This is a genomic window from Chromatiaceae bacterium, from assembly GCA_024235395.1.
Classification (GTDB): Bacteria; Pseudomonadota; Gammaproteobacteria; order Chromatiales; family Chromatiaceae; genus Thiosocius.
Map to the genome: position 1 here is coordinate 346,029 of JACKMK010000004.1, position 115,343 is coordinate 461,371.

Here is a 115,343-nt window from a genome sequence, read left to right on the forward strand (position 1 = left end):
GGGTACAGGCGCCCCGCTTCATGGTCGAGCACATCGCCCCCCAACTGGCCCTCGACGTGATCGATCGCGTCAGCCAGGGGCGCAGCTTGACCGCGGAGGACATCACGGCCTTCAACAAGGCCATCGACCCCGACGGCAGTTACGGACAGCCGCCCCCGTTGTCGGAGGATTTGCACGGACGCCCGGTGAACGAGCAGCTTCGACGCACGATGATCGACGCCGTCCGGGGACGCTACACGGACAGGGAGCCGGCCAGTTTCCTGATGTCCGGTCCGCCCAAGATGGACCTGACCCAGCGACAGAAGGACGCGCTCAACCGTGTCTTCGACGACCCGAGCGCAACGGCGGACGCGCGTATCGCGGCCTTCACGGATATGCTCGCCTACCAGCAGGAGAAATCCGGCAAGGATATCATCGCGTCGCTGCGCGGGGCCCTGATCCAGGATGACGGTCGGTGACGGGTCGCAGTGCGCCGAGGTGCTTCCGATGTCCCCGCGAGGCGCCCGTCGGCCCCCGTCGCGTGATCCGCCGGGTCACGTTCGAATCCGCGGTTCCGGCCGCCCGTGATTGCCCGCCGGGACGACGACACCGTGGACCGACGACACGGCGGCAGTTCGTGCAGTCCGACGACCCCATCGACCGACCGGCGCGCGCGGCCGCCGGCGGGTCAGGCTCTATCGACCAGGAGTGACCGAACGCATGACAAACGCGGAAATTATCCAACAGGGCCTCGCCCTTCTTGGCGAGGACCTCGGTCAGCCGTTGTCCCTCGACGAGGGAGGAGTCTGCGCCCTGGAGTTCAACGAGGGCCTCGCCTGCACCATCGAACTGGGCGACGCCGACGGCTCCCTGTTCATCCACGGGCAATTGCTCACTGCCCCGGCCGAAGGACGCGAGGCCTTGTTTCGCAGGGCGCTGACGCTGAACCTCTACGGTCTGCAGACCGGCGGCGGCGCGGTCGCCTACGACCCGGACGCAGATGCGCTGCTCCTCTGTCACCGCTTTCCCGCCGAACTGCTGGGGCCGGAACAGGTCAGTAACCTGATCGGCGACTTCGTCCTGCGCCTGGATGCGCTGCGCGCACGACTCCGCGACCAGCACCCCGACGCCGAGGCGATGGTCCCGCACGGCTTTGCACCGGGCCAGTTGGCTTGATCCGTCACGACTGGAGGCAGCGACTCAGATGACTATCAGCGGCTCTCTCTGGAACCAAGGTTCCCGCGTCACCGACACCAGCAGCAGGCAGGTCGCCGACACCACCGTCACCCGCTCCAGGGTGCGCTACGGCCGCGACGGACAACCCCTGACCTGGCAGGGCAAGCTGTGGGACAAGGGGCTCAAGTTAGTCGGCCGGCGTCCCTCCGCCCCCAAGGCCGGAGATTTGGCCAAGGACTCCGCGGGCAACATCACGGCGCTGGGGCGCAAGGACCGCTCTCCGCTCGATACGCGGCGCCTCGCCGCGCTACAGGCGCGCCCGGTCCCACGTCACCAACCGGGTCCCGCAAACGCGCATCATGCCCAGGGTGCACATCCGGCCCACCCCAACCCCCCGGCGCAGCCGATCGACGTGCGCCAGGCGGTGAACACTCTGGGTGACCGGGTGCAGAGACTGGTCCAGGGGGAGGATGCCGAGGCGCTCGCCAGTGCCCATGCCCGAGCCAGCAGCGCGCGCGTGGCACTGGATGCGCGAGGCTGGACGGAGCGCATCGGCATCGCCCTGGGCAAGCGGTTGTTCGGCATCAAAGACCCAGTACTGGATCGTCTCACCAGTGCACAGGCCGTGGTCCGCAATGCCCAGGAGCAGGTCAGCCTGGATCTGGATGCCGCACTCGACCGGCTCGAACAGGTGGCGCGGGCCGTGGGCGACGACAGAGGGCTCGCGGATGCCGAGCGCCAGGTGCTCAACGACCGTCTCGACGGGCAGCGCCGCCGGCTGCTGACGCTGGCGATCACCAGCCGGTTGCCGGAGCTGGCGGATCTGGATCCGGCGGCCGGCGCCCAAATGAGCGCTGACGAAATTGATCGGGAGCGCCGGGATGTCGACGACCTCCGCGGGCAACTGCGGGAGCTCGGCAACAACCCGAACCATGTCCTGCGCGGCAGGCTGGAACAGACCCTGGCGCAACATCAGACCCGGCTCAGCAATGCGCGCCTGGCGCACGTCGTCTCCGAACTCGACCGGCTGGAACGGGAACAGTCCGGAGACCCGGGGTACCGTGCCCTGCGCGGCCGCCTGCTCGACCAGCTCAGTTCTCACGGCAATACCCGCGACTGGGCCGCGGCCATCGGCGTAAGCGGCGCCGGCAGCATCGCCGCCACCCGTTTCAAGGCGATCGACAGCCTGGGCAGCCTGGCAGGGGGGCTGGTGGACGGCAGCCTGGTCGATTTCCAGCTCGCCGGCGATCGCGCCTTCGACGACCTCGCCCTACGGCTCAAGTTGGGCGCCTCGGACCGCGCTGCCCCCGGCGACGAGTCGCAGGGCGACGCCGCTCACCGCCGCCTGCTGGTCAACGCGCAACACGATCTCCGCAACGCACAGCGCGACCTGGCCACCAATCTCAGGGTTAAGGTCAGCGACCGCGCGCTGCTGAAGCAGCTACCCGGGGCCGCCGGTGAAGTGCCGTTCGACGAGGTACTGTGGGGACCGGATTCGACTTCGGCAATGCCGCAGAAAGACGAAGTGTTTCGGGTCTTCTCCGGTGCCGGCACCGGCGACGTGCGTATGGATGCCAGGCTGTTCGCGGCGCTGCGCGCGGCCCAGGGCAGTGACGGCACGGCCCTTGACCGCGACTGCGACCTGCTGATGGCACGGGTGCGCCATCTGCAGGACGAGGTGGATCGCCTGTCGCGCGGCCCGGACCAGGACAACCCGCTGCCCCGCGCCCTGAGTCCCCGCACCCAAGCCGAGCGCCGCCTCGCCCTGGAACTGGCGGATGGCGTCGAACGATTGAACCGTGAGGACCGCCAGATCCACGACCGCGTCGAAGGCCTCATCGACACCAGGAATGGCGACTTGCGCGATCGAATCAACGCACAACGCCAGGTGGTTCGGGGCATGGAGCAGAATCTCCCGAGGCGGAATCTCACTGTCGGTAATGCACAAAATGAGAACGAACTGAAGATTGCCTACCGGATGGACTCCGCACGCTCGACCCTTCGGCTGCTGGAGACCCACGACGCGCACCTGCAGGGGCAGATCGATCAGAGCGAGGCCCGACTGCAACAGATCCGGCAGGAGCGCAATGGTCTCCAGTCCAGGCTGCGCGCGGACGACTTCAACCTGCGCACCCGTCCCGCACTGAAGAACGCCCAGGCCAACGATCGACTCGCCAACAACGCCCCGGCCAACGATCGACTCGCCAACCTGGAGCTGCAGATTCTCGACGAACGCGAACGCTTGGACGCCGCCCGTCAGGAATTCGGAGACCTCGCCGACCATGGCGTGGACAAGGAGCAGGCCCAGGCGCTGTTTGCGGAGAAGGGGGCGCTTCCGGGCGGCCGCCTGCGCGACGGCGAGGTCGCGCAGATCCGAAGTGCCCTCTCGCCTGCCGGCGATGGAAGGCTCTCCGATGCCCAGCGTGACCAGGTGCTCGCAAGCCTGGACAACCTGGCCGGCAGGGGTTTCGCGTCCAGCAAGGATGTCCTGGCCGGTGCCGGGACCCTGGCCGCCGTCACCAAGGCGGTGTTCAACCGCAGCAGCACGCTGGCATCCGAGGAGATGGAGGCGCAGCGCGACTTCTCCCCGGAGATTCGGTCACAGAGCTATTGCCAATCCGTACTGCAGACGCTGGTGGAGGATAACGGCAACCTGGCGCTGAAGACCGACGATCCCGCCGTCGCATTGGCGGCGAACCGGCGTTTTGCCCATCTTCGGGTGGACGCCCCGGACCGCCCTGGCATACCGGTCCGCGGCGACGGCGAGTCGCCCCGCGACTTGGCCATGGATCTGGCCGGGAGCATCGCCGAAAACGAGGCGGACATCACCGCGGCGGTCTCACGTTACGCGCGACTCGGCGCCCAGGCCGCCGCTCATGACCGTGCAGCCGCGCGCGACCATTACACCCGACCCACTGCCGCCGCCTCGTCGCGCCAGCGGGCGCTGCAGGCGCGCAGCGCGATGAAGGAGGTCGAACGCACCATCAACGACCTGCAAGGAACACGGCGGCAGCAACTCCGACAGTACACCGAGACCCTGGACCAACTGTTCGCGGACAAGACGTGGGCTGCTGACCCCGCAGGCGACGTCGACCCCAGTCCCGGTTCCGCAAGCCACCGGCTGCTCACCGCCGCCATCCGCGCAGCGGTGTTGGCCGAGCGGCCCCGGGGCATGCCACTGCATCTCTACGACCCCACGTCCCGAATGGACGCGATCGAACAGCGTCTCGTCGCCTGGGGCCTCGACCTGGCACTGGTGCGGCCGCTGGTCACCGACGTGATCTCCAGCAGCCTCGACCGGGCCGAGATGCATCGATGGGAGGGCGAGTTCGCCGACCTGGATACCTCGCTCGGCAGCGGCCGTGGGCCGGACGCGCAGGGCAAGGACGCGCACCGGCTGCGGATCGACCGCCAGGTCCGCCACCTGGCGGCCGTCAGCGAGGAACTCACACCCGGGTCCAAGGCGCGCGTCAATTTCGGCCGGGGCTGGCAGTTCACCGGTAAGGCGGGCTTCGATATCGTCAAGTTTGGCGCCGAGGCCGAGGTCAGCGGCGGCCGCAGCAGCCATGACGAACTGACGATCGGCCGCCAGCCGGGCGGCTACGACCTCTACCTGAAAGCCGGCAACAAATCCAACCTGTCCGCCGCCCTGCAGGTGACGTTCGTCAAGCTACTGAAAGCTAACCTCGAGGGCAAGTACAAGGGCTACCGCATCAGCGGCCTGCAGCTGCAGTTCGACAACACAGACCAGAACGGCAGCCCGGGCCTCGCCCGTATGCAGAAGGTATTGGCCCGAATGGCCGAGGGAGACGGGCTCAGTATCGACGAGTGGAACGGCTTGGCAGACAAGGTCAAGCTGGTGCTCGAACACGGCAACGAGGAGGAACTCGAGGCATCCGTCACGCTCGGAAAGCACTGGGACACCCCGGGTGCCTGGACCAGGGACAAGGCGACCGTGTCGGCGGCGGCGAAACTGGGTTTTGCCCTCGGTGGACGCCGCGAGTACAAGGAATGGATCACCGTGGACGACAAGACGCGCAGCGAGCGCAGCGAACTGGAATACGCGATGTCCGCCGACATCTCCGGTTCCCTGGGCGTCACCGCCGCCCCGGGCAAGGAGGCGATGGAGGCGTACGAAAAGGACACCAGCGGACACTTCGGCGGCGACGGCGCGCTGTCCGGAGACGCCGCGGCCGGTTCGGGCCTCGGAGTGACCGAGAGCGGCACGCTGCGGGGTGCCATCGTCGGTGGCGGCGTCGAAGGAGAACGCGCCCTGGCGTTCGGTTCAACGGTGGTGCGCGACCGCGTGGACGACAGCTACGGTGCGGACTGCGAGTACGAGATCAAGGCGCCCTTCCCCGCCGATCTGGGCAGGGAGCCTGCAAAGAAGATCGCAGCAGCGGAGAACTACCTGAATCATCTCGCCGACGTGACCGGCAACGGCAGCGACTTTCGCGCGGCCTTTCAGCAGGCTCAGATCCGCGCACAGATCGGGCAACAGGCGTTGCAGGCATCCGGGTCGGACATGGTCAAGCTGACCATGTCCATCAGACCCGATGCCCTGGCGAGGGCCAACGCCAGACTCGCCGAGGCCCGGCAACTGGAAGACACCACCAAGGGCAGCGTCACCCAGGACCGACGCAACCACGCGCAGCGCCTGCGCGACGAGGCCGACGCCATCGTGAGGGACAAGAAGAACTACCAGCCCCACTCCCTGGTCATACTGCCGACCCAGACCTCGCAGGTCAGCCACAGCCGGCCGTGGATTCCGGGAGACAACACCGCATCGAAAGTGGCCAGTATCGGCATCGCGATGATCCAGCCATCCGTGGAATTCGACGCCGTCGGCATCGATGTCGGCGCGAAGCTGGCCACCACCAAGACCGCAAGCAGCAAATTGGAGCTCGGCACCACGATCCACCTCCAGCCGGGACACCATTGACCGGTCGGCCTGCGGCATGACCTCAGGGTTCGCGCCGCAGGCACAGCAGGGTCAGATCGTCGGACTGCGGCGCAGTGGCCGCAAAGCGGTGCACCGCATCCGTTATTGACTGCGCCACCTCGGCGGCCGTCGACCCCACGTCGGTTACAAGGGCCTCGCGCAACCGCTCGACGCCGAACGTCCGGTTGCCGGCATCCATCGCCTCGGTAACCCCGTCCGTGTAAACGACCAAGGTGTCCCCCGGGGCAATACTCATCTCCGCCGCCGCGAAATCGAGACCCTCCACCACGCCCAAGGCGACGTTCCCGGACGCCGGCGCCGCAACCAGCGAGCCGTCCGCGCGCAATACGAGCGGGGCGTCGTGTCCTGCATTGACGAATGCCAGGCGCCCGTCGCCGCGGTGGTAGACCGCCAACAGCAAGGTCACGAACATCGACATGCGGTTGCCACGGCACAGTTCATCATTGACCCTGCGCGCAACCACTGCCAGGTCGTGCTCCGCCTCGGCAACCACGCGCAGCAAGGTGATGGTCCGCGCCATGAACAACGCGGCCGGGACACCCTTGTCCGATACGTCGCCGACGGCGAGGAACAGGCGCTCCGGATCCAGCGGGATCACGTCGTATAGATCACCGCTGACCGACCGCGCGGCGACCAGGCTGGCATGCAACTGGACTCCGTATGCAACGCCGACGCCGACAGGTATCTCCGGCAGCATCGCCTCCTGAATCCGCCGTGCGGTGGCCAGAGTCTCCAGCATCCGGTACTTCTGGATGTTGCCGGCCGAGGCCGCGACGTTGCCGGCGAACACGCCGAGCAGGTCGCACTCGATATCGTCCAGTGGACCGTCCGCATGCACCAGTGCGAGATTGGCGGGCATGTCCTCGTTGGGAAAATACAGCGCCGCCCGAGACCGCTCGAAGACACAGCGACGCCCTTCGGCTGCGCGGCGCAACAGCTCGCCGTCCGCAGCCGTGTCTGCGCCATTGCGGGTATCCGGGCCGACGAGATTGGATACGTCGAACTCGGCTGCCGGGGAACTATAGCGAAACAGGAGGATCTCGTTCCGGCCCGGCAATATGTCCTTGATGCGCCGTTCCAGTTCATCGCGAAATCCCGCCGGCGCATCCGGGTCGAGCAGGTTGCCTGCCTGCTCCAGCAGATTTTCCAGGCCGCGCTGCGCCCGCTTGCGCTTGGAAATGTTGTAGCGCAGCGACCCCGCATAGGCGGCGAGCAGCACGAATGCTGCGACCGCCGGCCACAGGTAGTGGCGGTAGCGGTAATAAAAGGTATCCGGCTCGTTGATGATGCGGCTGCCCTCCGGCAGGTCTCCCGGAGAGATGCCGAAGCGCTGCAACTGGCGGAAGTCGAAACCATTCACGTGCGGGCTTTCGCGGACTACCGGGATGGTGCCGGCTTCTTCTCCTTGCAGGATGCGCAGCCCCAGACGCGCGGCCATCCGGCCTTGCTCGGTGGCGCTCTTCAAGTGGCCGCCGACGATTCCGAAGCCCAGCAGATGTTCCGCCATCGCATAGATGGGAGCCGAGGTCGCCCGCGCGAGCGTCGGCAGCAGCTCCCGGTCGGCGTAACGAGTCCCGGTCCCGTCCCGCTCGAAGGACAGGTACAGCACGGGGTCGTCTCTGCGCAGTGCGGCCAGCGCTGCCGTCAGTTCCTGCGCACTGCCCGCGGGCAGGCGCACCAGGTCGAGGCCCGAATCACCGCTGCCCGCCGCCTCGGTGAGCGCCGTCCAGAGGTGCTCGCGCTGGGTACCCAGCACCACGTGCAACCGTTGCGCGTCGGGATGCAGGGCCCGAATCAGGGACAAGGTACCTTCGAAGTCCGTCCGCTCCCCGATGCCGGTTGCATTGTCCATTCGCGAGAGCAAACCGGCGGACAGCCCCTCGATTCCGGAGAACACCACCGGCACACCTGGCAGGAGATCGTCGCGGTAACGCAGGACCGTCTGCAGCGCCAGGTCGTCGGTCGCGATGATCAGTGCAATGGGGCGGCCGGCGAACTTCAGATTGAAGATGCCGTTCACGACTGCATCGCGCAGCACCGGGTCCAGTCGCAGGCTATCCATGTACTCGATACGCAGTTCCAGGTTTTCCTCCCCGGAGAACTCCTCTTCGATACCGTCCACCACGCGGTCGGTCCAGTCGTACCCTTTGTGATAGGAGTTCAGCACCATGACCTCACGGGACTGACCATCGTTCGTCCCCTTCCCCGCATCAGACGAGAACGTCGGCCCGACGGAGCCGCAGGCAAGCACGCAGAACAACAGGGCGGCCGTCGAGCTTGACCGCTCGGTGGCCAGACGATTTCTCGGTCGGCGAACACAGGAGGCATCAACCCTTGCGCTGGACACGGATTGCACAGGTCCAACCGCCTGTGCGCGGGCGTCGACAGCCGCCCGAAGATGTCGCATCCGGGCGAGGAGGGTCGAGGCGGGCTCCGCAGGCCGGCAGTCCCCTCTGCCCATCCTCATCACGGCACCTCGCGGTGCAAGGCACCGGCCCCGTCGAGCGCGTTGCGATACCCCACCGCCACCGGGTTGCGAGCAGTCCCGTACCCATTCAGAAGCGCCCATCCGTGCCCCGTGTCTTTCGGTTCGAGGGCCAATGCCAGCAGTCTCCGCAAAGATACGGATCGCGACGCAAGCCTCCGCGCAGGGGCACCTCGAATCCGTTTGGTTCCAATAGCGAACCGACGATTCCTTCGCGCGCCCTCGCGCTGCCACGTCCCGGCGCCCGTTGTACCGATAGGTATGTCAAAGAGTCTGCGCCTTTCGCCCATCGCGTTTCTCCTGAGCGCCCACTTCGGCCGGATCGCAATCGCCGAATAGACAACAGGCAGGCAATGCGGTGTCCATAAGACCTGGCTGACCCGATGGATCCTGCGTCGCGAAACCAAGCGTCATCCAAACGGCTCAATGGCGTGGCACCGACATCATGCGGGAAACCGCACAACCGGCACGACGGTCGACCTCGCCAAACCAAGGAAATTCACACCACGTTTCGCCCGCAAGACTCGGCTGGGACATGTGCGCCAAGCAAAGCGCGCCTTTCGGAGCAATTATAGTTTTGTCGTGCGAAGCAGAGCGATTATCGCCTCGATCACGTTCTGCACGGCGACCGCCGCCAGGATGATTCCCATGACCCGGCTCACGACGGCGGCACCGGTAACCTTGATCACCTTCAAAATCGGTCCGGCAGCAAGCATGAGCAGCAACGAACACAGGATGACCAACAGCATCAGCCCGGCAGTGACGGCCTGTTCCGGCATACTGAACCGGTTGTTGTCGGTCAACAACACAACCGCAAGCATCGCCCCCGGACCCGCCAGCGACGGCACGGCGATCGGAAACACCGCCGGCGTGCCCTCTTTCAACGCGGTTTTTGCGTCTTTGATCTCCGCCTGCATCTTCGACTCGCCAAAGATCATCGTGAGTGCAAACAGAAAAAGCACCAATCCGCCGGAAACCTGAAATGCGACGAGGGAGATGCCCAAGGCATCGATCAAGAACTGACCCAGGACCAGGAAAAACATCAGCACGCCGGCCGCGGCCAAGGTCGCATGAAAGGCAACCAAGGAACGCTCGCGTGGTTCAAATCCCGCAGTCGCCGCAACGTATACGGGTATGGTCCCGATTGGATCAATGACGACCCATAGGGTGACGAACTGTTCAATGAGAGTTTCCATTACGCAATGGTCTCATCATGGTGGTTCAGTGTGGGTACAGCTTCGGGCCCGAAATCGGGCTGTCATGCGCGTCTACTCTCCTGCTATCCGTTGCATCGGTCGGACACTGTGGGAACGAGCGCTGATCAGCCAATACCACCTGGCCGCTATCCACACTGCGGCGAACGTAGTGCGTGGGTCACTCATGCCACTTAGAGTCCGCCACTGGTATGGGTCTCAATCGCCGCCACCACGCCCGCCCATCGGGCCTGACGAGCGGAAACGAACAGGCAGGCGAAATCAATTGCCCGAACTCAAAAAAAACGTCTGCAACGCATGTTGCCGGATACAGTTGAATTCAAAGCCCGTGCTGGATTGTCGACATCTCTACGCTTGCGGTGAGGGTGCGGTTGGCGGCCGCTGCGTAACCAGGCCGCCAGCAATAGTTTTTACTATGCCCGCCATCCCTCGGGAGATATCCACTAATCGTTCATCGACGACGCGCATCGGCAATTCGGCAGTAGCCCACGCATGCCGCGCCGCGTGACCCTCCGCATCAAAGATGCCTATCAGCCGCAACCGAGATCTTCCGCATTCACTATCGCGAACAATCCCCGATTATTGCTTTGGTCGCCACCGTGCCAGGCAATCACTACGGGCACTACGACTGCGACTCCTCGCGTCGCACCTGCGGCGAACATCGATCCCCAGCACAGATCAACACGCCAACGTGAGTACTCGTTGACGTTTTCTCCGTACGCGCGCAACCATCGGAGCAACCCAAGCTTGCAAGCAAACGATCGCTGCATACGCTTACCGATACCACACAGTGGTGATCCATCCGTTTTTTAGGCACGCCGAGCCACTGAATTTGCAGCGCATCAGCAAATTCTAACGAACCGGATCCTTCGCAATCGATCCTCCAACGGACGGCAAGCTGTTGTCACTCTTGCGCTCACTTCCACGACAAGAGGCGATGCGCGCTACCCTGAAATAATGGGTCGCGAGTGCGTAGGCGCGACACGGGGGTAGATTTCCTCCAGGTGATGCCGGATCATCGACCATGGGCCGCGGTTGCAACTTGGCGAACTGACCAACGATGCCCTGCAGCACGTTACTTGTCGGCAAGCGGCAATCCCGCAGCGATTGGCCACGACCCGAGTCTCTTCGGAGTACACACCACCATGCATGAACCCAGCGTGCATTTCTTGACGGTTTTCGTGGCTTTCTTCGCGGTCATGAACCCGATCGCCAACGCGCCTTTGTTTCTGGGGTTGACCAACGAACTCGACAGTATCGCCCGCCGCAGCATCGCCTCGCGTGCGGTGGTATTCGCCTTCATTATTGTTTCGATTTTCGCGGTCGGCGGTCGCTATGTGTTCGATCTCTTTGGCATCACCCTGCCCGCATTCCGCATCGCCGGTGGAATTCTCGTTGGACTGGTGGGCTACCACATGTTGCAGGGACAGCATTCGAGCGTTCACGCGCCGACAGAGGACGACAACGCCGCGAGCCGCGACGCCGTCCTGGGCCTCGCGATCACGCCACTCGCGCTACCGATCCTCGCAGGACCGGGCACGATCGCCACCGCGATGAGCTTTGCCGCCGAGACGTCGCTGTCAGCGATGACCCGGGTGATCGCCGCTTTCGCCGCCATTTGCGCCTTGACCTGGGCCGCCTTCGTTGGCGGCGAGACGCTGGTCCGTTTCCTTGGTCAAAATGCCATCAAGGTCGTCAGTCGCCTGATGGGCCTGATCCTTGCTGTCGTGGGCGTGCAAATGTTGATCACTGGCGTGCAGGGGATCGGCCCGGCGAGTCAAGCGCCGGGGAGCATCGCGACCGCCAGCCACAATGCGGTTGGGATTGAGACACAGGGCAAATAAACGACCGGCAACGCCTCCTGGTCTGCCAGGTCGAGCAGTTGACCATTGCGGTATCCCGAAGCGTCGCGCTTTCATAGATTTGGGCGGCCTTCGCTGTCCGACACGGAGGATCGCAGAAAACCTGCCGCAGAGCCGGTGGGACCGCCGCTGGCGCGCGAATACGTGATGCGACGAGATCGGGGACGCCTGCGCATCAATCCGATACTCGATACCTTGCCGCATCGATGTAAAGCGTCATGAACAATTCGCGTCCCCACGCATGGCTCATCCGGACGGCAAAATCGCTTCCATACGCCTTCATCTCGTCTAATCCAAAGTTTGTCGGAACGGTCATCGCCACGAGGTCGGCGATCGGAAGGCTGGCCTGCAGAATCGATGCCCCGTCTGGTACGAAATCACCCAGCCTGAACACATCTTTCCTGAAGTACTCCGGCCCGCCCCAAGGCGGGTCGATGTAAATGGAGGTCACCCGTCCGTGGTGGCGCGCATACTCCAGGAAATTCGCCTCGACAAAGGTGATGTTATGTTCGCACCGATAGATCTTCGCGTTCTCCATTGCCATTCTGAGACGTTCCGCGTCGATATCGACCGCGATGACCTTCTTTCCAAGTCTTGCGAGCGCAATGGCGACTCCTCCGACCCCGCAGAACGCGTCAATCACTTCGCATCCCGGCAACCTGGCCGCAATATCGGCGGCATGGATTTCCGGCTTCGTCGAGAACAGCGCTGTCTCGTCGACCTGTATGCCGTCATCAAACCGAGAGAACAGGTCGTACCTCCGTTCCCAATACTTTTGCAGCGCAGGACCGAAGGGGCAATCGTCGTTCGATGTTCTCGGTGTAAGGCGCTTCACGATGCACCTCGCATAGGAACGGGACGACCAAGATATCCTACGGCACGGTCTGCGTCGGGGAGGCGGTACGGTCGATGCAGGCGACCGGCCGGTTCACCGTCCGCCGAAATGCACCGGCATCGTCCACGTGGCCGATTGATGACGCCGAGGCCCGCACGACGGTTGTACACGGCGATGCCATCGGAATCCATGTTACAAAGCCGCCTCGTTAGGGCGCCCAACAGGCCGTTGAAACTGGCCACCGATTTCCGCGAAGCCTGGCACCCTCGTTCGGGTCCTCACAGAAGCGCATGCGTATCGGCAGGACCCAACTGCCTCGCCCGAGGAGGTCGATACCTGCGATCTGCCGCCGCTCTGGCCGGTGAGCGGCAATAGACCGGTGACCCGGGCGTCGATCAACCAGGGGTGGTGGCCCCAGAACGATCCATCGTGTCGTACCCGGTGGCGTGGTGACGGGCCACACAACCGCGGGCGATCCTGTGCGGCAATGGAGGACCAGTCCCAATCTCAAAGGCGCTGATTCAGCAAGGCATTCAGCTGGTCGTCGGTGAGACGTTTGTCCGGGTTGCGCGGATTGGGTACCCGTTGGCCCGCGCCGTCGTAGTAGATGCACAGACCCGCAGCGTCGATGAGGACGGTGCTACCTTTGGTTGCAGCGACCTGCTTGGAGCCATCGTTCGCCGCATGGACACTGCCGGGATAGCCGCCGACGACGATCTCTTTGTAGCCGCGGGCATGTAGCGCGATAGCCAGGCGCTGGGCAAAGGCGTCGTCGGTCTGCCGATTGTGCGCTAGACTGCCGCTGAAGTCTCCATCCCGGCCCCAAAGCGAACTGCCACCGCCGTAACAGGCCAGCAGGCGGAGGGTCTTGTGGGTCTTCGGCAGGCCATCCTTCTCCAGGCGCGCGGCGAGCTGTTCGGCCGAGAGCATGAAGGCGCCCCGCTGCGAAGGCTCCAGATCCCGGAGATGTTGGCGGGCGGCAATCGCATCGAACCGATCGCCACCGTGACCGTCGATCAGTACCACATGGTCGTCCTCGACCGACTTCAACGGCTTGCCCATGTAGCTGGAATCGGCGACCCGATAATGGGGCTTGCCCGCGTATTTCCGTCGCGTGGATTGGATGTTGACGTCGAGGCCGTCGTCCTTGTCCACGCGAAACGGGTTGTAGTAGGTGTGCGGCTCACGCGCTTTGGACTGCCCGAGGGCCTGCACCCGCTGGTCGGCAAGCAGGCGCTGTTGCAGGGCGCTCTTACCGTCGAGTTCGCCCTTGAGCTTCTGCGCGGCAGGCAAAGTACCCTTGGCTACCTCCTGGATCAGGGCGTCGCGGATGCGATCCCTGTCCCCCTGGCCCGGCACGCCCTGGGGATCGATCCGCAGCAGATCGTCCCAATCGGCGGCAGACACGCGCCTGAGGTTGGCCTGCTCGGTCTTGCCGTTGAGTTCGGGGAACAGGCCCACATGCACTTGCGCCGCGTGCTCCCCGGTGTTGACCCGTCGCAGACCGTCTTCCATTCGCCGACGTACCTGGCGGGCGAACCCCGACGATGTCCCCGAGCGTTCGGCCAGGGCGCAATATTGGGTCAGATCCCGTTTCACCAGCTTCGCCGCGGCATAGCCGTGCTGGAGCAGGGTCGCGGCGACCAGCTGGCGGATCAGTTGACGGCTGCGCTGGCTCTTGACCTTGCCGAAACCCGACTGGGGGAAGTGCTTCGAGACCCGCAAGAGCTGGTGCTCCTTGGCCAGCAACAGATCGCCGCGCAGATCTGGATTGACGTTGCTCAGCGCCGCCGCGCTGAGGCCAGCCAGGTCGCCGGCGACCTTGTCCGATTTGCTGCCGCCGAACAGGGTGGTTCCGCGCATCTGGCCGGCCAGGCGGTCGAACTGGCAGAGCACGGCGAGCCGCTGGCGCAGCCGCGGCAATTCGTAGCGGATGCGAAACCGCGCCATAGACCGCTCGTTACGCGGGACGCTACCGGCACGCAGCGCGCGCCTCAGCGCGAAGGCGCCCCCGACCCGCTCGGCCAGGTTGCGGATGGACCGACGCAAACCGCCGACCGAGCGACGGGACGAAAGCTGCAAAACAAGCCGGCCGTGACGTCCGTGGCGGTTGTCGGCGGATCGGATATCTCGGGTCACGCCACCCCTCAGCCGATCCCAGGCGCGCACCGCGTCCTTTTGTACCTGGACGTCGGCGGCCACGTGCTGGGGGACCGGGCGTGAGGCGTCCTGGCTCTGCCCCAGCGTGGTGCCCGCGAGCCCGGTCGGGATCAGGTCGACGGGTGTGGTCATGGGTCCAACCCTCGGTTGCCGCGTCAGCCGCGGATGATGTTCGCGCCGACGCCGATGTCGGTACCTGGATGATCCGCCGCCGGGGCTGGCTCGCCGTCCGGGTCGAACAGGCTCTCGCCGGCCTGCAGGTGCACCTGCATCCGCTCGGCCAGCTCCAGGGTGGCGTCGATCAGGACCTCCAGGGTGCCCTCGTCCAGACCCTCGGCGGCGGTGGCATAGCGCAGCAGCAACATGCCTTGGTCCGGGTCAAAGCAGATGCGCGCGGCACCGGTCAGGGTCAGGTCGTTATTGATCAGCAAGGCCTCCTGAAACAGCCCGAAGGCGCTGAAGTCGCTGACTGCGACCAGCGGCGCCGACAAGACGACCTGTCCGGTTTCGTCGACGGCGCTGATCAGGCACTCTTCGCCACCGTCGGTCTCGATCTGGCACTCGCCATCACCATCGAGGACAAGGCCGGGATCGATCCGCCTGAGGATGTCGGCGAGACTGGTGGTGGAGGTCATGGCGAGGCTCCGGGGGACTGACTGTAAGGGCCAAGTCTAGTCCACCGCACCGATGCTGTCGGCAGGCATCGGAGACTCGCCCCGCGACCTGGGGCCGCGCCGGAAAGGCGGCGGCGACGCCGACCGGCACCGCGGGCGGAGTGCCGAGACGCCCCGGGTTCGCGTGGCCATTGCGACCCGCCGTCGAGACGACGCATCTGTGCCCTTGTGCCTGGATGCGTTTGAGGCAGCACACTGTTGGGCAATTGCCGGTGCCCAGCAGCAGCGCAATCGACATCTGCCCCGTCGGCCGATACCGGCCAGGCAGGGGCGGATGGTCTCGATACCCGGCAGCGTCTTCGGGTCGTACTTGGCATGGAGCTAGTGCTCGAGATCGCGAAGCAAATCGCCTACCCGCCCCGGAGGCGGCGACACGAACACGGGGTTGCTGAGGTGGCTGCCGCCGATTGGGCTTTGCGAACGGCGCAACTCATCGGATTGCCTGGTGGCGCCGCGCTTGCCCTGCACACGATACGGCGGCAATCGTTGAGCAGGCGCACGGAGATCACGGCGCGTTTACGGATGCGTCCCTGGTCATCGCGAAACGATTCGAAAAGCCGGAGCGCTATGCTCGAATGCCATCGCATCAATTGGCGGCGCGATCGGCCCGCGCATCGAGGACGATTCAGTGCCTCCGCGCCGGCGGGCTTGGGCGGGAACTCAGACCCGAATCATGCCGCCGGGATCCACCACAGGACCAGAGGTCGGGAAGTCCCGTGAAGATACGCGTCGATTCACTTCCACGGCGACCCTCACCATCTCGAGTACCAGCGCCTTGAGGCGTTCGGCGTTGACATGGACCGCCGGCAGCATGCTGAAGCCGTGAACCAGCTCCCCCGCCTGGTCGAGCCCGACTGTCATCAGATTCTTACTCCAGAGCACCTCGCCAACCTGCAGCAGGTAGATCAGCGCCTCGCGGTCATCCGGCCTGATCTGGGTGATCAGCACATGCACCCATAGGACGTCTGTGGGCTTGGCGCCGACGGTCAGCGTCACTTCGCAGTCGTCGAAGTACAGTGTGCGACGCCCCTGCTCATCGAGCTTGAGGTCAGCAAATCCGAGCGCACGCCCAAACTCGGCAATCACTCGTGAAAGAAAGGATTCGCGCGCCACGATGCCTCCGCTATGCCTTGATCGAACCGGGCCGGACGGAATCCTCGACGGGATGCCGGCCTTCGCCGGACAGTGAACCGTCGGCGATGGCGTCGCGCCAAGCAACGGCAACGCTTATTGCGTCGGCGAGCGCCGCTTCCTGCTGCGCCGCGGATCGACCGGCGAGTAGCAGAAAGGTTGAGAAAACCACAGCCTCCGCCTCCGGATCGACGCCGAATGTCCCACCTCCGGTCATGAACCAGTCATGATTCGCCTGCAACAGCCGCAACAGGGCGGCGTCGCCAACGGAAGCGATCGGCGCAATGGGGGTTACGACGAGGACCCCGGGCCTGTCATCGACGTGGATCAACGTCAGCGTCAGCCCGGCATCGACATCGAGCGCCGCGATCCCTGCCTCGTCGAGACAGAACCCTTGCACGCCGAGACGTTCGCCGAGCGTGCGCAGCAGTGCCGAGATCGCTCCGGGATCCGACCTCAGATCCCCGAGTGCGGTGATCTCGACATCGAGTCGATCCGCCGTTGTCGTGGACACCCTGCCCTCCGGAATTTGGGATGACGTAACGAAACACCGCCGCAACGACGGGAAAACTGCGCTTCACCTATACTGCCAGAGTTGGAACCGCTTTCCCAAGCTCGGCTACGGAGACGACGATGTCTTCAAACGAGAACGATGTCAGGAGCCGGCTGCCCACGACGCCTGCGACTACCCTCGGTACCGGAGCCGCCGAAGACGAGGAAAACTACTGGGAAGCCGGCCACGTCGATGGATTCGACGTCAGGGTTTCGCCCAAGGCGTCGGTAGTCCCGCTGCCGCTCGATGACGGCGGCATGTCAGCCCGGCGGCCCGATCGTCCGGAGCCCCTGGCCCCGGCACATGACCAAGACCGCCCGAAGATCAAAGCGAAAATCCCGCACCCGGCGAAGTACAGCCACTGGAAGAACGAGCGCGGTAGGGAGATTCGCCGCTCCCTGGCGGTCGGTGCGGCGGCAGGCACGTCGGCGTTCGGGAGCACGGTATCGTTCGCGGCGGCCGGCTTGCTGTTCGGATCGCTGTTCGGTGGGCCGCTGATCGGCGGCGCCATCGGGCTCGGGGTAGGCGCCCTCGTGGGCGCCTACCTGGCGAGTAAGTCCGCCGACAAGGTGGAGTCATACTTCGAGCCCGAGGACCAGCGGCGCTTCAACGAACGCGCCCAGGCCAATCTCGAAGCGCTGGCGGCGCTAAAGACGCTGAAGGCGAAACACTGGCTCACCCAGCCGATCGCCGAGGGTTGGAGCAGGCTCAACGCCGACCAGCAGCGCCAGCTGATGACCCTCGATCCGGGTACCGATCTCACCCCGGCACAGGCCAGGGACGTTCAGGCACGCGTCATGCTGCGGGTCGGCCAGGCCATGACCGAGCAGGGGGCGAGCGCCGAGTACGCGATGCTCATCGCCCTGGATCTGAAATCCTCGCTGGAAGCGCAGCCTCGAAACGAGACGCCCGACGAACTGCCGCTGAAGGTCATTCCGACACAGGAACAACAGCATATCGAGCAACCGAACGCAGGACCTCTGACCCATGCAGATCTTTCGCCGCTCCCCGAGATCGGCGACCTGCGCGCGCTGAGCAGACCCGACGCCGAAGCGATCCCGAAGCTGAAACGGTTGGTCCCGGCGAGAAGTCGGCGCGGTTTCGGCGCCGGCGCCGTCAACAGGTACCGCAACGACCAGCGCAACGCCAGACACGGCCGTCTGGATCACGAATCCAGCAGACTGCCACTGTTCAAAGACCCCGCGGTGGGTTTCGGCATCCTGTCGCAGGGTTTGGCCGCGGAGCGCCCGTCCGACGACGTCCCGCAGGACGAATTCAGAGCGGCGATTTCCGACACCTGCAAATCCGCGACGATCGGGCTGGGCATCATCGCACCGGGCCAAGTTGACGAATGGAAGCCCGCCTCCGGATTGACAGAGGATGATGTCGTTCGGTTCAACGCCCTTGGGGTCACGACCGCTGCGATACGTGGACGCCACGAGTCCCCGAACATCGGGCCGCCCCTGACCAAGCGCGACAAGGCCACACTGCAGCGGCAGCTGAACGATGCCAAACCCTGGCTCGAGTTCATGCGCCGGCGTGGCACGATATTGTCTGCCTATCGCCAGGCCTTTCAGCGCGACTTCCAGAACCTGTCGCGCTCGCCGAATCTGAAGACGCTGAACGAGACCCAAGCAAAGCTGGATGCCCTCGAGAGCGAGCTCGGAATGTTGCGGCGCTACGCAGACGACAAGACGGCGCGGGCGAGGGGGCCGGCCACCACCAGGTCCAACGCCGGCCAGAACGTCGATAACCGGCGCAAGGACATTGCGGACGACGCCAATTACCGGCAGATCAGGCGCAAGTTCCCCCAGGAAAGTGACCGCACGAATCGTGTGGACGCTCTCCTGACACAGCGATCGTCGCTCAACGAGATCAGGACCGGAGCCAAAAGAAGATTCAAAAAAGAGGCGGCGCCGATGGTCGCGCGGTACGGGGCGTTCGGGTTTGACGGCGATCCTCACCATTGGAAACCCAATGCTGGCGGCGCCATCCACGATGGCCGCGGGCGCCAGGAGTTTCGTATCGCGACGATGCAATCGAAGACCGTCGAGACCGTCGACTACGTCGAGCAACAGCTGTTACCCGAATTGCAGCAGCAGCTAGACGAGCTCCCGGCCTCTGACAAATAGTGAACTCTACCGCCCTGGTGTGTTCTCTGAGATGTCACGGAAGTTTCTCGCCTGCCGTGATCCGCTATCGCGCAATCTCGATCACCCACCCGCGACGGCCTCTCGCCGGGCGCCGCCCAGGGTGACACCGCTCCCCGCTCCCTTCCGAGACGTATGGCGGCACCATCCAATGAGCCTCTGTGCCCGGCCTCGACCTATCCAGCGCAGGAGGGACTCGACCCGCGATGTAATGACGGTCGGGCTCACCGACGCCGAAAAGGCCAAGCGTGAGGTCGGGCCGATCTGCGCGCAGTTGTCGGTCCGCCCCGGCGACGTGCCGGGCGGACAGGTATGGCGGTCTTTTCCGCGGGGCGCAACCATGGGCCCGGCGCGGCGATTTTTGCCCGTGGTCGTCCGACAACAATAGAACGGTCTCGGGTGGCCGCCGCAGCATTCCGCCGATCCACAGGCGCGCGACGGCTGGCCGCATTCGCAGGCCCTGTTGACTAAGGCTTTCCGTTCCACGAATTCGACTGATGGAAGGTTTGGCGAGTCAGGAACATTTCGACCAACAGCACCGGCCGCGCATTAGCTTTCCTCGGTAGGCGGAGGAGGTGGATGCCACTGTTACCCATGGACGAGGAGAAGATGCCAATATCTGCCGGCGCAACCAGTCCTTTTCCGATAACAGGGCTGTCAGGAGGAGCGAAAAAATCGGTCCCATTTCAGATAATTGGTCAGCCAAACCGATTTGGGGGTATCTATGGGGGCATAATCGGCATTTCGCATTTTAAGCCATTGATTTAAAAAGTCTTGTGATTGTCGCCGCCTCCACCAATTTATCGCACATAACGCGCTGTTTTTAAAAGAATAATTTGAGTTTAATTTCCAATCTGGTACAGATTTGCCCTGGAGCACGGGGGATTTGGAGCGTTTCTCTTTCCGCTGCCAGCAAAATTACCTTATCCCGGTGTATCGAACCCTAACGCCCGCTATTAGCTCGACGTGGGGGTATTTTCGGGGGTACTTTCGAGCCCGCAATCGAAATACCCCCACGCGACGCGACAAGGCAGATGACGACTGCCGGTAGCGGCGCAGGGTATTACGGCCGCCGCAAACTCAAGGAAGCCTGGCCGGTCGATGGCGATTCGTTGATCGCGGCACATGCCCTGGCCGCCGACATGACGCTTGTCGACGTTCTGAGCTGTGCTGACCGCTTTCATAAAACACGTCGTGCATCCTTGAGCAACAGAAGCAGCTGCCCCTCACGCACCGGCGACGATACGAAACCGAAACGGCGGTAGAACGCATCCGCGTCCGCATCGATCGGGTGCGTTAACAGTGCGCGAATTCCGGCTTGCTCGGCAATCAACAGCGTGCGCCGAATGGCATCCTGCAGCATGCCGACGCCAATGCCTTGACCTTGATAGGCGCGATCAACCGCGAGGCGGGCCAGCAGCACCACTGGGATTGGATATTGGCCCATGCCCTTGCGAATGCGTTCCGGGGCTTCAACACTGTCAACTTGTCCCACCGCGAGACTGAAGTACCCAGCGACCCGACGACCGTCGGCGACGACAAAGGTCTTAGCCGAACCGCTGGCCTGTGCCTGCCGCGCATGGCGGACCAGCCAGTCATCGAGACTCGCTATACCACAGTCGAAGTCATCGAGAAGATGATCTGCCGCCAGGGGAACTGGTGCGGCAAGATTCAGGTCTTGGGCCACGGCGCGCGATGGGCAAACAAATCGGCCAAGCCAGCATTGTCACGCTCCGGCTGCTCAAGCAGGTCAAGCAGGTCAAGCAGCGCCTGATATTGGCTACCCGAGACCATGAACAACCGCTGATCGAGCAGCGTCTGCTCAGCAGCCTGGCAGGCTGCATCTAGAACGAAATCTGTGAGTGATTTGTGCGCCACCTCGGCTGCTCGGCGCAGCACAGCCTCCTGCTCCGGGGTAGCCCGCAGACCTAAACGCGATGAGCGTGAACTTGAAGTATTGGCAGAGCCCATGACGTTCTAACCATCGAGCCAACAATTGGCGTCATGTTAGTACAATTGACTAACGCCGTCTATTCCTCGAAACACGTGGTGGAAGATTTAGTCAGCCAGTAACATTTCGATCTACGGCACCGGCCAATCATTAGCTCCGCCTCGGCAGGCGAAGGAGAGGGGGTGCCACTGTTACCCATGGACAAGGAGACGATGCCGGCATCTGCAGCGTAGTCAGCCCTGTGCCGGCAACAGGATTGTCAGGAAGAACGATAAAATCGGTCTGATTTCAGGCACTTAATCAACCGAGTCGATTTGGGGGTATCCGTGGGGGGCATAATCGACTTTTCGCATTTTAAGCCATTGATTTATAAGGCAATGTGATTGTCGCCGCCTCCGCCAATTTATCTTTATTTTTCAGTCTATTATACGCGATTTCTAAAGCTGAACAGAAGTTTGTTTTTAGCTGAATGTGATTCCCAATCGCGGAGTTTCTGAGCCTCCCTCGACAGCCGCACCTGACGCCCCCTGCAGCTCGGTCCAATCCTACACTGGCTCGATGACGACGTCCGAAGTCAACGCCGGGCCTGATACAAACCCTTGTGGCTCAACGCCTATCAACCGAGGATTCGTATCATTTAGGCGCGAGCGGATATCGGTTTTCAGGAGGGGGACTACTGGCTCCATGTCGAACGAATCCGACGAGCTAAAAAGGCTATGCGCCGAGAACGCGCGCCTGATCGCCCTGCTCGAATCGCACGACATCGATTGGCAGAACGATCCGGCACCGACCGCCCAATCGGCTTCCCCACCACCCGAGCCATCCAATCTATCGACAGCGGAAAAGGTTGCGCTGTTTCGCCGCCTGTTCCGGGGTCGAACCGATGTGTATCCGGTGCGCTGGGAAAGTGCGACCACCGGCAAGTCAGGCTATGCCCCAGCGTGCGCCAACAAGTGGCGTCCCGGCATCTGCGAGAAGCCACGGATCAAATGCGCCGATTGCAGCAATCGTTCGCTAACACCCGTATCGGATGCGGTGATCTACGGCCACCTTACCGGTGAGAAGACCATCGGCGTCTACCCTCTCCTGCAGGACGACACTTGCCATTTTCTTGCCGTCGATTTTGACAAGGCCGAATGGCGCGAAGACGCCAAAGCCTTCGTTCAAGCCTGCCGTGAGTTGGATGTGCCTGTTGCACCGGAGGTATCACGCTCGGGCAATGGCGCGCACGCGTGGATCTTCTTCACGACTGCGGTACCGGCACGCGGTGCCAGACGCCTGGGCACGGCCATCATCAGTTACACCTGCAGCCGCACCCGGCAGCTCAGCCTGACCTCGTACGACCGGCTTTTTCCGAACCAGGACACCATGCCCAAGGGCGGCTTCGGCAACCTGATTGCCCTGCCCCTGCAGAAGAAATCCCGCGAAGCCGGGCACAGCGTTTTCGTCGACGACGACCTCATGGCTCATCCCGATCAATGGGGCTTCCTCGCATCGATTGACTCGATTTCATCGCTGGATATCGAGGCTGCGATCTTGCGCGCCACCGGCCCGATGCATCCGCTCGACGTCACCTTCATCGACGATGAGGACTTCGCAACACCTTGGAAGCGCCCAGCCCCCATCAAAGGGACACCTCCTGGACCATTGCGAGAGGCCCTCACCATCACTTTGGCGAACCTCGTTTGTTTCGAGAAGGCACGACTCACTCAACCACTGACCAACCGCCTGATTCGCCTCGCGGCCTTTCAGAATCCAGAGTTCTACCGGGCGCAGGCCATGCGCATGTCGGTTTGGGACAAGCCTCGAGTCATCGGCTGTGCTGAAAACTTCCCCCAACACATCGGTCTCCCGCGCGGCTGCCTGGACGCCGCAGAGGAACTGCTTCGAAGCAACGGCATCCGCGCCGACATACAAGACGAACGGACAGACGGCACACCTATCGACGTGGAGTTCGCCGGAACCTTGCGGCCAGACCAAGAAGATGCCGTTGCCGCCATGCTGCCTCACGATGTTGGCGTGCTCTGCGCACCGACCGCTTTCGGTAAGACTGTCACAGGGGCCGCGATCATTGCCCGTCGTCGTATCAACACGCTGATTCTGGTGCATCGAACTGAACTGCTCAGGCAATGGCAGGAACGCCTGAACACTTTCCTCGGCATTGGAAAGGGAGTCATCGGCACCATCGGTGGCGGCAGGCGGAAACCCACGGGCAAGATCGACATCGCCGTGATGCAGTCGCTTTCACGCAAGGGCGAGGTTGATCCACTGGTCGAGGACTATGGCCAGGTCATCGTGGACGAATGTCACCATGTCGGCGCGGCCTCGTTCGACGCCATCCTGAAAAGTGTCAAAGCACGCTACGTCCTCGGACTCACCGCAACCCCGATCCGCAGGGACGGCCAACAAGCTATTATCTTCATGCAGTGTGGGCCGATTCGACACGCCGCGTCATCTCCGGCCAGCGCGCCGCATGATCTCGAAGTCGTTCCGCGAACCCTTCCTCAGCGAACTCCGATACCGGACGACATCGGGATCCAGGAAGTATTTCGAACCTTGGCTGATGACCAAGAACGTACGGCCGCAATCGCCAACGAGACGAGACGTGCCGTCGAGGACGGTCGCAAAGTACTGGTGCTGACCGAACGCGCCAATCATCTCGACAGCATCAAGCGCTCGATCGAGGAATACAATCTTGAACCCCTCGTGCTGCACGGGCGCATGTCGAAAAAGCAGCGTGCAAATCTGATCGCCGAACTCGATGCACTGCCGCCTGACGCGCCGCGGATCCTACTCGCAACCGGGCGACTCGTCGGGGAAGGCTTCGACCATCCCCCGCTCGACACCTTGGTCCTGGCCATGCCGGTATCCTGGAAAGGCACATTGCAGCAGTACGCGGGCCGCTTGCATCGGGAACACGCTGACAAGACCGACGTTCGGATCATCGATTTCGTCGACACCAGCCATCCCGCATTGCTCCGAATGTGGGAGAAACGCGAGCGCGGCTATCGCGCGATGGGATACCGCATCGCCGAACCCTCAGCTTGAAAGTATACGCAACTTGCGTATACTTAACCAATGAAACTGGTTTTCTTGGAAACCCCTTTGTTCACGCGCCTCCTCGGCGACTATCTGACCGACGAGAGCTACCGGGAACTGCAGCGCGCGTTGATGGAGAACCCGGAAATGGGTGACGTGATGCCCGGCACCGGCGGGTTTCGCAAGGTCCGTTGGGAAGACGCACGGCGCGGTAAAGGCAAACGAGGTGGACTGAGAGTCATCTATTACTACCTGTCAGCCGATCACCAAATTTGGTTCTTCACGCTCTATGACAAGGATGAAGCCGCCGACCTGACGACCGAAGAGAAGAAGGTATTGAAGCAGGCCATCCAGGCCGAATTAGAGGCCAGGAGACGAAAGCCATGAAACAAAAGCGCAAGTTGTTCGATGAACTGATGGAAGGCGTCGACGCCATGCAGCAGCAGCGCGAGGGAAAAATCACGCTACGCTCGCATGAGGTCGAGAACCTACCCCCGCTCGACGTGGACGCGGATCTCATCCGCGACACGCGCGAACGTATGCACGTCTCCCGCGCCGTGTTTGCCCGCCGCCTACGCGTATCGACACGCACCTTGGAGAACTGGGAGCAAGGGCGGGCGCGGCCCAATGCCCAGGCCGCTGCTTTGATTCTGATGGTGAGGAAATTTCCCGATACCCTGGAGAAACTCAGCGAGTTGGGGCACCGGGCGGCTTGAATTTATTGGAAAAAATCAGCCAAGGCGATATGGGGGGTATCCGTGGGGGCATAATCGGCATTTCGCATTTTAAGCAATTGTTTTATAAAGCAATGTGGTTGTCGCCGCCTCCACCAAACGATGAAGGGTCGCCCTTGTGGCGGCCCTTCGGCGTTTCTGGCCGCGCATCGGAATAATGAACCCGCGGAGCGGGTTCACCAGGCACCAGAGGTGCCGCAGAACGCCGTCGCGATGCGACGGCGGCCCGAAGGCCGAATAACTCCCGCCGCCTCCACCAAACGGAAAAAAGGCCAGCCTCGCGCTGGCCTTTTTGCGTTTTCCGGCGGTGTGGACGAGAACCCACGTTCCGGGTTCATCCGGCAGCGCCTGCAGCGCTGCTGAGCGCCGCGCCGCGGCGGCCCGACGGGCGAGGTGCACGGACGCACCGAGTCACCCTCGCCGACTTCACCATTCTTTATATATTTTTCAGTTGTTTATACGCTTTTCATAAGGCTCGACAGGAGATTTTTTCTGGCGCGATGTGATTGCTCATCTCGCAGTCTTGGTCCGTCTCGACAACCGCGCACAACGGCACCGCAACACGGTCCAACCTGTCAGTAAGCCATGCGGATCGATACCACTACGCCACCGCCTCCCCGGTTGGCCAGGCGGATCTCCCAACCGTAGAGGTCGCACAGCCGCTTGACGATGTTGAGGCCAATGCCTTCACCGGCCTTTTGCACGCCGCGGCCGCGCACATGGCGATCGAAAATGTGGGGAATAAGTGCCTCGTCGATGCCGCAACCGTTGTCCTCCACGCGGATACCATCGCGGTCGACCCATACCCGGATCACGCCCTGCTCCGAGTAATTGATGGCATTGCGGCAGAGGTTGCTCAGAATGATCTCTATCACCTTGCGATGCACCGGCAGGCACAGTGGCACGGCAGCCTCAAGCTTCATCTCCAATGGCTTGCCGTCGAGCAAGGACGCCAGTTTGCCGAGTTCGGCTTCCGCCACCTCGGCCACGTCCACGGCCTCGGAATCACCCAAGCGCTTCGGTTCGCGGCCAAGGATCAGGAAGGCGTCGATCAGCTCGGAAATGTCCTTGCAGGCACGGCGTATCATCCGTGCACGTCCGCGACCCTTTTCGCTCAGTGACGCTTCCGTTTCCAGGAACTGTGCGGCGCCGTCGATGATGGTGATTGGCGTGCGCAGCTCGTGGCTCACGTCCGAGCTGAAGCGCCGCTCGCGCTCGACCAGGTCTTCCAGTCGGCGCTTGTACTCATCCATTGCCAGGACCAATTCGCGCGTCTCACCCTTGAGTCCCCGGGTGGGCAGTTCCGGCATGCGCTGCGTCGGCGAACTGTCGCGCAGCCGACGTGCAAGGCGTAGCACCGGTGATACGGCGCGCAGGCTGAGCTTGTACGCGATCCAGCTCGTAGCGTAGACGATGATCAGCAACAGGGTCACGGGCAATAGGCCAAACAGCCCGATCAGACGGTCGACGTTGTAACCGGAAAACACCAGATAAAGGCGCCCACCGCTGAAATCCTCCACGTAGACTGGCAGCGGGCGCTCGTGCCCGGGCAGCGGGACTGCGGCATGCAGACCGGGCGGCAGGTCGCGGAGAATCTCCGGCCGGCTGCCCTTGCCCGCAGGATCGACGAGGTAGCCCACCAGGTTGCGCGTGCGTGGCAGAGGGTAGCTCGGGTCTGCCTGGTATGCCTCGAAGAAGGTCTGGGCCTCAAGTGCGAGGGCCTGCTTGACCAGCACTTTCTGCAACACCCAGGCGACCGCAGAGACGCTGAGCAACACGGCGAGAAAGATGAAGATCCCCTGCAGCAGTATGCGCTGCCACCGTTCCCCTTCGCTCATGCCGCCTGGCCACCCTTGTCATGCAGTCGGTAGCCGATGCCGTGCATGGTGTGCAGCAGCTTGCTTTCGAACGGCTTGTCAATGGCGTTGCGGATTGCGGAAATGTGCGTGCGCAGCGCATCGCTGTCGGTCGGCGCGTCTCCCCAGACATGAGATTCGATCTCGCGCCTCGAAACCACGCGGTGCTGGTTTTCCATCAACAGCTGCAGGATTTTGAACGGCACTGGGTAGAGCGCGATCGATTGACTCCCGCGTGTCACTTCGCGAGTTTCGGGGTCCAAGGTCAGGTCCCCCACCTGCAACAGAGCACGGCCGCCGAGCCCCGAGCGCCGCCACAGCGCCTGGACACGGGCATACACCTCGAGCATCTCGAATGGCTTGACCAGGTAGTCGTCGGCGCCGGCGGCGAAACCCGTCAGCTTGTCATCCAGCGTGTCCCGTGCTGTGAGCATCAGGATCGGGATATGCGATCGCTTGACCGTGCGCAGCTGCCTGCACAGCTCGACGCCATCCAGGCCTGGCAGAGCGAGATCGAGGATGATCACGTCGTGCTCGCCGGTGGCCGCGAGGTGCAGGCCGGTCAGGCCATCGTGCGCATAGTCGGCCACATGACCGCGGTCGCCGAAGAAGTCGACCAGCAGCGTGGCGATGTCGGTGTTGTCTTCAATGATCAACACCCTGGCGTGAAAATCGCTCACGGCTGATGACCGCGGTTCAGAAACAGACATCGGCTGGTCGTGCGTGCGGTTTGCTCAGGAGCATCTGCACGGTGCCGAGGTGACGCTCGGCAAATCCGCCTTCGCTGTAGCACAGGTAGAACTCCCATAAGCGGATGAACTCCTCCGGGTAGCCGAGCGCCTTCACCTCGTCAAGCCGTGCCATGAAGCGGGCGCGCCAGTCGCGCAGGGTGCGTGCATAGTGCAGACCGATGTCCTCGAGATGCGCGATGCGCATGTCGCTGGCACGGGTCAGGGCATTCGACATCGCAGTCACCGACGGTAGGAAACCGCCCGGGAAAATGAAGCGCTTGATAAAGTCTACCTCGCGCAACGCCTGTTTGTAGTGCTGATCGTTGATGGTGATCGCCTGGATCAGCATCTGTCCGTCGGCCTTCAGCAGCCGACTGCATTGTGCGAAGTAGGTCTGCATGTACTGGTGCCCGATCGCCTCGATCATTTCGATCGACACGATGCGATCGTAGCTGCCATCGAGCTCGCGGTAGTCGTCGAAGCGGACCTCGACGCGATCCGCCAGCCCTGCCGCGGCGACCCGTTCGCGTGCCAGCTCGAACTGCTCGCGCGAGATCGTGGTGGTGGTGACGCGACAGCCATAGTGCGTCGCCGCATGGATCGCGAGCCCGCCCCAGCCGGTACCGATCTCGAGCAGGCGGTGATGGGATTGCAGATCGAGTTTGCGGCAAACCCGGTCGAGTTTGGCAACGGCGGCCGTGTCGAGGTCGGTATCCGGTGTCGGGTAGTAGGCGCTGGAGTACATCAGTTGCGGATCGAGAAATATCCGGAACAGGTCGTTGCCGATGTCGTAGTGCGCCTGGATGTTGCGGCGGCTGCCCTGTCGGGTGTTGCGCCGAAGCCGATGCGCCAACCGGCGTACCAACCGGGCCAGCAGGCTGCGACCGCCGTCGACGGCGTCCAGAACGGCGCTGTTGTGCAGGAACAGCCGCACCAGCTCGGTCAGCTGCTCGCAGCGCCACAGGCCCTTGAAATAGGCCTCGCCGGCGCCGGTGGAGCCGCCAAATGCCAGGTCGGACCACGCCCTCGGACTGTCGATCCGCACGACCACATTGCGTGGCAGCACGTCACAGGGCATGCCGAACTGCCATTTCTGGTCGCCTTCCTCGATCCGCAGCTGCCCGATCGAGAGCCGGCGCAGCTGGCGCAACATCAGTATCCGCGCCCAACGGTCGAGCAATGAGTGTTCGCCGCGTTCAGCGGAGACGGGGGCGGCGGGAACGATTGTGTCAGTCATGCTCGTTTGTTCGCCACGACAGGCGCCTCCTTCGACGGGGAGTGGTAGTGCACGGGGATTCTCTTGAGCCACAGACGCAGAGCCTCGAAATAGATCGCGGCGATCACCTTCAATGTCATGAAGGGAAACGCCAGCAGCATCCGCGCAAGGTTGCGCCCGGTGAACGGTTCACGCTGGAGCACAAGTGCAGCGTCGAACACGCGCTCGCCGTCCTGCAGATTGTCGATGTGCACCGTCAGACGCTTGCCCGGCTTGCTGATCGCCCAGCGGTAGCGCATGTCGAGGCCCATGAAGGGCGAGACGTGGAACGCCTTGGGATTCTCCGGCCGGTCGACGTCCAATGGCACCAGGTAGCAGTGCTGCTCGCCCCAAGGGGTGTTGTTCACCTCGGCAAGCACGCACTGCGGCCGATCGTCGCGGTCGTGACAGAAATAGAAGCTCACCGGGTTGAAGCCGAAGCCAAAGTAGCGCAGATGGGTGAGCAGGCAGATGCGGCCCCGCGGCTCCTCGCCGCCGAGTTCGACGACCTTGCGTCGTACCGCCTCCTGCAACGGCAGGCTGTCTGGCCCGAGGTGGTCGCTGCGGCGGAAGCGCACTGGCGCTGGACGCCGGCTGGAGCAGAACCACAGGCGGTCGAGCGTCTGCGGCAACTCGTCCAGGTCGAGGTAGACTTGGAACAGGCGATAGCGGAACGCATGCCGGCGCGGCTTGTACCGGGTATGCCTAACTTGCCCGCGATAGAGCGAACTGTGCACTATTCACCTCCGCGAATTCTTCCAGCGCCTGCAGCGCGCTGACCACGCCGTCTTCGTGAAAGCCGTTGCGCCAGTACGCACCGCAATAGAAGGTACGGTCGATGCCGCTGATCTCCTTGCGCCGCTCCTGTGCCGCCACCGATTCCTCGGTATAGACCGGGTGCGAGTAGACCATTCGCTTCAGAATGGTCGCGGGATCGACGACCTCTTCGTCGTTCAGGGTGACGAGGAAGCGTGCAGGTGCATCCAGATTCTGCAGGCGGTTCATGTCGTAGGTCAGCGTCACCTTGTCGCGCCGGCCGTCCAGGCGGTAGTTCCAGGAGGCCCAGGCGAGGTGCCGCCGGGGCATGACCGAGGTGTCGGTGTGCAGGATCGCCTCGTTTCGTTGATAACGCAGCCGACCGAGAACCTCGCGTTCAGCCCGGGTGGGGTCGGAAAGCATCGCCAGCGCCTGGTCACTGTGCGTGGCAATGAAGACCGCGTCGAACACCTCGCTGCCGTGCGCTCGACTGACCACGCGCACACCGTGAGCCAAACGGGCGATAGACTGCACCGGCGTGTTCAGCCGGATACCTGAAGCATATGGGGCCGACATCGGTGCGAGGTACTCGCGCGAACCTCCGCGGATCACATACCACTGTGGCCGATCGTTTAGCGACAGCAGGCCATGATTGACGAAGAACCGAATGAAGAAGCGCGCCGGGAACTGTTGCATCTGCAACTGATCGGTCGACCAGATCGCGGCGCCCATGGGCAGGATGTATCGATCGATGAAGTGCTTTGAATAGCGTTGCTGATGCAAGTAGTCGCCCAGCGGCAGGTCGGCGCTGCCGTCTTCGAGCGAGCGCGGCGCCTCGCGGTTGAAGCGCAGGATCTCCTTCAGCATGTGCAGGAAATCCCGCCGGAACAGGTTGCGGCGCTGGGCGAACAGGGTATTCAGCGAGTGGCCGTTGTATTCCAGATCCGCACGGTCGTCGCGGACGCTGAAGCTCATCTCAGTCGGTTCGAAGGCCACCCCGAGTTCACCGAGCAGCTGCAGGAAATGCGGATAGGTGCGATCGTTGAACACGATGAATCCGGTGTCCACGGCATAGTGGTGGCCAGCCCATTCGATATCGTGGGTGTGGGTGTGACCACCCAGGCGATCTGCGGCTTCGAACAACGTCACCTCGTGTTCCTTGCACAGGTGATAGGCAGCGACGTTGCCTGCGATGCCTCCCCCGATCACGGCGATCCTCATGAGCCGACCTCCCAACGTTGCGGTACCCGCTTCAGCTGGCGCACGTCGTAACCGAGATCGGCAACGTGTCGGACCAGCTCCCTGTATTCGTCGTCCGGTATCTGTGGTGTGCGTGACATGATCCAGACGTAGTCGCGTTTGACACGACCTATGATGGTGTTGCGATAGTCCCGGTCGAGATAAACGATGCGGTAGTCGGCCCTGATCGGCCAGATGAACTGCATCCCCCAGATGGCATTGCTGCCATCGTCCCCAACGAAGCCGACGGGTTCCATCTGCGCATGTTCGCCGTCGAACCCGCCCTTCCGAAAGGAGAAAGTGGTCTGTACCTTCTTCGGACCCAGCCGGTCATAACGCTCCACGGCGTTGTAAATGTCCTTCTCGAAATACGTGGGTATGCTGGCAATCACGTACCAGTCGCCCATGAAGCGGTCGAGATCCACGTGTGCCACGCCCGGCATCGGCGGGTGGCTGGCACAGCCTGCGAGCACGGCCAGTAGCGCGATCGACAGCTTAGCTTTGATGATGCGTCCCACCGCGTCAGCCCTCCCGGCGCACATAGCTGAGCACCCGGCCGCTCTTCACCTCGGTCTGCAACGCCCGCCAGGTGCGGTTCGCGTCATACCAGAGGTCAATCTTCACGGTGTCGCCGACCTCCAGGCGGTACTGCATTTCGCCGTATTCCCGACCCTTGAAGTGCAATGGCTGGTCAACCATCTGGACCAGTCGCACGGGCTCGTAGTCGCCGGTCTGGGTATTCAGCAGGAAGTCCTGGTCGAGCAGTTGCGGGTTCCAATAGGCAAAGGTACGGACGCAGCCGTCGAGATGCTTCTGCGCGTCATCCGTCGTCAGTACCAAGGCATCGCCGATGCGGCTGGCCTCGACTCGGCGTCGTTCACCGTCGTCGTCGGTCCGGGTGCTCAGGGCAGCGATGCAGTCGCCACGCCAGACCTCGTCAGCGCGATGCCGGTAGCTGAAGGCGTTGACGAACAAGATGTCCACCGACATTTCGGCCTCGACGCTCACGCGGCGCTCATCGGCGCTTTCCTGGATCTGCACGCGATGAAAGCCGACAGGTCTGTCGTCGAGGTAGATGTCGAAGGCCAGCTCCAACTGCCCGGCGCTGGTCTGAAACGCGACGGCGAACAGCAGTGCAGCAATCGGTGTATTCACGAGTGATGCTCCTTCGCACTGACGGGGTGGCCGACATCGCGCGGTTTCCACGGGAAGAAGGCGGGTGTGGTCTCCTGGTATCGGCGGTACTCGGAACGCCGGCTCTGGATGTCTTTTTCGAGCAATGTGATCCCGGAGACCTTGAGCAGCAGGAAGGTCATCAGCAGCGGCGCGAAGCCCGTCCAGGCTGCCCCGCTGGCGAGTGCAAACAGGTAGAAGCTCCACCAGATCACCGCCTCGCCAAAGTAGTTGGGATGGCGGCTGTAACGCCAGAGACCCCGGTCCAGCACGCGTCCCTTGCTGTCCGGCTCTGTCTTGAACCGTACCAGCTGCCAATCGGCCACGGCCTCGAAAGCGAAGCCGACCAGGAACAGCGCGACTGCAATCAGATGCAGCGGCTGCAGTGCCGCGGGCGAAACGATTGCCGCAGCGAGTGGCAGCGAGATCAGCCAGGCTAGCACCGCCTGCAACCCGAATACCGTGAGCAGGCTCTGGCCGTTGAACCTGGGATTCGCGGCACGCATCGTAGCGTACCGCCGGTCCTCGCACTTGCCCGCATTGCGTAGTGTCAGGTGCAGCGACAACCGCAACGACCAGAGGGCGACCAAGGTGACCAGCAACAGGCTGCTGGGCCGGGTATCGCCACCAACCACCAGGTAGACGGACGAGGCGACAAGAAAGAACAGCGACCAGAGACTGTCCACGATATTCACATTGCGACGCCATGCAGCGTGCACCCAGGCCAGGGTGCCCAGCAGCAGGAGGGGTGGCAAGGCGTACGTCCAGATCGCGATCATCAGCCTGCCTCCAGCGAAGGTTTGACGTTGCCTGCAAAGCCGTCATAACGCTGTGACAACCACATCAGCAGCGGGAACATCGCGGCCCATCCGACGGCGAGTACGACGATCGCCGGCGCGGTCTGCGGAAACACCACGGCGTCGAGCCGCTCACCGGCGAAAAACGCCAGCGGACCGCCGATCGCACCGAACAGCGCCGCGAGCAGGTAACGCCCCTTGAGCCAGCGCAACGACACGTTCAGCGTAATCGCCAGCAGCGGCCACATCGCCAGAATCCATGCCGGTGCCAGCCGCTCCAACGGCTGGCCGCTCGGATAGACCAGCAGCCCCGCTGCGCTGACCACGTTCTCCCAGACCAGCCCGACAGCCAGGGCATATGCCATAAGCTTCCGTTCCGCGGCGCGGTCGTCACTCATGGCCAGGTGTACGAGCAGGACGGGCAACACCACGACCGGCGCGAGCCAGTGCCAGTCACTCGCGCCAAGAAGCACGCTGGCGAACCAGCCTAGCTTGAACATCAGGAAGTTGAGCAATGTGCTCACGCCGGATCCTTAATGAAGCGGTAGTGCGCCACCAGCCACTCCTGGCCGTTGCGATAGCCAAACAGTTCGGCGCACGCCATGAAGAACATGCGCCAGCGATGCCACCACAGGCTGGCGAAGTCGCGGCCGTAGGTCTGTTCGAACAGTGGCCGCAGTACGGCCTTTCTGTCGTCCATCCTGTCCAACCAGGCATTGCAGGTGCGGGCATAATGCTCGCCCGACCAGAACCAGCGGCGCTCCAGCGTGAACGGCGAGCACAGGCGCAACGGCAGATCGGCGCTCGGCATCATGCCGCCCGAGAAAAAGTGGCGGCTCATCCAGTCGCCCGGGCCCTCGTCTTCAAACAGATAGGGTACGCGGCGGTGAACAAAGACGTGCAGGAACATTCGCCCGTCGGCGTCGAGCCAGTCCGCCGCGCGCCCTAGCAAAACTTCCCAGTTACGCATGTGCTCGAACATCTCGACCGACACGATGCGATCGAACCTGCCTTCAGGTTGGAAATCGTTCATGTCTGCGGTCACGACGCTGACATTGGTCAGACCACTCGCTGCGGCGCGCTCGCGGATGTACTGGCCCTGAGAATGCGAATTCGAGACGGCGACAATCTCGCTGCGGCGAAACCGACTGGCCATGTCGAGGGTCAGTGAGCCCCAACCACAGCCCAGTTCGAGGATACGCTGGCCGTCTTCGAGAGCCGCATGCTCGACAGTGACGGCAAGCGCGGCAGCCTCGGCGTCATCGAGGGTGTTCACGCCATCCGGCCAGTAACCGCTGCTGTACTTGCGGTGACTGCCCAGCACCTGATCGAAGAACGCGGCCGGCACCTCATAGTGCTGTTCGTTGGCGACATCCGGCATCTCCGCGATAGATCCGGACCGCATGACCTCGAGAAACCGCTGCTCGGCCTGCGCCGCGTGCTCGATATCATCGGCCGAGATCTCAGCGAGCCGTTCGCGCAACAGGTGCCGGATGCCGACGCGAATGAGGCTGTCGGGTACCAGGCCTTTTTCCGACAGTTCCTGGGCCTTGTTCTGGATCATGCGCCACCTCTCAGCGTTGTCGACGCAGTCAGCGTAAGGCGCACCTTGTCAAACGAAACTCAAGGAAATCTCAAAATTCCCTCAAACCCGGTTCCAACCAACCACATGCTTTGCCCCGGAAATCCCGGGGCGATTCAGCCACGGCGATCGAAACCCGACAGGGATCGTCATGGACGGGGTACAGTTCACGCGACGTGACGCAGTCCACAACTGCGGTTGGCCGGCACGGCAACGTCCATCAATCTTGGATTGTCGAGTACCAATCCGTTCATGAGGTCGACATAGGCCCGTTTGTCACTCACCTGCAGCCTCGGGTTATGGCGACGCTCTTCGGCAATTGTGCTCACCGTCATGCCGTTATAGTCATGCGCCGGGTATACCAAGGTATCATCCGGCAGCTTTAGCAGCTTACCGAACAGGCTGTCATACTGAGCCGATGCATCACCGTTCTGGAAATCCGTACGACCGGTGCCGCGAATCAATAGTGTGTCGCCGGTGAACACGCGGTCTGGCAAAACAAAACTATACGAATCGTCCGTATGGCCCGGTGTGTAGAGCACCTCCAACGCAAGGTCATCGACACGCAACCTATCGCCCTCGTTGAAATGTAGCGACACACACTCCGTCCTGGACATCGCACCCATTGCGCTCACACAACGGGTCTGTTCACGTAGGGCCCCAAGGGCGGTGACATGGTCCGCGTGGATGTGTGTGTCCACCGCGAGGACCAGCTTCACGTCCAGTTCCTCGATAAGCCTCACGTACTGTGAAGTGCGCTCCAGTACCGGATCGATCAGCAGCGCCTCGCCGCCGTGGCGCTGTGCCAAGAGATAGGTGTACGTCGAAGATTCACGGTCGAACAGCTGACGAAAGATCATTTTCATTGCTCCAGAAAAGTTTACTCAATGTAGACAACCGCTCAGATTGTTGACTCTTGCGTCGTACGGGATTCGCGGTTCCAGGGCATGCGTGCCATCAGTTTGGCCATGCCGCACCAACGTGTGATGCCTGCAGTGATGAGTCCCGCTCCGATCAGCGCGCCGAGCACGAAGAAAAGCTCGTGGAAGGCGAATCCGAACACGACCTTCAGGATCAGCAAGGTACCAATGGCAATCTGTACCTGTTGCTCGAGCGAGAGCAACGCCGTCGACGCTCGCATCGGCAGGCCTGCACGCATCCAGGCATCCGTCCCGCCGTCCAGCAGCACGACGTTTCGATGGCCGGACGCCGCCAACCTCTCCGCTGCTTGCCGGGCGCGCAGGCCGGCTTTGCAGGTAAGGTAAAGCGGAGTGTCTTTTCCGATGCCCGGCACCCCGGTCCGTTGTGCCGGGTCACTTTTATCGAATTCGTCGAGTGGCAAAGAAATCGCGCCCTTTACATGACCCGCCCGGAACTCGACTGGTGACCTTACGTCCACCAATGTGACGGCCCGTTCTGCACGCATCAGTTCGTGCAGCACGGGCGGTGAAATACTCTTCATTTGACTGCTCATCGATTTCCCCTTTCGCGGCTTTTTGGGCCCTGCAGTATTTGCTCGATAAGTGTCCCTGTAACCGCATCATCGAACCATTCGAATGGCGGACATCCAAGCTTCGAAATTTTCGAACTATCATGCGCGACGGGCATTTCGGGCGGCCGCGTCGCGTCGCCGTCTACTCAGGGTACGAATCGAAAAATGGGATCCGCCCCGCTCTGCCCGACGCACCCAGCCCGATCTGCGCCCACACCCGGGCAATAAGCCGGAGCGACACGAGAAGCGCGTCACAGCGGACCAATAACGCGCCGTTTCGGATTCGAAAGACAGCTCGAACGCCTTTTCTTCAAGCGGAAAACGCGCCTGCACCAGGTGCGTCGCTCGGGATGTGGGTCCAGGCCACCTGAGCTCATCGAAAAATTCGAGGTTTTTGGAAGACGCTTCCGAAATGTTTCTTGCTGACATCGCACCTAATTTAGGTGCAAGTCGCCACAATGGGGGAAAACAGATGCATATCGATATCCGAGCCCGCGAATTCCCGCTCACCGAAGCATTACAACAGCACGCGGAGCGCCGCATTCGTTACGCGCTTTCGCGCAACGACCATCGCATCCTGCGGATAGTCATGCAGTTGTCCGATGTCAATGGCCCCCGTGGCGGCAACGACAAGCGCTGCCACTTACGGGTGGTGTTGAACGGAATGCCTGAACTGGTCGCTGAAGATATCGAGGCAGACATGTACATGGCGATAAACCGCGCCACGACCAAAGCCGGCCGCTCTTTGGCTCGTAGGATGAAGCGATGCATACCGAAAGGGCGGCATATCTCCGGGTCCGACACCCGAAAAAGCGATCTCCAGGACCCGGTTTGAACCCACTTGAGAGGTAGAAAAAGAGAACCTTGAACCCGTCAATGCAGCCAACACGACGTGCACCCGGACGGACAGCCTTTCGAGCCACCGAGTGCTGTGCCACGCCTATGCTGTGCTCTTCATGACCCCGATGTTCAGCGCTATGTCTGCAGGCATTTCGATGTCGTTGAATCTTCCACATCCAGGCCTGCTGCAGACATTTGCCGGCTATCTCGGCTTGTTGTCCTCAGGCGTCTTTTCCGCCACTCGCTCGCTTGGCAGGCCGAACGAAACCCGTCCTCATCGGCGCTAGGGAGAATTGGGCTTTGATGAGGATCTTCACCGCACGGCTAACCAAACAACTGCGTCCGCGCTGCCTCGGTGATGGCAGTGACAGCGGGGTTCTTGATACGACGTTCAGGCGATATCAGATAGTAGTGTTCCGTGATCTCGTCAGTGCGGCCAATGACCGTCACCCCATACTTGCTGGTCACATCCGATTCAACGGCTGTCGGTGAAGTGAACACGCCGGCACCGCGTTCACCGAAAGCCTTCATCAAAGCGCGATCTGCGAACTCGGCAACGACATTTGGCTCGACCTCATTTTGATCAAACCAGCGTTCGAGACTGCGGCGCAAACTGCTGTCGCCGCTCGGCATGAGCATTGGCGAACCATTGAGGCTCCCGGGAAAACCCGCACGCAGTCGCTTCGCCTCTCTTGGCACAGCAAAAAAGCTGATGCCAGACTCGCCAAGCGAATGATTGAAGGCGCGAATGTTCAGCGAAGGGTTCAGTGGGACATCCGCCAGCACGACATCAAGCTTGTGAACCGAAAGATCAGCCAGCAGATCCACTGTTGGCGCTTCGAGACACACCAGGCTCACCGATTCGGCCATCGTCAGCACGGGTTCCAAAACCCGGTGGGCCAGCAGTTTCGGTACAACCTGTGCGACGCCGACTTTCAGAGTTATCGCAGCACCCGGGGTACGGCCTGCCAGAACGTCCTGCAGTTCCAAGCCAATTCGAAACATTTCGTCGGCGTAGGAAAATACCAGCTGTCCTGTTTCAGTCAGGGCCAACTGGCGGCCTTCGCGCTGAAAAAGCTTGGCACCAACCTGCTTCTCAAGTTCGTTCAATTGGCCACTGATGGTCTGTGGCGTCAAGAAGAGGGCCTCAGCGGCACTCACAATCGACCCCTGGCTTGCCACGGCCCAGAAGTAACGCAGGTGCTTCAGGTTCAGTTTCAGATTCTGCAAACTTTGGATCTCCTTGGGCCAACGTCACTCGACGGGTGAAACGAATCCCAACGGTTTCACCGCCAGAACCGACGCAGATGTCGTTTGTATCACCTCTTCGGCGGTGTTGCCGATAAAAAACCCCGGCAACCCAACCCGCCCGACCGTCCCCATGACGATAAGGTCTGCCGGCAGACGTGTGGCGACTCCACGAATGACTGGAGAGGGATTGCCCTTGACAAGATGAACCCGCTCTTCTTCCGCATGCATGCCATAGGGCGCTAAAAGGGCGGCAAGTTTGTCCCGGTGCCTCGACTTGGTCCCGTCCAGGAGGATGTCGAGATCTTTCGCCGGTAGCCGCAAACGGCCATGTCGCAGCATCGACTCACCGTCCAACTGCCAGGCATGCACGACGGTCAGCACGGCCCCTTCGCGCTCCGCAATCGAGGACGCCAGATCCATCACGAGCCTGTCGCAGCCCTCACCCGGTGGTGCCATCGGATCGACCGCGGCGAGGACGTTTGCGTAGTACGGTTCCGCGGTCGGTTGGTCGATCCATACCGGACAGGGGCACTTGCGCAGCAGGTGGAGATCCGTGCTGCCGAACAACTGTTCTGAAACGTCTTGCGGGCCGCGCGCGGCCTTTATCACGAGGTCATAGCCGCGACGTTTGACGGCGCGGATTATCTGGATGAACGGCGTGCCGGACAAAACCTCCGTATAGATCAGGGTTTCATCGCTCTTGTGCGACGTGGTCAGGGCATCGAGTTCCGCAAGGCGGCGCTCGCGCAGCACCTCGTTGAGGTCAACGCCGAGCTGCGATCTCAGTTCACCTGGGGTGTCGATGGGCTCGACCACGTCGACAAGCGTAAGCCTCGCGTGATTGGTTTCAGCCAGCCTGAATGCACGCCGCAATGCAGGCGATGGCTCAGATTCACCTTCAGCGAAAAACAGGATATTCTGGAAACGCTTCATCATGGTCTCCGGGATTCAACGCGATACAAGGGTCGCAGCCAGTAAAGCGGCGAGAACCGTCAGCCAGCGCAGTCCCGCGCGCACCAACCCGACCTCGACTGGGGCTTGCGGCACAAGGCGCCACGTGACCTCGAGGCGATCCCAGCCTGCGGCAGGCCACTGCAGATGTGCGGTACTGCGCGACAGCGTGCGCGCCCAACGAATACCGATCGGCAGCAGGCCGCGCGGTGCGTTTCGCACACCCTGTGAACGCCGCGTGCGGCTGGCAAGCCAGACGAGGCCGGAAAGCGCCAGGCCCCCGACAAATGGCCAGATGGCCTTCAGTTCGAAGCCTGTCTGCGCGGGCATAAAGGGTGCCCAAAATGCCAAGATGACCAGGATCAACCAGATCACTGATGCAGGACTGGGCACGGCCGTCGCGTGTCCACGATGCCGGTTCAGAAGGTAGGCAAAGCGTGCCATCAGCAGGACCGTGCCGACGGCAGCGGTCGCTAGCAACGTACTCCAGGTGTAAGCGGTGAGCGTCGGCACCTCTGCCAACGCTGTCTTGGCTGCCGCCCCGCCGCTGAGCGGTGCGCCGACAAGTGTCAGTACGAGCACACCCAGTCCCGTCAACACGAAGGCGTTCGACCCCAGCCGTTCCCATTCCGCCACCCCAAGGAACAGGGCGGACTTCACCACCAAATGGTGCATCGCGAAAAGTACCAGCGCGCTGAGCAGCGCCGGCGCGTGGGCCGGATCCAGTATCGCCGCACCGAACAGCGCACTCATCAGTCCCATCTTGGCAATGCTGGAGAAGGCCAGTACGGCACGCGGGCGCTGTTGCAGTACGCCGAAACCAATACCGATCAATGCCCCTAAGGCACCAAGTGCGATCAGAGAGGTTCCCCAGCATTCGCCATCGACCGCCTGAGGCGGTATGAACCGCAACCACCCGAGCAGTCCAGCCTTCATCATCGGACCACTCAACACCGCCACCGCTACGATCGGGCCGGCCGAATAGGCTGGTGGCAGCCAGAAATGAAGGCCCGGCAACGCCACCTTGATGCCGAAACCAAAAAGCAACAGCGCCAAGGCCGCGTCGGGCATGGGTTGGTCAGCGAGGTCGGCGAAACGTGTGGATCCGGTGTGCGCGACCAACAACACCAGCGCGGCGAACAACGCGAGTTCACCGACCAGTGTGAACGCCAGGTAAACGCGACCGGCACCGCGCACACGCTGGCCAGGCTGACCGAGCAGTAGTCCGTAGGCCGACAGCCCCATCAGGGCGAAACCCAGGTAGAAAGTCAGCATGTCTGCGGCCAGGATCAACAGCAGGTTGCCGCCCATCGCCAAAAGGTACCAGATGCCAAAGTGTCCGCGCGGCGGCCACAGCGCCGGCGTTGCCGCAAGGTATGCGGCCGCGGCGAACCACACGATGGCACTGAACAGCAGGAACAGCCGGGCGGTGACATCCAACGCCAGGTGTGTGCCCAGCATCAGCCAGGGCAGTTCAACCGACGTGCCAACCGGTACCAAAATCGCCGCAGCCAGCGCTGGCAAGGCGGCCAACGGCAGCCAGCGGCTCGCACTGGCTGTCGCGGAAAAAGGCGCCAACATCAGCGGCAATGCTGCAGCAATAATCAGCAGCAAGGTCACGATCGGTACTCCCGTGCAGCGATGAGTTCTGCCCATTCAAGCGGGCTGTAAGGCGCGGCCGCGAACAGGCCGGCAACCAATGCCAGACCGGCGGTAACCACGGGCGGCCACAATAGTGCTGCCGGCAGCTCCCAGCGACCGCTCGAGGGGTGCTCCGCGGGCCATTGGGCCGGTGCCGGTCTGAACCAGGCGCGATAGAGAATGGGCAGAAAATACGCGGCGTTGAGCAGGCTGCTGGCAATCAGCACCGGCAGCACCCAATGCGCTTCGCCGGCACCCACTGAGCCCAGGGCGATGTACCACTTGCTGACAAAACCGGCGACCGGCGGGATACCGATCATCCCGAGTGCGCCGATCGTGAACGCCAGCGTCGTACCCGGCATGCGCCGCCCCACCCCATCCATCTCGCTGACCCGGTGAATGCCGAGGTTCTCGGCATAGTTGCCGGCGGCAAAGAACAAGGTGATCTTCATGATGCCCTGGTGCACCAGGTGCACGACACCGCCGATCGTCGCCATCGGCCCGAGGATCGCCGTACCGAGCGCGATATAGGACACCTGGCTGACCGTGGAATAGGCAAGCCGCTTTTTCAGATGGTCTTGTGACAGGGCCTTGACCGATCCGTATATGATCGTGATCGCTGCGGCCACACCGAGCACCGACAACACACCCAGTTGCGCCGCGAATTCGACGCCGTAGACATCGTAGACCACGCGCACGATGCCGAACGCGCCCGCCTTGACTACCGCCACCGCGTGCAACAGCGCACTGACCGGCGCCGGTGCCACCATCGCCTGCGGAAGCCAGCCATGCAGCGGAACCAGTGCCGCCTTGACGCCCAGGCCGACGATCAGCAGCAAGAAGATCCAGCGCAGCGCCCACGGATCCAGATGGGTGATATCGGCCAGTATCCCGCCTTGCACGAAATCGAGCGGACCTGCGATCGTGCGCAGCCATACGGAACCTATCAACAGCAATACACCGCCGCTGAGTGTGTAGGCGAGGTAGATACGCGCACCGCGTACCGCCTCGGGCGTGCCTTTGTGCGCGACCAGCGGATAGGTCGCCAGCGTCAGCAGTTCATAGAAGATCACGAACGTGAACAGGTTGCCGGCGAGTGCGAGGCCGACCGTTGCGGTCACACACAGGCTGAAGAAACCGAAAAACCGGCTACGGTGCGGTGAATCCTCGAGGTAGCCGATCGCGTAGATCGTTGTGACCAGCCAGAGAACCGTCGACAGCGTCACGAACAACACGGAAAGTGCGTCGGCGTGCAGCACCAGGTCGAGGCCCGGTGCGAGGGTCCAGCGTGTCTCGAAGATCTGTTCGTGGAAAACGCCCCAAATCATGAACGCGACCAAGAGCAGCTTCGCCACGGCACCGACCAGGTTGAGCAAGGTGCGCAGCCGGTGGCTCTCCTCACGCACGAAAAAGATCACCAAGCCGGGTACGAGCGAGCTTGCGATGATCAGGATCGGAATCCAGGTCGACAGGTCCATCACAGCATGCCTCCGAGCGCAAGGCTCGGCGTCAGAAAGGTCCAGATCCGTCCCGCACCGAGGCCGAGCAGCAAGGTGGCGACAAGCGCCAACAGCAGTGCCGACAACTCAGCGCGCCCCCACGCGAGCACCGTACCGATGCCTTCACCCGGGCCGAATGCATGCCCAAGCACCCGGAACACATAGGCGCCTGCGAGCAGCGAGCCGACAGCAACCACGGGCAGCCATAGCCACTGCCCCACCGCGATGGCCGTACTCAACAATTGCCATTTTGCAAGGAAGGTGCCACTGGGCGGCAGACCCACCAAGGCAACGCCGGCCAGCGCGAGTACGAATGTCGTTACCGGCAGTGCCCGTGCCGTACCACCGAGTTCGGCGATGCGATCGTGCCCGGCATACTGCTGGATTACACCCGCGCCCAGAAACAGCGCACTCTTGGCAAAACCGTGACTCAACACAAACAGCACCATGGCGCCGAATACCACGTCTTTCGATCCGCCGGCTGGAGTTGCCAGCAGCAACGGCAGGAAAAGAAACAGGTAACCAAGCTGTGCCACGGTCGAATAAGCCGCGAGCAGCTTCAGTCTTTCTGCGCGCCATGCCTGCCAGGAGCCCCACAGCACCGCGACTGCCCCAAATGCGCCGAGCAAGCCTGCGGCCGTTGGGGTCACGACCACGTCGAACACATCGAGCCACAGTCGCAGCACCAGGTAGAACGCCGCCTTGACGACCAGCGCCGACAGCGCGGCGCTGACCGGTGCCGGTGCGTTTGCATGCGCCATCGGCAGCCAGAAGTGCAGCGGGAACAATGCGGATTTGACGAGCAGGCCGCCGGTCATCAACACCAGTGCGACCGACGTGGCGGGCCGAGGCTCGGCGTGCGCGGAAAGTGCGCTCAGATCGAGCGTGCCGTAGGTCGTGTACAACAGCGCGACACCGACGAGGAAGGCCATCGAACCGAGCAGGCCGACCGTCAGGTAGCGCAGCGCCGCCTGAATGGCTGCACGACTGCCGCCGAGCGCCGCCAAAGCGACGGCGGCAAGACCCAGCAACTCGAGCGTGACGTACAGATTGAACAGATCGCCGGACAGCAGCAGCGCGTTCAGTGCCGTCAGCATCATCAGCCACAACGGCCAGAAGCGTGCTTTGCCGGCTACGTCACGGAAATAGGCGGTCGCGTACACGCCTGCCGCCAGCGCAATAATGGTCGTCATCAGCAACATCGCGGCGGACAGCGTGTCGGCGCGCAAGGCGATGCCCAGCCCCGGCGCCCAGCCACCGAGCGCGTGCTCCAGAGTACCCTGTTGCACCACCTGGGCGACCACCAGCACAGCGGCAACCAGCGCCGCGACACTGCCCAGCATGCCAACACCGTCAGCGCGCCGCGGTAAAACCAGTGCGAGAAGGCTTGCGACCAGCGGTAGAGCAACCGGCCAAACCAGCAGGCTATGCATCATCGCGCTCCTTCAGCCGGCGACCCAGCGCCAGAGCCAGCGCCGTGGCGCTGACCGCGACTACGATCCCGGTCAGCACCAGGGCATGGGGCACGGGGTCTGCAGGCTCACCGGAAGGACGGTAGGCACTTGCCGCAAAGACCAGGAAGACACCGGCACCACACACGTTGATCGCAAGAATGCGCGCCAATGCAGAGGCGTGACCGAGTGCGCCATGCAACCCGATGGCGAATAACCCAACCCCGGTCAGGCCATAGATGATCTCGGTGGTCAGCATCGATCAGCGTCCTTCGGTGGCGGTGATACGCATGCCGCCGGTTCCGGATCCCAGGCCGCCGGGCGGCCGCCCAGGTAGGCCAGCGCCAGCGCGGCGGCAATCGACACCGTGGCCGCGCTTTCAATCAGCAAGATCAGCGTCCCTGCCCACGCCTTCGGGTACTGCAGCACCGCAAGATCCGCCAGCGTGACGGACAGGCCCACGAGCAGGAATACGGCCACACCAGCGACCAACAGCCAGCGCACGGCGCGTATCGGCGGCAGGCCGGCTCGATCGTTGCCCCCCAGGCGCAGCAGGACTGCCACCGCCGCCAGCGTCGCACCCGCCTGGAAGGCACCACCCGGGGCATGCGCACCAACCCACAGCAGATATCCCGCCGTGATGATCAGCACCGGCACCAGCCCGCGAATCAGGCTGCCGAAAACCGGACCTGCGTGGCGGTAACCGCTGCGCGCAGGAGCCAGTGCGACGACGCCGAGTACGGCCGTCAGGATGACCGCGAGCTCAAGCAAGGTGTCGTAGGCGCGGAAGTTGAGCAGCACCGCGGTCACCGGATGGCTGACACCACTGACTTCAATCTGGTCGCGCACGGCAGCCGCCAAATGACCACGATCGCCCTGCATCAGTGCGTCAAGCAATGCCCAGGCCACAACACCGGCCAGCACCACCACACCAAGGCCCAGCAACCAGCGATCGCGCTGCGATTCCGTCTCAGCCGCACGCTCGATCGGCGGTTCATCGCGCAGCGCAGCGAGTAACAGCGCACCGGCAATGCCGGCGCCGATTGCCGCTTCTGCGAGCGCCAGATCGGGTGCTCGCAGGCGTGCCCATGCAACTGCGAGCAACAATCCGAAAGCAATAAAGAGTGCCACGCCACGCTTGAGGTCATGCGTTGCGACCGCCCCCCAGCCCAATCCGAGCATCAAGCCGGCCAGCACCACATCGAACAGGTTCCAAAGCAGCGCCATCATTCCCTAGCTCCACGCCGCAGAGCATGCTGTGCAATCAGATGTGCCGACGCCGCACTGGCCAGCAGCACCAGCAGCCAGACCGCGAGCAACTTCAACGCGATCAGCACGTCACCGGCCAGCAGCGCTACACCGGTCGCGATCAATCCCAGACCGAGGTTGTCAGCCTTGGTCAGTGCGTGCAGTCGCGAGAAAAGATCGGGCAGCCTCAGCAAGCCAACGCTGCCAGCCACGAAAAAAACCAAACCGAGCACAATCAACGACACCGCAATCACATCAATCACGGGTCACCTCCCGTCGCGTCATCGCTGCCGCAGTGACTGCAGCGAGCAATGCCAGGACCAAGGCGACATCGAACAAGGCGGGTGCGGACAGAGGCAGCGCGAGCAGGAACAACACACCTACCCCGCCGCTACCCAGAAGCAGAACGGCAGCCAAGCGGTCTTCGAGTGCGGGCCCGCGTAAGGCGCGCAACAGGCCAACCGCAACCGTTGCGACCAGAACGAGTAGCGCACCAAGCAAGGCGATCTCCATCATTGGAGAAAGGGCAGCGAAGTCGTTCACAAGACCTCCTGGTAAATACGACCAACGGCGACCTCCAACCGACGCAGGTCTTCGGTGAAATCAACGCTACGATCGAGCGCATGAATCTTCAGATGGTCTTCTTGAAGATCCGCCGCCAGGGTCCCAGGCAACAGACTGACGCTGTTGATGAACAGCAAGCGTGCGCGTTGACCACTCAGGCGGGTACGGAAACTGACGAATCCGGGTACGACGTTCAGATGTCGCTGGAGCACCCGGCGCGCGACATCGATGCCGCCACGCAGGGATTCCGCGAAAAAGAACGGCAGAAATCGCAGCGTCCCAACCAGCGAGATGGACATGCCTTTCGATGGATTCAGCTGCCATGCCGCCCATGTCGCGACGAGCACGACAGGCGCACCAACGAGCCAGGACGATGGATCGCCGTTGCTTAGCAGCCACCACAGGAACGCAAGGCTGGAAAAGATGACCGGAAGTCGCATGGTGAATTTCATCGGTCAGTCTTTCCAACGGCCGGTCCGATGCCACCGCCTGATGCGCGAGTTTTCCAAAGAAGGTCGGATCTCGGCTTGTTGTGGCTTCACTCGCCTTTCACTACCCGATCTCCACATCGCGATCATCAGCAGTCCTGCAATCGCAAGCGCAGAACCCAGAACCGATTCGAGTGCCATGTTCCCTCCGTTACCTTTGCCAGACGCGGCGCGTCGCCACCCATCCGGCCCTTGGTGTCAATATCGCCGATCGGAAGAAATCGGAGAAATCGAAATATGAACACCGATATTTCGGTTTTTTCGAGTTCTTGCTTGGTGGATGCGAAACACTTGCTGCACCCGCGAGATAGCGGGTCCACGGCGCGCGTTCTTTTTTTCGCGCTGATGGATTTGAAGGAGGTGTACGCGCAAAACGCAATACGGACGACTACGGGACAGCGTCGGTGGGGGAAGTGCCCTGTCCTACCGCTACCGGCTCAAGCGACAGCCGGGTATGCAAAAGAAAGGCAGCCGTACGACTAGCCATTGCGGGAGCAAGCTCCCGCGAGGCCGGTGTCGCCAGCCATTGGAACTTTTCTCGTCGATCAAGCGACCCGAGGTAGCCCGTTGACCGGCACGGGCGATATCTTCACGACACCTCGCTGACGCAGCACGCAAGCCATGCCTCCCGCGTACTGCAGCTCACTTGATTCGCTGGTCACAATAGGAATTCCTTGACGCCAGGCCAAGCGGGAAAGCTCGATGCGGGGATCCCATCGACAATCCGCCAAGTTGCTTGGCGCTTCCGAGATGACCAAGATATCGGCATTGTTTTCACGCAACGCCTGCTCGGTTGCGACTGGACCCGCGACAGCGAGACCTCGCGGGCGCAAAACCCTGAGAAGGCGTGTCGCGAACTGCGCGGATTCAACCCGCCGGGTGGCCATCCAGTGCGCACGCGCACGCTCGACAAAATCGCTTTCCGCAAGGCTTTCTGGCAAAACCAGCTTTTCAACACCCCGCGCCCGTACCCGGCCAGGCAGACACTCGGTCATTCTATCGACCCTGTCCCCGCTGCCCGCGACCACCAGTGGACTGCCCGATCGCGCGGCCAGTGCGCGGCCTATCGCGCGTAGCCTGCGATCCAATCGCCTAAACAATCGGCTGGCAACGTTTTGTCGCGGCAATCCATCCGAGGCAATTGCCGCCCATACCGCGGGTTTTGATCCTTCCGAATCTACGTCCGTCACTTGAATACCGCTCCCCCTCAGCGCGAGCAGTGTGAACCCGGACGCCCGCTCGCGCTGCGCGAGCAGCGGCACAATCTCGGGAGTACGATACGAAACAAAACTGTCAGGAACAGTATCCGCGAGGTGTAACGTACTCAAAAAGCGACCGCCTGCGATCCCACGCGCGAAGATCGCCAAACCCTGCGCGCGGGAATTCCAGTTGCTGTCGATCTGCTCTCGGACCATGTTCAGCGCATTGTCGAACTCGAACCGGGACACCACCTCGAGCGTCCGCCGCACTGAACTGGCCGCCTCCTCGATGAACGTTTTGCATTCATCCTTTCCGTGCCTCGTATCCAGATAGCAACTCAAAAACGGAGATTCAGTCGGTTCTACCCTGATCAATTTGTCTATTTCAGCGTGCAGTACGTCAGCATTTGCAAGCTTCGATTCGCGTGTGAACGACATGGTTGACTCTCGTGGTTGATCATCACGAACTGAGTATCGTCGAATGCGAGGCCCACGCGATTCGGTTCATACTCGCGATCACCTCGAAAAATTCGAAGTGTGAGTTCGCACCAGTCACCCTGCGGTACCTCTCGTCACTGCGCAAACCAGCCCAACGCTTGCTTTACGAAGCGTCAAAGAATCGGGGCGGCCTCGGATTTTTCGATGAAAGATCGCTCGAGAATCGAAATGTGCAAAAACTGCCTTTCTGGATACTCCGTATCGGACGATTCCGAAATATCGATTTCGCAAGAAGAGACAGCGGCGCGTCCACTCGCGGCTGCATCGATGCACTGGAGCGATCGGGCGCGTGGCCAGAACCCAAGGCGCAGCAAAATCGCTCTGATTCCAGGCACTTGGTCAACCCAGTCCATTTTGGGGTATCCGTGGGGACATGATATGCAGTAGCCGGGACTTGATCTGACAGCTACCGGTTCCCATGGCTTTACTGTCAGGTGAAACTCAGCCTGCGCATTTTCCCCTCCAGATTTGATTTCCATCTTCCAGCGTGGCCAATGGCGTGCGACCACAGCACATCGCTCCCTGGGGCCTTGCCCATCGGTTGCTACGGCAACCAACCAGCGCTGGGAGACGGATCTCGCCATGGTGTGGTGCGGCCGAAGCCGATGGTGCCACCTGGCGGTGGTGATCGACTGTGGCACCCGCGAGGCGCTGGGCCGGCGGATGTCCGTGCGAGGCCACACCAAAACGGCCGAAGCGGCCCTGGAGGAGGCACTGATTCAGCGAACCAGGCACTTGGGAGGTGTCCCCAGGCGGCGGCTGCGCAGTGACAACCGAGAGGTGTATCGGGCCCGGAAAGCCCTGCGCCACTAACTTGGACGGAGAATGCAAGGAATCGGCACCTCGAGTGGGCGAACCGGAACACCCGTTGGCTAACCGGGCGACAATCGTGTCGTGAAAAACACGCACTTGCCTCTGACCCGCTTCTGAGGCCGGATTTCTCCAGCTTGCCGTGCCTCAATAGCGGGGGCCAAGGTCACCGGTTTACCCCCACTAACCGATAGATTTTGCACGACGCGGGCTGCTGGTCGGGTACCCTGACGATCGTTGGAGACTGATGTCGTAATGGCAGGAAAACACCATCGAAAGCTCATTGCCTCAGATGATCGCTTTGTTCAAAATTCTTCGGCGGCGGCAATCGCCAACGGCGCTCAAGGCGGTGGGCGGTGTCGCTCAACGTGCTTGTTTTCAACGGTCAGATTCAGTCAGGAGATTGCGATGCGCGAATCGATGTTCTCACTAGTGTCGATTTTTTCAGGCGCTTTGGCGTGTGTTGCGGTAGCCACGGAAGCGATTGCCGGCGACGTCGACAAGATGTCGTTCTTCGTTACGAGTGCAGGCCCCGGCAACGGCGCTGATCTTGGCGGCCTTGAAGGCGCCGACGCCCACTGCCAGAAGCTGGCTGCCTTGGCAGGTGCCGACAACCGTACCTGGCGTGCGTACCTCAGTACCCAAGGCAAAGACTTCAAGGATGCAAACGTCGTCAATGCACGGGACCGGATCGGTGCCGGACCCTGGTACAACGCAAAGGGGGTGATGGTTGCCAGCAACGTGGACGAACTGCACTCACCCAACAGCAGGCTGAACAAGGACACAGCGTTGGACGAGAACGGTAACCTGGTCAATGGGCGCACCGAAAAACCGAACAAGCACGATATCCTGACAGGCTCGCGTCTCGATGGCACCTCATTCGGGCCGCGATTCTTCACGGACATGACCTGCGGCGATTGGACCCAGAGTGGTGAAGGCGCGGCCATGCTCGGTCACCATGACCGCGTGGGGCCCAATGAGCATGCCTGGGCAAAATCCTGGAACTCCGCGCACATTTCCAAGGGGTGCAGCCCGGAGGCCCTGAAAAAGACCGGCGGCGATGGATTGTTCTACTGCTTCTCCGAAAAGTGATCGTCTGCGTGGGGCCCGGGTGGAGCACGACCCGGGCGCTGCGGGATCATCAAGGTCGCACGGAGTTTTTCGAAACTCTCTTTCAGAATCCTGGAATCAACAGATAAACCAACGCAATGCTCACCAAACGTTCGTCGATACGCCTGGCCGTTCCTGCGCTGGCAATGAGCATTGCCACGCGCCTCTCTTTCAGCCGGTCAAACTGACCAGTGGTGGAGCTGACGATGAAGCAACGACTGGTGTACGCATTCCTGTTCTTCTCACTGTCGCCCTTCGGTACGGCGGCTGCTGGCGAGGTGTTCCCGATGGAGGCGCAAGAGTTGGCGCCAGGCATCTACGCCGTGGTTACCCCATCCCGCGAACTGCCCAATCGCGAAAACCGCGGCTGGAACTCCAACAGCGCTTTCATCGTCACGGGCGCCGGCACCCTGCTTTTCGACACCGGTAGCTCCCAGGAGATCGGTGAGGCACTACGCGCGACCATCGCCGACGTAACCCATCAACCCGTGCGCTGGATCGTCAATTCCCACGCCCATGGCGATCACTGGCTGGGCAATGCCGCGTTCGAAGCGAGCGTTGAGCAGATCATCGCGTCGACCAAGACCACGCAGGCCATAGAAATATCCGGGGGCACCTGGATCGACCTGTTCAAGCGCATGACCGAGGGCATCACCGGTGAATCGAAGATCCTGGCGCCGACGAGGCGCGTGGACGAACGCACCGAGACGAGATTCGGCGACGTCGAGGCGGTGCTGTTTCCCTCGGGTGACAGCCACTCACCCGGCGACTTGCTTTTGTGGCTGCCCCAGCAGCGCGTGCTGTTCAGCGGCGACGTTGTCTATTCCGACCGCATGCCCTCGACCAATGACAGCCGGATCGACCAATGGATACGTAAACTGGACCAACTGGTGGCGCTGGAACCGAAGATGGTCGTTGCCGGGCACGGTGTGGTGACGGACATCGAGGGACTCATGCGCCTGCGCGACCTTCTGAAGGCACTTCGCGAAGCCGTTGCGGCGGGGATCGACGACGGCAAGAGCGACTACGAAATGCTACCGGACGTCTTGAACGCACTGGTCCGATTCAAACCGCACTACCCGGGACTGGAGGACAAGGTCAGGCGCGACATCTCGCATGTCTACCTCCAGGTCGAGCAGGCGATGTTCGAGTAGCGGAAGTACCAGTGCATGGCGAAGTGCGGCGGCTCCTGCCGCGGCGAAGCGACCGTAGGTCTTTTGCCGGCACCGAACACCGATCCCCAGATTCGCCTGATGACCAGCGGGGCACAAAATGTTCGCAGGCCTGTACGGGCGCGCACCCCGATGGCAGCACCGATGCTCTGTGGCGATCTGACATACGGCGAGCGCCGGGGAGCGCGACCAGTGGGTGCGATGGATGCGCCGCGCCCTGGCCGACAGCGGGTTCGACCTGGCACAACCCAACCGCCGCAATCGAACATCCATTTCAGAACGCCTCCATCTGTTCGGCATTCTCGAAGGTGGTTGTGCCAGAGCCGGTACCCTCGATCCGCCCCGTTTCTTCATCGACGAACGCAGCCCGCGTCTGATCCCGTATCCATTTTTGCGTTCGCACGCTGAGCCTTTCCCAGACCGAGTAGTCGAGTTCCCGACCATCGGCGGTGATCTCGCTGATGAGACGGGTATCGATCGACGACAAATGCTGTGTGCCCGGCTCGGGCAGAAGCAGCAACGTGGGCAAGATCGGGTCGGAAAACAGCGTCTCCATGGCACTCGCTGTGCCGCTCTCGACAAGCTTGAGCAATGCTGGGATCTTTTCCGGCCAGACATCGTCCGACTTCGCGGCGCGTGTCATTTCCGGGATGCGATTCACGAGACGCTGGATGTTTTCGTGGATCACTTCGTTGACGCTCAGATCCACGACTTCGTTGACGAGCTTTCGGGGGTCCGAGGATGCATTTGTATTGGGGTTCGCGAGATTGAGTTTGACTTCCTTCAGGCCGCCACGCCGCTCCTGCGCGGCATCCATGATGCCCTGGTCGGCATGTGCCATGCCGATGTTGTGGCCGATCTCGTGGGCGATTACGGCCGCGAGGGCTCGGCGCGGATTCGCTGGGATCGTTACCAGTTCCTGCGGGATCTGGCGCGTGTTGTCGTAGTAAGTCGCTACCTGCGAACTGCTGAGATTCTTCTCCATCAACTCGTCTTCCGAGAGCTTCTGATACCTTGGATGCTGCTTGGCCCGCTGGGTCCGCTCCCAGTCGACCCCCACGGTCTTTCGGCCACCGTAGCCTGCGACGTCGCCTTCGAGGGTCTCCATGCTGCGGCCCTGGCGTCGCCATTCGGCACGAATAGCCTCCTTGAGTGCGTTCAGCTGAGTTTCATCGAACTCGCGCCGCTCGCCGTCCGGCGTCGTGTAGGCAATGATCTCCGTGTCGCTCATCCCGACCTCGCTAAGTTCGATCTCGTGAGGTGAGGTGAGCGCATCCATCAGGGTGTCGAACGACGTCGAGGCCTCCACCGCCTTCTTCAGATCGGATCGCTGGGACTTCGGATCCGGTCGTGTATCGATGTCCTTGAGGAGCTTGGCTTTGAGTCGTTCGAAATCCACCTGTTCCGGATCGGCTCCCAGCGTGTAAGCGGTGCGGGTCTCGAGGCTGAAACTATCCGTCATTCCCTCATCGTCGAGAAATGCCCAGATCTGCTCAAGGTCATCCCGCGTGTAGAGTTCGTCAATCGGGATCGCGGCCAGCACATTCTCGGCCTTGCCCTTCTGAACAGATTCATCCTGCATGAGCTCGGTCGGGAACTGTTGAGCGTTCACTGCCGGGGCATCGCCCGACGGTTTCTTCGGAATAAAGCCCAGGTCGAAGCGCACACCTATCTCCCGCTCCTTGCCGCTGGAATCGGTCCACCGGATGCCTGGCCAGAAGTCGGGTGTCTCGCCGATCCGGAACATACGTGCGACGTCGTCGAGTATGCCTTCGTCGATTCGAACCGCGGCACCTCCGACGTTGAAGGTCTCGAAATAATGGTAGTTGGCGTGAATCGTCAGGATCTTGTCGACGCGAGGTGACTCTACGGTGAGCCCCCAGGCGTTGGCCCACTTGAGGTAGGCCTTCTTGTTCTGGAGCTTTCGTTTATCCTTCCGGCTGAGATGTTCCTTGTTCTTCAGTGATGCCACCGCCTCGCGCCTTTTCTGCTGGCGACGGTATCGACGCAGTCGACGTTTCGCCTTCCAGATGTCGCGTGAGCGGACGTCCTCTTTCTGCGTTTCCCCGATCAGGATACTTTCCCGGTCGTCCTCGCTGGCTGCTTCCCATGTGGCCACGGCACTCCGGAAGACACGCGTCGGCACACGGTCCAGTTCACCTGCGATGGCGGTATCCGTCCCCGCAGTACCGTGTCGCGCAACGCGGGGCATCGCTCCCTCATTTGGCGTCGAACTTTCGGGGTGCACAGGCACGGACGATGCTGTCGCAGAGATCGAGGTCATCGCGGGAACCGGATACTGTTGCAGCGTATGGGTCACTTCGTGCGCCAGCAGCCGACGGCCGCGCTCGGTAGCCGGTCGATACTCGCCTTCACGGAAAAAGATGTCCCGACCGACCGTAAATGCGCGTGCTTTCAGTGAACGACTCAGCGAATCGGCCTCTGAATCCGCGTGTATCCTCAGGTGCCCCAGTTCACGACCGAAGCGTGGCTCAAGAAAACTGCGGGCCGACTCGGCCAGCGGCTTTCCACGTCCTCGACGTGCACCGATGCGCGCACGCAGTCGACCCGGCGCCCCCATCCGGCCGATTGCTTCGCGCTCCCCGTCGAAAACGCGTGAGATAGCGAGTGTGCCAGGCGGTGACACCCTCCGGGTACCGACGGTCGCGTCGGTCTCCACCGCACGCCGGGCACGCAGCACGCTCTGTGTCGTCGCCGAGGCCGCCGGTGCGTCATCGCCACTCGACGTGGCGGGCCCCGGCATGCGCATAACAGTGTCCGCTATACGATCCGCTTCCCGCTCGTATGCGTCACCGGGTTCGCTCACCACGAGCTTCGCCTGAATGCGCTCCGGCCCGTGCCGATGGATGGCCACCTTGCTGAAGTCGTGCCCGACGCGACCCGGTTCGCACACATCCGAAGGAGCGCACACGTCCGCACTCCGCTCGTTGTGGGGCACATCGACCACGGTTGCGGACGCGGTTGCGATTGGGCCGCGGGCTGAACCCCTGGACGACGACCCGCGGAGCCTCGGAGTGGTTCCGGGAAAGACGGCGGCGCTCCAACGATTTCCGTTGTGAACCGTTGTGTCCTCAAACAGCCCGGAACCGGGCCGCTTGGACCGGTTCGGTGTGGCGAAGATCGCGATGTCGCGCAGGCCGAAGAGATCAGGATTGATCGCGGAATTGCCTTCGTCGCCTCCGGCACCGCCGGCGCCGCGGTGGAACGTGAAACGATCCGCCCGTATAGGCTCGAACGGTTTGTCGCACGCAGATTCCGTCTGCCGTTGCGACAGAGTTGGGGCGTCCTTGCGCGCCGGTGAAGCGGTTCTTTCTACGGCGGCGGTCTGCACGATGGGCGGCCTTGCTCTTGGTGGCGGAACGGCAAACGCTCGACGTCATCGTGCAGAGTATAGACAGTGCCGGCGGGGCCTTCCGCGCGCGACGACAGTCGGATCACGGTATTCGATGTGAGTTTGCGGCCCCCGTCACCGGCCTCAATCCCACCGCGTGGCGAAACGGCGAAACCAGTCGGCTGTATGACGAGTCTGATGGGGTTCCCGGCGGGATCGCCGCCAGACCGCGTCGCTGAGGAGCAGCAGTGACATGGCTCGTGCAAAGCCCGGTTGTGTCCTGGACCGCTCGATCACGCGCGTCAGGTGTGCCTCGGGAAAGTGGACGGTCGCCATACGCAGCCGGTTGTGCAGAACCTCGGCGACATCCACGGGATAAGGATGACGCTCGCGAAAGAAATGCCGTACCAGGCACCGGGGTACGACCTGGACCTCGAGACCGCTCGTCCAGACCCGCAGGCTCAGTTCCTCACCCTCGGAACCCCAGCGTCCCATGCCTTCGTCGTAGCCTCCGATCGCGGCGAAGGTTTCACGCCGCAACGCGTCGCATCCGCCGGGCATCAAGGGTACGGCATAGGGGTCACGACCTTCGCAGGCAAGCCATGCCATCTGCAGATCCGGCGCAGGCCATTCGACACCGCAGCCGATACCCGCATCGTCGCGCAACAGGTCGGTGAAGGCAGGGCCGGTCAACCCGGCCGAACCATCGACCAGTGGCGCGAGCAGCAGTTCGAGCCACCCCGGCGGACACCAGCAGTGCCCATCAAGGAACACGAGCAGTGGCGCGCGCGCATCGCGCGCACCTGTATTGCGCGCTGCGGCGACGCCGACACCACCGGTGCGCAACAACGACACGGCGGGATGGTGTCCGAACCGCTGCCGCACCCGGTCGCCGCAGCCGTCCGTCGATCCGTCGTCTACGACGACAATCTCGAACCCGAGGCCGCTACCCGTTTCCAGCAGGCTTTCGACCATGTCGACCAGGTTGTCGCCCTCGTTCTTCGCCGCGATGACGAGGCGGACCTCGGGCGTTTTCATGTCCGCCGGTCCGTCATGCCGGCGAAACAACGCGTCGAATGGTCAGGCGACACCCCGCCCTATTCTTCCAGCAGGCTGCGTGCGGACTCGACCAGGGTACGCGCTCGGACTTCGGACACACCCATCAGCGGTGCCACCGTTGCCGCATCGGCGTTGGCCAGCGCCGCGGCATCGGTGATTCCACCGGCGGTGAGACGCGCCGCGAGAACCGGGCCAACGCCGTTCACGTCTGTCAGCGGCCGGCTCGACAGGCCGACGATCGGCGTGCGCGTCGGTACTGTGCCACCCGGTACGCGTGTCACGGGCGCGAGGGTCGGCGACACGGTTGGTCGCACGGTCGGCACACCCGTCGGCGCCAGGGTCGGCGGCACGAACGTCGGCGATATTGTCGGCAAGACCGTGGGCGCAATCGTTGGCGGCACGAGCGTGGGCGCGATGGTCGGCAGTATCGTCGGCAAAATGGTCGGTGGCACTATGGTCGGTCCGATCGTCGGCCGCGGACCAACCCGCACCTCTCCGGCATCTGCCGCGGGCTGCGTGGCCCACCACCGGACTCGCACGCTGGACCCCACCAACTCGGGGTTCTGGATCCGGATCGCGATCCGCAGACTGCCGTCTTGCGGGCGGATTTCGGCGCCCGGGAACACGGCCGGGTACTCGAACGCATCGAAAACCTCGAATGCACCGACGAACAGGGGTTCGTTGCGTCCCTGCTCAAGTCCGAGCACGACCTGCAGCGGCCCGGGCCCAAGGCCCGTGTCGATGAATCCCGAGACAAACTCAGTCTGTTGTGTATTCGACACCGCGAACACGACGACACCGGTGACGATCGGATTGCCGCCGCTCGGCCGTGCGCACAGGGCATCGATGGCATCCTGCACGGTTTCGGCATCGGGCATGTCGCACGCCGAGTTGTCGAAGCAGACGTCATCGGCACAGATACCCGTCAGCGGCGGAAACTCGTGCCGGCAGTCATTCAACGTCGCAACGCCATCGGACAGCGTCAGCATCGCAAGCCGACAGTAGCTGTGCGCGACGCCGTGCGGCGGCTGCGCGACGGGGTGCGTGTTGGGCACCTCGTACGGTGGCCACTCGATGTCGCCCGTCGCGGTGCGGGCAGGAATCAGCCAGTAGTCGCCGGCACGGTAGGTGCCCTCCGAGAATTGCACTTCGATACCCGACTCGAGCGCCATCCAGTCGCTGTCCATGGGCAGACCCGTGGTCCCGGCATCGGCCCCTGTCTGATCCCAACGCCGCAGCTGCAGACCGTCCTCGCCGGCCAGCGAGGCCGCTGTCGCGGTCAGCGTGACCTGGCGGCGCGCGGCGTCCACGCTCTCGATCTGGTATAGATCGTGCGGTTCGCCGCGCAGCCGGCTGCGTTCGCTCGAGATCTCGACCCACTGACCATCGGCGAAACCCAGCACCTGGTCACGGCCGACATCGGCCACCGACAGCACGCGGCCGTCGACGAGGTCGATGCGCGTGGCGACAATGCCGTTGTCTCGCGACCACTTGATCCGCGCCGTCGCGCGATTGCCGCCGCGTTGTACCTCGACCCGGTAGAGCTGGTTCTCGAGGCGTCGATAGCCGGCGGTCGGAGGCAGCTGGCACGCGTTGTCCTGGGTCTCGGGCGGCCGGGTGCGCGCGTTCATGCGTCCAGACGGCGCCTCCGTGAGGCTCGCCGGCATCGCATCCTCGCAGTCGACGCCCTCGTCGACGACGGCAAGGCCGATGCGCCAGGCGCTCTGCACGCGGGTCGCCGTGTCGGCCCCACCCAGTGCGGGTTCGAGCAGCCGGGGATCGTCGAGCCCGGTCACCTCGCGCTCCCAGGCATCGAGGTAGACGAGATAGTTGCCATCGGCGAGCTCGAGATCGCCATCGCCGTTGACGAAATCCGGTGCAGGGTCGTGCGGCTGGTGGCAGTAGGAAACGATGCGACGGACACTGACGGCATCCGCGAGGTTACCGAGACCCGCCGCCACCGTGAGTGTCCGGTCTTCCTGATCGACTGCCGTGATCCGCGTCGTCACGCTCGTCTGTTCGTCCACCAACTCGAGCCATTGTCCGACCGCATAGGCAACGCCGTCGGGCGCCATCGACGCCGGCTCGACCACGCCGGCCTGGGCATTCACGATATCCGCCGCCACCGCGCTCGCCTCGGCCGCCGCCACCTGTCCCTCGACATAGCAGCGCCCGTTTCCGATCGCGAGATCGACCGGTGCTCCGGCGGTGGGCAGTGGTGACACGAGGAATGCGCCGGAACCTTTCGGGACGCCGCAGGATCCCACGAGGTCGCGCAATGCCGATGCACGTGCATGCGCATCGATTGCGGCCTGTTCGTTCCAGTCGGCATCCAGCTGCACGCGCCCCTGCTGCATGCGCACCTGTGCGTAATGCCGCAGCGGGTCGAATGTGAATCGGCTGTAGTCTCCCGACATGATTACTCTCCCCGATCAAGTCTCGAGAAACGGACCCGCCTCGAGTGACAGACGCAGATACTCGGGCAGATTGCGTCGCAGTCGTGCGGATTTCATGACATGTTTGAGATGCTCGAAGGCACCCATCTCTCCACCATCTTCCGCGCCCTCGCGGATCGCCGTTGCGCAGCGCGCCGACAACTGTCCATAACCGGCGTCGCCCCAGACCAGGCTCGTGAAATACGGATGCATGAAACCATCATCGTCGCTGGGCCTGCAGCGATAGCGGCGCGGAACAATCGACCCGGACGGTACCCAGCTGAAACGCACACATCCCTGCTGAACCCGTTCGATGCGCACCGGTGGCGCATCGCCCGCGGCATGGAAGATCGTGTCGTCGGCGCTCAGCGTCGTCGCATGCAGCCGACCGACCAGCGTGCTCGCGCGCACCTGGACGTCACCGGCGGGCTCGTCATCGTCGCGGGCCACTGCCAGCGCATCGGTCGCACCCGCATCGACGATGCTGTCGCTGATCTCGACACTGGCTGTTTCGACGAGCCGCAGGGACGAACACACGCAACGATGCAGCAGTACCCCGCAACCGGAGTCAATCTGCAACCCCACCAGTGGCGTGGCGCGATCATCCAGTGCATTGCTCGCCGGCACGAGTGTGCAATGCTGCAGGCGCAGCCGTTCAAGGTCGTTGACCGCACCGTCGACGGTCGCGGCCACGCGTACGGCGCCACCGGCCACCAGCAACCCGTCGAGCCGCACCTCGGCGCCGGCGTCACCCGCGAGCTCGAAGTCACCGCCCAGAGCGAGCGCCGGACGACGCCCCTCGGCCGCACGCAACTCGATCCAGCGACCTGCGGGTACATGCAGTTGCAGCGATTCGGCATAGACCGCGTTGTCCGTGATCTCGACGACGACACCGTCCACGTCGTCGGAACCATCCGTTGTGAGACGCTGCACCGCGGCGTCCAGTGCGGCCTGGATCGAGGTGTGGTGTTCGGGCACGCGTATTGGCGCACCCGGCGAGAAACCTTCCTGCCGCGGGTAGGTGCCGCCACCGATCCGCCCGGGGAACCCGTAGTGGTACATCAACCGCACTTCGCCGGGCGGATCCTCGCCGGACGGAAAGGCGAGGCGTCCGAGCTCGGGGTCAATCGCGATACGGTCAGCCGGCAGGTTGGCCCAGGAGCCGGCGAAGTCCATCAGATTGCAGACCGAGAACAGATCGAGCCATTCCTGGCCGGCTGCAGGTGTCACAGGCTCACCATCGACCTCGACTGCGAACGATATCCCGAAGTAACGGTCCGGATGATCGGCGAGCAGTTCGCGCGTCAGCGGCATGGGCACATTCCAGGGTTCAGCGCGGTAACTGATCTCGGGTTCGGGCAACGGGCGGTTGTAGAGCGCGAGGTCACGACCCAGGACATCGAAGCGGAAACGGCGGGCATCGAGCCGTTGCGCCGGACCCACGCCCTGTTCGAACGCCGGTATACGCCAGCTGTGAATGCCGATGTTGGCGATGTTGTATCGCCCCCTGCCCGGCTCGATTCTCCGCATCTCGGCGGTACGCGGCGACGCATCGAATGCGGTTCCGCGCAGCGGTGGTCGCCGCACATCGATCCAAGTACGGTGTGCCGGGCGCAGATGGTTCAGATACTGCGTCGTGGCCAGACGTTGGAAGTATTCGACCACCAAGGTGTCCCAGCCCGTGATGTCGGACGCGAGCTGCTCGATCACCGTCGCGGTGCCCTTGCGGCGCCGGTACGCGAGCGTATTCGCCACCTCGGCCCGGCTCGCCGCGGGATCGGTGACACCGACCAGCGCGCCGAGATAGGGTATGACCCAGTCGGCACAGGTTTCGATGAACAGGTCGTCGTAGAGTTGATCGAGATCGTCTTCCAGCACCGTGACCTGCTCGCCGATCAGTTCGATCAGCGAACGCAGCACATGGCCCTGCGCCGCGTCACGTTCCCGGTAGACGGCCGGCAGCAGCGCGTACAGACGCTCAGATGCCGTGCTCATATCATGACTCCCAGGTCGAGGCCACCGGCATCGAGCGTCAGCAGCTCGGTGGCCACCAGGCCGTCCGTGGATGCCTGCGGCTGTCCTGCAAACACGATGGAAGCGAGCTGTTCTGCCTCCAGCGCCCGGTATAGCGCATCGAGATCGACAGCCACCACCCCTTCGATATTCTGCAGCCAGGTCGTTACCTGGCTCGCCGCGAGTGACTCGCCGAGCGATCGCGCGTCGAATGAAAGGCGTTCGCGAAGCATGGCGTCCGCGGCTGCTATCACAACGTCGTCTTCGTAATCCGGGTCGATCCGCAGTCTGGCCCTGATGCGCACCAGGCCTTTCCGATAGCTCATCACCGACATGGGGACCGACGCATCACCCCCGGCACGCAGCGCCGCAAGCAGGTTGTCGTGCAAGGGGCTGCCGCTTTCGACCACATCACCGTCGGTCCCCGCCACGGTCAACGCGACGACGCGTCGCTTACCGTCCCAGATCCACGCCGCGTGCGCCTTGTCGACACCGGCGAAGGCGCGGGCGAAATCGGCATAATCGACCAGTGACACCACGCGTCCGAGCGTGCGTACCGACAACGGCACGTTGTGCTGTGCTTCGCCGAGGGTCTCGGCGTCGGCACCGCCGCTGGCGGCCAGCGGGTTGACGACCTCCTTCAACCCCAGTGGCCTCGTCAGCAGGAGCCCGATCTGATCCGCACGCACGTTGCCGCCGGCACCAATGCCCTTGCGGTAGCTGGCCTCGATGTTGCCGGTACCGCCGGGCGGTCGTGCACCCGTGCGCCCGTCGCCGAACTGCACCGAGGTATGACCTTCGTCGTCGCGTCGCGTGACGAATGTGCGCGCATCTGGCGCGACAGCGAAGAAACTCGGTTTCTCGTGCCATTCGACGCCATCGATACGCACCTCGAGCGTCGATCGCGCACCCGCGTCGTCGGGGTCGGAGGACGATACATAGGTCAGCGGCGGTTGCTTGAGTTCGAATTGTTGCCACGGCACACGCGGATCGCCGCCGCCGAGGGTCTCGCTGACCGTTTCGCCATGCGTCGCCAGTGCGACGTTGGCATGGATCGCCACGCTGTCGCGCACGTAGCCGTATTGCAGCGCCGACGTCAGCGTGACGCGTGTGAAGCCTTCGTCCCCGGTGACGTAATCGACGCGATCGATCTCGACCGGTTCGCACTTGTGGACACCCGCGAGGTCCGAACGTTCACCGCAGACGATGAGCTTCTGCCCCGTGTATAGACCCTCGACCCAGCCATCGAGTTCGACGACGAGTCCGGCGACGGCTTCGTCGATCGGCAGACGCGCGAGCGTGAGTTCCTCGCTCTGCGCAAACACGGTGCTTGCGCGGATCGGAAAGTTCGACAGGCCCGAGTTCGACGGATCGGGAAAGCGCAGCATCAGTCGGCTGACCTTCGAGGACAGGGTCATGTCCGACTTCGATACCTCGTCCACGCGATCGATCTGGTAGACGAGCGCCGCGTTGCCGGACTTGATCGCGATATAGCTGTCGGGTGCGAGCTGTTGGTAGACGGTATCCAGATAGATCCGGTCCATCGGCGTCGGATCGTCATTGTACGGATCGGGAAAACTCGCCAGCGTGTTACCGTCGACCCAGGTGGCGCTGCGTTCCCGGTAAGGTCCCGGGATGTACACATAAGGTGGCGATGGATTGTCCGGCTGGTCGGGGTCAGGGCCGTATTCACCGCTACGCTGGCTGACTGGCAGGGCGCCCCAGCGCGGGGCGTTGTGGCCGAAGATCGCGGCCTTGGTGCGCAGCGCCAGTACGCCCTGCGGCGGGCGCGAACTCGCCTGCAGATGGGCAAACAAGTCGAAGACATCGAAGTCATACAGCTGTGCTCCCGCGTAGAGGTCGATACCACTGACCACGGAACCCAGCATGACGCCGAAGTCGTTGCCGGCGCGCGTACTCCCCAAACTGCTGACCACTGATGGCGCTGCTGTCGAGCCCGGTTGACTGCCGGAAGGCAATGCCGTTGCAGCACTTGCCGTGGCCGGCGGATGCAGTTCGGCGGCGAGCGTACGCGGTTGCAGCAGCTCGACATTGCCACGCCCGAACGACAGATCGCCACGCGAAAACGAGGATTCGTCCGGTGGCGCAAGCGGCTGCAACGCCACCAGAGTGACCTGGCGGTCCATATCGGGCTCGACCGACGTCACCAGACTCAGGCGTGAACCGTCAGCGTCCGTCGTCAATATCAGACCGTCACCGCGTTTGAGACCCGTGACCAGGCCATCGAGCAACAGCGAGGTGGTTGCGTGGTCGAACTCCTGGTAGCGCGTCAGGCGTGGGCGAAGGCTATTCCACTCGGGCCGCGCCGACACCGACTCGACCGTCTCGAAAACCTGCGCAGTCTCGCCGGGACCCGGCACGCTTTGCACCCGGATCCCCGCTTCGAGCACAGTCTCTGGCGCGTCGCCGGGCAAGCTCGCGGATTCCAGCGTAAACGCAAGCCAGACGTTTGCGGCGACACCCGGTTGCAATCGATATCCGACGAGATCGGACAGGCCGACGGCCGAGCGCCGTTCGCGTGCCGTCGGCAGGTAGTGCTCGTTCGCAATGCGCTCCTGGTAGAACGTGAGCACGTCGCACATGGCCGCACCGGCGTCGAGCCAGGCCAGCGCGAAGTCATCGTCGTCACGCGTGGTGAGCTCGGCGAGCCCTGGCTTTGCCGAGAGCCGCGCGCGCAGCGTCTGCCGGAAGCGCGGATAGTCGCCAACGCGATACGCGATCGCGTCGAGTCCGGGCCGATTGTGCACGTCGCGCGGCGTCGCCACTGCGAAACCTGCACAACACCCGCACACCGTATCCGCCTTGTTCGTCATTGCATCACCTGCATGATCAGATTGAATACGCCGTGCTCCGGGAAGTTCGGGTCGTTGTCGAGCCGCGCGATCTCGAGTCGCGCCATGGGCAGAAAGCCGGCTTCGCGCCCATCGCTCTCACCCTCGCCAAAGCGCTGAAAGCGACTGACCCGGATCGAGGCCACGCCGGGCGTCGACTGCGCCGCGGCAACCAGCGGGCTCAGGTACACGGGCTCACCGAAGCTGAAGCGGTCCGGATGGAACAGGGCGGGCTCGCCCGCGTCGTCTACGCCATTGTGGAACTGCGCCAGCAGCGCACGACGTACCGGATCGGGGAAGTGCCCGGGTGCAACGCACACCTCGAGCTCGATATCGAGTGCCACCTCCACCGGCGAGTCGATCTCGAGGTCCTGTCCCGCCAGCCTGAACGCCTGCAGGTGATTGTTGAGACGCCGCTGGAACGCCGTGTCGACGGGCAGGCCTCCCGTGCGATCCACGCTGACGAACATCGTGTGCCAGCTGCCGGTCCAGCGCGGTGTGGCCTGCACACGCTGGACACTGGAAAGACGCCGCGCGAGATTGCCGTAGTCCTCGGCCGTGACGGCGCGCTCCTGGGTGCGGAACGCATGCGGCGCTTTCGCCCTGACCTCCGCCACGGGCTCCGCGTCAACCCCGCCTTGCGCCGGCATCCAGTTGCGTACGCGCTGCACGATCGGATCCGTCGGATCGCCGGAGAGTAGCGGATCGGCACTGACCAGATGCTGCAGCGTGTCGCGACCGATACGACCGTCGCCGCGATGACCGATGCGATAGCGGGCATCAAACGACAATCCAGCTGCGGGTCTCGCACCATAGTTGCCGTCGCCAAAGCGGAGCGCGGCGCTACCGTCCGCCGACATCTCGACGACATAGACACGTTCGAGGGCCGTATGCGCGAGCAGGTCGCGCGACGGTTCCCAGTTCTCGCCATCGGAATCATCGAGCCACAGCTGCGGCAGTGCCAGCTCAGGGGCCGCGGCCAGCGTCGCGGTCGCCGACGTGTCTCGATCGAACGGCGCGGCCCAGACAAGCGGACCCGACGACAGCGGCGGCCGGTAACGCGGCGCACGCGTAGTCGTCGTCGTTGCGTCACAAGGCGCGGTGGCAGCGGTAACGCGGGTGAGCAAAGGGTCCGCAGGGGGCACGGCGGGCAGCGTCTCGGCATCGATGCTGAGGCCGTGATCGGCGGCGACCACGTTGCCGAGCGCAAAACCCACGGGCTCCGATTCGACACCGATACGGGCCGAGACACACAGTGGAAACGGCAACGCATCCTCGTCCGACCATGCGATCTCGGTGACGTCGACCGGATCGTCATTCGGCGGATTTTCGAAGCGGCCACCGAGCGGATCCTGGCTCGCTGTCACGGCGGTCAGTCGTACGGCATGGCGCCGTTCGGGGTCGGCGTCCGCTTCGACACCGGTCGTTGCACCGACGGTCTCCGCGAGTATCACAACGTCCCCGGCCGCGAGGTTCGGGTAGCTGCCGCGCAACGTGGCCCGCGTCGCCCCGAGCGGCAGGCAACAGGCGTCTGCGCCCCAGGTGTAGAAGCCCATGCGGTTGTGCGCCGCGTGCAGCTCGATATCGTGCAGCAGTTCGAAGACCTGAGCCTGTGCAACGAGCGCCTCGTGCCATGCATCCGAGTCGGGGGCGAACTGATCGGGCAGTCCATCCACCCGGGTCAGGACACGCGTCGGGACATCGGTATGCCGCGCACTGAGTAGCTGGCCCGAGACGTCATCGCGCACGTCGATCTGGATCCACACGCGGCTGTTGCAACCCTCGTGCACGAAATAGTCCACCAATCGCACGTGCCGCCGCACCGATTGGCGCAGGCGTGCAGTCTCGAGGTAGGCCTCGGTGCCGACGGCGTCCTGCCGGTAGGCAAGCTTGTCACCCACGTACGCGAGCAGTTCCACGAGCGTGACGCCAAGATCGGCGGGCGTCTGGTTGTGCCAGTCCGGTGAGCGGATCGCAACGTGGTCGAGCAACAGACGACGGAAACTGTTGAAATCGCGGGCCAGGTATCCCTGCTCGGGCGGCCGATAGCGCGTGGGTGGACAGGCCGCGTCCGCGGCGCAGTCGACATCGGACTGGCACGAGGCCTTGAAACTGAACTCGATGCGTGACAGCAGCGGATCGATCCCGGGCGGAACGTCGGTCGTGCCCGGGACCACGATGCGCAGCACATACAGCGAGAAATCGCCGGCGCTGTCCAGCGTCAGTCGCAGGCTGCGCATCTCGCCATCCGGATCGCCGTCACCAGCATCGACAGCGCTCACCTGCACCTCGGGAATGCGCACGCCGCCCTCGATGCGGAACTGTGCCGGCAGCATCGCCGTGACCGGGTTGACGAACCGCACGATCAGCGTGCGCTGGCGTTGTGCAGCCGGCTGCGACGGGTCGTCGACGACCTCGACATTGTCGAGCCCGTTCAGCGATGGGTGATCGAGCAGTGCATCGCGGCGCTCCTCGCTGCAGCAATGGAAGATCATGCGACCTCCCCGCGCGAGAACACATCGCGCCGCTGTTCACCGCTTCGTTTGAGCCGGTACTGCACGGTCACGTGCAGGACCCCCTCCTCGGCCTGGACCGCGACCGCCTCGACCGTGATGAGGTCGCCGAGCCACTGCTGCAGGGCGCCCTGGACGAGGAATTGCGTCGTCGCTGCCAGCTCGGGGCTGTTGGGCGCGAACACGAGCTGATGCAGCCCGGTGCCGAATTCGGGGCGCATGACCCGCTCTCCCGGTGCCGTGAACAACACCTGTTCGATCAATCCACGGACCCAGGTCACCTGATCGACATCGCGGGTATGGCCACGCTGGTCGAAACGGAAAGGAAAGGCGACGCGCGCGGTCATGCTCAGCTCCCGACCACGCGTGTCTGTGCCACGACGGGCATCAGCGGTGTCCCGTTTGGCGTGCACACGGCCTGGCTGTCCATCAGTACAAGCGGCTGACCGTTCGACTGCACGCGTACGGCCGCAACCACCCATTGCGCGGTCACACACGGTACCGGGCTGCCCGAGACGTTGAACGGGCAAGCCGCGATCGCGTAGGGGCCACTCATCAGCACCGTCGGTTGTCCGCTGACGAGCACGCGTGGATTCGGCACGGTCGGCGTCGCCGTACCGCCGTGCGCACACAGCACCGTCGCCCCGACATGCAGCAGGGGACCCGGCACCTCAGGTCACCGTGAGCGCGCCATTGTTGATCGCGACGGTCGGTCCGACCAGTGTGATCATCGCGCCCTTGCCGTTCTGAATGTAGATCCCGGTGTCGTTGACGATCAGTGTCGCACCGGTCGCGCTCTTCAGCATGATGCCTCCTGTCGGACCCGGCAGGTCCGATATCGTGACGCCGTTCTGCAACGGCGTCTGAAACGTGATCGCCGGCGTACCCGGCGGTGACGCCAACGCCAATGCCGGTATCTCCGCCGCACTTCCCCAAAAACAGCCGACCCAGATGGGGTGATCCGGGTTGCCTTGTTCGAACTCGACCCAAACCCCCGAGCCGATCATCGGTAGCGCCACCATGCCGTTCTGGATGCCGGCGATGGGCACGCAAGGCATCGCCCAGCTCGCCGGCGGCAGGCCGGCCACATCGGGCACCTGGATCTGCAGGCGCCCCTGCTGCATCGGGTCGATGTTGTTGAGGACCACCCCGCGGTACTTGCCGTAGTAGCGTTCGCTCATGCCGGCACCCTTGGCGTGATGGATACGAGACCGTTGCGCGTGAGCTCAAAACTTTGCTTGAATTCACCGCGCCGCAGGGTGCTCGTCACACTGCGCACGTAGTACAGGCCGTCGTAGGCGATACCTACACCGCGCACGCCGACCAGCTTGCGTGCCTTGAGCATGCGCCCATAGCGCAGTACGTCCAGCGTACCGCTGCCAGTCACGGCATCCTGCGACTTCTTGGCCTCGTTCAGTCCTTTCGATATCGCCTGCATCGGATTCAACTTCGCTGTGTCCTTGAGCACCTTGATGTTCGCGATCGGCGTGGGTATCGCACCGAGCGGAGGCTGCAGGGGATTCAGGTTGGGTATCGGGATCGGAATCGGCGCACGCGTAAGCTGGTTCTGGATATACACGATCGGCAGCACGCCCTTGGTCGGATCAAAACTGAAGTTCAACGACTCGACGTTGGTATGTGCATCCATGTCGAGATTGAGCGCAGGTTGCGGCACACCGACCTTGATCTCCGGTCCGAAGTAAGCCACGTTGGTGCCCGCGGTCGGTCCGGGTTCGATGTAGAACACGTAACCGACCTCTTCGGCGAGCTGGTTCAGGTAGGCGAGGTCCGTGCCCTGATGCGCGGGAATGCGTTCGACCGGAATCGGCACATCGGGGAACAGCGTCGGCACGGGCAGCGGCAGGACGCCGAACGCGGCGTACTTGGCGCAGATCAGCGCGACGCGTGCCTCGATCGGCATCGCCGGGTACGGCAGCCCGCTGAAATCGATCATGTCCATGACCTTGGTCAGGTCCTCGCCCGTGACCGTGATGCTCCCGGCCTGCCCCTGCTGACCGGCCTGAACCTCGACGTTGGTCACGACGCCGTCGAACAACGGCTCCGCCGCACCGTTGAGGGTCACGACCAGCAGCACGCGCAGGGGCGGCGTGGCGATACCCGCATTGTTGCCCGCCGCGACCAGAAAGATCGTGTTGAGTTCCGATCTGCTGTTGATCTTGAAACGCATCTGGAACCCGCTCGCCGAACCGGCCGCGCTCGTCACGGTCACCGACTCGAGCGCATCGATCATGAGACGCGGCACCGCAAGCGGCACGACGGGCCCCATCAGCAGGCTCAGGTGGACCGGGTTAGACATCGGCTCCCCCGGGGACACCCGCCGGCAGGGTCACGCGCAGGCGTCGACCCGCCTCCCTGGTCAATTCATCGGGGTCGAGCACGACGTTCGCGTCGCACAGCCGCCAGTACAGCTGCGGGTCGCCGAGGTGGCGCGCCGCGACGTTGTCGATCCGGTCACCATCGACAACGAGGTGTTCGCGCACGGTCGCGAATTGCTCCGCTGGCGGAATGAAGCGTCGTTTCACATAGGTCACCTCGCCGCCGTCGGCACGCCTGAAACGCGCCGTGTCGAGCCCGTGGTAGCGACTGTCCGGCGGAAACGCCTGCGGGACGAGCGAGTTCGCCTGCATGAATGCCTTCAAGGGATCTGTCACGAGCCGCTTCCTCCCGCTGCTGCAATTCCAATCGCTATATGAAAACGCTTGTTCATGGCAGCCCCCCGATACCGAGGGCATCGAACCCGACGGTCGCCACCTTCTCCACGAGCTTTTCACGCGACTGCAGGTAGGCCATGAACAGGCTGCCGCCACGGTGGTCGAACCCGAGGTCGTCGACCGACAGGACGCGCAGGCCGAGACTCACCTTCGCGCGGATCGGGTTCAGCGTCGGATCGAATGCCTCTTCCGTGATCGAGAAGTCGGTCACGCGCACCGGCGCGATGCGGTTCGCCCCCCAAACGAACAATATGAGCGCCGATTCCATCGGGGCGATCTCGAGCGTTCCCGAATCGGCCAGGGTCTTGCCTTCGAGCAGCGCCGCCGAAGTCGGATTGACGAGCGCCTCGAGTACGGCGAGTTGAGGTCCCACGCCGGCCTCGACGACCGTACGGTGCTGGTCCGGGAATTCGAGTTGGTCGACGGCATCGATCTCGGCCTCGAGCTTGTAGGTCTCGATCGCCGGGCCCTTCAGGCGCAGGGCTTCGGATCTGTCCGCGCCGTCGCCGGCGCCCTGCACCTGCAGCGTCCGGCTGATAGAATCCGAGTTGTACTGCAGCGCGATGACGCGCCTTACCTGACCTGACCCCGGATCCACGAGCACGAGGCCGCCCTTTACCAGGCGTGGCGAGTTGGGAAACGACGTCATGCGTCTGCTCCAGTGTCAACGATGGCTGCCGTCGTTCCAGGTGCGTCGTACCGCATCCGTGCCGGCCCGTGGCTCATGGCGACCGCATCGATGCCGGTATCGCGCGACGGCATGCGCCGCCTGCGGCAATGTCCGCACACCCGATCCATCTTGTACCCGCTGTATCTCATAGGGGCTCCTCAGTCTCCGTCGCTGCCGGGTCCGGAGAAAACTCCTCGACGACCGCGCCGGGCGCCACCGACTCGCCCGCCGGCGCCTGGTTCTGTTTTGCCGCGCCGGCTGGCGCCTTGGTCTCGACCACCGCGCAAGGCTTGGTGCTGGTGGTCATCTTGTTGACGCAGATGGAGCCCTTCTGCCAGTCCTTGTTGAAATCGGGGCTTGCCCAGCTGGCCACCAGGTGGCCCTGGTTGGCCCAGTACTGCGCCCAGATCTTCTTCAAGGTACCGGAACCGGCCCTGTCGCCCGGCCCCAGCCCGAGCAGGCAATCCTTCACCGGCTTGCCGTCGTCGGTCTTGAGACCGTTGATCTGGCGGATCAGCGCCCGGTTGAAGGCCCCCTCCATGCCCTTTGGAATCTGGCTCGGCTGGGTGATCTCCTCGTCCTTGTAGACGAGCGGTGTGACACGACTGACGAACGACCAGCAGTTGTTCCCCCTGGTGGCCTGGGCACCGACCGTCTTGCGGAACGATTCCATGGCGCCCACCGCGGCACCGAGCTTGCAGCCGCGGAAGTCGACCGTTTCCACTGTCACCGCACCCTTAAGGGCGTTGCCGAGATCGCGGATCGGGACCCAGGAGATGGTGCCAATGCCTGAGATGAACTGGACCTCACCGACGCGGTTCGAGTGCGACACCACGTAGAGCGTGCCGATAGAGGCCTTGAGCCCCTGCAGCTGCTTCGCCGCATCTTCTACGCTGGTCACGCGCAACACCTTCTTCGCGTAGGTCCGGCCCTCGACGAAGTCCTGCTCGTTGTCGGTCAGTACGATGGCGACATCCAGCTTTGCCGGCGCGCTCTCTTCCTTCTTGTCGTCTTCACCTTCGCGCTGCACCCGCGGTGTGCCCTCGCGTTGCTGCACCACATGGGTGAGCTCGTGCGCCAGCAGGCGGCGGCCCACAGCTGTATGCGGAGCGTAACGGTCGGGCGCGAACGTCACGTGGCGTCCCACCGTATAGGCACGGGCGGCGACCGCACGGGCGGATTCCGCGGCCAGCGCGTCGCGGTGAATGCGCACCGCGCCGAAGTCGTGGCCGAAGCGCGGTTCGAAATAGGCGCGGGTCGCGGCCGGCAGGGGCTCGCCGGGCGACCGCAGGACCGCGTCGACAAGGGGCGGCGCGACCGCCGGGCCGGCCATCGCGTGGCGCCGGTCCGAATCGGCAGCGCGTTGGAGCGCACCCGTGGTCGCCGGGGCATCGGGTGCAGCGGACACCGCTGCTCCGACGGGCGTCCCGTTGGCGCCTGGACCCGCTGCGTCGAGCACCTCGGAAAAGCAGCGGTCGAGATCGCGCTGGCGCTGCGGTCGGGCACACTCCTGCTGGCGACAGGTGATGAACGACCGAAGCAAGGGGGCTTGCTCCAGGACCTCGCCGTAACCGCTCGCCCGCTCGCGGGCCTGCCGCAGGTCCTCGCGCAGTATGACGTTGGCCTGGGTTCGCGTCGGTCCGCCGACGCCGGTCTCGCGGCGGATGTCGTCGACGATCTCGACGATGCGCTGCTGCGGCGCTTCGCGGATATCCAGGAAGGTCCGGCACGGGTCGCTGGCGCCTGGACCCGAACGCTCGAACTGCTCAAGCTCGCTCAACCCACCCTCGACGTTTTCCAGGGTCAGCGATTTAGGCGGCTCGGCGACTGGGAAACGCGTCCGCTGGCACGCGGGTTTGCCCGCTTGGCGCCGCTCCCGTGCGGTGCGCTCACCGGAGGACGGCATGCCCATGATATCGAGTTCGGCCAGTGGCGGCCGAGGACCGGGACACAAGCCGTTGCGCCAGGCCCAGGAGATCGCGTGCACGACCTCATGGACCAGGGTGTCGACCAATTCCTGCGGATTCTCCCGCGCCTTGCGGATCTTCGGATTGATGGTAAGAGTGCCGCGCCCCTGGTCCAGTCCGCCGAAGGTCTGCACGCCGTCGCCGAAGGTGCGACGGACCCGCAAACGGATCGGGCCCAGGTCGGCACGGTCGCATTTGCACTTGTCCAGCCAGTTCCAGAGAACAAGGAACTTCGGATGCGCGAACAGGGCATCGACCACCACGCGCTGCTCCCGGGTGTGACCGAGCCGCCGCCGGAAACGATCCGGCGACAACCGCATCAACTGCGGCGTCGCGCGGCCCGTCACGCGCGGCGGCAGGCCGGCATCGCGTGCGGCCGCCTTGCGCCGCAATGCGGGCTGTGCTCGCCGCGTGGTGACACCGGTAATCGGAAGGTCGGTTTCCGACAGGCGGAGGACCTCATCGGCGACCCGGTCGGCTTCCTGTTCGTAACGGTCACCGGGCTCGTTGATCGTCAGTTTGGGTTGCAGCGACGGCGCATCGCCCGGTGCCGAACCGCGCGGCCCGCCGCCGCCCTGCTGCAACACGTGTGTCAGTTCGTGGGCCATCAGGTGCCGGCCGCGCGCGGTGTCCGGCGCGTACTCGCCGGGGCCAAACACCAGGTCGCTACCGACCGTGAACGCGCGGGCGTTGACCGCCCGGACAGACGCCGTCGCATCCGCGCCGACGTGGACGCGCACCGCGCTGAAATCGTGCCCGAAGCGCGGTTCGAAGAAGGAGCGGGCCGCGGTGTCCAGCGGCCGCCCCGGCGAGCGCAGCACCCGGTGTACGCTGTCCGGTGCCGTGTCGCCCGGGCCGGCGTCCGTGCGACCGGGCCGGTCCGCAGGTTTTGTCTGTAACAGCTCCTCTTCGTCCTCGTCATCGACCTTGCGCTGCAACTCGCCGGTGGGCAGCCGCATCACCGGGTCCGCGATCGGGTGGGTCGCATCCCACACCGGGCGCTCTCGGTCATCGTCGGTCACGCTTGGAGACTGCGTTTCCCGGCACATCGCACGCGGCGCGTTCAGCCCCGAGGTCTGGCTGAACAGACTGCCGGACTGCACCTGCCCGCGGCCCGCCGGCCGGTCCACGGCGCGGTGGCCGCTCACGACCCACCCCCGCGCACGATGCCTTTCGCCACCGCCCGACCCAAGGCCCCGGCATCCGCTCCCTGCGGCGTGCGCACCTTGCCGACGCCCAGGTGCGCCGACCGGTCGTGATCCATGAGATACGCCTGCGCGTCGGGCACCGCCAACAGGCGCTGCAGCTCTCCCTGCAGCGCGCGCTCCACCGCGGCGGCGTCGCGGCCATCCACGCCGCGCAGCACCAAGCGATCGATGTGCAGCACCACGCGTGTCACGGCCCACCCCCACCCGACTTGGCCTTGAGCGCGGCCTTGCAGGCCGACTTCAAGGCCTCGGCCTCGGAGCCGGTCGCGCCCGAGGCGTCCACCGCCGCCTCACACGCCTTCTCGCTGCCCGACTCGAGTCCCTTGCGGATGCCGTCGCGAACCTTTTCCCGGAGATCTTTCGACAGCGGCAGTTTCTTCACGATGGGATCGACGATGTCTTCCATGACTTTGCCGATCACGACATCCTGCAGGCTCCTCGTCTTGCGCGGATGCTTGCGGTCGTACTCCTCGATCTTCCTGCGCTGTTCCTCCATGCGCTTCCAGAGGTCGTCGCCGGGACTGGGATCGCGCCTTGGTCCCAGTGGCCGGTCGGTGCCGGGCAGCGGCGGAATCGGTGTGAGATCGATCTTCTTCGGCGGTGGCGGCGGCCGGACCGAACCGACACTCACCGCGATCTCGACACGCCGGTTGCGCGCTTCCTGCACGCCGTCACGGGTCGCAACTGCAGGGGCACTCTCACCGAGCGAGTCCGCGGGAATCCCGGCGATACGCGACGCATCGATCGTCTGCTTCTTCAACGCCTCGAGCAGTGTCTCCCTGACGGCATCGGCGCGTTGCTGGCCCAGCTTCACGTTGTACTGTTCGCTGCCAGAGCGGTCGGTGTGACCGGTGACCCGGATCGCCACGCGGCCGTCGCGCAGCATGCCGACGTGCAATGCGATATTCCATGCCAGCTCATCGAGCTGTTTGGCATGCGCTCCAGTGGGCTTGGCGCTGTTCAACTCAAAGCCGTCCAGCACACTGGACCACTGTTGATGTGGCACGACCTCGGGCGCAGGATCCGTGTTCTCGGCGCCGGGTTTGGCCTGGCGCTGGATTCCGATCGGCGCGGCACCGAGCGACGCCGCGTTCACGATCCCTCCGCGTGTCGTGGCCGTGGCCGCACCGTCTGCGCGTGCTTCGGCGTCGGCCGTGGCGCCCTGGCGTGACTGCTGCACGACATGCGCAAGTTCGTGGGCAACGAGACGCCGCCCTTCGGTGCTTTCTGGTCGATACTCGCCGGCGCCGAAATGGATCTGTTCACCGAGCGTGAACGCACGCGCATGCAGACGATCGGCCGCCGTCGCAGCCGCCGCATCGGTATGGATGCGCACCTGGCCGAAGTCGTGATTGAAGCGTGGTTCGAGTTCGCGCCTGATCCCGGCGTCCAGTGCGCGGCCTGCCGGGCGGCTCATCACCGACGCTGCAGATGCCGATACCGGCAGATGCGAACTTTCGGGGAGGATCCGCCGGCCGCTCACACCCACCCCCTGGTCTCCGCATCGGTGAACGGCCGCTCGCGCTTGGCCGCTTCACCGCGCGCCGCACGCAACAACGCCGCCATGTTCACCGGCCCACCGGTTTCGGCCGCGATGAACGCCGCATTCAGTGCGATGTTGCGGATATTGCCGCCTGTCACATCGAGACGCGCGAGCTTCGCGTAGTCCAATCCGTGCGTGGGCACCGAGGACGGAAACACGCCACGCCAGATCGACTCGCGCTGTGCCTGGTCGGGAAACGGAAATGCCACGATGAAGCGTAGCCTGCGCTGGAATGCGGGGTCGAGTGCGGCCTTGTGATTGGTCGTCAGCACCGCCAGCCCGCGATAGGCCTCCATGCGCTGCAACAGGTAGCTCACCTCGATGTTCGCGTAGCGGTCGTGGCTGTCCTTTACTTCGCTGCGTTTACCGAACAGGGCGTCTGCCTCGTCGAACAACAGCACCACGCCGCTCTCCTCGGCCGCGTCGAACACGCGTCGCAGGTTCTTTTCCGTCTCACCGATGTACTTGCTGACCACGGCGGAAAGATCCACCCGGTACAGATCGAGTTGCAGTTCGTTGGCCAGCACCTCGGCCGCCATGGTCTTGCCAGTGCCGCTTTCACCGGTGAACAGCGCGCCGATGCCGAGACCGCGCGCGCCACGACGCGCGAATCCCCATTCCTCGTAGACCTTGAGCCGATGACGCAGATGCGCGGCGATCTGGTGCAGGATGTCCATCTGTGCAGCGGGGAGGACGAGATCGCTCCACCCTGCCGCGGGTTCGATCCGCTGCGCGAGTTCGTCGATCCGGGCGCTTCCGAGATCTCGGCATGCCTGCCACACCGTGTCCGGGTCGGTCGCGCCCACAGGGCCGAGATCGCGACCGATTGAATCGATGTGCCGTGCGCTCAGTCGGAACTGTGCCGCGACACCATCGAGTTGGCCGTTGATCCGTGCCGGGTCAGCTTCGAGTGCCTGTGCCCACAGCCGCTTCTGGTCGGAACTGGCCGGCTTGTTTACGCGGTAGCGCCCACCCCCGCGGTCCAGCGGCACAGCGTCCGGCGCGGAGATGAACACCAGACCTTCGACATGCTGGACGAAACGCTGCAAAGGCTCCGCGGGTTGGTTGCCCGCGATCAAAAGCGCCGCGTCGAGCAGGTGCATCTCGCGCTGCCACAACACCGCCAGGACATCGAGCTCGTGCAACGTCGCCGGTATATCGATCGCCGACAGCGCGAAAAGCCGCAGACCCAGGCGCGTCGCCACGGCCGCGGCAATGTCCTCCTGGCCCATGTGGTCATCGCCGTCGAGCTGGAGCACGGGCGGTGATGCGTGTTCGGATTCGAGCTCGGCGATGATGCGCTCGACCGTCGTCACGTGCGCCCCGGCCATCAGCGCAGGCTCGGACACGGGTCGCAGCAAAGGCTGCAGTCGTATATCCAGGTAGTTGACGCCAGCAAGGAAATGCAGCACACGCTCGTCGATGCGCAGACGTGCCGAGGTCAGCTGCGCGTCGTCGGCAAGTTCGATCAGGCGCCAGCGACGAAGCGGGCGGACGGGCGTGATTGCGCTCCAGTGCGGTTCGGCCAGCGCGCCCAGCGCAAGACCGAACGTGACGAACGTCGCCCCCGGGCGCCCCTGCGCTTCGGCGCACGCCTGTGCCAGCCGCGCATCCATCTCGACGCCCGCGCACAACAGCAGCAGTTCGCGTTCGAACGGGCTCAGACCGAACAAGTCTCCAAGACGCTCGAGCGCCGACCCGCCCGGTACCGGTGGCGTTTCGGAAACCTGCTGCACGTCCTCGGCGTGCCCGCCGAGCAGGCGCCGGACGCGGTCGAACCCGGCGACCAGGCTCGCCTGGTTGGCTGCGGTCCATGTCTCGTCGGCAGACGTGCTCATGAGATGTCGATCCGTTGGTCGAGAAACACCGGCGGTGTCGCCTCGCGGTCGATGAACGGACTGTCGATGCCGTCCACACGCAGGCGCGCGAGGTGATTGCCCACGGGCGCGTCCGCAACGACGAAATCGAGCGATGCAGTCGGTGCCGAGAAGGTCTGCGGCAGCACCTCTTGTTGTCCGAGAACGAGAGCGACCGACTGACCGGATCGCAGCTGCGGTGTGAAGGCCAGGGTGAAACTCGCGACATCGGCGCCGTCACGGTTCACGCTGAGCGGCAGCCCCGTGAGATCGGGTGCGAGCGTGAGCGCGAGACGGTTGCTCTCGCGAACCCCGGTCTCGCCGGGGCGCGTCACACGGACTGCCACGCGGTACAGGCCGACCGGGAAGTCACCAGCACGCGCCGACGGTATCGTGAACTGCACCCGGGTCGGCGACGCGCTCGACGGTGTGAGCGACTCGTCGACGTCAAACAACTCGTTGACGAGGTGTACCTCCGGCGAGGTGCCGTCGAGATGATGCCCATCGAGCGAAACACTCTCGCCCAGCCGCACCACATTCTGTGCCGCTGGCGGGACCACGGCATCCAGCGTCGGCAGTGCGGGCACAAGCCCGGCCTGTACGACGACACCGCGCTCACGGCCCGATACCGGATCGAGCGGACCGCGCGTAAGCACGGGCGTCGGAGCACGCACCGGTTGTTGCGATTCGATCAGCACCACGCTGACGAGATAGGCCGCCGTCGGGCGATAGCTGCTTTGCGCGGCAGTCCAGAGTTTGGACATCTCTTCGCTGTTGAGAAACTCCGGGGCAACCCGGATGTCCTCGATCTGATCGGCCAACCCGGCGTCGGCGAGCGCACGCAGGGCCGGCGGTAACGCCCCGCCGACATCCGGTGAGGGGTTGAGCGCCGTACGGATAGCCGCGCGTGAGAGAACCGGCGTATCGTGCAGCAGCTGCATCGCATAGCCCAACAGGATCTCGCCATGCAGATCGGCATTGCTGTACGCACTGAGCAGGTAGTGCAGATTCAGCGCAAGCGGCGGATTACTGAGCCGGTGACGCCCCGAGGCATCGCGAGAAGGCAGTCCCTCGTTGCGCCAGCCGGTATTCGGCGACACGTTGTGCAGAAACAGGTTCAGCTGCGTCGCCTCGGTGCCATCGGCGGGGACCACCTGGTCAGGCGGTCGCGCGCTCACGGTCACGGTACTGCCCAGCACGCCGCTCACGTTGTGATTGATCAGGCCGTCGTTGAGCAGATCGCGCAACACGGCCGTGACACCGGCAATCGCGAGTGCGCTGCTCATGTACGATCCCGCCGGCGTTGTTCAAGGTAGGTATCGAGCGACATAGGCTCACGTCCCTTGCGTGCAGCCGCGCGACGCGGTGCCGGCGCCTCCTGCACCGCAGTTACCTCGACCCGGCCGATGTGCACATGCACCTCGTTGGGCTGCGAGCGTTCGTCGTGTCGCGGGTCCGCCGCCGACTCGCGTCGTCGCAACGACGGTGGCGACGGCTGCGCACCGTGCGGCGTCACCGGCGGCAGCAGCGCGCCCGGTTCGGCATTCCGCGACGCGGTGGCGATCGTTTCGGCCGCCGGGCCGGACGACGGATGCGTGCTGTCGACAGGCATGCGACCCGATTCGCGTGACGCGGTCGTCGTGACCGACTCACCCACTGTCCGCGGTATCGGCGCGGCAACGTGCCTGTCTGGCTGCGGGCACTCACCTGGCGCGACCGCGCGACGGGTGGTTCCGGGCACGCGTGGCGTCGCACGGGAATCGCTATCGCCGTCGATGTCTCTCGCGTCTTTTCCGGCCACCTCATCCATCGTCGCAGACCGCTGCCGGCCGGGCGTCCGTGTGGCCTCAGGGACGCGATCCGCTGCTGGCCGCGGATGCGCCACCGCGGCGGCGATAGGCGATTCTCCGTGCTGTTCGCCCGGCGATGGCGCCGCGGGCCTGCCGCGCGCATCCGCCCGCACTGACACCGATGGAATCGATGGCGTGCCATGATCGACCGGCACTTCGGGATCCAGCGGGGGCGCATCCCGGAACGGCAACCGCACCGCGGCATGAATCCGCCCGCCCCTGTGGCCGACGACACGCTCCGCGAGATGCCGAAACATCCCGCTCACAGACTCACCCGATCCAGATAGGCACCGCGGCGCGTGTCGGACAGCGCGAGGATCTGCGCCTCGCTCCAGCCGTAGGCGCGTGCAAGACGGTCCACGTCGTCCAGCAGGCGTTCCGCGCGCGTCTCAATCTCCTCCCAAAGCAGTCCTGCGATATCGAACGGCGCCTGCCACGCATGACCACAGGCATCGCACTGCACGGCAAGCATGATGTCCGCCCCGGGATCAGCCGCTTCGAGCGCAGCCTCGACGCGCAACATGTCGGGGCGGGCCGGCTGCGAGGACGGCGGTGCGATCGCCATGGCCTCGCCACAGGCAAGGAACAGCCGCTGCGCCGCTGTCGCGGCGTCAGCGTCGTCGGCAATCGCGGCGAGGTCACGCAGCGTCGGCACGCGGAATCGCCAGCCGTCGACCTCGACCTCGCGTTCGCCACGCCAGTCGGTATCCGACAAAGCCGCGACGTCGAGTTCGAACTCCAGGCGTTCGCTACACGCGGGACAATCGAGGTAGGCGGCCAGGACGTGGCCGAACTCCGCACGTCGAAAGGCCAGCAGCGACGCATTCAGTCGTCCGACCGGCTGATCGGCCAACGCGTCGGTCGGCAGTTCGGGGGACGCGAGCGAAAACAACAGCAGTGCCCGATCGAGTGGATGACGCGTCCGCCCGCGCTCCCATACGGCAAGCCATTCTTCAGCCGACAATGCCATGCCATCAGGCCGGTTCTGTGAAGCTGGGCTCGGTCGGCTCGGTGACGTCATAGTCGCGTTCCCAGCCCTCGTTCTCCAGCTTGATGGTCTGGATCAGTACCGCGTTGGCATTGGCGTCGAGATCGGCCGCCGCCTGGTACTCCGAAACCCAGCATCGATAGACCTTGTAGGCGAGAGCGAGTTGCCCGGCCTCGTTGTAGATCTCGATGATGATGTCCTTGCGGAAATCCTGCAGTGACACCTCGGAACCGAGGCCGGAACCGAAATTCCATACCTTGTTCGCCCATTTCTCGAACTCGGTGTCATGGGTCACGCCGCGTTCGAGCGTGATTGCCTCATACTTGGTGCGCCCGGGCGACTTGCGCGACGTCGACGGATCGCCACCCTCGCGGTGCTCGACCATCTCGGTACTGCGCTTGAGTGCGCCGACCTTGCTCAGGCCCGCGACATAGCGACCATCCCATTTGACGCGAAACTTGAAGTTCTTGTACGGATCGAAGCGCTGTGCATTGACGCTGAACTGTGCCATGAGAAATCCCCCTTATGCCTCGACCTGGCCGGCCATCTGCTGGATCTTGATGACCACGAACTCGGCCGGTTTGAGCGGCGCGAACCCGACCAGGATGTTGACGATGCCGAGGTTGATGTCGTTCTGCGTAGTCGTCTCCGAATCGCACTTGACGAAATAGGCATCGCGCGGGCTGCTGCCCTGGAAGGCGCCCTGGCGGAACAGGTTCTGCATGAACGCGCCGACGTTGAGTCGGATCTGCGACCACAGCGGTTCGTCGTTGGGTTCGAACACGACCCATTGCGTACCGCGGAACAGACTTTCCTCGATGAACAGTGCCAGGCGGCGCACCGGGATATACTTCCATTCCGAACCACGATCATTGTCGCCGTGCAGCGTGCGCGCCCCCCACACCACGGTGCCATACACCGGCAGGGTGCGCAGGCAGTTGATCGCGCGCGGGTTCAACTGACCGTTCTCCGGGTCACTCATCTGCACCGCGAGGCCAACGGCCCCGTTCAGGCTCGCATCGCTCCCCGCTGGCGCCTTCCACACCCCGCGCCGGCTGTCGGTGCGTGCGTAGATGCCGGCAACATAGCCACACGGCGGAAATGCGCGCACCGCACCCTGCTGCAAGGGGTCCGGCGCCCGCACCCACGGAAAATAGAAGGCCGCATTGGTCGCGTCGGCACCCGTGATGTTGCTCAGGCTGCCCGTCACCGTCGCCACGGTCTCGGTTTCCGGGGCGTCGACGATCAGGAAGGCGCGCTTGTCGCGGCAGTGCCCCTGCAGGGTTGAGATGGTCGAGCCATCGGTAAGCCCCGGTACACACACGATGTTGAAGATATCGATTCGGTCGGTGATGCTGCCGAGCCCGAAGCGTGCCAGCAGCGCCGTGCGGAAAGTCGCGTCCGCAGGCCCGATCACAGTGCCGTCATCGCCACTGTTCGCGTCGTCGAGATCCACCGTCGCGTTGCCCGGCGTGGTCTCGCTGCCGAGCGTCACCGAGATGTAACTCGATCTGCCGTTAATGACCGCCGAGGCAACGCGGGGGTCGGCGGCCGCCATCGAAAGGTTCTCGAACGACTCGACGACGGCGTCGTTGCTCGGACGATGCAGCACATCTAGCCGGAACCGCGTCGCGTCGTCCGCACGCTGCGTCACCCGTACGGCGTAATCGTTGGCCCAGGCCCCCGGTGAATTGGCAGAGACCGCCAGGTCGCCAAGCGCGCAGCTCGCCGTGTCGGCATCGTCGGACGCAATCCGCAGCACGTAGGCATCGGCGCCGCCATTCTCATAGAAGTGCTTGAGGCTGTAACCGAGGAGTGACCGGGAATCGAGGCCACCGAAGTTGCGCTCGAAGTCGCCGAAGCTCGTCAGCCGTACCGCGCGATCGGTGGGGCCGCGCGACGCCCAACCGATAAACAGGGCGATCGAGGTAGCGACGCCAGTGATCGTCCTGACCCCGCTGGGAACCTCTTCGATATAGACACCTGGATAGGTCAATGCGGAAGGCATAAGCGGTTACTCCTCAACGGAATATTGCAAAAAGGACACGCATCAACGCCGCAGACGCGGCAGACCCGCGTCGACACGGCCGTGGCTGAACGGCGCGGTCGTATCCGCCCTGAAAACATGGCAGACGGAAGGCTGCCGAAGCGAAACCCGCGCCGCCAACGCGACGCATGACCCGGCCACGCAGATGCATACCCGTGGCGGTCAGGTGGCGAAGATTCCGTGCTGAACTCGATGAAATCGATGTCACTACTCCCCCGAATCGTGACGATCGTGCTCGAAACTAGAACAAAGCCCGCGACGGCGACTGCAATACCGGGTGAACGCGGATCACCGGATCCGGTTCGTAAACAGAGCATGAAGCGCTACGAGCAACGGCAGAAGCTCGTTGAAACCGATCTCGCTCATCCCAGCGTGGTTGGCCAGTGCGTCCCTTTGTCTCGATCGATAGGGCAAGGATAGACCCGGCCACATGGATTGCCAGCGATCGGTGTCACAGTTGCGAGGGCGATATCTGCCGTCGACGGTTTTGGCCATGCGTTCATTGAGGTTTGGCATGGCTGACAATGAACAGCGGACACTCAGCGGCGGGTAAAGGCTCTCGGCGACCACGGGCCGCGAGTTGCCGTTGCCTACGGACCAGATCGCCGAGCGTTTTCTCGTTCCGAACCGTGCTTGGCGACGCATTGCGGCGAGCAAAACAGCATCTGCAGGAACACGCCAACAACTACGAAATCAATGGCGCCGCCGGCCCATCGGCAGCACCGCCCCACGCCGTCCAGCCATCGCAAACCGCGGCACTCCTGAGTCCAATCGCGGTGCCGGCCTGCAGGTCCGCAGACGTGATGGCAGCAACCCGGGAAGACGTTATCCACAGCCACCGCGCTCGGCCCGAAAGCCTATCGAGGAGTCTTTCGGCCGCCTGCCGTCCCCATTGGACACCTCGACGGGCTGCTCGAAACCCGCGACTTCCACCGCCGCACCGCTGAACCCGAAGATGCCTGGGACGGATCGAGCCGCTGCCGGTCGGCACCAGGACGGGAAAAGGCATCGACCTGGCCCGGAACGCCGCCCAATGCAGATTGACGGGTTCAAGCGGACGCGAGGGGGCAATCCCGACCTGCAACGCGATTCCGCAGGACCAAGCTCACCCGGCCAACCGGACCGGAACACACAGACTCGGGTTCGCCAGGACCGTGCCCGTCCTCAAACGCCCTGCCGGTCTCCCTCTACTGGTGGCGATTGTCGCCGCGCGCCTGGGCGATGCCATGCCCCTGCGGGTCACCCAGCCGATGCCCTATGTGGCGGCGCGGGTCAGCAGACAGGCCGGCCAGTCCGTCGTCGACTCCGGCGCCGACGTGCGCGCCACCACGCCAGCGGGCTTCGCCGACCCGGCCCAGGGAGCGCGACCAGTGGCTGCACTGCACGCGCCGCGCCCTGGCCGACAGCGAACTCGACCAGACACAGCGCGACCGCCTGCTGCAGGCGTTCGCGGCGACCGCAGATCACATGCGCAACAAGGCCGAGCACGAGGCGGATGGGCGGTTGCGGTTGTTTCCGGGCGGCTGACCGAAGTTGCTTCCAATCACCTTCGGCCCCGTTCAAGGCGCGGCGGACCGGTAGCACGCCGTAGCGCCGCGAATGAGCCAACGGCAGGACAGCAGGGCCTCTCGCGCAGGCGCCCGCCGGTTGGTCAGTCACCGCGGTGCCGGCGCGTCGCCGCCATACCGGCGATACCCGCCAGTAGCAGACCGAGGCTGCCCGGCAGCGGGACCGGAACCGCGAGGCGATCGATCAGCACGTTGTCGATCGCCCAGGGCTCGTCGAAGAAACCGGTGTCGCCGAGTGTCTGGCCGGGTTGACTGGTCTGGCCGATGACGCTCAGCGTGAAGGCGCCGCCGCCATGCGTCACGGCAAAGGCCGGGCGGTAGCGCTCGTTGGACACCGCCTCGCCGATCCGGTCCGGGCCGGGATAGACGAACGACAGCACATCGCTGCCGGTCAGCGTCAGGTTGAAGGGGTCGTCCTCGTCGAACACCGTGACACCGTTGATCTCAACCGCGAAGCCGTCGGGAAAACAGCAACCGCTGTCGACCTCGTCCCATGAATTGATGGCGAAGAAGTCGAACGCCACCGCATAGGTTCCCGCGGCCAGCGACTGCGACCAGGTGATGGTCTGGTTGTCGTTGAACAGGCCGAACACGTGCTCACCGGCAAGATCCGCGGTGACACCGGGGTTCGTACCGATGACACTCCAGCCGGTGAGGTTGCTGGTCTCGAAATCGTTCTGATAGACCACCACCGCGTTTGCAACGCCGCAGGACAGGAACAATGCGCAGGCCATCAGCAGCGTGCGAGAGGTCTGCGGAGCGATAGGAGTGCGTGACATTATTCTGTTCTCCACTCAGTGCGACCCCGGCGTCAATTGCCGGTCTGTCTCATTCGCAGCAATTTCCGCACCATCCGCTGGCCGGAGCCGTGCCGACGTGGATCCACGGGCAACGGGTGCGGCCCGCTGTAAAGGCCGCTGACGTGACACGGCAGTGATCGCCTGACCCAGGTCAAAGCATACTGCGAACGAACTTCCGTTGGTGCCACGACCACCCCGCTGCGGCCCACCCCGGGCCGCCCAAATGCTCACGAAAACAAGCGATTGCTGCAGCGGAACCGGGACAGTGCGCGGCCTACCGAGGAACCGTGGCGAGTTGTAAATCAATCTGACATGGTGCGACGGCCAACGACGGTCGGCGTGTCAATGTACGAACTCATGCCACGCAACCCCGTAAAGGTGCCCGGAAAAGCAGTCCAGAAGACTGCCTTTCATCAGGTGGAGCCGTCGGCTTCTACGAGTTACTGGGTGCAAATTCGAGGGGGACTGAACGCGCTCGATCGCCGGCATCGACACGGGTGATTGCGTCGGTCTGCTTCCCATGTGCACTTCGCGCGCCTTTCGCAACTGCTGCGTCCGCCGAGGTCACATGAGGGACCGTCTTAGCGGCGACGCGTCCCAGGACTTCGACGAACGGTCAACGCGTTCGGCCAGTTCCTCGAGATCATCGTTGCACCCCGAAAGCAGCGTGATCTGAATCCGCCGCACGGACATCGCAATAACCGAATCAATGTGGGTGTTTCTGCCCCTTGCCCGGGTATGTGCTCAAGTGTCCGCTGGCAAACAAGGTGAAGGGGCCGTCCGCGCGTTCACTTGACCCCCTCGTTTCTAAATCTCGAAAAGGACGGCGACGACTTGAAACGTCACATTGGTCGTACTCCAGGTCGGCGAGACAGCGAATGCATCGGGCGTGCGGAAAGTGGGTTTGGTGGGCGCGACAGTGCCAGCTACTCGTCGCAAACGTGCTTGCCGGTTTTGTCGCTTGATTCAAATTCGGACATGCCCGGCATCGGCGGCATCATGCCCTGCATCATCTCCCCGCATTTACGCATCTTTCCAATCTCCGGGTCACTGTTGACTTCCCGCGCAAAAGCCATCCCCTTTTCCATAGCCGCATCACGCTCACCATTGGCGCAGAGGGATTTGATCTCTGACTCAACCTGCCGCGCACGTTTTCCGAAGGCATCCAGCTTCGCCATGTCCACTCCCTGCATACAGGTCTGCGCAGACTGCATGTTTTGCATCATCTTCTGCATGTCAGCCTCGCTCATGCCTGGATGGCCCTGGGCGAAAGCGCTGCCAGAGAGTCCAAGTGCGATGATGAGTGTCGCTTTTTTCATGTTGTCCACCTGTTTTGTTGAAGCCATGGGTAGTAAGTGCAACTAGTATTCGTTCACTGGAACTGACACTAACACGCCTATCGGGACGCGCAGAATAGTGCGACCGACCGTTCCTATCCCTCTCGGTAGTTGTCACCGGTCCAGGGTGGTCACCGCCGGGCGCGAACACGCCGTCACAAGCTCGCCAGAATTGATCTTGGACACACGCAGCACGCCCGTCGAGGGCGCGCCACGAATGGCGCTCATCCGAACGGTTCAAATGGACGAACGTTTGTGCCCTCGTCGCGAAAGATTCGACGCTGCCGTTGCAAAATGTTGCGTCATTGCGAAAGGTGCCTCGCCCGTATCCAAAAAGGCCACCTGATGATTGTTAAGGTGACCCCTCCCAGAAAAGCTGAGCCGACGATACTGCAAACACTCTTGTTACGATTTAGTCCACACCTGTGGGCGAGACACGTTCGGTTAGTAAAATCCGGCCACCGAGGTAGCGCTGTGCCCAGGGCGCACCTGTGGATACCCGGCGCGCTGTGAAGTACGGTGAATCGCCAGCCAGGCTATGCTCTAGGATACGCCTCAGGGCCGCATCCCTGAATCCGTGAAAAGCCGCTCCTCGCGCACACACGATGCGACGTCTAGCCGGCTTCACCGGTGACTTTCCCGCGGTGGACTTTGACAAGGCCGCACGGCACAAGGATGTCAAAGCCCCTGACAACCTGGTTCTGGAATGGATGTGGTGGTCGCACTGAAGCTGCAACGCAGTGGCAACGGCCTGCTTACCTGAATAGTCTTGGCGGCAGCGATCGCTGCGCGCGATGCCAGACGCCTGGTGCAACCGGTATCAAACTCCCCTGGATTCGTGCCAGGCCACTCAATCCAACCCCAATTATCGCGGGCGCAAGCCTGCCCGACTTGTCGGTCGGGCAGCTGGCGTCGCTTTCCGCAGGGCGCTGGCCACGACGACGAGCCGCCGCGGTGAATTTTGCCCGTTGACGGCCGACAACGATACGTAAGCATCGATTGGCCATTGAATCATGCCGTTGATCCCCGGACATGTGACTGTTCGTTCCTATTCACGGGTCCGGCGTACTGAGCATAAGGGTGGATGATGATCCGTAGCCTGCTTATCACATTATCACTAGCGCTCCTCGCAAGCGGGGCGCGCGCCGACCAGGTGGCGGATGAATTCACCGTTGGCGTGGTACCGCAGTTCGAGACACGGCGGCTCCACCGCGTGTGGCGGCCAATACTGGACCACATCGAACGCCAGACCGGTTATCGGCTGAAGCTGGTGGGATCGCCTACCATTCCCGCGTTTGAGTCGGAGTTTCTCGTCGGCGAATTCGATTTTGCCTACATGAACCCCTACCACGTGATGCTGGCTTCTGAGGCCCAAGATTATCGGCCGCTGGTTCGCGATGTGGGCAAGTCCCTCCACGGCGTCCTGGTGGTGCGAAAGGGCGGCAACATCCATTCGGTGGAAGATCTGGACGGCAAGATAATGGCGTTTCCAGCACCCAATGCGCTCGGAGCCTCGCTGCAGATGCGCCAGGAGCTCGTGGATCGCTTCGGGCTCAATTTCCGCGCCCGCTACGTCAAGACCCATGACTCCGTTTACCTCAACGTACTGCTCGGCGAGGCCGATGCGGGCGGTGGCGTGCAGAAAACCCTGGCGAGCCAGAAACCGGCAATCCGCAACAACCTCGAGGTAATCCATACCACGACGCCCGTCGCGCCACACCCGTTCACCGTGCATCCGCGCATTCCCTCGGAAAAGGCGGAAAAAGTCCAGCGAGCCCTGCTGCAACTGGGCGACACCGCCGAGGGGCAGGCATTGCTCTCCAAGGTACCTATCAGCAAGATCGGCGTCGCCAGCATGGCAGACTATATGCCGTTACGTGAGTTGAAGCTCGAGCGTTTTTACGTGAAAGACAACTGACACATCACGCATGAGTATCCGCCTCAAACTGCTTTCGGCCGCACTGATTGCCTTTGTCGCCTATCTACTGGTGATGTTTCTGTTGTGGATGCCGTGGGAGCTGAAGCACGCGCGCGAGGATTTTGTCGATCACCAGACGATGATTCTGGCAGCCATGGACTCCGACACCATTCGACACCTGCTCGCCCGCGACTATGCAGCCCTGTATTCGTCGCTCGATGAGCAGATGCTGCAGCAAGAGCAACGGTGGCTGGAGTTGAAGCTCCAACTGGCAAATGGCCGCCGCATTTATCCCCTGTTTCCAGAGCAGCGAGAGCAGCCATCCCCATCATCGACGGTTCTGACAATTGATCATTCGGTCATACTCGGAGACCGCGAGATGGCCCGTATATTGTTGCGGGCCGACTGGAAACTGGTCCGCCAGAATACCTTCGAAGCGATCTACCTACTCGTTGCGTTTCTTGCGACCGCGCTGGTGATCGTCATGATCGTGGCGCTGGCGCTCGCCGAGCGGTTCGTGCGTCAACCACTCAACAGACTTACCGAAGGGGCACATCAGATCGCCGAGGGCAACTACGACGTCGACCTCCCTGTGCCCGGAAAAGACGAGATAGGCGACCTGGCGACCAGCTTCCAGCTCATGCGGGACAGACTGCTGCAGAGCCACCAGGCCTTGGTCGAGACTGCCCGCAAGGCTGAGCAGGCCGAGCACTACCAGCGATCGTTGCTTGAGAACATCGGCGAGGGGCTTATCTCTGTCGGCGAAGACGGCAGGGTGCTCAATGCCAATCCCGCAGCCGCCGGAATTTTTGGGTACCGACAAGATTCCATGTCCGGTCTACCAGCGACCGACCTGATACCCGGCAAACTCTCGGAACCGACTGCAATCCCCGTCAAGTTGCAGGGGGTGCGTTCCGATGGATCGGTTTTCCCACTCGAAATCGTACTCTCACGCATGACCGTTGACGGCAGGCGGATCTGCAACCTGATCCTGCGTGATATTACGTTGCGTGATCAGGCCGAGAGTGCACTGCACGCGGCGAAAGAAGCCGCGGAATCAACTGCCCGGGCCAAGTCCGAATTTCTCGCCAACATGAGCCACGAGATCCGCACACCGCTGAATGCGATACTGGGTTTGGCAAGGATCGGGTTGCGTGAAAGCCTCGCGGCCGAACAGCAGAAAAACTTCGATCATATCCTCAACTCTGGCAAACACCTGTTGGGGGTCGTCAACGACATCCTCGACTTTTCCAAGATGGAGGCCGGAAAGTTCACCATCGATTCGCATCCATTCCCCCTCGCCGACTCGATTGAGGAGGTCGCAGACGCCTTGGCAGACCGGGCCGGCGACAAGGGCCTGACGCTGCAACTCCAGATCGACAACAGTCTACCCGAGTGGCTCGAGGGTGACCCCTTGAGATTGCAACAAATACTGTTGAACCTTTTATCGAACGCGATCAAGTTCACCGAACATGGCGGGGTGTCCTTGCACGTACAACGCGAAGGGGACGATGTTCACTTCATCGTTCAGGACAGCGGAATCGGCATGAACGAGGCGCAAATCGCTCGCCTTTTCAATCCCTTCGAACAAGCGGACAGTTCGACGACCCGTCGATTTGGCGGTACCGGTCTGGGCCTGGCGATCAGCAAGAATCTGGCCAAGCTGATGCATGGCAGGATAAGCGTCAACAGCCAGGTTGGCGTTGGTAGCCGGTTCACTCTGATCCTCCCGCTTCGGGCCACCGAGCCACCCGCCTCTTCGGAGCAAATGGCACTCGCTACCGATGAGCACATGCAGCTGAGCGGCATCCGGATCCTGGCCGCCGAGGACCTGGAGATCAATCGGATCATTCTCGAAGATCTACTGGAGCACGAAGGTGCTCACGTGGTATTCGCCGAGGGTGGTCAGCAGGCCCTGAACAGACTCGAGGAACACGGTCCGTCTGGCTTCGACTTGGTACTGATGGACGTGCAGATGCCGGTGATGGATGGCCATGAGGCCACCCGCCGGATACGGAAGATGGCGCCGGCCCTACCTGTGATCGGGCTCACCGCGCACGCACTGCAGGAGGAACGTGACAGGTGCCTGGCCTCGGGGATGGTTGACCACGTCACCAAACCCATCGATCCGGATGTCCTGACCGCGGCAATTCTAGCCCACGTGGCGAGCACGCCCAGTTTGCCAAACAGCGCCCCAGAGGTCCGTTGACCGCTACGGCTGACAAGGTACGTGTTGCGGAACGAAGGACCATGTGGCCCTACGGCATCTGAGGTTACGCGAAGACTACCTTTCCGTAATTCGCACGCCGTCGGCAACCTCATCGCTCGGATGATCGACTATCTTGTCCCCTTCCTTCACCCCTTCCAGGATCTGTGCAACCAGACCGTTCCGCCTCCCCATTGTCACCACCTGCTGGCGCGCCCTCCCGTTCTCGACCGCGAACAACGCCCAACCGTCCTTCAGTCGGTACAGACTGCTGGCCGGCACCTGCAACACATCGTCGTCTTCCCAGATTACGAATCGTGCTTCCACCCGGTAGCCGTCGCCCAGGCGCTGCCAGGCTTCCTTGGAGGAAACGAAATCGGCGATCACGTTGACCCGCTGTTCCTCGACACCCAGCGCGCTGATCTTGGTGTAGCCGACAGGTTCGATGGTGCGCACCCGGCCTTCCAACAACCCTTCTCCGCCCCAGCGATCGAAATGGACTTTCATGCCCGGTTGGACCTTGACCGCATCGGCCGACAACAGGTCCACCACCACTTCCAGCAACGAGGGGTCACCGACCACCAATAGTTCCTGCCCGGTGGTCACCGGGCCTTCGCACTCATGCGGCATTTGCAGGATCTTGCCGGTAACTGGGGACTTCACCGGCACGCGGATCGCCGCTTCGCCCGTCACCGTACCGGCGGAATAGCTGAGCGCAGTCTCAGCCGCCTGCAGGTCATACTTGGCGACTTCTATCGCGTGTTTGGCACTTCGTGCGGTGGCCTCGGCAGTGAGCAGATCCATCCGCGCCTTGTCGAAAGCGCCGCTCGAGATCACTCCCTGCTTTGCCAACGGTTCTAGGCGCCCGATCTCGCTGCGTTGAAAACTGGCGCTCGCCTCGGCGGCAGCGGCCTGCTGTCGTGCCAGTTCCAGTGCCGATTTGGCCGCCGCCACGCGCGCTTCGGCTTCGGCCCGGCTTCGCGGGTCCAACACGCGCGACTCCAGCGGCGAAATGTTCAACAGTGTCTGGCCTGCCTGCACCGTGTCACCAACGTCCAGGTGCACGCGACAGGCCACGCCATCCACAGGGGCAGAAATGACAAAGCGGTCGATCACCCTCGTCCGACCCTCCTCTTCGATAGTTACCGCCATGGATGCGCGTCGTGCCTCGACCAGTTCCACAGGCACCGGCTGGGGCCAAAACCCCCATACCAGCAGGCCCATCACCAGCGCACCGATGGCAAGGATACCGGGGTGCTTATTCAGCGGGAGAGGCATGGATCACTCCTTCGTCTTCAATACCGCCACCATATCGAGGTGTGCCAGATTACGCCGGATCATCCAGCCGGAAATAACTGCCGAAACGATCACCACCAGCGCAGCGAGGGCATACACACGCAAGCCCAGGACCAGCGGCACACGATAGAGATCCGTGTCGAACTGTGACGCCAGGTAGGCACATAGTCCATAACCGATAAGCAATCCAATGGGGATCGCCACCAGGGTTAGCAACGCCAGTTCACCCAGCAAAATGTACGCTATCTCGTTGCGCTCGAAACCGAGCACGCGGAGGCTTGCCAGTTCGCGATTGCGCTCCGACAGGCCGATGCGCATGCTGTTGTACACCACGCCGAAGGAAATGGTGGCGCCGAGAATGGTGGTGATAAAGGTGAAAAAGACAATGGTCTCCGCGAGCGTATCGTAAAAAGCCCGGATCGCCGCCTCGTGCTCCACCACTCCGGCGATACGCGGCATGTCTTTCAATTCGGCATACACCTCACGCCGGTAACGATCGTCGACCGTCAGCAATGCACCGGTGAGCGCATAGCCCTCCTTCAACAGCCGGTTCAACGCCGCGCGCTGCATGTAGGCATTCACACCCAGGTATTGCTTCGCGGTGCCGACCACCGGTACCTGTACGGTGGGACGGCTTCCTTCCAGCACTTCGACGGTCAACAGATCGCCGGGTTGGATATGCAGGATTTCGGCGAGGTAGTCGGTCAGCACTACACCTTCGCCAGGCACATGGATCGGTTTCAGCTCGGTGTCCAGGAGACGCGTCAGATGGCCATCGGGCTCGATGCCGTGGACCGCGGTGCGATAACTATAGTGTTGGAACCGGAGCCTGGCTGGAACGGTGCGGAAACCTTCCACCTGTTCCACGCCCTGCAGACCGCGCAGGGAATACAGCGATCGTTGAGAGGTGGGATCGGTGTAGATAACGATAAGATCTTCGCGCTGGCTCAATCCGTATTGGACCTCCACCATATAATCCATGGCGCCTTCCTGAAAGCCGCTCACCATGACGATGCCGCAGGCCATGGCGATTCCGAGCGTAGTCAACAACGACTTGAAGGGGCGGCGTTCGATGTGACGCAGGATCATGCGAGTTGGTTGAGAAAACCAGCGCTGCAGCCCCAGCCGCTCCACCAGGGTGGCGTGATAAACGGCCGGTGCTTCCGGACGCATTGCCTGTGCCGGCGGCAGCTTCGCTGCTTTGCGCACCGCATGCATAGCGCCCAGAAGAGCAACCACGATACTGATGAATGCCGCCGCGACCACTACCTGCGGTTTGAGGACATAGATCATGTAAGGGAGACTGTACAGGCGCATGTAGATGTCGCTCATACCTTTTCCAAGATAGGTACCCACGACGCTGCCAATGACAATGCCAATGGCCACAATCATCAGTACCAACTTCGCATAGTGCAATCCCACGGCCCAGTTGCTGTATCCGAACGCCTTCAGCGCGGCAACCTGTTCACGCTCCAGACTAATGAGCCTGCTCAGCGCAACGTTCAACAGGAAGGCAGCCACGCCAAAGAAGATCACTGGAAATACCGTGGCAATGGTTTGCTGCTGCTTGAGTTCCTCCGACAGGAAGCGATTGGAAAGCTGGTCCTTGCGTGCGAAGGCACCGATACCACCATAGGGCTTCAACAGGTTGTCGAGTCGGTCCAACAAGGTCTCGACATGCGTACCCGGCGTGATCGTCATGCTGACATCATTGAACGCACCGTCCATGTCGTAGGCGGTAGCGAGCGGGCTTCGCGCCATCCAGAACACACCATAGCGCTTGTGATCGGGAAACATCGCACCCGGGGCTATCTGATAGATGTATTCCGGCGACAAGGCAATGCCGACGATGGTCAGGGACTTGCGCCGTCCATTGATCGTGGCGCGCAGCTTGTCGCCCGGTTGCAGACGATGGGCTTTGGCAAACTCTTCGACCACCAGCACTTCGTCATCGCGTCCCGGTTCAATCAACCGCCCTTCGCGAAGATAGATCTGGTTCAACAACCCGCGGCTGTCATCCGGTAGCGAGATCAGATGGCCGCTGACCGGATCTGCGAAACCGGCCACGTCGAGATTCACGTAGGCCACTACCCGGGACTCAACCTTGTCGACACCGGGAAGTTCCGCGATGCGCGTCACCAACGACAACGGGGCGCGCTTGAGTGACGCAAACACCTCGGCAAAGTGATGCTCGCTGTAATAGGTCCGACGGGTTTCGAACAAAGACTCCAGCGTACTCAGGGACATGATGAAAATGCTGACACCGCTGACGATCACCATGGCAATCGCCAGTGCCTGCAGCCGCATGCCCCACAGTTCACGCCAGAGTTTCTTGTCGATCGCCCGCATACCCCGTTACCAACTCAGCTCGCGTGGCGGGATCTTGGCCTTGTTTTCATACACTTCGGTGATGCGCCCATCGGCCAGATGGATCACCCGATCCGCCATCTCCGCAATGCTGGCGTTATGCGTGATCACCACGGTGGTGGTTCCCATTTCCTGGTTGACCCGTTGCAGCGCCTCGAGCACCACGATGCCGGTCTTGGAGTCCAGTGCGCCGGTGGGTTCGTCGCACAACAACACGTCGGGATTCTTGGCGATGGCACGAGCGATGGCGACACGCTGCTGTTCGCCGCCCGAAAGCTGCGCCGGAAAATGGTTGACACGTTCGCTCAGTCCGACCAGCGCCAGCGCCTCTTCCGGTTTCATCGGTTTCTTGGCGATCTCGGTCACAACGGCGACATTCTCGAGCGCGGTGAGACTGGGGATCAGGTTGTAGAACTGGAATACGAAGCCGACATGATGGCGCCGGTATCCCGTCAGTTCGCGTTCCGTGGTCTGCACAAGGTTGTGATCCAGGTAGAAAACCGTGCCACTCGTGGCCGAATCCAACCCTCCAAGGATATTCAGCAGGGTGGACTTGCCGCTGCCCGAGGGGCCGAGCAACACCACCAGTTCGCCCTCGTACAGATCCAGGTCGATGCCACGCAGGCCGTGCACCTGCACCTCGCCCATCTGGTAGACCTTGGTCAGTCCCTCAGCGTGAAATACAACCCGCCTGCCAGCTGGAGATGCCGGCGACGGATCGGACACATTGTCGTGATTGCGGGTCATATCTGCGGATTCGTCCGGCGGCCGACTGCCATTGTGCGTCATACCACCGATAGCTCATACAAAGAGGTCTGGCAGTCCTTGCTCGACGTTGGAGCTGCAATCACCAATATTCCACATTTGCCACTTGGCTGCACTGCAGAACATTTTGCGTGACGAGGCAGACGCCGTCAGACGCTGACTCAGCGATTCCCTGCCCTGCACCGTCAGGCGAGTCTTTGACGTGGGGCACGTATACCCTGTTCACTTCGATCGAGAAAGGCGCTACCCGGGCATTGAGCCAGCCTGTCGCGGAACAGGCGAGCCCGGCCTGGTGCCGGGCTTTTTTCTCGCTCGTCGACAGTGGCACACCGGACGAGCCATCAAAGAACGTGGCGACGGGGATCAGTCATCGTCCCAGCGACCGACTCCTGAGATGTGCACCTGGTGTTCATCATAGATGCCCTTTGCCGCCGTCGTATGACAACTTTCGCAACGCGAGAAGCTGCCCACACCCGGATTGCCGGCCACCAACCGGGCAGGAACCTCGTGGTGCTTGCGCCGGAAATAGGCACTGTCAGTGATGCGCAGACTTCCACTGCCCTGCATAGAGCGACCGATACCGGCGAAACGCGAATAACTGGCGCGGTCGGCGGCGTTGACCGTCAGATACTCGCCGATTGCCTGCTGTTCGGCGGTGCCCAACTCGGCGTTCTCACCGAAGTGATCGTTCAGGCTCCGCATGATCTCCTGCCAGGTCACTGCCGGCAGCAGTCCCGGCTGGTAGGCGAAATGGCAGCTACCACATTCGCCTCGATACAGCTCGTTGTCGACCGGTGCCACGTCCTGCCGCACCCCGGCCGTACCGCCCCAGCGCCACTCGCCCTCGTCGCCTATCACCAGTCCCGCGCCGGCGGCGAAAAGCCCACCAAGCATGCCGACCAACAATGCCTTCTTCAATGTCATACCGATCTCCTGGTATCCCATCTATAAATTGCCCAGGTACTGCAGCAGGTCACCTTTCTCCTGGGCGTTGCATTCACGACCCCAGGTCCACTTGCAGTTGCGCTGGAACCATTTCTCGACCTTCGCAGCGTCCGTGTACCGCGACGCATTGGCGGACAACGCCATCGGGCTGATCTGCTTTCGCGTGGTCTTGTGCTCACCGACTTGGTACAGGTCTTGGCCATGGCACGTCGCGCAGGTACGTCCCTCCGCACCTTGCATCCGCCACAACGCCAAACCACGTACCTCACTGAATGCGGTGGCACCTTCGCTGCGATAGCGGTCTTGCAGATCGTCGATTACGCCAGCGCCTGCGCTCACGCTCGCCGCGATCATCAGGACCGCGCCAAATATCCCGGTTTTCATCAATTGACCTCCTTCGATTTCCAACCTGTCAACATCGCGCGCACCAGATTCTCGCGGTGCTGGAGACTTGCAAACAGGACGCCGGCCAAGTGCAACAGCACCAACATCACGGTGAGGTTCGCAAGAAGCTCATGCATCTCCTTGAGCACGCCACCGGCCGAATCCGGCAGCCTGTCGGCCAAACCTGCCAAGGGCCCGAGGAACTCCGTGTGGCCGTACAGCGCCATGCCGCTCAGCGCCGTGGCGGTTAGGCTCAGGAGCAGTGCTATCACCATCGCGCCAGCTGCCGGGTTGTGTCCGATGTGGCGACGGGCACGGCTCCTGATCATCTCTTTGACGTAGTGGACGACTGCAGCAGGAGGGTGGACGAAATCGTAGAACCTGGCGTGCTGCGTACCGATGAATCCCCAGACCAGACGAAAGGCGACAAGGCCGGCCACTGTGTATCCCGCGACCACATGGACCCGCAGCCAGTTGTCGCCGCTGAAGTAGGCAGCGGAAAAACCCGCAACCAGGCTCCAGTGAAATATCCTGACCAGCGGATCCCAGACCTGAACCTGTTCATTGCCAGCGACCATTTGCACTTCCCCCCACAACCCGATGGTCGGCAGCCTAGCCACGGGACCTGAATCAAAGCTGAATCCGCTTCGATAGCGATTCCAGTGGCAATGACTGGCATGACCGTTTTGAACGCAGCCCACTTCGGGCATCGGTGCCCCGCACTCGCGTACCGGAAGGAAACACTCCCGGAAAATCCGCCGAAATCCCACCCAATCTGCGGGTGGGTTTCACCGTGGGATGCGTCGAATCTAGGGATCCATGAGTCGCACTGATTTCAATCCGGAGACCCGCCCACGCCACCTGGTTCTGATCCTGGGCGATCAGCTGGACCACCGCGCTGCCGTGTTCGACGACTTCGACCCGGAGGTGGACGTCCTGTGGATGGCGGAAAACGCGCAGGAGGCAACCCATGTCTGGTGCCACAAACGACGTCTCGCGTTCTTTTTTGCGGCCATGCGGCACTTCCGCGACGCGCAACGGGAACGAGGACGGAAGGTCCACTATCACGCCCTCGGCCGCCGTCCCTCCGATGACCGAGGTAATGGTTTCGCGGAGATTTTGACCAAGGACGTGCACCGACTACGTCCGGACAAGCTGGTTTTGACCCACCCCGGGGACCTGCGGGTACTCCGGATAATCGAGGACACCGCAGAGGCTCTCGGGTTGACGCTGGAGGTCCGGGCGGATCGCCATTTTCTCGTGACGCCCGATGCATTCCGCGACTGGGCGGAAGGGAAGGGTCACCTGGTGATGGAGCATTTCTACCGCGCGCAGCGGCGCCGCACCGGATTGCTGATGCGGCCGGACGGGAAGCCACAAGGTGGGTCGTGGAATTTCGACAAGGACAACCGCAAGACCTTCGGCAGGGCGGGTCCGGGCGAACTACCCCCTCCTCGACGTTTCCGTCCGGATGAGACCACCCGGGCGGTATTGGACATGGTCGCGGCGCGCTTCGCGAACCATCCCGGCTCGCTCGATGACTTCGACCTGCCGGTGACCCACGACGAGGCCCTGACCACACTGCGGGACTTCGTCACCCACCGCCTTCCCTGTTTCGGCGCCTACGAAGATGCCATGTGGTCCGGTCAGTCCACCCTCTATCACTCGCGGCTGTCGGCTGTGCTGAACGTGAAACTGCTGCACCCGAAAGACTGCCTGGACAAGGTGATCGCGGCCTACGAGGCGGGCCGGGCCCCGATCAACAGCGTGGAGGGCTTTGTGCGGCAGGTGTTGGGGTGGCGCGAATTAATCCGCGGCATCTACTGGCTCCACATGCCCGCGTATGCACAGCGAAATGCCCTCGGCTGCGACGACCGCGACGTCCCGACCTTTTACTGGGACGGGGAAACGGATATGGCCTGCGTGGCCGATTGCATGGCGGGACTGAAACGGGACGCCTGGACGCATCACATCCCGCGGTTGATGGTGCTCGGTCAATTCTCGATGCTGCTCGGGGTGCACCCCAGCCGATTTCACGCCTGGCATATGGCGATGTACCTGGACGCCGTGGACTGGGTGAGTCTGCCGAACGCGCTGGGGATGAGTCAGCATGGTGACGGCGGCGTGGTCGGTTCCAAGCCCTACTGTGCATCGGGGAACTACATCGACCGGATGAGTAACTACTGCGGAAAGTGCCGCTACAACCCCAAGCGTGCGACGGGTGCAGACGCCTGTCCCTTCACCACGCTGTACTGGGATTTTCTCGACCGGCACCACGTCCGCTTCGCGAACCACGGGCGCATGAAGTTTCAGTTGAAAAACCTGGGACGTAAATCGCGGGAGGAACTGCGCGAGATACGCCAGCGGGCGGATCACGTTCGCAGGTGTATAGACAGCGGAGAACGGTTATGAATCCTGCCAACACCGATTGATAAGTCGAATGGCGATCGCGAAAATCGAAGATCTTCGCCTCCGTGCGCTGGACCTTCCCCCTCCAGTGAAATGGGCGACGAAGTACCGCACTGCAACGCTGGTCCAACGGACGGAACACAATCCCACGCCGGCGGACGCCATGCACCGTGCGAATCGGCACGCTCCGCCGCTGAACGAGAAAACCATGAATTTGACCGCGGGGGGCGCTTCGCCTTCCGCGAAACGGCGATGCGCTTAAAAATGCCCCATGACGTCGTCGGTCCACTCGACTGCCTGCCGGTAGGCCTCTGACAGTTCACTGTGTTCGAGGCCCGAGAATCTGATCCCTGACCATTGCGCGTTTTCTATCGCGATAGCGCAGTCCAGCGCCTCCCCCATCAATCCCTCTCGTTCGAGGATGGCCGATTTGATCGATTCACTCAGTGGCAACTGCGCCAGAATGCTTTTGATCGGCTGTTTCATCAGCAGATCAAGTGCCGAGAACATGCCGACGGTGAAATAACTGTCTTGCGGCAGACCGGCCCTTTGCGCCAGAAGTTCGCAGATCTTGGCCCGCAGCACGGCGATCTCCATGACGGCAACGGGCTCGTCGCTCATACCCCCCAACGCCAACAGCGATATCCACTTGCGAATCTCGTCCCTTCCAAGCAACACGATGGCATGTTTGATCGAATCCACTTCACGCGCCAAACCGAAGAACGGTGCGTTGACCAGCTTCAACAGCTTGTAGCTCAGTGACACGTCGCTCGTGATCTGTTGCTCCAGCTTCTCGATGGGCGTATCGATATTGTGCGTGGTCGCGAGCACCTGCAATATCGCCAGCTTGTTCGCGGTCAGGTTGCGGCTGACATAGACGCGCGGTTTGCTGAGGAAGTACCCCTGCAGATAGTCGAACCCCTTGTCGCAATAGGTTCGGTATTGTTCCGATGTCTCTATTTTCAGCGCCTGAAGGGCCAGGTTGTCGTATCGCCTGAGAAATTTGATCAGGGGATCCAACAGGTCCGCCCTCACTTTCTGTACGTCGACCTGAAAGATGCTTGCGATCGGGAGCAGCTGCGGATTCTTGAGATTGGCGAGGCCGCTGACCGAGAGACCATAGCCCAGTTCGCGGAGTTCTTTCAGGCGGATGGCCTGTTTCTCGTCCACCCGCATGTTGCCGGGAATGTCGAGGATTATCTGGTCCGGCGCCAGCTGGACATCGGAGATCACCTCGACAAAGGCCGGCGTGACGTTGATAACCGCCTTGCGGCCGTGGACGAATTTGTCCAAGCCGAATTCCATGATCGTCGAGGCAAGAACCTGCGCGGTCGCCTCTGTGGGTTTCAGCCCGGTGCCGTCCCCGGCAGGTGACCGGAACAGGAGTTCGTAGCCGAACACGCCCATATTGCTGTTATAGATGGGCTGCCGCGCGACCATGACCCGCTGTTCGGTCGTCTGGTGCTCAAATCGCTCACCGGCTATCGGGCGCATGCTGGGTAAGGCTCGGGTTTAATGAGCCTGTAGCGGCGAAAACGGTTCTTGCTTTAACCGCACCACCCCCCTATCCCGGCGTTCTTGGGACGGAATCCCGGCGTTGCCGCTTGCCCGCACAGAGTATGAAGGGATCCGAATTCCTTGAGCAGCCGGCAAAGCGGGTCGGCCTGTCCATGGAGCGCCGACATGGTCGTGCACGGGGAACGACGGGCCGAGATCCGCCAGATTCCGAACCCGAGCGACGAGGTGTGGTTCGAGCTGCCAGAAAGCGCCGTGGGTGTTGATGCGGCTACTTCCAAGCTTCTCTGAACAGATCCAGCCGATCCCCACGCGCGTCGCGGCTGGCAAGGCTTGGTGCGAATCCGACTGCGGCCGATGCTGGGTCACCTGTCGTGCGTTCGCCCCTGATGAACCCACGAGGCACCGATGGATCCTCGCACCTTCCAGTCGGACAACCCGACGTCCCGTACCGGATTCGTATGCTGTAGCGTGCCGATCAAGACTCGTCTTCGAACGAAAAGGCTTGCAGATCCTCCCCGCTACGGATTGTCTCGATGATCGCGAGGCGCGCGTCGGCGTCTGCCGCTGGCGGGGTGGCCGGCACGAACCGCGCCAACAGGGCGTCGTAGGATCGGGGTTTCCAGAAGCGATGGCCGGCAGCGAGGAAGGCTTCGACTTCGTTGGCGTCGGGCATGGAGCGATAACGGCGTCGGCTGACGTCTTGCGGGATGCTTGGAATCTCCTCATCGCGTCCAAGTCGAGCGATCAGGTCGAGCAGCAGGGGGATCGCCAGCACGTAGAGTTCGGCAATCTGCTCGAGCAACCCCTCATCGGTGCGAAAGGGCAAGTGCCGCGTCGCAATCACGGGGCCCGTGTCGATCCCCCCATCGATGAAATGCATGCAGCTGACGAGCGTTCCACCGCCTTCGGCAATGGTACGCATGGGGGCGAACAGGCCGGCATAGACCGGCAGTTCGCCTGGATGGATATTGACCGCTCCATGACGTGCAATGGCGATGACCTGCGGCTGGAATATATGGCTGAATCGGGCGGACACGATCAGGTCGGGCGCGAACGCCGCCAGGCGGTCGACCAGCGATGGCGCATTGACATCTTCCACCACTTCGAGAGCGACGTCGTACCGTTCCTCCAGTCCGGCGAATGTCGCCCACTCCCCACTGACCAGCTGGCGATCCAGCAAAGGAAACAGGCGGTCGCATGGCAGGCTGCGTTCGAGATAGGCAAGTTCTCTCAGTGCCGGAATCTGTTGTTCTGCCGGCCGGGTCTTGTCCGACAGCAGTACATGCAGTTCGTGACCGGCTAGTTGCGGCAGCAGCTGATTGAGAAACATGCAGCCATGCAGATCGCGTTTCACGCAAAGGACGAGTTTCACCGGGCGCCTTCCCCGTCGCCAACGAACTCGGCCACGTCGAGCAGGGACAGCGGCGGATAGCGCTCCAACACCTTGACGGTGTGCAGGTTGATCAGATAGGAAAACTGGCGCGGCAACTCCACCGGCATGTCGCCTGGCCGAACCCCATCCTGAAGAATGCGCAACGCGAGCCGTGCGGTGAACCTGCCCACGCGATCGTAGCGCACGACCACGCCGAACAGGCCATCCGCCTGCGCGACCGGTGCTTCCGCAGCGGCGAATAGCGGCAGACGGTTATTCAAGGCCTCGGCAGTGATCCGTTCGCGTTGGCTGTTGATGAAGCTGTCCGGGGAACAATAGAACAGATCGACGCCCGCCGCGGCCAGCGCTGAGAAATGGTCCGGTATTCCACTGGGGTCGGGTCGACCGCTGGCATCCAGCGCCAGCGTTTCGGCAACCACGGTGGCGCCGACACGCGCCGCGGCGGCACGCAGATCTTCCAGGCTGATCCGGGAATTCGCCTCTGCCGGGTTGTAGAGAAAACCGATCGTACGGAAGTCCAGGTAGGTCCTGGCCGCCCGCAACTGTTCGTCGACCGGAAGGAGGTACAAGGTACCGGCGAGGTTGCGGCCGGATCCGGCCAGCGAGGGGATCAGGCGGCTGCGTACAGGATCGGTGACCGCCATGAACACCACAGGGATATCCGTGATATGTACGGCGGGATCCACCGCATCCCACTGCCCCGCGGTTGCCACAGCAACGCTGGTGCCCCAGGCGACCACCAGATCGGGTCGCATGCGCTTGGCCTCGGCGACGAAACCGGGAATCAGGCGTTTGTCCTGCGACGCATCGCGCAGGGTGAAACGCACCGGCACCTTCTGTCTCCTGAAGTGGTCCTGAAAACCCTGACAGGCCTCTTCGCAGCCACGAAAGAGAAGCATCACCACATGGTAGGGGCGCGGCTGGGTTGCACCGGCCGCAGCGGTGGCGAACCAGAGCAGCACGGCAAGCAGTAGGCGGGATGACCTCATCGGCCCTCGCGGGCGGTAAGGCAGACAAGCGTACCCACCAGGACGACCACGCCGATGGCGGCCATCGCGCCACCCCAACCCGTCGTTGCCAACCAGACACCGGCCCAGAGCGGTCCGACGAAACTGCCCAGCCGCTCCAGGGTGCGCAGCATCACCGCAACGGATGTGGCGCCGGTCCTGGCACCGATCTCGGTGGCAAGCGCCTGCATCGGCGCACTGGCGAGTCCGGTACCTATGCCCAGGGTCAGGATGCCGATCCAGACGAGCCACACCGAATTCATCTCGCCAAACAACCACGCACCCAGGCCAGCCAATCCGCCGAGGCCTATCACGCCACCTCCGACAAGTGTCAGGGACAGGCGCCAGCGATAGCGATCCGAAAGCCAGGATGCGACCGGATTGATCGTCGACACCAGGATGAAATACACCATCACGGCCCGGCCGATTTCGGCGGGGCTGTAGTCCAGCTGATGTAGTGTCAACGGCGCAAGATAGAACAGGAAACCGGCCAGGGCAATTTTCGCGGGGACAGCCCCGCCCAGCATCAACGCGGCAAAACGGCGGTTCATCAACAGCCGCCGGATCTCCGACATACGCAAAGGAGGGATCGCCTCGTGGTGTTCGTTGCTACCGCGCTGCGTCAACCGGAAGATCACGAGAGCCAGCAGACCCAGCAGCGCCGAAACGGCGAATACCGGCCGGAAACCGAACTGATCCGCAAGCACGCCTCCGAGCGCCGAGCCACAGATCGCCGCAATACCCACAGCGCCGACGAACAACGCCAGGCCGCGCGCCCGATCGGCCCGGCTGGTCAAGACGATCAGTTGACGCTGGCAGGCCATGGTCCCGGTGGCGTACCCCCAGGCACACAAGGCACGCGCCGGCAGCAATTCCCAGTAGCTGCCCGCCAAGGCGGTCCATAGAAAGCCCAGCAGCGTCAGGCCGACACCGGCCGCAAACACCCGTGCGATCCCCCACCGATCCGCCCAGCGACCTGCAAAGGGGGTGGCCAGGGCGAAGAACAGCATGTAGATCGCAATCGGCAGCCCGATCTCGGTCTCACTGCCGAGAAAGCTCTCACCGGTCGCAAACGACTTGATGTACAGCGGCAGGAAGGAGCGCGACATCTCTTCGGTCAGAATGAACAGGAACAGCGGCAAGCGCAGGGACTGCAGCCGCTCTGCGGTACTTTCTCCACCGCCCGGCAGACCGACCAGCAAGGCGCGGAGCAATTCCCGAAACACCACGACCGCCACCAGCAGTACAATGCCGACGTCCGCGCCCAGTTCGCCGAGGCGCCGGGCGACGAATTCCCCATCGGCCGCCACGGCGATGCGCCCGGAACCCGCCGTGTGCTCGATCCAATCGCCGGTCGTCACACCCTGCCGGGCAAGGGTCGCACCCCCGTTGTCGATCAGCTTCAGCGCGGCGACCCCAGGATGTTTTGCGACGACACCGTCGAAATACGCGTCGACGCCAGGCAGCTTCTCCAACGGGATGCCGAGCGCCTCGGCCCGCGCCAGCTTGCCCGCAAGCAACTCAGCCACCATCTCCACCTTGGACGTGAGCACGGGTGTCAGGGTCGCTTCCAGCAAACCCTTGGCATTCCATGCCACCTGAACACCTGCGGCGAACGTCGTCAGCAACGCAACGGCCATGACACGGCGGCGCAGCCATGGGCCACCGGTGCCACTGGATCTCAACCACCCGAGAGCCGCAAGGGTGATGAGTATCATCACGGCGATGGCAGCGGCGATGCGCGGCCAGAGCAGGCCCGCGATGCGCCTCTCCTCTCGTTGCAGGACCGCAGCGGCCACGCCGACGCGCAAGCCACCGACGACGTCGTCTGCGGCATCACGGATACTTGCCGCAATCGTCGTTCCGGACGCGGACCGGACGTGGGAAGAATCCCGCAACGACCTCATCGAACGCCACTCCTCCGACGTAAGCACCGCCGCCATCCGTGAGGGCGTGGAGGCGGAGACAACTCGGGCGATATCGCCATCGACCGTTACCACCTCGATGTCGGCGATTGCCGGGTCGGCCTTCTTCAGCCGGGCCACCATGGCGTCGAGGTTGTGAATCTCGTCCGGCCGCAGGCCCGTGAGTGCGCCGGTGCGGAGCACAGCTTCCAGATCACCGGCCTGGATCTCGATCCGCGACAAGGTCAGTTCCCTCAGAAGGCCGCGGTGCTCGTTGAGCAGCATGGCACCAAGCAGCACCAGCGCCAGGCATTGCGCAGCCACGAGGAGAATTAAAAGGCGACGCCACGCGGCAAGGGGCGGCGGTGCAATCACGTCGACGGCAGAGGGCGAGGCGGGCATGGAGTATGTACGGGCGAACACATGCATCCGGTGGTTTTTCATACTACCATCGGTGCCATGAGAAGCATTCAGCGCGGATTGCGTTATCTGTTTTTGCTTGCCGGCACGCTTTTCACGGCATCGATCGTCGCCCAGCCGAACGCCTCCGGCGAGCAGCGCATCGCACTGGTGATCGGCAATTCGGCCTACCACAATTCACCACTCAGCAACCCTGGCAACGATGCGCGCGCCATGGCCGCCAAGCTCGAGAGCCACGGGTTCGACGTGGTGAGTCGCGAAGACCTGACTACCCGACAGATCAGCGAGACACTGCGCGAATTCCGCTCGCGGCTGGTACCCGGGGGGGTCGCGCTGTTCTTCTATGCAGGTCACGGGGTCCAGATCAAGGGTATCAACTATCTGCCGAGCGTCGATGCGGACATCCGGAGCGAGGAAGACGTGCCGCTCAACAGCATCAACCTCAACCAGGTACTGGAGATCATGGACGAAGGCAAGACGCGGCTGAACCTGATCTTTCTGGACGCTTGCCGCAACAACCCGTTCATGCGCAGCTTCCGTTCGGCTGCAGGAGGTCTGGCGCGCGTCGATGCACCCTCCGGTACGCTGATCTCGTTTGCCACCCGTCCCGGCAGTGTGGCAGCCGATGGCGAAGGCGACCACGGCCTCTACACGCAGCACCTGCTCGCCCAGATCGGTGTCCCCAACCGGCCGATCGAACAGGACCTCAAACGCGTCGTCGCCGGTGTCATGGAGGACTCGAAAGGCCAGCAGGAGCCCTGGATGGAAGGCAGCATGGTCGGCGATTTCTACTTCGCGGGATCTTCCGAAGCCACCTCCGCATCGGCAGACCCAGTCCCCGCGCGGCGAATCAGCGACTCTGCCGCCTTCGAACTGTCATTCTGGGACAGCATCAAGGACAGCGAAAACGCGGGCGATTTTCGCGCTTACCTGCAGCAGTATCCTGAAGGCCGGTTTGCGCCCCTCGCCTCCAGCCGGCTGCGCCGGTTCGAAGCATCGCAAAGCGGTGACAGAAGCGCCCCCGCCGCGACATCCGGCGATCGTGGCGACGGCGGCAGGACGATCTTTCGTGACTGCCCCGAATGTCCTGAGATGACGGTGATCCCGGCCGGCAAGTTCCAGATGGGTGCCGCAGCACGCGAGGTCGGGAGCGGTGATTCGGAACGTCCCCGCCACGTAGTCCGCATTCCGCGACCCCTCGCCGTGGGTCGCTTCGAGATCACCCGCAAGCAATACGAGGCGTTCGTCAAAGCCAGCGGACACAACGCGAAGGGCTCGTGCTATGCATGGGTCGGTTCCGAATGGGTCAGTATGCCGAACCGCGACTGGAGCTACCCGGACTTCCGCCAGGAAGACGACCATCCGGCTGTGTGCGTCAACTGGCGGGATGCCCACGCCTATGTGTCCTGGCTTTCGATGAAGACCGGCATGCCCTATCGGCTGCTATCCGAGTCGGAGTGGGAATACGCTGCACGGGCGGGCACGCGCACCTCGCGATTCTGGGGTGACGATCCCGAACTCGCGTGCGACTACGCCAATGTCTATGACGCCTCCAGCCAGGAATTCCGCAACTTCGACTGGGAGCCGCACGCATGCAAAGACGGCTATCTGGAGACATCGCCAGTCGGCTCGTTCAAGCCGAACGATTTCGGCCTGTACGACATGCTCGGCAATGTCTGGGAATGGGTAGAGGACTGTCAGTGGGTCAATTACATAGGCGCTCCAAAGGACGGTTCTGCAAAGGTCTCGGATGACTGCGCCCGCAGGGTCTACCGTGGAGGAGGCTGGAGCGGCCCGGCCTCTGTGCGTGCGGCGGTCCGGAACGGGAATCCGCCCAGCTATCGCAGCCAGTTGCTTGGATTCAGGGTCGCCCGCCCGGTCAATGACGACTACCCGGCCGGCCCTCAGCAGTGAATCGTTGAATCTTCGTCGTTGACCGGTGCTTGTTTTCAACGGGTTTCGCCCCCCGCGGAGACCTCCGGCTTCTGCACGCACGCATGAACATCATCGCAACCAATCTGTCGAGACTGCGGCTGTTCCTTGCTCGGACGTCTTTGGTCGGCATACCCGCGACGCGCGCACTGGCATGGGAACTGCCCCGCCTGCTCGCATGGCGTGCCTACAATCGCCTTGCAAGCCTTGTGTATGCCTTGATGGACCGACAGCGCGTGACCGATCGGCGGACAGCACGAGCGCTGCAGCGCTTTACCGGACCGGAGGGCATCTATTTCTACGTCATCGCCGTGCCGCGGGCGCTGCATTTCCTGATACCGGCGGCGTCGCTCATTCAGCGGCATGCCCGCATCGTGTTCGTGCTGAATGGTGTTTCACGCACCGAAGAACAAGCCCTGCGCGACCGGTTTCCCGCCGTGCCTACACTGCGCCTCTGGACATTACCGGGGACATGCTGGCCACACGGCCATCTGCTCAGCGTACTGCTGCGAAGCAGTGGGCGTGATTTCGGCATCATCGACCACGACTTCTTCCTGTTTGACGATACGGTGTTCGAGCAACTGCGTTTTGCCGAGGACGAGTTCGCGGTCTGTGCAGATGCCTGGCGCAATGCGCCGACCGGAAGCGAGGTACCGACCACGCACTTCATGTACCTGCATACCCGGCGCCTGCAAGAGGTCATGCGGCGCCACGGTGTCGGAGCGCAACTCTACAAGACGATCCCGGGGCATCTTTCCGACATGCTCGCGAACGCGGGCTTTTCGATGCGAAATCCACCGAAAGAGTATCAATCCTTTTTTGACTCGTTTTTGATGCTCAGCGTCCTTGCGGTGCAGGACGGTTACAGGTTCCACAAACTGGATACCGCTCCGGAAGGCTGGGTACATGTCGGCGGCACCAGCATGGGACGGCACATATCGAAAGACGCGGTACACCACTACGTCTCGTCCCGGTTCCTCGAATGGCTTGAAGGTTCTCCGGTGTACGAGGAGTATCGGCGCAAGGGCCTGGCAACCCCGGACATGTCGAAGCGATTGCGCGACACACTGGACACCCAGATCGCGCACCGGGTAGACCTGCTCGTCGACAGGGTCGGCAAGCGGATGGCGGCGTTGTCAACGCCACCTTAGCGCCGGCAGCGAACGATCGACGATGCTGCAGGCAACCCACCCCGGCGACACTGGATCCGTTGTGGACCGGGCGCGGCGCGCGAGGCACCGGTCCCGCACGCGCCGGCCTCTCCGCGATCCCGGGTGGCTATTCGTCAAACTCCAGGTACCCCGAAACACTGATCCGCAGCGTCACACTGCATCCTCCATCGGTGCGGATTGCATTCACGAAGATGTTGCTGTTCGGATCGGCGTACAGTTTGATGGGCCAGGTGCTGTTGTGGGTATAGAACCCGGACCCACCTGGACTGAAGGCGCGGTCCGGTATCGGCAGGCGGAACTCGGAGGTCTCGCCGCCGGCGGTCGTCGTGATGCTCGGCTTGAGAAAAAAAGAACAACTCGTCGTGAAGCTCCACACGCTGATGGATTCGATCACGAAGCGCTTGTCCGCCGGTACCGCATAGAGCAACTGGTTATTCGGATTGATGACGGCGTTGCTCATGACGAATTGCACGTCGACGTTCATCGGCGTCTTGGACGCCTGGGTGGTGACAGGCTGCTCGACGATGCGGACCGGCGTCGAATAGGCTGCATCGGCGGTGGGACATAGCGCTACGAGCAGAAAGGCGGCAACAGAAGCATTTTTCATATAGTTCTCCTTCGACGGTCGGCTGACGCCGCGCATGGGCCCGGCGTTGCTCTAGACCTGGTGGTGGTGACGCAGCCGGTCGCAAGCGGGCAATGCAAACTGCGGGCCGCGACCGCCCGAAAGCTTCCATGCCTGGCCCCCTCGACCCGCCCGTCCGTACGCCGACCATCGATCACGACAGATGCCGCTGTCTGAGCGGCACGGCGGCACCCAAGGTCGAAACTACGGGGGTAGAGACTCGTGGCGCGACCGTCCCTCCCAAGAAGTCGGCTCAGGCCCGATCGGCGTCGATCACTGCGGGCTTCCGGGGACCCGCCTCACGACCGTTTCGATCGTGAAACGGGACTCAGAACAAGATGCAATTTGAAGGCCGTCGACCGAACACGTCGCCGAAACAATGGCTTGCGTGAAAAGCCCTGTCGGTGGCGACGTTACCTGTAAGCAATGCTGACAGCAGCACTCCCGGGGAGACCTTTCAGTTCGGGATGAAACCAGGTCCCCGGTGGCACCTATTGGCCCGGGGGCGGCGGTGGGGGCGGACCAGGGGGCGGCGCCGGAATGCCGAGTGTCCGGCTGGTCGCACCCGGTGGTGGTGGCGGCGGGGCCGCGTGGTAGCGACGCGACAAGCTGCGGCTCCAGGCCTCCGAGACGGGGATCTGATGTCCCTTGGCGTACATGCATTGCTGATAGGCGTTGTCGTAGCGGCGCTGCGCGTCCCAGGCCGCACCCGAACCGACGCCCGAACCGACCGCAGTACCTACCAGCGCCCCACTCGCGGCACCGACCCCGGCACCGTGACTGCCATCGGCCGCGGCACCGACGGCCGCACCGAGCAGTGCGGTTGCGGCAGCGGTCTTGGCGGTACTCTCGTCCAGGGCACGCTGGGCATTGACGCCGCCAATTCGGTACAGCGCGAAATCCCGGCATGCCAGGTCATCCACCTGGAACTGTTCGAAACTCTTGCCACTCCCCGGCAGCACCATGACGCTGGGACCGTCCGGCAGGGTCGCACAGCCGCCCATCAACCCGATTCCCAACAGCAAGACCGCCCGGATACCGCTATGCCTCATGACGATGCCCCGCTCAATTCCCAGGGGTTTCCGGGACAACCTTCATCCAGCCGCCGGGGCAGGACTTCACGTAGGGGTAGTAGGTCTGCGACGAGGGACAGTAGTACCAGTAACCGGTGCCCTCACTGGGTTGCTGTACATAGGTCGTGGGCGCCGGATTCACCACGATCGTCGATGGCGCATACGGCGGGTAGTAAGCGCGCGGGTAGCTGTATGGCCACCACAGCGGGCCTATATCGAGGTAGACGCCGGTGTGGGTACGGTGGCTACGACGCGGCACATAGTTGTAGTGGTGACTGCGTCCGTGACGGTCGCCGTCCCAATAACGGTGGTCGCGATCGGCCAGTGTCGCTCCGCTGGCGACCAGCAGACCTGCCATGGCCGCGGCGGTGATCAGGTAACGTTGCATCGCAGTTCCTCGCGAGGGGCGCCGGCTCCATGCGCAGGCAACGTATAGACAGTTCTGGTTGCCGCGAGTTCCGGCTCTCCGCATCGGCCGCCCCGAACCGACTCGTATATAGCATGGCGCTTTCCAATTTCATGGTAAGCCCACCCTAAACCGGTGGCCACCCGGTTCGATCGAGAGCCTGACGCCGATCAACCGGAAGACCCCGCGGCCGTTGGCCGGGAGGTGACCGCCAAATTGCTGACCATCCGCGCAACAAAAAATACCAGTCAGGATCGGCTCGACAACCGGCCTCGATCCCGGCCCCGACCTACCTGGCGACGGACGGGCACCAGGCATGCCAAGATACCCGCAGCGACACTGCGCCGCCCTCTTCGAATCACCGGCGCGGCCTCCAGGAGACATCATGCACAAATGCCGATTCCATTCTTGGTTGCTGATTCCCGCACTGCTGTTGCAACTCGGCACCGCCATCGCCGCCAGCGACACCGATGCGTTGCGTCTCGAGAAGATCACCGACCAGGTTTTTGCGGTGGTCGGCCCCTTCGGCAACCGGACACCGGACAACCTCGGTAACAACGCGACCTTTGGCTTCGTCGTGACAGCCCAGGGCGTCGTGCTGATCGATTCCGGTGGCAGTTACCAGGGTGCGGCGGCAATCGATGCGATCATCAAGCAGGTGACCGATCTGCCGGTCAAGATCGTGATCAACAGCGGTGGACAGGACCATCGCTGGCTGGGCAATGGCTATTTCAAGCAGCGCGGTGCACGGATCATCGCCAGCAGCGCGGCCGTCCGCGATCAGCAGGCACGTCTGCAGGACCAGATGCTCATGCTCGGCAACCTGATCGGCAAGGAGGGTCTGGCCGGCACAGAGGCCGTCTATGCCGCCGAGACCTTCGATGACACCATGCACCTCGACGTCGACGGCACCGCCTTCGATCTGCACATGGTCGGCCCGGCCCACACGCCCGGGGACAGTCTCATCTGGTTGCCGCAACAGCGCGTCCTGTTCAGTGGCGACGTGGTGTATGTCGGGCGAATGCTAGGCGTGATGCCGCATTCCAACAGCCGTCATTGGATCGAGGCCTTCGAAACGATGGCCGCGCTGGAGCCATTGACCATCGTCCCCGGACACGGCCCACCCGCAGACGTTGCCCGCGCGCGCGCGGACTCGCTCGACTACCTCGTATTTCTGCGCGAGACCGTCGGCGCCTTCATGCAGGAGGGCGGCGACATCACCCAGATCGGCGGACTGGACCAATCGCGTTTCGAATACCTGGAGGACTACCAGACCCTCAAGGGACGTAATGCGCAGCAGGTGTTCCAGGAGATGGAGTGGGAGTGAGCAGCCATCCGGGTACGGCTTCGTATGTCGACATGCAGGGCGACAACGATGCCACCCACGCCCTTGCCGACCACCGGTGATCAGGTGGCCACCCGGTAGCGATCGCGACCCGCATTCTTGGCGTTGTAAAGCGCTCTGTCGGCCGCATGGATGACGTCGTTGAGACCCAGACCGCCCTCACCCGCACTGGCGATACCGATACTGATGGTGTAGCGCACCGGTGTGCCCTCCATGCTGACCCGGTCGGCCGCCCGGATCACGCTGAGTAACCGATCAGCCACTTCGATGGCACGTTGCTCGTCGGCTTCGCTCAGCAGCACGACGAACTCCTCCCCGCCGAAGCGGCCGAACACATCGGTTTCGCGCAGGTTTTCGCCGATGCGCGAAACGAGGTCAATCAGCACCTCGTCTCCGATCGGATGACCGAAGGTATCGTTTATGCGCTTGAAATGATCGACGTCGATCGCCAGGACCGACAACGGGTGCCGATACCGCACGGACCGGCGAAACACGTCCTCACCTGCCTCGAGGAAGGCCCGGCGATTCAGCGCCCCCGTCAGACTGTCGGTCGTCGCCAGTGCTAGCAACTGCTGTTCGAATGCGCGACGTTCGCTGATGTCGCGCACCACCCCGATGTGGACCAGTGACTCACCATCCCTGGCCTCGGCAACGGTGACCTCGATCGGAAACTGGGAGCCATCCTTCCTGAGGCCCATCACCTCGCGGCTGCTGGACATCGCCCGCGAATCGCCCGTCGACACGCGTCGGATGTAGTCATTGTGCCGCTGCGCGTCCGCCTCGGGCATCAGGCGATTGACCGGTCCACCAACGATCTCGTCACCCGTATAGCCGAACAGGCGCTCGGCGGCGGGGTTGAACTCGATGACGCGACCGGATTCGTCGAGGACGATGACGCCGTCGAGCGTGGTATCCATGAACAATCGCAGTCGTCGCTCGCTGCTGGTCAAACGGGCCCGGCCATTCTGGTAGAGATATGCCGCCATCGCCAACAGTCCACTGACCACGATCGCGACTGCTTCGATCGCTTCGAGGTACCCTTGCCCGGCCGTCCAGCCACGTTCCGGCCGTACCGCGAGGCGCCAGTTCCCACCGGGCACCGCCAACGTCAATTCGATCGAATCCCGCTCGAACAACCCAGGGTCGCCATAGATGACCGGACCGTCTTCACCCAGGCCGTCTTTTCCGCGGAGCGCAAACCGATAGGGCGCCGATTGCCCGTTCAGGCCCGCTGCAGTGAACAGGCTGTCCGAGTCCATCACCAGGCTGAGCAATCCCCAGTAGGCGCCATCGGAAAGAAACACCGGGGTTCGGCTGATCAGACCCCGCCCACCCTGGCGCAGATCGACCGGGCCCGCGAGCACCGTCTGACGCGTCTCGATCGCCCGCTTCACCGCCGGCCATTGAGCGCCCATATCCGGATAGTAGAGGCCGAGCGCCGCCTCGTTGCCCTGCAGGGGGTACACGTAGCTGAGCCGGTTGCCGGGCGCCAGACCGATATTGCGAATGTGGCGCCCCGTCCTGTAGGGCGATTCAAGCGCTTTCTGGATCTCGTCCTCGCTGAGGCTGCGCGCCGCATTGACGTAGGCGGCGAGCCCGGTCGCCAGATAGACACTGGCATTGAGTTCAGCCTCGAGGCGAGAAGACAATCCGACCGCGGCGCTACTCGCCTGATTACGCAGGCTTTCCGAAAGGCGATTACGTTCTGCCTGGATGGTGAAATGGCAAAGCCCGACAAGCAGCGCAAAGATGCCGATACTCGCCCAGATGGCTATCGACCGAGCTGGCGATGATGGCGTCAACACCGGCCCCATCTCACCGGGTCTTCGTCCGCAACACGCCTCAGAGGCGCTGCAACGCTTCGTCTGGTCATCGTCTACGCATACATATCCAATGCCGTCACGGCGATGTCGTTGATGCCTGACGTCACCACGGTCCAGTCCCGGACCAACGACGCGGCGACAGACGCTCAGGGCGAAAGTATAAACTGGGTGACGATGTCGGCGGCCCGATCCGTCCCGTCAAGAGCGCACCCGTTCGACGTCATCCGTTACTCGGAAGTCGGAAGAACGCCAACCTTGGATTCGTCCAGAACGACCTGACCGTACACGAATTCGGACGCAATCCAAGAGGAGCTGTTCACAAACGGCGGCCTGCGCAATGCGACACTGATCAATCGGGAAACCTGCCACATGATTGCCGCCGGCAAACGGCCGATTTGCTAGTCTATGCAGATATTTGGGACTTCCCTGACCACCGCGCGGCCTTCCCATCCAAATGATCCGACAAAGCGAGAAGGTCAAGGGGCCGATTCTTATCCCATTCAGCCTGCTGCTGGTGGTCGCCGTGGGCGCACTGTTTCTCATCGCCTACCAGTACGAAGAGAAGGCCCGCCAGCACGATCTGGCAACCAGCGTGCGCGCAGCCGAACGCCTGTTCAAGCTACAGATCGACAACGACGCTGCGCGGCTGCACGCTGCGCTCTGCCCGATCAGCCGGGACGACACGGTGGCAAACGAATTCCAGAGCAAGGATCGCGGAGCCCTGCTTGCCCAAGTGGACCCACTCTTCAAGCGTCTTCGAGAACGCCATCGGGTGACGCATTTCTATTTTCTCGACGCCAACCGCCGCGTGGTTCTGCGGGTTCATGAGCCCGGGATCCAAGGCGATATCATCGACCGCGCGACCACCTTGCAGGCAGCGCAGACCGGCCGCGAGGCTCAGGGTATCGAACTCGGTCCACTGGGCACCCTGACCTTGCGTGCCGTCAAGCCTTGGCGTCGCAATGGGAAGCTGATTGGCTATCTGGAGCTGGGCGAGGAGATCGGCCACGTCGGCGAGGAAATCCACCATGCACTGGGAGTGGATCTGATGGTCACGGTAAATCGGCGATTCCTGCCTCCCGATGACTCCACCGCCAGCCCGTCGGACGGCGATGACTACGTCATCTACAGCAACACGCTCGACGAAATACCACCCGGTATCGTCGGACAGCTCGGCAGTGGTCAAGCGAGCGCGCTGGGCAATGCCTCCAAGTACGGAGAAAAGTCGCTCTACACCGCCGTCCTCCCTCTGAGCGATGCGGCTGGACGGGAAATCGGCAATATCGTGGTGGTCCGGGATGTCACCAGGCTGCAGGCCGGATTTCGCGAGTCGCTAACCGCGGCCGCGCTGCTCAGCCTGCTGGCCGGCGCCTTGGTCTTCGGTCTCTTCTACGCCATCCTCGATCGGGTGGAAAGGGACTACCGCCGCCAGCGCCAGATGGAGACTCAGTTCGCACGTCTGAGCACCGAACACCAGCGCATTGTCCAGATCGAGAAGCTGTCCGAAGTCGGAAGGACAATCAGTGAGATCGCTCACCAGATCAACAACCCACTGGTCGGCGTAGTCAACATGGCACAACTCGCCGAACGCGAAGCCGACGATCCGGTGCGTGTGCGCGAACTGCTGGCCGATATTCGCCAGGCCGGCACCGACAGCCATGCGTTTCTGCAGCGAATGCTGACCTTTACCAAGGTGTCACGCTTCGAGCGCGCGCCAACGGAGGTAACCGCGCTCATAGCCGAGACCATTACGCTGTTCCAACAAAGCACGGACCGGCAGCCGGTCATCCAGAGTGAGCTGCCGTCGCCGCCACTGGTACTGGACATCGATCCCGTGTTGATCCGCCACGCGTTGTTCAATCTGCTGTCCAACGCGACTCAGGTTGGACCGGAAGATGGGACGATCCGCGTCTTGCTGGTACCGAAATCCGACGACGAACATCGGCGGGGATGGTCACTCGAGGTCCACGATCAAGGGCCTGGGTTGCCGGACGAGATTCGAGAGAAACTCTTCACGCCGTTCTTCACCACTCAGCCCAACGGCACCGGGCTAGGTCTCGCCGTGGTCCAGCACGTCGCAATGCTTCACGACGGCCGCGCCAGCGGCAGCAATCGCCCCGGGGGTGGCGCGGTTTTTGCGTTGTGGATACCTGAGCACACAGTAAACGCGGACGGTGCAACGTGACCTGCAAGATCCTTCTCGTGGACGATGACCGCCACACGGTCAAACTTTTTCAGAACTTGTTCCGCACACGTCCGCAGAAGCTCGAGGTGGCAGCGGATGCTGCTGAAGCGCGCCGCCGGTTCCGGGCTTCCGACTACAACCTGATCCTCATGGATCAGCGACTGCCAGACGGCAACGGGCTGGACCTGATCCAGGAGATGCGTCGCGAGCGACCGCACCAGATCGCGATCATGATCACCGGATACGCCGATGTGCGCGATGCGGTACGTGCGGTACGCGAGGGTCTGTATGACTATCTCACAAAGCCGTTCAACGAGATCGAAAGCCTAGAGTCGTCGATAGACAAGGCTCTCGAACTCGACCGGGCTTACCGCGAGATCGACAGCTTGCGACGTTCTCTGGATGGACGCAGTGGAGACCACACCTTGATCGGTCAGTCGCCTGCCATCGAGCATTTGCTCCAACAGATCCAACAGGTGGCCGCGCTGGATACCACTGTGCTGCTGGAGGGCGAAAGCGGAACCGGCAAGGAACTGGTTTCACGCATCCTGCATGCCAGCAGCCCTCGCGCCCGACATCGCCTGTTCGCTGTCAACTGTGGCGCCATGTCGGAGCAACTGCTCGAGAGCACCTTGTTTGGTTACGAAAAGGGAGCTTTCACGGGCGCCACGAAAACCACCCCCGGCTACCTCGAACAGGCCGATGGCGGCACTCTGTTTCTCGACGAAGTTGCGGATATGAGTCCAAAACTACAGAGCAGTCTGCTGCGTGTGCTCCAGGAACGAACCTTTCAGAGACTCGGGGGTACCAACCTGCGCTCCAGCGACTTCCGTCTGATCTGCGCGTGCAACCGCTGCCTCGCCGACGAAGTACGCAACAAGCTGTTCCGCGAGGATCTGTACTACCGTATCAACGTAGTCGCGCTGCGTATCCCGCCGCTGCGTGAGCGCCGCGAGGATATCCTGGCGTTGACGCTGCACTTCCTTGACCTGTTCAATCAGAAATTCGTCAAGGAAGTCGGACCCGTCACACCCGATGCGATCAAACTGATCGAAAACCATCCCTGGCCTGGCAACGTACGCCAGTTGAGGCACGCGGTGGAGCGTCTGGTCGCCCTGCACCCCGGCGGTCCGGTGAGCACCGCACACCTGGACCACCTGCGCACCACCGATGTCGCGACCGGCGCGCCCGAAAGCCTCAAGTACGAAGATGAGCGGGCGCAATTCGAACGGTTCTACCTGGAACGTCTGCTGAAGGCGGCTGACGGCAACATCAGCGAGGCTGCGCGCATCAGCGGAATTGCCCGCCAGAACCTCTACGAGCGCATGAAGCGCTGGGGATTGTCATGATCCAATGACAACTGTCATTCGAACATGACACCGCTCCCCATCACGATCGCATACCCGGCCCGCTATTCATCGATCTGACAGCCGCTGCTGCTTCGAAGAGGCATGGCACAGTGCGTGCAAGATGCTGGGGGCGTTGAGCGCAACTCGCCTGTCGGGAACCAGGTCCATTGGTCCAGGCAACGACAGACGGCAATTTGTGCAGCAATTTTTAGACTCGAAAGCCAACGGCACCTCTGCACGTGCAGCAGGCGCCTTTGAATAACAATTCGATTCCGCCAACCAGAGGATCCAAGCAAATGACGTTCGCAAAGCACATGCTGGGCTCAATGCTGCCCAGAGTTTTTGTCGCGGCCTCAGTGATGGTCGCCCCTGCCTTTGCCGATACCAACACGCTGACCGCGGTAAAGGGCACGGCCGCCCCCGCTCTCGATGGCTCGGCCGACGACCCAGTCTGGCAGTCCGCACCGGCCGTCACGCTCAACTTCGGCAAGGGCGAGAACTTCGGCGGCAACGGCCGGACCGAGGGTACGCTCAAGGCGGCATATGTTGGCGACATGCTGTACATGGTGCTGCAATACAAGGACGACACCTATTCGCAGAAGCGTTTTCCGTTCGTCAAACAACCCGACGGCAGCTGGGTGAAGCTTCAAAGCCCGGAAAACAAAGGGGGCGACGAGAACAACTACTACGAAGACAAGGCCGCCTTGATCTGGCCGATCAATGACTCGATCGCCGATTTCGCCTCCGATGGCTGCTTTTCCGCCTGCCACGACGACGAACCTCCCAAACCCTACGGAAATAAGTACACCGAAAAAGAGGGTGAGATGGGCGACATCTGGCATGTCAAGAGCGTCCGCATGGGGCCAGTCGGCCAAGTGGACGATCAGTATCTCGACCACATGCGCTATGACCCGAAAAATGCAAAGGGTGCCGGTCGCCATGGCGACCCGAAGACGGGTGGCGGATACAAGAACATAGAACTCAAGGACGGCAAGCCGGAGTTCATGAACAAAGACGGCAAAGCGGCCAACAAGGGCGGCACCTATTGGCTGAAGGCAAGCGATGCGGTCCCATTCGACGACAGCAAGTTCCAGCCCGGGGATGAAGTCGCTTCGATCATGGTCGCACCGAAGCAGGGCGATGCCGGCGACATCGCTGCCGGAATGGCGTGGAAAGACGGGGTATGGACCGTAGAGATGTCGCGCAAGCTCGTTACCGGCAGCCCGTACGACGTACAGTTCGATGATATGGGCAAAGGCTACCTGTTCGGCGTCTCGGTATTCGACAACGCCCAGGTTCGCCATGCCTACATCAAGAAGGCGATCACAATGGTGTTCGCGCAATAGGATTAGGAAACAAGACAAGGGCATTGACCAACCCTCCCGATGGGCGCACCCGTTTGGGCTGCGACCGTTGGGAGGGTCCCACGGCACCGTCAAGACGGCCGCATCACCCCCGACTGACGATGACCAGGAGATTCCGCATTGGCGCGTCGATGTCGTCGTCTGCTTCCATCGTCGAAAGGCCTCATTGCGCACCGCGCCACTCAAAGCGGATCAGCGCATGGAATGCAGCCCGATCATGTTGCCTTCGCTGTCGACG

Annotated in this window: 93 protein-coding genes and 1 pseudogene (2 of these 94 cut by a window edge); 22 read left to right on the forward strand and 72 right to left on the reverse strand. The window is 62.9% G+C overall.

Features of this window, described 5'->3' with window-relative positions:
* The 3 genes from H6955_20090 to H6955_20100 all read left to right on the forward strand — a co-directional run.
* Positions 1-458: the 3' end of a hypothetical protein gene (locus tag H6955_20090; GenBank protein MCP5315869.1), read on the forward strand. It extends 1,462 nt beyond the left edge of the window; 458 of the gene's 1,920 nt are visible here — the last part of the coding sequence; the start codon falls outside the window, past its left edge; the stop codon is at positions 456-458.
* 241 nt (positions 459-699) lie between these two features.
* Entirely contained in the window at positions 700-1,155 is a 456-nt protein-coding gene (locus H6955_20095; GenBank protein ID MCP5315870.1) for a type III secretion system chaperone, read from the forward strand.
* A 28-nt stretch (positions 1,156-1,183) separates the two neighbouring features.
* Positions 1,184-6,097, forward strand: a complete 4,914-nt coding sequence (locus tag H6955_20100; protein ID MCP5315871.1) for a hypothetical protein — start codon at positions 1,184-1,186, stop codon at positions 6,095-6,097.
* Between the two features lie 22 nt (positions 6,098-6,119).
* Here the strand turns inward: H6955_20100 and H6955_20105 are convergent, their stop codons facing one another.
* Together H6955_20105 and H6955_20110 are read right to left on the reverse strand one after the other, a co-directional pair.
* Positions 6,120-8,288, reverse strand: coding sequence for a SpoIIE family protein phosphatase (locus H6955_20105; GenBank protein ID MCP5315872.1), 2,169 nt, complete (start codon positions 8,286-8,288; stop codon positions 6,120-6,122).
* Between the two features lie 884 nt (positions 8,289-9,172).
* Complete coding sequence (locus H6955_20110) at positions 9,173-9,799, reverse strand: MarC family protein (GenBank protein MCP5315873.1); 627 nt, start codon at positions 9,797-9,799, stop codon at positions 9,173-9,175.
* A gap of 1,163 nt (positions 9,800-10,962) precedes the next feature.
* On the opposite strand from H6955_20110, the gene H6955_20115 reads away from it, so the two are divergent.
* Complete coding sequence (locus H6955_20115) at positions 10,963-11,661, forward strand: MarC family protein (GenBank protein MCP5315874.1); 699 nt, start codon at positions 10,963-10,965, stop codon at positions 11,659-11,661.
* A 193-nt stretch (positions 11,662-11,854) separates the two neighbouring features.
* Here the strand turns inward: H6955_20115 and H6955_20120 are convergent, their stop codons facing one another.
* The 5 genes from H6955_20120 to H6955_20140 all read right to left on the reverse strand — a co-directional run bounded on the left by H6955_20120 (position 11,855) and on the right by H6955_20140 (position 16,993).
* Positions 11,855-12,514, reverse strand: coding sequence for an RsmD family RNA methyltransferase (locus H6955_20120; GenBank protein ID MCP5315875.1), 660 nt, complete (start codon positions 12,512-12,514; stop codon positions 11,855-11,857).
* 507 nt (positions 12,515-13,021) lie between these two features.
* Positions 13,022-14,806 carry a hypothetical protein gene (locus tag H6955_20125; GenBank protein ID MCP5315876.1) on the reverse strand — a complete coding sequence of 595 codons (1,785 nt, stop codon included), beginning with the start codon at positions 14,804-14,806 and terminating at the stop codon, positions 13,022-13,024.
* 23 nt (positions 14,807-14,829) lie between these two features.
* Positions 14,830-15,309 (reverse strand): type III secretion system chaperone, encoded by a 480-nt coding sequence (locus H6955_20130; protein MCP5315877.1) that lies wholly within the window; start codon positions 15,307-15,309, stop codon positions 14,830-14,832.
* 699 nt (positions 15,310-16,008) lie between these two features.
* A complete protein-coding gene (locus tag H6955_20135) occupies positions 16,009-16,461 on the reverse strand; it encodes a type III secretion system chaperone (protein MCP5315878.1) in 453 nt (150 codons plus the stop codon).
* A gap of 10 nt (positions 16,462-16,471) precedes the next feature.
* The gene (locus tag H6955_20140; protein ID MCP5315879.1) at positions 16,472-16,993 is read right to left on the reverse strand and encodes a type III secretion system chaperone; all 522 of its coding nucleotides are present in this window, start codon (positions 16,991-16,993) and stop codon (positions 16,472-16,474) included.
* A 119-nt stretch (positions 16,994-17,112) separates the two neighbouring features.
* On the opposite strand from H6955_20140, the gene H6955_20145 reads away from it, so the two are divergent.
* The gene (locus H6955_20145) at positions 17,113-19,164 is read left to right on the forward strand and encodes a hypothetical protein (protein MCP5315880.1); all 2,052 of its coding nucleotides are present in this window, start codon (positions 17,113-17,115) and stop codon (positions 19,162-19,164) included.
* Positions 19,165-20,362: 1,198 nt separating this feature from the next.
* Here H6955_20145 and H6955_20150 read toward each other — a convergent pair.
* Entirely contained in the window at positions 20,363-20,857 is a 495-nt protein-coding gene (locus H6955_20150) for a GNAT family N-acetyltransferase (GenBank protein MCP5315881.1), read from the reverse strand.
* Complete coding sequence (locus tag H6955_20155; protein MCP5315882.1) at positions 20,854-21,153, reverse strand: DUF1778 domain-containing protein; 300 nt, start codon at positions 21,151-21,153, stop codon at positions 20,854-20,856. The genes H6955_20150 and H6955_20155 overlap by 4 nt, the downstream gene beginning before the upstream one ends.
* 664 nt (positions 21,154-21,817) lie before the next feature.
* Here H6955_20155 and H6955_20160 point away from each other — a divergent pair.
* The 3 genes from H6955_20160 to H6955_20170 are packed head-to-tail and all read left to right on the forward strand — an operon-like array spanning position 21,818 to position 24,888.
* The gene (locus tag H6955_20160; protein ID MCP5315883.1) at positions 21,818-24,181 is read left to right on the forward strand and encodes a DEAD/DEAH box helicase family protein; all 2,364 of its coding nucleotides are present in this window, start codon (positions 21,818-21,820) and stop codon (positions 24,179-24,181) included.
* A 30-nt stretch (positions 24,182-24,211) separates the two neighbouring features.
* On the forward strand, positions 24,212-24,559 hold the full coding sequence (locus H6955_20165) for a type II toxin-antitoxin system RelE/ParE family toxin (protein ID MCP5315884.1): 348 nt from the start codon (positions 24,212-24,214) through the stop codon (positions 24,557-24,559).
* Positions 24,556-24,888: a helix-turn-helix domain-containing protein gene (locus H6955_20170; protein ID MCP5315885.1), complete on the forward strand. Its 333-nt coding sequence runs from the start codon at positions 24,556-24,558 to the stop codon at positions 24,886-24,888. Before H6955_20165 ends, H6955_20170 begins: the two co-directional genes overlap by 4 nt.
* Positions 24,889-25,481: 593 nt before the next feature.
* On the opposite strand, the gene H6955_20175 is transcribed toward H6955_20170, so the two are convergent.
* The 12 genes from H6955_20175 to H6955_20230 form a co-directional block, all read right to left on the reverse strand.
* Positions 25,482-26,744 carry a HAMP domain-containing histidine kinase gene (locus tag H6955_20175; protein ID MCP5315886.1) on the reverse strand — a complete coding sequence of 421 codons (1,263 nt, stop codon included), beginning with the start codon at positions 26,742-26,744 and terminating at the stop codon, positions 25,482-25,484.
* A complete protein-coding gene (locus tag H6955_20180; protein MCP5315887.1) occupies positions 26,741-27,472 on the reverse strand; it encodes a response regulator transcription factor in 732 nt (243 codons plus the stop codon). Before H6955_20180 ends, H6955_20175 begins: the two co-directional genes overlap by 4 nt.
* A complete protein-coding gene (locus tag H6955_20185) occupies positions 27,459-28,730 on the reverse strand; it encodes a class I SAM-dependent methyltransferase (protein ID MCP5315888.1) in 1,272 nt (423 codons plus the stop codon). Before H6955_20185 ends, H6955_20180 begins: the two co-directional genes overlap by 14 nt.
* Complete coding sequence (locus H6955_20190; protein MCP5315889.1) at positions 28,727-29,485, reverse strand: DUF1365 domain-containing protein; 759 nt, start codon at positions 29,483-29,485, stop codon at positions 28,727-28,729. The genes H6955_20185 and H6955_20190 overlap by 4 nt, the downstream gene beginning before the upstream one ends.
* Entirely contained in the window at positions 29,454-30,725 is a 1,272-nt protein-coding gene (locus tag H6955_20195; protein MCP5315890.1) for an FAD-dependent oxidoreductase, read from the reverse strand. The genes H6955_20190 and H6955_20195 overlap by 32 nt, the downstream gene beginning before the upstream one ends.
* On the reverse strand, positions 30,722-31,285 hold the full coding sequence (locus H6955_20200) for a lipocalin family protein (GenBank protein MCP5315891.1): 564 nt from the start codon (positions 31,283-31,285) through the stop codon (positions 30,722-30,724). Before H6955_20200 ends, H6955_20195 begins: the two co-directional genes overlap by 4 nt.
* Positions 31,266-31,898: a hypothetical protein gene (locus tag H6955_20205; GenBank protein MCP5315892.1), complete on the reverse strand. Its 633-nt coding sequence runs from the start codon at positions 31,896-31,898 to the stop codon at positions 31,266-31,268. The genes H6955_20200 and H6955_20205 overlap by 20 nt, the downstream gene beginning before the upstream one ends.
* On the reverse strand, positions 31,895-32,695 hold the full coding sequence (locus tag H6955_20210) for a DUF1295 domain-containing protein (GenBank protein ID MCP5315893.1): 801 nt from the start codon (positions 32,693-32,695) through the stop codon (positions 31,895-31,897). Before H6955_20210 ends, H6955_20205 begins: the two co-directional genes overlap by 4 nt.
* Complete coding sequence (locus H6955_20215) at positions 32,695-33,237, reverse strand: DUF2878 domain-containing protein (protein MCP5315894.1); 543 nt, start codon at positions 33,235-33,237, stop codon at positions 32,695-32,697. The genes H6955_20210 and H6955_20215 overlap by 1 nt, the downstream gene beginning before the upstream one ends.
* Positions 33,234-34,277 carry a class I SAM-dependent methyltransferase gene (locus H6955_20220; GenBank protein MCP5315895.1) on the reverse strand — a complete coding sequence of 348 codons (1,044 nt, stop codon included), beginning with the start codon at positions 34,275-34,277 and terminating at the stop codon, positions 33,234-33,236. The genes H6955_20215 and H6955_20220 overlap by 4 nt, the downstream gene beginning before the upstream one ends.
* A gap of 185 nt (positions 34,278-34,462) precedes the next feature.
* Positions 34,463-35,155, reverse strand: a complete 693-nt coding sequence (locus tag H6955_20225) for an MBL fold metallo-hydrolase (GenBank protein ID MCP5315896.1) — start codon at positions 35,153-35,155, stop codon at positions 34,463-34,465.
* Positions 35,156-35,196: 41 nt separating this feature from the next.
* Positions 35,197-35,769, reverse strand: a complete 573-nt coding sequence (locus tag H6955_20230; GenBank protein MCP5315897.1) for a rhodanese-like domain-containing protein — start codon at positions 35,767-35,769, stop codon at positions 35,197-35,199.
* A gap of 490 nt (positions 35,770-36,259) precedes the next feature.
* Between H6955_20230 and H6955_20235 the strand changes: the two genes are divergently transcribed.
* On the forward strand, positions 36,260-36,622 hold the full coding sequence (locus H6955_20235; GenBank protein ID MCP5315898.1) for an HPF/RaiA family ribosome-associated protein: 363 nt from the start codon (positions 36,260-36,262) through the stop codon (positions 36,620-36,622).
* Between the two features lie 329 nt (positions 36,623-36,951).
* On the opposite strand, the gene nhaR is transcribed toward H6955_20235, so the two are convergent.
* From nhaR to H6955_20295, 12 genes are all read right to left on the reverse strand, one after another.
* Positions 36,952-37,842 carry a transcriptional activator NhaR gene (nhaR, locus tag H6955_20240; protein ID MCP5315899.1) on the reverse strand — a complete coding sequence of 297 codons (891 nt, stop codon included), beginning with the start codon at positions 37,840-37,842 and terminating at the stop codon, positions 36,952-36,954.
* A gap of 39 nt (positions 37,843-37,881) precedes the next feature.
* On the reverse strand, positions 37,882-38,814 hold the full coding sequence (locus H6955_20245; GenBank protein MCP5315900.1) for a universal stress protein: 933 nt from the start codon (positions 38,812-38,814) through the stop codon (positions 37,882-37,884).
* Between the two features lie 12 nt (positions 38,815-38,826).
* A complete protein-coding gene (locus H6955_20250; GenBank protein ID MCP5315901.1) occupies positions 38,827-40,449 on the reverse strand; it encodes a hypothetical protein in 1,623 nt (540 codons plus the stop codon).
* On the reverse strand, positions 40,446-41,948 hold the full coding sequence (locus H6955_20255) for a monovalent cation/H+ antiporter subunit D family protein (GenBank protein ID MCP5315902.1): 1,503 nt from the start codon (positions 41,946-41,948) through the stop codon (positions 40,446-40,448). Before H6955_20255 ends, H6955_20250 begins: the two co-directional genes overlap by 4 nt.
* The gene (locus tag H6955_20260; GenBank protein ID MCP5315903.1) at positions 41,948-43,405 is read right to left on the reverse strand and encodes an oxidoreductase; all 1,458 of its coding nucleotides are present in this window, start codon (positions 43,403-43,405) and stop codon (positions 41,948-41,950) included. The genes H6955_20255 and H6955_20260 overlap by 1 nt, the downstream gene beginning before the upstream one ends.
* A complete protein-coding gene (locus H6955_20265) occupies positions 43,395-43,679 on the reverse strand; it encodes an NADH-quinone oxidoreductase subunit K (protein MCP5315904.1) in 285 nt (94 codons plus the stop codon). Before H6955_20265 ends, H6955_20260 begins: the two co-directional genes overlap by 11 nt.
* Positions 43,673-44,650 (reverse strand): DUF4040 domain-containing protein, encoded by a 978-nt coding sequence (locus H6955_20270; GenBank protein ID MCP5315905.1) that lies wholly within the window; start codon positions 44,648-44,650, stop codon positions 43,673-43,675. The genes H6955_20265 and H6955_20270 overlap by 7 nt, the downstream gene beginning before the upstream one ends.
* A complete protein-coding gene (locus tag H6955_20275; GenBank protein ID MCP5315906.1) occupies positions 44,647-44,931 on the reverse strand; it encodes a monovalent cation/H(+) antiporter subunit G in 285 nt (94 codons plus the stop codon). The genes H6955_20270 and H6955_20275 overlap by 4 nt, the downstream gene beginning before the upstream one ends.
* On the reverse strand, positions 44,924-45,181 hold the full coding sequence (locus tag H6955_20280; GenBank protein MCP5315907.1) for a multiple resistance and pH regulation protein F: 258 nt from the start codon (positions 45,179-45,181) through the stop codon (positions 44,924-44,926). Before H6955_20280 ends, H6955_20275 begins: the two co-directional genes overlap by 8 nt.
* Positions 45,182-45,207: 26 nt before the next feature.
* Entirely contained in the window at positions 45,208-45,684 is a 477-nt protein-coding gene (locus H6955_20285; protein ID MCP5315908.1) for a Na+/H+ antiporter subunit E, read from the reverse strand.
* A 581-nt stretch (positions 45,685-46,265) separates the two neighbouring features.
* Entirely contained in the window at positions 46,266-47,357 is a 1,092-nt protein-coding gene (locus H6955_20290) for a hypothetical protein (protein MCP5315909.1), read from the reverse strand.
* A gap of 173 nt (positions 47,358-47,530) precedes the next feature.
* Entirely contained in the window at positions 47,531-47,770 is a 240-nt protein-coding gene (locus H6955_20295) for a hypothetical protein (GenBank protein MCP5315910.1), read from the reverse strand.
* A gap of 229 nt (positions 47,771-47,999) precedes the next feature.
* Here H6955_20295 and H6955_20300 point away from each other — a divergent pair, with 229 nt between their 5' ends.
* From H6955_20300 to H6955_20310, 3 genes are all read left to right on the forward strand, one after another.
* Positions 48,000-48,230, forward strand: coding sequence for a hypothetical protein (locus tag H6955_20300; GenBank protein MCP5315911.1), 231 nt, complete (start codon positions 48,000-48,002; stop codon positions 48,228-48,230).
* 417 nt (positions 48,231-48,647) lie between these two features.
* On the forward strand, positions 48,648-49,319 hold the full coding sequence (locus H6955_20305; GenBank protein ID MCP5315912.1) for a hypothetical protein: 672 nt from the start codon (positions 48,648-48,650) through the stop codon (positions 49,317-49,319).
* Positions 49,320-49,543: 224 nt separating this feature from the next.
* Positions 49,544-50,491, forward strand: coding sequence for an MBL fold metallo-hydrolase (locus H6955_20310; GenBank protein ID MCP5315913.1), 948 nt, complete (start codon positions 49,544-49,546; stop codon positions 50,489-50,491).
* A gap of 292 nt (positions 50,492-50,783) precedes the next feature.
* Here H6955_20310 and H6955_20315 read toward each other — a convergent pair whose 3' ends face one another.
* The 22 genes and pseudogenes from H6955_20315 to H6955_20420 all read right to left on the reverse strand — a co-directional run bounded on the left by H6955_20315 (position 50,784) and on the right by H6955_20420 (position 79,555).
* Positions 50,784-53,861 carry a DUF4157 domain-containing protein gene (locus H6955_20315; GenBank protein ID MCP5315914.1) on the reverse strand — a complete coding sequence of 1,026 codons (3,078 nt, stop codon included), beginning with the start codon at positions 53,859-53,861 and terminating at the stop codon, positions 50,784-50,786.
* A 144-nt stretch (positions 53,862-54,005) separates the two neighbouring features.
* Complete coding sequence (locus H6955_20320; protein MCP5315915.1) at positions 54,006-54,899, reverse strand: glycosyltransferase; 894 nt, start codon at positions 54,897-54,899, stop codon at positions 54,006-54,008.
* A gap of 59 nt (positions 54,900-54,958) precedes the next feature.
* Positions 54,959-57,337: a hypothetical protein gene (locus H6955_20325; protein MCP5315916.1), complete on the reverse strand. Its 2,379-nt coding sequence runs from the start codon at positions 57,335-57,337 to the stop codon at positions 54,959-54,961.
* A 15-nt stretch (positions 57,338-57,352) separates the two neighbouring features.
* The gene (locus H6955_20330; protein MCP5315917.1) at positions 57,353-59,350 is read right to left on the reverse strand and encodes a hypothetical protein; all 1,998 of its coding nucleotides are present in this window, start codon (positions 59,348-59,350) and stop codon (positions 57,353-57,355) included.
* Entirely contained in the window at positions 59,347-62,202 is a 2,856-nt protein-coding gene (locus H6955_20335; GenBank protein ID MCP5315918.1) for a putative baseplate assembly protein, read from the reverse strand. Before H6955_20335 ends, H6955_20330 begins: the two co-directional genes overlap by 4 nt.
* On the reverse strand, positions 62,199-64,715 hold the full coding sequence (locus tag H6955_20340; protein MCP5315919.1) for a putative baseplate assembly protein: 2,517 nt from the start codon (positions 64,713-64,715) through the stop codon (positions 62,199-62,201). Before H6955_20340 ends, H6955_20335 begins: the two co-directional genes overlap by 4 nt.
* On the reverse strand, positions 64,712-65,080 hold the full coding sequence (locus H6955_20345; protein MCP5315920.1) for a GPW/gp25 family protein: 369 nt from the start codon (positions 65,078-65,080) through the stop codon (positions 64,712-64,714). Before H6955_20345 ends, H6955_20340 begins: the two co-directional genes overlap by 4 nt.
* A gap of 2 nt (positions 65,081-65,082) precedes the next feature.
* The gene (locus tag H6955_20350) at positions 65,083-65,403 is read right to left on the reverse strand and encodes a hypothetical protein (protein MCP5315921.1); all 321 of its coding nucleotides are present in this window, start codon (positions 65,401-65,403) and stop codon (positions 65,083-65,085) included.
* Position 65,404: 1 nt separating this feature from the next.
* Entirely contained in the window at positions 65,405-65,914 is a 510-nt protein-coding gene (locus tag H6955_20355; GenBank protein MCP5315922.1) for a baseplate assembly protein, read from the reverse strand.
* On the reverse strand, positions 65,911-67,050 hold the full coding sequence (locus H6955_20360) for a hypothetical protein (GenBank protein MCP5315923.1): 1,140 nt from the start codon (positions 67,048-67,050) through the stop codon (positions 65,911-65,913). The genes H6955_20355 and H6955_20360 overlap by 4 nt, the downstream gene beginning before the upstream one ends.
* Positions 67,043-67,381 carry a LysM domain-containing protein gene (locus H6955_20365; GenBank protein MCP5315924.1) on the reverse strand — a complete coding sequence of 113 codons (339 nt, stop codon included), beginning with the start codon at positions 67,379-67,381 and terminating at the stop codon, positions 67,043-67,045. The genes H6955_20360 and H6955_20365 overlap by 8 nt, the downstream gene beginning before the upstream one ends.
* A gap of 76 nt (positions 67,382-67,457) precedes the next feature.
* Positions 67,458-68,114 carry a hypothetical protein gene (locus H6955_20370; protein ID MCP5315925.1) on the reverse strand — a complete coding sequence of 219 codons (657 nt, stop codon included), beginning with the start codon at positions 68,112-68,114 and terminating at the stop codon, positions 67,458-67,460.
* Between the two features lie 166 nt (positions 68,115-68,280).
* Positions 68,281-69,468: a DUF4157 domain-containing protein gene (locus H6955_20375; GenBank protein ID MCP5315926.1), complete on the reverse strand. Its 1,188-nt coding sequence runs from the start codon at positions 69,466-69,468 to the stop codon at positions 68,281-68,283.
* 1,206 nt (positions 69,469-70,674) lie between these two features.
* Positions 70,675-71,151, reverse strand: a pseudogene (locus H6955_20380) (DUF4157 domain-containing protein).
* A gap of 95 nt (positions 71,152-71,246) precedes the next feature.
* Positions 71,247-71,501 carry a hypothetical protein gene (locus H6955_20385; protein MCP5315927.1) on the reverse strand — a complete coding sequence of 85 codons (255 nt, stop codon included), beginning with the start codon at positions 71,499-71,501 and terminating at the stop codon, positions 71,247-71,249.
* Entirely contained in the window at positions 71,498-72,727 is a 1,230-nt protein-coding gene (locus H6955_20390) for a DUF4157 domain-containing protein (GenBank protein MCP5315928.1), read from the reverse strand. Before H6955_20390 ends, H6955_20385 begins: the two co-directional genes overlap by 4 nt.
* Positions 72,728-72,789: 62 nt before the next feature.
* Complete coding sequence (locus tag H6955_20395; protein MCP5315929.1) at positions 72,790-74,691, reverse strand: ATP-binding protein; 1,902 nt, start codon at positions 74,689-74,691, stop codon at positions 72,790-72,792.
* Positions 74,688-75,995, reverse strand: a complete 1,308-nt coding sequence (locus tag H6955_20400; GenBank protein ID MCP5315930.1) for a DUF4255 domain-containing protein — start codon at positions 75,993-75,995, stop codon at positions 74,688-74,690. The genes H6955_20395 and H6955_20400 overlap by 4 nt, the downstream gene beginning before the upstream one ends.
* The gene (locus H6955_20405) at positions 75,992-76,321 is read right to left on the reverse strand and encodes a hypothetical protein (protein ID MCP5315931.1); all 330 of its coding nucleotides are present in this window, start codon (positions 76,319-76,321) and stop codon (positions 75,992-75,994) included. The genes H6955_20400 and H6955_20405 overlap by 4 nt, the downstream gene beginning before the upstream one ends.
* A 500-nt stretch (positions 76,322-76,821) precedes the next feature.
* The gene (locus H6955_20410; protein ID MCP5315932.1) at positions 76,822-77,529 is read right to left on the reverse strand and encodes a hypothetical protein; all 708 of its coding nucleotides are present in this window, start codon (positions 77,527-77,529) and stop codon (positions 76,822-76,824) included.
* A 4-nt stretch (positions 77,530-77,533) separates the two neighbouring features.
* Positions 77,534-78,058: a phage tail protein gene (locus tag H6955_20415; protein MCP5315933.1), complete on the reverse strand. Its 525-nt coding sequence runs from the start codon at positions 78,056-78,058 to the stop codon at positions 77,534-77,536.
* A gap of 12 nt (positions 78,059-78,070) precedes the next feature.
* A complete protein-coding gene (locus H6955_20420) occupies positions 78,071-79,555 on the reverse strand; it encodes a phage tail sheath family protein (protein ID MCP5315934.1) in 1,485 nt (494 codons plus the stop codon).
* Positions 79,556-80,851: 1,296 nt separating this feature from the next.
* On the opposite strand from H6955_20420, the gene H6955_20425 reads away from it, so the two are divergent.
* A complete protein-coding gene (locus H6955_20425) occupies positions 80,852-81,121 on the forward strand; it encodes a hypothetical protein (GenBank protein ID MCP5315935.1) in 270 nt (89 codons plus the stop codon).
* 124 nt (positions 81,122-81,245) lie between these two features.
* Here H6955_20425 and H6955_20430 read toward each other — a convergent pair whose 3' ends face one another.
* Positions 81,246-81,941, reverse strand: a complete 696-nt coding sequence (locus tag H6955_20430) for a hypothetical protein (GenBank protein MCP5315936.1) — start codon at positions 81,939-81,941, stop codon at positions 81,246-81,248.
* A gap of 947 nt (positions 81,942-82,888) precedes the next feature.
* Entirely contained in the window at positions 82,889-83,281 is a 393-nt protein-coding gene (locus H6955_20435; GenBank protein MCP5315937.1) for a hypothetical protein, read from the reverse strand.
* Between the two features lie 1,102 nt (positions 83,282-84,383).
* On the opposite strand from H6955_20435, the gene H6955_20440 reads away from it, so the two are divergent.
* Both H6955_20440 and H6955_20445 read left to right on the forward strand, forming a co-directional pair.
* Positions 84,384-85,217, forward strand: coding sequence for a phosphate/phosphite/phosphonate ABC transporter substrate-binding protein (locus tag H6955_20440; protein ID MCP5315938.1), 834 nt, complete (start codon positions 84,384-84,386; stop codon positions 85,215-85,217).
* 10 nt (positions 85,218-85,227) lie between these two features.
* Complete coding sequence (locus H6955_20445; GenBank protein MCP5315939.1) at positions 85,228-87,426, forward strand: response regulator; 2,199 nt, start codon at positions 85,228-85,230, stop codon at positions 87,424-87,426.
* Between the two features lie 75 nt (positions 87,427-87,501).
* Here H6955_20445 and H6955_20450 read toward each other — a convergent pair whose 3' ends face one another.
* The 6 genes from H6955_20450 to H6955_20475 form a co-directional block, all read right to left on the reverse strand.
* Entirely contained in the window at positions 87,502-88,701 is a 1,200-nt protein-coding gene (locus tag H6955_20450) for an efflux RND transporter periplasmic adaptor subunit (GenBank protein ID MCP5315940.1), read from the reverse strand.
* Positions 88,702-88,704: 3 nt separating this feature from the next.
* On the reverse strand, positions 88,705-91,068 hold the full coding sequence (locus tag H6955_20455; GenBank protein MCP5315941.1) for an FtsX-like permease family protein: 2,364 nt from the start codon (positions 91,066-91,068) through the stop codon (positions 88,705-88,707).
* A gap of 6 nt (positions 91,069-91,074) precedes the next feature.
* Complete coding sequence (locus H6955_20460; GenBank protein MCP5315942.1) at positions 91,075-91,833, reverse strand: ABC transporter ATP-binding protein; 759 nt, start codon at positions 91,831-91,833, stop codon at positions 91,075-91,077.
* 381 nt (positions 91,834-92,214) lie between these two features.
* Entirely contained in the window at positions 92,215-92,775 is a 561-nt protein-coding gene (locus tag H6955_20465; GenBank protein ID MCP5315943.1) for a diheme cytochrome c, read from the reverse strand.
* Positions 92,776-92,796: 21 nt separating this feature from the next.
* Positions 92,797-93,180 carry a DUF1924 domain-containing protein gene (locus H6955_20470; protein MCP5315944.1) on the reverse strand — a complete coding sequence of 128 codons (384 nt, stop codon included), beginning with the start codon at positions 93,178-93,180 and terminating at the stop codon, positions 92,797-92,799.
* Complete coding sequence (locus tag H6955_20475) at positions 93,180-93,758, reverse strand: cytochrome b/b6 domain-containing protein (protein MCP5315945.1); 579 nt, start codon at positions 93,756-93,758, stop codon at positions 93,180-93,182. The genes H6955_20470 and H6955_20475 overlap by 1 nt, the downstream gene beginning before the upstream one ends.
* Positions 93,759-93,999: 241 nt before the next feature.
* Between H6955_20475 and H6955_20480 the strand changes: the two genes are divergently transcribed.
* Entirely contained in the window at positions 94,000-95,592 is a 1,593-nt protein-coding gene (locus tag H6955_20480) for a cryptochrome/photolyase family protein (GenBank protein ID MCP5315946.1), read from the forward strand.
* Between the two features lie 255 nt (positions 95,593-95,847).
* Here the strand turns inward: H6955_20480 and H6955_20485 are convergent, their stop codons facing one another.
* The 4 genes from H6955_20485 to H6955_20500 all read right to left on the reverse strand — a co-directional run bounded on the left by H6955_20485 (position 95,848) and on the right by H6955_20500 (position 101,735).
* Complete coding sequence (locus tag H6955_20485) at positions 95,848-97,083, reverse strand: HDOD domain-containing protein (protein ID MCP5315947.1); 1,236 nt, start codon at positions 97,081-97,083, stop codon at positions 95,848-95,850.
* 499 nt (positions 97,084-97,582) lie between these two features.
* Entirely contained in the window at positions 97,583-98,479 is an 897-nt protein-coding gene (locus tag H6955_20490; GenBank protein MCP5315948.1) for a methionyl-tRNA formyltransferase, read from the reverse strand.
* On the reverse strand, positions 98,476-99,489 hold the full coding sequence (locus tag H6955_20495) for an ABC transporter substrate-binding protein (GenBank protein MCP5315949.1): 1,014 nt from the start codon (positions 99,487-99,489) through the stop codon (positions 98,476-98,478). The genes H6955_20490 and H6955_20495 overlap by 4 nt, the downstream gene beginning before the upstream one ends.
* Positions 99,486-101,735 (reverse strand): MFS transporter, encoded by a 2,250-nt coding sequence (locus tag H6955_20500; GenBank protein MCP5315950.1) that lies wholly within the window; start codon positions 101,733-101,735, stop codon positions 99,486-99,488. The genes H6955_20495 and H6955_20500 overlap by 4 nt, the downstream gene beginning before the upstream one ends.
* Positions 101,736-101,870: 135 nt before the next feature.
* Between H6955_20500 and H6955_20505 the strand changes: the two genes are divergently transcribed.
* Both H6955_20505 and H6955_20510 read left to right on the forward strand, forming a co-directional pair.
* Complete coding sequence (locus tag H6955_20505; protein MCP5315951.1) at positions 101,871-103,745, forward strand: SUMF1/EgtB/PvdO family nonheme iron enzyme; 1,875 nt, start codon at positions 101,871-101,873, stop codon at positions 103,743-103,745.
* Between the two features lie 83 nt (positions 103,746-103,828).
* Entirely contained in the window at positions 103,829-104,914 is a 1,086-nt protein-coding gene (locus H6955_20510) for a hypothetical protein (GenBank protein MCP5315952.1), read from the forward strand.
* 127 nt (positions 104,915-105,041) lie between these two features.
* Here H6955_20510 and H6955_20515 read toward each other — a convergent pair whose 3' ends face one another.
* The 3 genes from H6955_20515 to H6955_20525 form a co-directional block, all read right to left on the reverse strand.
* Positions 105,042-105,578: a hypothetical protein gene (locus tag H6955_20515; GenBank protein ID MCP5315953.1), complete on the reverse strand. Its 537-nt coding sequence runs from the start codon at positions 105,576-105,578 to the stop codon at positions 105,042-105,044.
* Between the two features lie 473 nt (positions 105,579-106,051).
* A complete protein-coding gene (locus tag H6955_20520) occupies positions 106,052-106,612 on the reverse strand; it encodes a hypothetical protein (protein MCP5315954.1) in 561 nt (186 codons plus the stop codon).
* 13 nt (positions 106,613-106,625) lie between these two features.
* Positions 106,626-106,892 carry a hypothetical protein gene (locus H6955_20525; protein ID MCP5315955.1) on the reverse strand — a complete coding sequence of 89 codons (267 nt, stop codon included), beginning with the start codon at positions 106,890-106,892 and terminating at the stop codon, positions 106,626-106,628.
* A 532-nt stretch (positions 106,893-107,424) separates the two neighbouring features.
* Between H6955_20525 and H6955_20530 the strand changes: the two genes are divergently transcribed.
* A complete protein-coding gene (locus H6955_20530) occupies positions 107,425-108,366 on the forward strand; it encodes an MBL fold metallo-hydrolase (GenBank protein MCP5315956.1) in 942 nt (313 codons plus the stop codon).
* A gap of 80 nt (positions 108,367-108,446) precedes the next feature.
* On the opposite strand, the gene H6955_20535 is transcribed toward H6955_20530, so the two are convergent.
* Positions 108,447-110,198: a diguanylate cyclase gene (locus H6955_20535; protein ID MCP5315957.1), complete on the reverse strand. Its 1,752-nt coding sequence runs from the start codon at positions 110,196-110,198 to the stop codon at positions 108,447-108,449.
* A 463-nt stretch (positions 110,199-110,661) separates the two neighbouring features.
* On the opposite strand from H6955_20535, the gene H6955_20540 reads away from it, so the two are divergent.
* The 3 genes from H6955_20540 to H6955_20550 all read left to right on the forward strand — a co-directional run bounded on the left by H6955_20540 (position 110,662) and on the right by H6955_20550 (position 115,087).
* Positions 110,662-112,392, forward strand: coding sequence for a histidine kinase (locus H6955_20540; protein MCP5315958.1), 1,731 nt, complete (start codon positions 110,662-110,664; stop codon positions 112,390-112,392).
* Positions 112,389-113,741, forward strand: a complete 1,353-nt coding sequence (locus H6955_20545; protein MCP5315959.1) for a sigma-54-dependent Fis family transcriptional regulator — start codon at positions 112,389-112,391, stop codon at positions 113,739-113,741. Before H6955_20540 ends, H6955_20545 begins: the two co-directional genes overlap by 4 nt.
* A 239-nt stretch (positions 113,742-113,980) precedes the next feature.
* A complete protein-coding gene (locus tag H6955_20550) occupies positions 113,981-115,087 on the forward strand; it encodes an ethylbenzene dehydrogenase (protein MCP5315960.1) in 1,107 nt (368 codons plus the stop codon).
* A gap of 210 nt (positions 115,088-115,297) precedes the next feature.
* Here the strand turns inward: H6955_20550 and H6955_20555 are convergent, their stop codons facing one another.
* Positions 115,298-115,343, reverse strand: partial view of a VOC family protein gene (locus tag H6955_20555; protein MCP5315961.1) — the final stretch only. 323 nt of this gene lie beyond the right edge of the window; 46 of the gene's 369 nt are visible here — the last part of the coding sequence; its start codon lies beyond the right edge, outside the window — the gene reads right to left on this strand; it ends in the stop codon at positions 115,298-115,300.

What these genes read in the sequence shown, in the direction of transcription:
- H6955_20365 (MCP5315924.1), bottom strand. Translation starts at nt 67,381, where the DNA reads ATGCAGGCGAACTCGCTCGTCCCGCAGGCGTTTCCGCCGGACAGTCGC.
- H6955_20155 (MCP5315882.1), bottom strand. Translation starts at nt 21,153, where the DNA reads ATGGGCTCTGCCAATACTTCAAGTTCACGCTCATCGCGTTTAGGTCTG.
- H6955_20095 (MCP5315870.1), top strand. Translation starts at nt 700, where the DNA reads ATGACAAACGCGGAAATTATCCAACAGGGCCTCGCCCTTCTTGGCGAG.
- H6955_20195 (MCP5315890.1), bottom strand. Translation starts at nt 30,725, where the DNA reads ATGAGGATCGCCGTGATCGGGGGAGGCATCGCAGGCAACGTCGCTGCC.
- H6955_20130 (MCP5315877.1), bottom strand. Translation starts at nt 15,309, where the DNA reads ATGACCTCCACCACCAGTCTCGCCGACATCCTCAGGCGGATCGATCCC.
- H6955_20340 (MCP5315919.1), bottom strand. Translation starts at nt 64,715, where the DNA reads ATGATCTTCCATTGCTGCAGCGAGGAGCGCCGCGATGCACTGCTCGAT.
- H6955_20440 (MCP5315938.1), top strand. Translation starts at nt 84,384, where the DNA reads ATGATGATCCGTAGCCTGCTTATCACATTATCACTAGCGCTCCTCGCA.
- H6955_20330 (MCP5315917.1), bottom strand. Translation starts at nt 59,350, where the DNA reads ATGAGCACGGCATCTGAGCGTCTGTACGCGCTGCTGCCGGCCGTCTAC.
- H6955_20105 (MCP5315872.1), bottom strand. Translation starts at nt 8,288, where the DNA reads ATGGTGCTGAACTCCTATCACAAAGGGTACGACTGGACCGACCGCGTG.
- H6955_20185 (MCP5315888.1), bottom strand. Translation starts at nt 28,730, where the DNA reads ATGACTGACACAATCGTTCCCGCCGCCCCCGTCTCCGCTGAACGCGGC.
- H6955_20180 (MCP5315887.1), bottom strand. Translation starts at nt 27,472, where the DNA reads ATGTCTGTTTCTGAACCGCGGTCATCAGCCGTGAGCGATTTTCACGCC.
- H6955_20535 (MCP5315957.1), bottom strand. Translation starts at nt 110,198, where the DNA reads ATGGGGCCGGTGTTGACGCCATCATCGCCAGCTCGGTCGATAGCCATC.
- H6955_20295 (MCP5315910.1), bottom strand. Translation starts at nt 47,770, where the DNA reads ATGGACTGGGTTGACCAAGTGCCTGGAATCAGAGCGATTTTGCTGCGC.
- H6955_20465 (MCP5315943.1), bottom strand. Translation starts at nt 92,775, where the DNA reads ATGACATTGAAGAAGGCATTGTTGGTCGGCATGCTTGGTGGGCTTTTC.
- H6955_20305 (MCP5315912.1), top strand. Translation starts at nt 48,648, where the DNA reads ATGTTCTCACTAGTGTCGATTTTTTCAGGCGCTTTGGCGTGTGTTGCG.
- H6955_20505 (MCP5315951.1), top strand. Translation starts at nt 101,871, where the DNA reads ATGAGAAGCATTCAGCGCGGATTGCGTTATCTGTTTTTGCTTGCCGGC.
- H6955_20355 (MCP5315922.1), bottom strand. Translation starts at nt 65,914, where the DNA reads ATGAGCGAACGCTACTACGGCAAGTACCGCGGGGTGGTCCTCAACAAC.
- H6955_20360 (MCP5315923.1), bottom strand. Translation starts at nt 67,050, where the DNA reads ATGTCTAACCCGGTCCACCTGAGCCTGCTGATGGGGCCCGTCGTGCCG.
- H6955_20335 (MCP5315918.1), bottom strand. Translation starts at nt 62,202, where the DNA reads ATGACGAACAAGGCGGATACGGTGTGCGGGTGTTGTGCAGGTTTCGCA.
- H6955_20480 (MCP5315946.1), top strand. Translation starts at nt 94,000, where the DNA reads ATGAGTCGCACTGATTTCAATCCGGAGACCCGCCCACGCCACCTGGTT.
- H6955_20470 (MCP5315944.1), bottom strand. Translation starts at nt 93,180, where the DNA reads ATGAAAACCGGGATATTTGGCGCGGTCCTGATGATCGCGGCGAGCGTG.
- H6955_20145 (MCP5315880.1), top strand. Translation starts at nt 17,113, where the DNA reads ATGTCTTCAAACGAGAACGATGTCAGGAGCCGGCTGCCCACGACGCCT.
- H6955_20425 (MCP5315935.1), top strand. Translation starts at nt 80,852, where the DNA reads ATGTGGCGGCGCGGGTCAGCAGACAGGCCGGCCAGTCCGTCGTCGACT.
- H6955_20220 (MCP5315895.1), bottom strand. Translation starts at nt 34,277, where the DNA reads ATGATCCAGAACAAGGCCCAGGAACTGTCGGAAAAAGGCCTGGTACCC.
- H6955_20170 (MCP5315885.1), top strand. Translation starts at nt 24,556, where the DNA reads ATGAAACAAAAGCGCAAGTTGTTCGATGAACTGATGGAAGGCGTCGAC.
- H6955_20430 (MCP5315936.1), bottom strand. Translation starts at nt 81,941, where the DNA reads ATGTCACGCACTCCTATCGCTCCGCAGACCTCTCGCACGCTGCTGATG.
- H6955_20405 (MCP5315931.1), bottom strand. Translation starts at nt 76,321, where the DNA reads ATGCCTGTCGACAGCACGCATCCGTCGTCCGGCCCGGCGGCCGAAACG.
- H6955_20200 (MCP5315891.1), bottom strand. Translation starts at nt 31,285, where the DNA reads ATGTGCGCCGGGAGGGCTGACGCGGTGGGACGCATCATCAAAGCTAAG.
- H6955_20175 (MCP5315886.1), bottom strand. Translation starts at nt 26,744, where the DNA reads ATGAGCGAAGGGGAACGGTGGCAGCGCATACTGCTGCAGGGGATCTTC.
- H6955_20235 (MCP5315898.1), top strand. Translation starts at nt 36,260, where the DNA reads ATGCATATCGATATCCGAGCCCGCGAATTCCCGCTCACCGAAGCATTA.
- H6955_20265 (MCP5315904.1), bottom strand. Translation starts at nt 43,679, where the DNA reads ATGCTGACCACCGAGATCATCTATGGCCTGACCGGGGTTGGGTTATTC.
- H6955_20400 (MCP5315930.1), bottom strand. Translation starts at nt 75,995, where the DNA reads ATGAGCAGCGCACTCGCGATTGCCGGTGTCACGGCCGTGTTGCGCGAT.
- H6955_20230 (MCP5315897.1), bottom strand. Translation starts at nt 35,769, where the DNA reads ATGAGCAGTCAAATGAAGAGTATTTCACCGCCCGTGCTGCACGAACTG.
- H6955_20110 (MCP5315873.1), bottom strand. Translation starts at nt 9,799, where the DNA reads ATGGAAACTCTCATTGAACAGTTCGTCACCCTATGGGTCGTCATTGAT.
- H6955_20300 (MCP5315911.1), top strand. Translation starts at nt 48,000, where the DNA reads ATGGTGTGGTGCGGCCGAAGCCGATGGTGCCACCTGGCGGTGGTGATC.
- H6955_20390 (MCP5315928.1), bottom strand. Translation starts at nt 72,727, where the DNA reads ATGAGCCGCCCGGCAGGCCGCGCACTGGACGCCGGGATCAGGCGCGAA.
- H6955_20115 (MCP5315874.1), top strand. Translation starts at nt 10,963, where the DNA reads ATGCATGAACCCAGCGTGCATTTCTTGACGGTTTTCGTGGCTTTCTTC.
- H6955_20375 (MCP5315926.1), bottom strand. Translation starts at nt 69,468, where the DNA reads ATGGCCGGCCCGGCGGTCGCGCCGCCCCTTGTCGACGCGGTCCTGCGG.
- H6955_20410 (MCP5315932.1), bottom strand. Translation starts at nt 77,529, where the DNA reads ATGGCATTGTCGGCTGAAGAATGGCTTGCCGTATGGGAGCGCGGGCGG.
- H6955_20320 (MCP5315915.1), bottom strand. Translation starts at nt 54,899, where the DNA reads ATGAAAACGCCCGAGGTCCGCCTCGTCATCGCGGCGAAGAACGAGGGC.
- H6955_20370 (MCP5315925.1), bottom strand. Translation starts at nt 68,114, where the DNA reads ATGACGTCGTTTCCCAACTCGCCACGCCTGGTAAAGGGCGGCCTCGTG.
- H6955_20225 (MCP5315896.1), bottom strand. Translation starts at nt 35,155, where the DNA reads ATGATCTTTCGTCAGCTGTTCGACCGTGAATCTTCGACGTACACCTAT.
- H6955_20210 (MCP5315893.1), bottom strand. Translation starts at nt 32,695, where the DNA reads ATGATCGCGATCTGGACGTACGCCTTGCCACCCCTCCTGCTGCTGGGC.
- H6955_20285 (MCP5315908.1), bottom strand. Translation starts at nt 45,684, where the DNA reads ATGAAATTCACCATGCGACTTCCGGTCATCTTTTCCAGCCTTGCGTTC.
- H6955_20345 (MCP5315920.1), bottom strand. Translation starts at nt 65,080, where the DNA reads ATGACCGCGCGCGTCGCCTTTCCTTTCCGTTTCGACCAGCGTGGCCAT.
- H6955_20260 (MCP5315903.1), bottom strand. Translation starts at nt 43,405, where the DNA reads ATGATGCATAGCCTGCTGGTTTGGCCGGTTGCTCTACCGCTGGTCGCA.
- H6955_20280 (MCP5315907.1), bottom strand. Translation starts at nt 45,181, where the DNA reads ATGGAGATCGCCTTGCTTGGTGCGCTACTCGTTCTGGTCGCAACGGTT.
- H6955_20540 (MCP5315958.1), top strand. Translation starts at nt 110,662, where the DNA reads ATGATCCGACAAAGCGAGAAGGTCAAGGGGCCGATTCTTATCCCATTC.
- H6955_20495 (MCP5315949.1), bottom strand. Translation starts at nt 99,489, where the DNA reads ATGAGGTCATCCCGCCTACTGCTTGCCGTGCTGCTCTGGTTCGCCACC.
- H6955_20245 (MCP5315900.1), bottom strand. Translation starts at nt 38,814, where the DNA reads ATGATGAAGCGTTTCCAGAATATCCTGTTTTTCGCTGAAGGTGAATCT.
- H6955_20420 (MCP5315934.1), bottom strand. Translation starts at nt 79,555, where the DNA reads ATGCCTTCCGCATTGACCTATCCAGGTGTCTATATCGAAGAGGTTCCC.
- H6955_20460 (MCP5315942.1), bottom strand. Translation starts at nt 91,833, where the DNA reads ATGACCCGCAATCACGACAATGTGTCCGATCCGTCGCCGGCATCTCCA.
- H6955_20510 (MCP5315952.1), top strand. Translation starts at nt 103,829, where the DNA reads ATGAACATCATCGCAACCAATCTGTCGAGACTGCGGCTGTTCCTTGCT.
- H6955_20530 (MCP5315956.1), top strand. Translation starts at nt 107,425, where the DNA reads ATGCACAAATGCCGATTCCATTCTTGGTTGCTGATTCCCGCACTGCTG.
- H6955_20475 (MCP5315945.1), bottom strand. Translation starts at nt 93,758, where the DNA reads ATGGTCGCTGGCAATGAACAGGTTCAGGTCTGGGATCCGCTGGTCAGG.
- H6955_20290 (MCP5315909.1), bottom strand. Translation starts at nt 47,357, where the DNA reads ATGTCGTTCACACGCGAATCGAAGCTTGCAAATGCTGACGTACTGCAC.
- H6955_20160 (MCP5315883.1), top strand. Translation starts at nt 21,818, where the DNA reads ATGTCGAACGAATCCGACGAGCTAAAAAGGCTATGCGCCGAGAACGCG.
- H6955_20270 (MCP5315905.1), bottom strand. Translation starts at nt 44,650, where the DNA reads ATGATGGCGCTGCTTTGGAACCTGTTCGATGTGGTGCTGGCCGGCTTG.
- H6955_20255 (MCP5315902.1), bottom strand. Translation starts at nt 41,948, where the DNA reads ATGGACCTGTCGACCTGGATTCCGATCCTGATCATCGCAAGCTCGCTC.
- H6955_20485 (MCP5315947.1), bottom strand. Translation starts at nt 97,083, where the DNA reads ATGCGCCCGATAGCCGGTGAGCGATTTGAGCACCAGACGACCGAACAG.
- H6955_20325 (MCP5315916.1), bottom strand. Translation starts at nt 57,337, where the DNA reads ATGTCGGGAGACTACAGCCGATTCACATTCGACCCGCTGCGGCATTAC.
- H6955_20445 (MCP5315939.1), top strand. Translation starts at nt 85,228, where the DNA reads ATGAGTATCCGCCTCAAACTGCTTTCGGCCGCACTGATTGCCTTTGTC.
- H6955_20395 (MCP5315929.1), bottom strand. Translation starts at nt 74,691, where the DNA reads ATGAGCACGTCTGCCGACGAGACATGGACCGCAGCCAACCAGGCGAGC.
- H6955_20520 (MCP5315954.1), bottom strand. Translation starts at nt 106,612, where the DNA reads ATGAGGCATAGCGGTATCCGGGCGGTCTTGCTGTTGGGAATCGGGTTG.
- H6955_20435 (MCP5315937.1), bottom strand. Translation starts at nt 83,281, where the DNA reads ATGAAAAAAGCGACACTCATCATCGCACTTGGACTCTCTGGCAGCGCT.
- H6955_20310 (MCP5315913.1), top strand. Translation starts at nt 49,544, where the DNA reads ATGAAGCAACGACTGGTGTACGCATTCCTGTTCTTCTCACTGTCGCCC.
- H6955_20125 (MCP5315876.1), bottom strand. Translation starts at nt 14,806, where the DNA reads ATGACCACACCCGTCGACCTGATCCCGACCGGGCTCGCGGGCACCACG.
- H6955_20415 (MCP5315933.1), bottom strand. Translation starts at nt 78,058, where the DNA reads ATGGCACAGTTCAGCGTCAATGCACAGCGCTTCGATCCGTACAAGAAC.
- H6955_20515 (MCP5315953.1), bottom strand. Translation starts at nt 105,578, where the DNA reads ATGCGCGGCGTCAGCCGACCGTCGAAGGAGAACTATATGAAAAATGCT.
- H6955_20165 (MCP5315884.1), top strand. Translation starts at nt 24,212, where the DNA reads ATGAAACTGGTTTTCTTGGAAACCCCTTTGTTCACGCGCCTCCTCGGC.
- H6955_20450 (MCP5315940.1), bottom strand. Translation starts at nt 88,701, where the DNA reads ATGCCTCTCCCGCTGAATAAGCACCCCGGTATCCTTGCCATCGGTGCG.
- H6955_20455 (MCP5315941.1), bottom strand. Translation starts at nt 91,068, where the DNA reads ATGCGGGCGATCGACAAGAAACTCTGGCGTGAACTGTGGGGCATGCGG.
- H6955_20100 (MCP5315871.1), top strand. Translation starts at nt 1,184, where the DNA reads ATGACTATCAGCGGCTCTCTCTGGAACCAAGGTTCCCGCGTCACCGAC.